The following is a 115343-nucleotide window of genomic DNA, read 5'->3' on the forward strand; positions in this document are numbered from 1 at the left end:
TGCCTGGGGCCAAATTGGAGAATACGTTACTTATTTGAAAGGTAGCCCCATTATTGATGCTATATTCAATTTCATATCCAAATCCATTGGTGACATTGATGGTAACCCTACCATCATTGGCGCCGCCACAATTGGCATCTTCCTCAGTGATGTTAAAAATTGGCGGTGGAATATCCGGAACATCCACAGAGGCGCTCCGCTGGCATCCATTGGCATCTTCCACCAAAACATTGTAAGTGCCCGGTGTAGATACTAAAAAACTGGTGGAACCGGCATAGGTGGAACCAAAAGGGGCCCCATCCACACTGAAACGGTAAGGAGCGGTTCCTCCTGAAGTGGTCAGGTTTACATTTACCGAAGTAGCCCCACACCCAAAACTATCGGAGGCCGTGGCCGATACTGCCAAGGGACTTATTCCATTTCCTATGGTGATGGCATCTCCGTTTATATCTGTTGTGATGGTCTCAGAACAATTATTGGTCTCTACCCGGATGCTGTAGGTGCCTGGACTGACATTGGCAAACGTATAGGCATCGGCTCCGTTGGGTCCAAAGGTATCCACGGTAACCCCGTTCTTCACCAATCGGTAGGTATAAAACCCCGGAACACCGGATACTTGTACATCTATACTTCCCAACTCCCCACTACAAAGAATGTCATTGGCGGTCACATCCACTGTAATGTCCAAATCGTTGACTGTAACACTGTTTGATGGAAAAACACAGGCACTGGCCGAAACATTTTTCAAACGTACATATACCCTGTAACTTCCTGAAGCGGTAATATCGAAGAAGGGTGCATCTTGGTAAGGCCCTGCCGGACTGTTCAAACTGTATTCATATCCCGCAGGAACATTGGTCACCTCTACCCTACCCGGATTGCCACATACAATATCCTCCTTGATCAATTGTGGGTCCAATGGGTTTAAGGTCGATTTAAAATAATAGTATTGACCAGAGCCTACCCGTACCCTGAACTCTCCTGCCGTGGAAAGATCATAGGTAGGGTCTATTCCCACCGTATTCCATGTACAGGCCCCATTTATGGTGGGACAGTCATCCACCACCGTTGGCGCACAGGTATTGGGGTCCAATTTTTGCCATTGATAACTTGCACCGGACTGACTGAGCGTTAGGGTCCTAACGTCACTGGTTCCGCACAGGAAAAATTTGGCAAGAGTACTTCCATCGTTGGGACAGACCACTTCTTGATTGGCCCCTTGGATAATGGTAGCGAACATACTTGCACTGGCAAAGGAATGGGATATATCCAGTTTGGACTCAGAGGCCTCAACAGTATGCACTGAAGTCCCTTCTTCCATCTTGGATTCAGAAACCTTGGATACAATATGGGTGAGCATCTTTTTGACTTCCGTCTTGGCTAATACCGTGGAACAAAAAATGGATATGGATACCACCAACACGGCATATAGCAGATGCCTTGTCTTTTGAGGGAGCATAGGTTAAGTCTTGTTAGGACAGAATATTCAGATTTGGGACCTTAATATTCTAAATCGTAGTTATCTATACTTATAAAATTCTCTTTATCTTTTCAGCAATCAACTACTAAAAAGTAGTCGTTCATCTATAAAATCTATTATTTCAACGTAAAACTATGAAAAAAAGTGTGGTGTTTCTGTATTTTTTCGTTGTACTGCTCGGTACATCTTGCGCCCAAGTCCCCGATAAGGGCATTCATTTTCCAAAAACCATTGATTTTACTGTAGAACCCGTCATTACCGGTATTCAAAACCCATGGGGTATGGCTTTTCTTCCCAATACAGGTATTTTGGTGACCGAAAAATCAGGGGAACTGATTCTTCACAACAATGGAAAAACAACGAAAATCGGGAATATCCCAAAAGATATCTATGCGCGTGGACAGGGCGGTTTGATGGATATAGAACTACATCCCAATTACAAAGAAAATGGGTGGATCTACTTCTCATATGCTTCCAGTGCAGGGGACCAAAAAGGAGGGAATACGGCCATTTTCAGGGCTAAACTTTCCAAAAACAAACTTGCACAGACCCAGCTTCTTTACAAAGCCGAGCCCAACTCCACCAAAGGACACCACTTTGGTTCCCGCTTGGAGTTTGATACAGATGGGTATTTGTATTTTTCCATTGGAGACCGTGGGGACAGGGACATAAACCCCCAAGACATTACTAGGGATTGTGGTAAGATATACCGAATACATGACGATGGCCGTATCCCCAAAGACAATCCGTTTGTTGGAAAAACCGGCGCAAAAACTGCTATTTACAGCTATGGACATCGAAATCCCCAAGGATTGACCCTTCATCCCGAAACGGGAGAATTGTGGGAGCACGAGCATGGTCCAAGGGGTGGGGACGAAATCAATATCATCCAAAAAGGGAAAAACTACGGATGGCCCGTCATTACATTCGGCATCAACTATAGCGGCACAAAGATTACGGATGAAACCTCGAGACCCGGCATGCAACAACCTATATACCAATGGACCCCTTCCATTGGTCCGTCCGGAATGACCTTCGTTTCTTCCAGCAAATACCCCAAATGGAAAGGGAATTTATTGGCCGGTTCCCTATCCTTCCAATATTTGGAACGCTTGGTCATTGAAAATGGCAAGGTCACCTACCGTGAAAAATTATTGGACGGCATGGGAAGAATCCGAAACGTAAGGCAGGCTCCAGACGGATTTATTTATGTGGGCATAGAAGGCAAGGGGGTCTATAAATTGGTCCCCAAGTCTTGATAGACAGACTTATTTTAGTGCGTCAATCGCAGCCTTAACGGAACCGTATTGCTTTAGGGCCTTTTGAGCCTCCTCATATTCCAGTCCCAGTTCTTCCATGACATAGCGGGTACCACGGTCCACCAATTTGATGTTGCTCAACTGCATGTTCACCATTTTGTTGCCCTTCACCCGTCCCACACGGATCATAACCGCTGTGGAAATCATATTGAGTACCAATTTTTGACTGGTCCCACTCTTCATACGGGTACTACCGGTCAAGAATTCCGGTCCTACATTGATTTCAATGGCAATATCGCTTTCCGTTGCCAAAGGTGATCCAGGATTATTGGTAATGCCCGCAGTAAGGATACCATGCTTCTTGGCATCGGCAATACCTCCCAAAACATAAGGTGTGGTTCCAGATGCAGCAATACCTACAAGGACATCGTTTTCATTGATATTATGTTCCATCAAATCTTTCCAGGCCTGCTCCCTGTCATCTTCGGCCAACTCCACCGATTTGCGGATGGCAACGTCACCACCAGCCATCAACCCAACTACCCTGGTATGGGGCATTCCAAAGGTTGGGGGGATTTCAGAGGCATCCAGAATACCCAATCGCCCGCTGGTACCGGCTCCGATATAGAACAAGCGCCCTCCTTTTTTGAAACGGGGGGCAATCTCATCCACCAGTTGTGCTACTTTGGGCAATACCGCTTCCACGGCATGGGCCACTTTTTTGTCTTCATTGTTGATGTTGGTCACAATATCCAAGGCATCCATTTGGTCCAATTGGTCATAAAGTGACGGTTGTTCAGTGATTTTGATGTGTTTTTCCACTTGGTTACAGTAATTGTATGTTCATATTCTTAAATGCATTGAGTTTATCATCCCATGGTTCCAGTTCGGTGATCAATACGTCAATCTCTTCAACATCACATATCTTAAAACGTTGCAGCGAACCGATCTTTTCGGATATACATGGGGATACCACTTTTCGGGAACTATGGATCATGGCCTTTTTCATTTGCACAATTTCCCAATCGAACTCCGTGAGTCCCTCAACCGGGTGCAAGGAATTGGTCCCCAAAAAACAGATGTCCACCTTGATTTCAGAAAGCATATTGATGGCACTGCCCCCAATGGCAATCTGGGAGTCTTTGGACATTCGCCCCCCTATAAAAATAACTTCAATATTGCTCTTGGTCAACAATTGCACGGCAATGGGCAAACTGGGTGTAAAACAGGTCAGTTTAAATTTCGAGGGCAAACGCTTGGCCAACTCCAAATTAGTGGTTCCACCACTCAATAAAATTACCTGGCCCTCCTTGATCAAGGAAAGACATTTTTCCGCAATCCGGGATTTCTCCTCCAGCGAGTAAATGGTTTTCCCAATAGGATTATAATTGTTGAAGCCCAATGAAATGGCTCCACCATGTACCTTTTTCAGCAACTTGGAATTATGGAGTTCCTTGATATCCCTCCGCACCGTATCTACCGAGACATCCAACAAATTGGCAATATCAGTTAACAATACCCTATTATGGATGCCCACTTCATTGATAATAAATCGATGCCGTTCTTCTTTTAGCATATGGAGGCTAAAGTTAAATAAATCCTAAAAACATTGCTTATTACAGCAATATATTGCAAAAATAAGCAGATATTCGGATAATATCGATTAAAACTGCTTTTAACTGCAATCTTTTGCTGTTTTTGTATATATTTGGATGTAGAATTTCGATTTTTTGCAAGAGTACTGTGGACTTTTATTCATTCTTTATTCCTGAAAAAGAATGTTTAATGATAAATATCAATCAAGTCCTTGGGATTTTGGCAAACCATCAAATTCACCACGGAAAATATAGCTCCACCCAAAGCCATTGACCGTGAACTTGCTAAATACTATTAACTCTTAATTAAACTACTCAGATTTATGGGAAAACTTCATGATTACTTAGGAAAAATGAGGTTCCGATTGGCTTTACTGGCCCTTTTGGCAACAACGTTGAGCGCGTTTGGCCAAAGTCAGTATACCTTGACGGGGACCGTAACTGAAAGCGGCACTGGACTTCCAGTGGTAGGCGCATCAGTATTTATTGAAAACACATCGTTCGGTACCGTTACCGATTTTGATGGAAACTACAGCTTTACAGCTTCATTGGAATCCGGATCACACAGCCTATCCTTCAGTTCGTTGGGCTTTTCATCCCAAAAGATAGCCATTGATGCCGGTGGCAACCTTACCATTACCACAGATGCTGTCCTAGCAGAGGATTTATTGAGCTTGGATGAGGTGGTCGTGACCGGTACTGGTGCCGGAGCCAACAAAAGAGCCTTGGGGAACGCCATTTCTTCGGTAAAATCAGAAGACTTGGTAGACAATGGGGCCACGCAAATCGACCAGGCCATTGCCGGTAAGATCACAGGGGCCTTGGTACAGCAGAATTCTGGTGACCCAGCAGGGGGTATCAGCATCCGTTTACGGGGACCCAGTACCATTTCCGGTAATTCGGACCCCCTTTATATTGTGGATGGTATCATCATAAGCAACTCCAGTAATGAACTCGTAGATTTAGGGGGAAACACCCAGAACCGTTTGGCGGATATCAACCCTAACGATATTGAGAAAATAGAAATCATCAAAGGTGCCGCTGCTGCTGCCATTTATGGTTCCAGGGCGAGTAACGGGGTAGTTCAGATCTTTACCAAACAAGGAAGAAGTGGGGAACCCAAGTTTTCCTTCATGACCAATACGCGTATCAACGAGCTACGCAAGGAAATCGATTACAATACCGTGCCTTTGGCGTGGACCGCTCCAACCGACCGTTCCGACCTGAACACGGTTGCTGCAGATCGATATAATCTTCAAGATGAAATCTTTGAGTCTGGCTTTGGCGTGGAAAACTACCTTTCCATGACCGGAGGTACCGAAAAAACCTCCTATTACCTTTCCGCTTCCCATTTGAGCAACGATGGGATTGTGAAAAACACCAACTTCAAACGATATGGGTTCAAGGCCAACCTTACCCAACAAGCCTTTGATTGGTTAAAGGTCACCGGTGGTTTCAATTATGTGCGAAGTGTAAGTAAGGATGTGCCCAATGGAGGAATCAACAATGCCTATGGCGCCATCACCGGATTTGTTTTCAGTGACAACTCGGTAAACCCGGCTCCGGATGAATCAGGAGTGTATCCGGTAACCTCTCTATTGGTTCCCAGGACCAACCCTGCAGAGGCCGTTGCCCGATTCGATTTCGGTCAGAAGACCAATCGCTTTATCACCAGCGTTGCCTTGGATGCCAACTTTACGGACAATCTGAGCGCCAAGTACACCTTGGGTATGGATTATTACAACCAATCCGCCACAGCCTACATCCCCATCAACAATACATCACCCAATGCCGATGGATATGCAAGACGGTCAGATTTGAACAGCTTTCAGTACAACTCGGATTTGAACCTTACCTATAAAGCCGATATTACCGATGCCATCGCATCCACTTCAACCGTTGGGGGATCATGGCAATATGAAGAGCGTGACAGGGTAGGCATCAATGCCACAGGACTTCCTCCTGTTGTGGAGACCGCTACCGGAGGCAGTATTTTGGAGCAAGGCGAAACACGTTCCCAAATATCCTATTGGGGTGCCTTTTTCCAACAATCCTTCTCGTTCAATGACAAAATTTACGTCAACGGAGCCGTTCGTATGGATGGCGCATCAACATTCGGTGAAGACGAAAGAAATCAGTTGTACTTCAAAGCCAGTGGTTCTTATGTGGTTTCCGACGAAGACTTTTGGAAAAGTACCTTCGGTGGAGCCTTCAACCTGTTCAAGCTAAGAGCTTCTTGGGGACAAGCAGGTAACTTGACCGCCTTGGGTGCCTTTGATAGATTTTCAGTCTACAATCCCGATGCCTTGACCGGTTCGGTGAGTTTGATTCCTTCCACTGCCCAAGGTAACGAAGACCTTAAACCAGAACGTCAAGATGAGATTGAAATTGGTTTTGATGCTGGATTGTTGAACAGCCGATTGGGTATTGAGTTCTCCTATTACAAACAAAAAGTGACCGATCTATTGCTTCCAAGAGTTTTGGCTCCTTCCAGTGGATTCGGTTCTCGTTTTGAAAATGTGGGGAATTTGGAAAATACCGGTGTTGAGATCCTGTTGCGTGGAGCTCCTATAAAAACCCAAGACTTTAGCTGGGACGTTACCGCCACATTCTCCAAGAACAAGAACGAGGTGACCAACGTTGCCGGAGGTGGAAGACTGGCCTTGGCTGGAAGTTTCTCAACCAACTATGTCATTGAAGGAGAACCTTTGGGTGTGTTCTACAGACAGTTTTACGCCAGAAACGAAGATGGTTCCATTGCATTGGATGCCGATGGGTATCCGTACAGAGGTACTACCGAAGATGGTGAATCCTCAAAAGTATTGGGCGATCCCAACCCAGATTGGTTTGGTTCTTTCATCAACGAATTCTCTTATAAGAACTTTGGACTTCGCGTACAGTTCGATGCCGTTCAGGGATACGATGTCTTCAACTGGAACCGCAGATTGCTGGACAACGTAATCTTTGGTGGTGGTGCCCAAGTAGGGCAAGAACTATTGGGCAATTTGCCTAAAGGATATGGAAGTGCACAGGCCAACATCTTCGAAGAATTTGTAGAGGATGGTTCTTTTGTAAAACTACGGGAAGTGGCCTTGAGCTATGACTTTAAGCCCAAATGGGAGTGCATAGACAACGTGAAAATAAGTTTGGTGGGAAGAAACCTGGTTTCTTGGGACGACTACTCCGGATGGGATCCAGAAGTAAGTGCCGCCGGACAGAGCAACGGAGTACGTGGATTTGATTTTGCCACCGTGCCTATTCCAAGAACCTATCAACTAGGCTTTAACGTTAGTTTCTAATCCAATAAAAAATTGATGATGAAAATATATAGATATACAAAACTAAAACTGATGTTATTGCTTACCTCCGTGGTGGCGATCACATCATGTGAAACCGATTTTGACAATCCGAATGCCGCAACGGACGACCAGGTATTCTCCTCAAGGGAGGGTATCTTGGCTGCGACCATAGGGATGCAACAACTCTATTCCACGACCGGTTTGCGATGGATCGTTGAAACCCCAGCGATTACCGCTAGGGAAGGAGGTATTACCACTACCTTCCAAAACATGATCGAACTGGAAGACGGAGGGGACATTCCCAATTCAAACTCCAATGTGGTAGGACTTTGGTCCACCATGCTTCGTGTGGTTGGTATCGCAGAGGATATAGCTGAAAATGCAGCAAACGTGGATATTGATGCAGGAACCCAAAGCGGATTGATTGCCTATGCCAAGCTCTATCAAGCCATGAGTATAGGGGCTTTGGCCCAAAGCTACGAACAGGTGATCGTGGCCACTTCGGAGGATAACCCTCCTTTCGTTTCAAGGACCGAAGGTTTCAACACGGCCATCACGCTATTGACCGAGGCCAAAACAGCCATTGCTGCCAATCCCATATCTGGAGAGTTTCAATCCGAAATCTTGAGAGGGGATATCGATTTGGCCAATACCATTGATGCCATGCTGGCAAGGTTCAACCTTTATGCGGGCAATTATGAAGCTGCCATCAGTGCCGCTTCCGCTGTGGATCAAACCTCTGCCTCTGTATTCACGTACGATTCACAAAACCTGAATCCCATCTGGAGCAGAGTGTATCAGAACAGTGCCCCTAACTTTAAGCCTAGGGACAACTTTGGTTTGCCGGATTCCTTTACGTTCGATGCCAATGATGGTCGGTTTGATTTCTATCTTATCCCATTGGACACGATAAACCAAAACCAATTGCCCATTGAGGACTTGGCTGGTTTCTTTGATGGAGATACTGAATCCATTCCGGTTTATCTTCCCGACGAGATGAATTTGATCATTGCCGAGGCAAATCTAAGAAAGAGCACACCCGATACCGGCGCAGCAGTTACCGCATTGAACGAGGTCTTGACCGACACCGATGACGTGTTTGGCGTAAATGCCAACGTTGCCGCTTATGCGGGGGACACCACTGTGGACGCCCTTTTGGACGAAGTTTATAAAAACAGACGTGCAGAATTGTTCTTGACCGGTTCTAGCTTGGAGGATAGCAGAAGGTTCGGAAGACCCCAACCCTCTCCAACGGTACAGAACTTTGACGAGGAACGCAACAGGAATTTTTATCCTTATCCGAACACGGAAAGGGACAACAATACCAATACACCGGCCGACCCGTCAATTTAATCAAAGTAAATTATTTGAGTTGTTAGTTGTTTTAATTTAATCCAAGTGAAAAGGCCTACATTTAGTGCATCGTAGGCCTTTTTTTATTCTTATGAAGCGTATATTATACATACTTCCCGTTATTTTTTGTTTATCCTGTGCCGTGTCCAAAGCCCCAAAAGAAGAATTTAGGGGAGTTTGGATCGCCACTGTGGCCAATATTGATTGGCCCAAGAATCCCAAGGACCATATTGAGAAAAAGAAAAAGGATTTCATTGAAATACTGGATTTTTACCAAGACTTGAACTTCAACGCCGCCATTGTCCAGATCCGTACCGCAGGGGATGCCCTGTACGATTCGGATTTTGCACCATGGTCCGAGTACTTGACCGGAAAAGAAGGTGAGGCTCCCGAAGGATTTTCCAATCCTTTGCAATGGATGATAGCGGAAACCCATAAAAGGGGCATGGAATTCCATGCATGGCTCAATCCCTATAGAGCCACAATCGATTTGGACACCACCTCCCTTTCCGAACAACATGACTTCTATCAGAACCCGGACTGGATGGTAAAATATGGAAAAAAGTACTACTACAACCCTGGTTTGCCCGAAGTTCGACAGAAATTCAGCAAAATCATCGAAGAATTGGTCACCGGTTATGAGGTGGATGCCATCCACTTCGATGATTACTTCTATCCCTACAAGGTCAAAGGAGAAGCTTTTAAGGATTCCACCACTTTTGCCACCTATGGATTACCCGGTCAAAACATAGAGGACTGGCGCCGCAGCAATGTGGATTCCCTAGTGAAAGATGTACATTATACCATAAAAAAGAACAAACCATGGGTACAATTTGGAATCAGTCCCTTTGGTGTATGGAAAAACAAGAGTACAGACCCCAAAGGTTCCGATACCCAAGCAGGACAGACCACTTATGAGGATTTGTATGCCGACCCCCTACTCTGGGTGGAAAAAGGTTGGCTGGATTATCTGGCCCCCCAAGTGTACTGGAGCATGGATTATCCGGTTGCCTCCCACAAAAAAATTACTACGTGGTGGGCCAACACCACTCCCAACACTAACCTGTATATTGGAAACGGCACCTACAAAATAAAGAACAATCCGGACAAAGCCTGGAAACGAAACAACGAAATCCCCAAGCAATTGGCCTTTGGTAGGCATCAGAGCAATATCAACGGAAACATCTTTTTCAGTGCAAAATCCCTAATTGGACAACATGAAAAGGTCACCCAAAAACTTCAGGAAAAATTTTATAAGCTTCCGGCGCAAAATCCCGGTCCGCTGAACCACATCAAAAGGACAGTTGCGATTCCCGCAGTTGAATCCGTACAAAAACATGGCAATCAACTAAAAGTTTGTGTTTCGCACAGCGATTCCATTCCAAGATTTATCCTTCTCTACGAACTGAATTCAAAGACCCAGGAGCCAAAAACACTTATTGGAACAGCGTATCTTTCCGAGAGTCAGGATTTGGGTTGTGTTCAAATTGAGTACAAAGGAAAATATAGTAAAAAGAGCATGGGCTTGGTAATCCGTGATGCCTATGGCAATGAAAGCCAAACCCAACCCTTGGAACAAAATCCAATGGATTAGAAAACATAAGAAAAAACAATAAAAATGGATGTAGCAAAAAAGGACAAAAACGCTTGGCTCTGGGTTCCCTTTCTCTATTTCACCCAAGGTATCCCTTACGTATTGGTGGTAACCGTTTCCGTTATCATGTACAAACGTTTGGGCATTGGAAATGCAGAAATTGGACTCTACACCAGCTGGCTCTATCTCCCGTGGGTCTTAAAACCGCTTTGGAGTCCCTTTGTGGAATTGAATGGCACCAAGCGCAAATGGTTCTTGGTCATGCAGCTGATCATGTCCTTGGCCTTTTTGGGCATTGGTCTCTTTTTGCCTTCCAACGCATTTTTCACCATTACTTTGGCCTTTTTCTGGATGGCAGCCTTTGCCTCCGCCACCAATGACATTGCCTCCGATGGTTATTATATGATCGGGCTTTCACAAAAAAAGCAGTCCTTTTTTATTGGTATGCGGAGTACCTTTTACCGATTGGCCATGGTCACCGGACAAGGACTATTGGTGATCGTTGCTGGTTTTTTGGAGCATAAGTATGGAGATAACACCAAAGCGTGGTCCTTGACCATGATCGGTGCTGCGGTATTAATGTTGATCCTGACCGCGACCAACTTTATGGCTGCACCAAAATTCGAAGCGCCACCTACCAAAGATTCTGAAAAGCCCACTAGCTTTTTGGAGGTATTTGCATCCTTCTTTAGAAAAAAACACATTGGAATTTCCCTTTTGTTTGTCCTTAGCTATCGCTTGGGCGAATCGCAATTGGTAAAAATGGCCTCGCCATTTCTCTTGGACAAACTGGAAGTCGGGGGACTCAGTTATTCCACCGAAGCCGTAGGTACCATTTATGGTACGGTTGGGGTCATCATGCTGTCCTTGGGCGGAATCATTGGCGGAATCCTTATCTCGAGGGATGGGTTAAAAAAATGGATGTTTCCCATGTTGTTGTCCCTAAACCTGCCCAATATCCTCTATGCCATATTGGCCATCACCCATACCACCAGCATTTATGCCGTAGTGGGCACCGTGGTGGTAGAGCAGTTTGGATATGGATTTGGGTTTGCCGCATTTCTGGTCTTTCTCATTTACGTGGCCGAAGGCGCTTCAAAAACATCGCATTATGCCATCGCGACCGGCTTTATGGCCTTGGGCATGATGCTACCCGGTATGCTGAGCGGATACATACAGGAATGGTTGGGATACGATGGTTTCTTTATATGGGTGGTGATTGCAGCCATTCCAGCGTTCCTCCTACTCCGATTTATTGAATACCCTGCCGATTATGGCAAAAAGACAAGCGAATTAGATGCATAAAAAAATACTTCCATATACCTCAGCCCAAAAAGACTTATCGTTACGACAAAAGATCGGGCAATTGTTCATGCCTGCCGTTTTTATAAATGATACAGAGGAAGAAGTGGCCAAAATGGAACAATTGATCCATGACCATCATGTAGGAGCCTTGTGCTTCTTTCATAGTAGGGCCAGTGCGGCCACCAATTTTGAGGGCAAAAAAAAAGTCGTCCACAATGAGAAAAGTTATGATCGACTAAAAACCCTCATTGAACGCTATCAAAAAGCGGCACAACAGCCCCTGTTGATTGCCATTGATGCCGAATGGGGCTTGGCCATGCGCATTGAAAATACCCCTCAATATCCGTATGCCATCACCTTGGGGGGCCTGACCAATAACCTTGACCTCATAGAACAGGTAGGCCAGCATATTGGACTGGATTGTAAAGAAGCCGGCATTCATTGGAATTTGTCCCCAGTGGTGGATATCAACAGTAACCCTGAAAATCCCGTAATAGGATACCGATCTTTCGGAGACAGCAAGGACGAGGTACTTTCCAAAGCTGGGGCATACCTAAAAGGTATGGCGAGTTCCGGAACCTTGAACTCCCTCAAACATTTCCCCGGGCATGGCGATACTGCTACCGATTCCCATTTGGGACTTCCCGTAATTGACAAATCCTTGGAAGAACTCAGGGAAAATGAATTGTATCCTTTCCACCAACTGATACAAAAAGGAGTGGACTCCGTCATGGTAGGCCATTTGTTGCTTCCGCAATTGGATAGCGAGGAACCTTCCACGACTTCATCAAAGATTATCACAGATTTACTCCGTAATACGCTAGGGTTTGATGGAGTGGTCATCTCCGATGCCCTGAACATGCATGCCGTTTCCCAAAGATATCCCGAAAAGGGCAAGTTGGAGGCAACCGCCTTTGCCGCGGGAATGGATATGTTATGTTTTAGCGAACATGTGCCCGAAGGCATTACCGAAATCCTGAATACCGCTACCGAAGCACAAATTGAGCAAAGTTTCAAACGCATTTGGCAGCTGAAGGAAAAGGCATTCTCCCATTCAAAAGATAGTTCTCCATCCAAAGATCCTTCGGAACTAAACAAAATACTGGCACAAAACACCCTTACCGAACTCTTCGGCAAAGCTGAGGAAGTATCCAAAATCAAGAGTGGTGAATTTCTCAACCTATCGGTGAACAATAGCAGCCCTAATGGGTTTTCCGTAAAAATCGAGGAAGACCTCGGCCAGAAACAATGGGATTTGACAAAAGATAAAGCGACCCTTGAAACATTGTTGGAAAAGCATCAAAATGTGGTGCTGTCCATCTTTCCCCCTGCCGTAAAGCCAAAAAACAATTTTGGTTTTGAGAATGAGGTGTTGGATTTCATCAAATACCTCATCGCACAGAAAAATGTACTCATCTATCTTTTTGGAAATCCATATGCCTTGGATATCATGGGACTGTCACCTACATCAAATGCTGTTGTGGTGTATCAGGATTTTCCAGAATTTCAAGAAGAGGCCTTCCAACATTTCATTGGAAAGTTGATGGCCAGCGGAAAACTACCCGTTCAACTTAAAACCTTTCAGCCATGAAAACCGATATCATTTCCTCATGGGAAAAAAATGCACTGGAATGGATCAAGGTCATCCAGAACCAAAGCATCCCCTCCAGAAAGTTCACCAATGCGGCCATTGTGGAAACCATCAAAAATCTAAAAGGCAAAAAAATTGCGGATATAGGTTGTGGCGAAGGTTGGTTGACCCGGGAAATGACGGCCTTGGGATGGGAGGCTACCGGCATGGATGCCATAGCAAGCCTAATTTCCGAAGCCAAGACCAAAGGAAAAGAAGCCTACCATGCAGTCACCTTTGAGGACATAATATCGGGAAAAACCATTCCCAATGCACCATTTGATGCAGCAGTTTTCAATTTCTGTCTGTATCTGAAGGATGACCTTGTTCCCCTTTTACAAAACACCCTGAACCATCTAACCACTGGTGGCACTGTGGTGATTCAAACCCTGCACCCTTTTTTTCTGGTACAAAACGGTATGCCCTACAAAAGCCAATGGCTCACCGATTCCTGGAAAGGTCTTCCCGGCAACTTTGAGGATGGCCATTCATGGTACGCCCGAACGCTAGAGGACTGGATCAACGAATTGAATGGTTTACAGCATGGAGGGGTTTCCATTGAAGAAGTGATAAACGATGAAGAAAAACCCATTTCCCTCATCATCAAAATTAAAAAAGCATGAGTACGTATAAAGTTTTAGGGTTGATGTCCGGCACCTCCTTGGACGGGTTGGATATGGCCTACTGTCATTTTAAAGAGGAAAATGGGCGTTGGAAATTCTCCATTGAACGAACAAAAGAGGTTTCCTATACCGACGAGATGCGGGACCACCTCAAAAATGCCATTTTCCTGTCCAAAGAAGACCATGCCCAACTCCACAAAGACTATGGGGTATGGTTGGGAGAACAATCCAAACGCTTTATTGATGAAGAAAATTTGGAGGTGGATTTTATTGCCAGTCACGGACATACGTCGCACCATAGACCAGAAGATGGATTCACCTTTCAACTTGGTGATGGTCAACTGTTGGCCAATATCAGCGAAAAACAAGTCATATGTGATTTCAGGACCAAGGATGTTACCTTGGGTGGTCAAGGAGCTCCCTTGGTGCCTATTGGAGATAAATTGTTGTTCCACCAATATGATTTCTGTCTTAACTTGGGAGGCATCAGCAATATCTCGTTTGATGAAAACGGGGTCCGGATAGCCTATGACATTGGTTTGGCCAACATGCCATTAAACTACATTACCCAAAGAATGGGATTGGATTATGACGAAAATGGGAACCGGGCCAGAACGGGAACATTGGACCATGACCTCCTCCAAAAATTGAACAGTTTGGCATACTACAAACTACCCTATCCAAAATCCACCGGATATGAATGGTTCACAGAGGAGATTGTCCCTCTGATTCAAGCTTCCGATGCCACCAACATTGATTTACTACATACGTTCATCCATCATAATTGCGAGCAGATTGCCAACGAGGTAAAAAAGTATGCGGTAAAGACCCCCAATAAATTATTGGCGACAGGCGGTGGCGCCTTGAACCAGTTTTTTATGGACACGCTACAAGAAAAATTGGGAAGCACCGCAACAGTTTCCACACCAAGTAAAACCTTGATTGCCTACAAGGAAGCCTTGGTCTTTGCATTGATGGGCGTTTTACGCCTTGAAGGTGAAACCAATGTGCTGCGTTCGGTTACAGGGGCTCGTGAAGATTCCAGTAGTGGGGAGATTTTTTATCCTATCCAGGATTAAGCAGTCACCATTCTTCTGGGTTTTCTGCGCACCAGCATAAATATCAATACCGAAAATAGCCCGCAAACGGCCAAGCCCACAAACAGGGGCCAAACACTGTTTTTTACAAACTCCCCGATAAAGGTGGCTATCGGAATAGAAAAAACTGTGGAGACAAATCCATTGATGGCCGCTCCAATACCTGCGATATGTCCAATCGGTTCCATGGCTATGGACCGGAAATTCCCCCACATGAATCCAAGGCAAAAGAACTGAGCCGACAAGAATGCCACCAATACATAGATGCTTGGGTTGGGCGAGTTAAAAAAGAACAAGGTATACACCAAAGCAATGATAGTGAAGGCCAAAGTGGCCATAAAGGAGAGCTTACGCATTCCAAAACGCATCACCAAGGTACCGTTCAAAAAGGTGGAAAGTCCAATGGAAATGGCCAATCCCGCAAAAATATAGGGGAATACCTCCTTTAGGGCATATTGGTCCTCAAAAATATGTTGGGCCGAACTCAGATACACCAAAAACGCCCCGGTGACCAAACCAGATGCAATGGTAAAAGCCACGGTTTCCTTATGGCGCACAAACTCCTTCAACCCATCAATGAACACATGTCCGGAGAATGGTATCTTAAACTCTGGGTGAAGGGTTTCAGGTTGCCGTCTCCAAAACCAAAGCGCGATGATCAGGGCAAAAACCAACTGAATATAGAAAATACCTTTCCACCCAAAACTATCCAGAATTAACTTTCCAATAGCAGGGGCTACCACGGGCACCAAAATAAAGAAGGCCGTTACAAACGACATGATCTTGGCCATATAGTCACCTTCATAGGTATCCCTGATGATGGATATGGATATGGTCCTTGGTGCCGAAAGTCCAATACCTTGTAGGATCCTACCCAATACCATTACCTCTAGTGACGGCGCATACAAACAGACAATACTGGCCACTAAAAACAGGATAAACCCGGTATATACCACGGGTTTCCTCCCATAGCAGTCGGACAGCGGACCAAAGAACAATTGTCCCAACCCCAGTCCCAAGAATATCATGGTGACCAGCATTTGGTTGTCCCTGGAATCCAAACTATTGATATCGGCCCCAATATTGGAGATGGCGGGCAACAAAGCATCAATGGCCAAGGCCACAATGGACATCAGGGCGGCCATTAAGGCTATAAATTCAAAATTAGGTTTTTGGGTTTCTTTTTGCATGCTGCAAAATTAGGCATACCCCGCGGGCCCACGAAGCTTTTAAGAAAGTATTAATGTAATGTTTACGAATCAAACGTTGTAGGTAAATAAAACTCATCTTACCGATATTCGAAAACACCATTTTTATGACTTTTTTTGATTTCGTTGTGTCTGGTTCGATGCCTATCTTTGAGAAAATCAAAAACTAAATGGCCCTTTTAAAGACCTTGGTCGTAGGTTGCGGAAACATGGGAACTTCCCATGCCCGTGCCTACCACAAACTGGATGGATTTGAAATTGTGGGACTTGTGAGCCGCGGTGCCAAAAGCCGCGAACGATTGTCCAATGAATTGGGAGGAGTCCCCACTTTTTCCGATTACACTGAAGCCCTGGCAACCGCAAAACCGGATGTGGTATCCATCAACACCTATCCCGACACCCATTTTGACTATGTAAAGCAAGCTTTGGAATCCGGCGCCCATGTGTTTGTGGAAAAACCCCTTGCCCTAACGGTCGAGGAGGCCCAAATTCTGGTGGATTTGGCCCATCAACTTGGAAAAAAAATGGTGGTGGGATATATTCTCAGGGTACACCCTACGTGGACCAAGTTTGTGCAAATGGCCCAGAGCCTGGGCAAACCTTTGGTTATGCGGATGAACCTCAACCAACAAAGTTCTGGCGAACAATGGCATACCCATAAACAGCTTATGCACTCCATGTCGCCCATTGTGGATTGTGGGGTCCATTATGTGGATGTCATGTGTTCCATGGTGCGTTCCAATCCTGTCAGCGTCTCCGCCATTGGGGCCCGATTGACGGAGGAAGTGGACAAAAACATGTACAACTATGGCCAGTTACAGGTCCGTTTTGAAGATGGCTCCGTAGGTTGGTACGAGGCTGGCTGGGGACCCATGATGAGCGAAACTGCTTTTTTTGTCAAGGACGTCATAGGTCCAAAAGGCTGTGTTTCCATCAATGATATGGATAAGGGGGAATCCGGTGATATTGAAGGGCATACTAAGACCGGAAGCTTAAAATTGCACCACAGTCAGTTGGACAGTGATGGCCATTTTGTAAAAAATGATGAAATCATTGATACTGCCGATGAGCCCGACCATGATGGTCTCTGTCTTTTGGAACAGGAATACCTGCTCAATGCCATCCAAAATGATGTTGACCTCACCGACCACCTGAACGATGCCGTGAACAGTCTCAAAGTCGTGTTGGCCGCGAATGAATCGGTAAAAACCGGAAAAACCATCGAGTTATAATTTTCCGTTAGATCACAACGGTATGTTCCCGTGTTTTTTTCGGGGTGGTTGCACCTGCTTTTTCTCCAGCATGGCGAAGGCTTTCAACAATTTTCGTCGGGTGTCTTTTGGTAAAATGACCTCATCGATAAATCCACGTTGTGCCGCTCGGTAGGGATTGGCAAATTTTTCGGCATACTCTGCTTCCTTTTCCTTGAGTTTGGCTTCCGGATCTTCAGAAGCAGCAATTTCACGCCTAAAGATAATCTCGCTGGCGCCCTTGGCTCCCATTACGGCAATCTCGGCACTGGGCCATGCAAAATTGAAGTCGGCACCGATATGTTTTGAGTTCATCACATCATAGGCTCCTCCATAGGCCTTTCGGGTAATTAGGGTGACCCTAGGAACCGTGGCCTCGCTCAACGCATACAATAGTTTTGCCCCATGCATGATGATACCGCTCCACTCCTGATCGGTGCCCGGCAGGAATCCCGGAACATCCACCAAAACCAATAATGGAATATTGAAGGCATCACAAAAACGGGTGAAACGGGCTGCTTTTCTAGAACTTTTCACATCCAACACACCAGCCAGAAACATCGGCTGATTAGCAATAATCCCCACGCTTCTCCCTCCTATTCGTGCAAAGCCCACAATAATATTCTCGGCATAATCCTTATGGATTTCGTAGAAGGAATCCGTGTCAATGATTCCCTTAATGACCTCATGCATGTCATACGGTTTATTGGGATTGTCCGGCACAATCTTGGACAGTTCTTCCCGCACCTCATCGCCCAAAACATATTCCTGTAATTTGGGTGCCTCTGTATTGTTCTGCGGCAAATATTCCAACAGTTTTTTGATATCGTCCAGACAGGTGGCATCATTGGAGGAGGTTTTATGGGCCACCCCAGACTTGGCCGCATGGGTGCTGGCACCCCCCAATTCCTCAGAAGTAACCTCTTCATTGGTCACCGTCTTGACCACATTAGGCCCGGTAACAAACATATAACTCGTTTCCTCCACCATCACAATAAAATCCGTCATGGCAGGGGAATACACTGCACCTCCCGCGCAAGGGCCCATCACTGCAGATATTTGGGGAATCACCCCCGAGGCCTGCACGTTTCTATAAAAGATATCGGCATAACCTCCCAACGACCGAACGCCTTCTTGGATTCGGGCTCCCCCAGAATCGTTCAACCCAATGATGGGTGCCCCGACCTTCATGGCCAAATCCATTACCTTACAAATCTTTTCGGCATGGGTTTCGGACAAGGCACCTCCAAAAACGGTAAAGTCTTGGGCATACACATACACCAACCTACCATGTACGGTTCCATAGCCGGTGACCACCCCATCGCCATAGTACATTTCCTTCTCCATCCCAAAATCCGTGGTCCTATGTGTCACCAACGCGCCCATTTCTTCGAAGGACCCTTCGTCCAACAGATAATGGACACGTTCCCGAGCCGTTAATTTCTTCTTATCGTGTTGCTTTTCTATACGTTTTTCTCCTCCACCCAAATGAGCTTTGGCCAACTTTTCCTGAAGTGCTTTTATTTTTTGTTCCATGGATTCAGTTTTTGGGCAGTTGAACTATTTTTTGGTCCTCAAGGTAGCTATGGAACGCCACCAATGCAGCCACTTCCATCTCTGTGGCCTGTTGCTGTTTGACCATTTCCGGAGCATAGTGGGTCTTCACAAAGTGGGTGTCAAAATCCCCAGAACGAAAGGCCTCATGGGAAAAGACAAAGCTTCCAAAAGGTAATGTAGTCTCAACTCCTTTTATCTTGTACGCCTTGATGGCGTTGAGCATCAATTCAATGGCCTCCTCACGATTCTTGCCATAGGCAATCAATTTGGAAAGCATGGGGTCATAATAAATGGGAATATCCATCCCTTCGGTAAAACCATTGTCCACCCGAATACCTTCACCAACAGGCAATTGATAAGTTTCCAATCGTCCCACACTGGGGAGAAAATCATTCAAGGGGTCTTCGGCATATACCCGCAACTCCACCGCATGTCCATGAATTTTGAGGTCTCCCTGTTTCATGGGCAACTCTTCCCCCCTTGCCACGCGTATCTGCAGTTCCACAAGGTCCATCCCAGTAATCATTTCGGTAACTGGGTGCTCTACTTGAAGTCGGGTATTCATTTCCAAAAAGTAAAAATTGTGGTCGGCATCCATCAAAAACTCTACCGTTCCTGCCCCAACATAGTCGCAGGCTTGGGCCACCTTGACCGCGGCCATGCCCATTTCGTTTCGAAGCATAGGGGTTAAAATAGAGGATGGAGCTTCTTCCACCACCTTCTGGTGTCGGCGTTGCACACTGCATTCCCGTTCAAAAAAGTGAAGGATGTTCCCGTGGGTATCGGCCATCACCTGGACCTCAATATGCCTTGGCGATGCCACATACTTTTCCACAAATACAGAGCCATCACCAAAGGCAGAGCTGGCTTCACTAATGGCCCGCTGCATGCCCGATTCCAAATCGCTTTCCTTTTCCACGATGCGCATACCCTTACCCCCACCTCCCGCAGAGGCCTTGATCAAAATGGGATACCCCACTTCATTGGCAATATCGCGGGCGGTGGCCACATCGGTAATGGCTTCATCTATCCCTGGCACCATGGGTATACCGTACGCTTTGACAGCCTCCTTGGCGGCCAGCTTACTACCCATCATCCGGATGGCCTTTGATTTGGGTCCGATGAACACCAACCCGTTTTTCTCTACTGCTTCAGCGAAGTCGGCATTCTCACTCAAAAAGCCGTAGCCTGGATGTATGCCATCAACATTCAATTTTTTGGCCACCTCTATGATTTTGTCTCCACGTAAATACGATTGATTGGAAGGTGCCTCACCAATGTAAACCGCTTCATCCGCCATTTGCACATGGGGTGCGTTCCGATCCACGGTTGAATAGACCGCCACGGTTCGTATGCCCATTTTCTTTGCGGTTTTCATCACCCGGACCGCAATTTCCCCTCTATTGGCTATCAATATTTTCTTCATGATTTCCTATTCAAACTCTATGAGCAATTGTTTTTTGTCAACCGCATCACCTTTTTTCACCCCAATTTCTTTGATGGTCCCACTCCTAGGCGAAGCAATGATATTTTCCATTTTCATGGCTTCCAAAATCAAAAGCTGGTCGTCCTCCTGAACTTCTTGGCCCTCACTGACCAGAATATCCAGAATCAGTCCCGGCATAGGTGCCATAATGGAATCGATGCTCTTTTGTCCGTTAGAGGCAAAACCCATTGCCTTGATGAGCCCATCCAATGGAGTGTTTATGGATACTTGATACTCGGTCCCATTCACGCTGATGGTATAGGTACGGGTATTGAATTGCGTCTCCACCATTTGAATATGGTAGGAAGTGCCATCTTTCAGGAGATGAAATCCATTGGGGTCCGTTTTTATGATATCCAGTGAAGCAATATCCTCTTTTGACAGGTGAAATTCAGAAGTTCCATCAACCACAACGGTATACGGATTGTCCATAAATAGTGTTCCTATAGGTTAGTTTGATAAATATAAGATTAATGCACCAATCGGCATAAAGGCAGTTGGGTTATACAATACCATCAACCACAAATCCCGTCAAATGTTTACTTTTGGGACTAAAATCTTCTTTATGCTGATTCTAGGGATTGCCGGTGGAACAGGTTGCGGAAAAACTACAGTGGTGAACCAGATTGTGGATCAACTGCCCACAAATGAGGTGGGCGTAATCTCGCAGGATTCCTATTACAACGATTTGGCGCATTTGACCAAGGAAGAACGGAGCAAAATCAACTTTGACCATCCCAATTCCATAGATTTTGACCTGTTGATTTCCCATTTGGAGCAATTGAAACAAGGTAAGACCGTAAACAAACCCGTATATTCCTTTGTAGAGGAAACCCGTTTGGAGGAAACCATTCCCACTCCGCCGAGAAAAGTGATGATCGTTGAGGGCATCTTGGTACTGAGCAATCCACAGCTTCGGGATTTGTTCGACATTAAAATATTTGTGCACGCCGATTCCGATGAACGATTGATCCGAAGATTACAGCGGGATATCCGGGAACGTGGACACGATCTCGAAAAAGTACTGACCCGTTACCAAACTGCGGTAAAGCCCATGCATGAGCAATTCATAGAGCCGTCAAAGGAATTTGCCGATATCATTATCCCCAACAACCATTACAATACGGTTGCGGTGGACATGGTTAGGACCATCATCAACAACAAACTGGTGTAGCACATGAAATTAAGGGAACTGAGAAATAAACGATGGTTCAAGGTCATGACCAATATGTATGTGTTGGTGTTGACCATTTTTGTGATTTGGATGGCCTTTTTCGACACCAATTCCTTTTTGATCCACTGGGAACTTCGTTCGGAAATCAAAAAGCTGGAAAAACAGAAAGAGTTTCTAAAAGGGGAAATCGCCAAGGACAAGGAAATCTTGGAGAAAATGTCCAATCCGGGGGAAATGGAAAAATTTGCCCGGGAGAAATACTACATGAAAAAGGAGAATGAGGAAATTTTTCTCATTGAATATGAAGACAGCCTAAAAATCAAGGAAGATGAGTAAGACAGGCCTATTCGAAGAATTCCCTGAGGTATCCGCCAAACAGTGGAAACAAAAAATACAGTTCGACCTGAAGGGCGCTGATTACAACGACACCCTGGTTTGGGAGTCTTTGGAAGGGATAGCCGTAAAACCCTTTTATCATGAAGAAGACCTGCAAAACATTAAAGCCCACCCAACTTCCGCTTCCCGAAAATGGCATGTAGGTCAAACCATTTATGCAGGTGATTCGACAAAGGCCAATGCAAAAGCATTGAAAAGCTTGGAAAAAGGAGTTGAAAGTTTGGTGGTCACCATTCCAAATGAGCAGGTTGATTTTAAAGCCTTACTCCAAGGCATTGAGTTGGAAAACATACCATTGCATTTTAATTTTCAGTATTTAGCGACACAGCCCATCAAAAACCTTTTGGAGATTTTGATGGGTAAAAATGTTGAGGCCTATCTCAATATCGATTTGATCGGGCATCTGTCCCGTGACGGAAACTGGTTTCATAACCTTGAAAAGGACCACGCCATTTTGGAAGAAATCCATGGACTTGCCACCACATACACGTCAGTGGTCACCTTTGGTGTGGATATGGCACTCTATCAAAATGCAGGGGCCAATAGTATTCAACAACTGGCCTATGGATTGGCCCATGCCCATGAATACCTGAATCATTTTGCCACTTTAAATACTGACCAGAAATCATTTCCCATAGTATTCAAGGTTGCCGTGGGAAGTAATTATTTCTTTGAAATTGCCAAGCTAAGGGCCCTACGTTGGCTTTGGGGCAGTCTGGCTTCGGAATATGGATTTGGAAACGATTGCCACATTATGGCCATCCCCACCAAACGGAACAAAACCCTTTACGACTATAATGTGAATATGCTCCGTACCACCTCGGAAAGCATGTCGGCCATTCTGGGTGGGGCCGATACCGTGTGCAACCTTCCTTATGATGCCATTTACCACAAGGACAATGCATTTGCAGAACGAATTGCCCGCAATCAACTGTTATTATTGAAGGAGGAAAGTTATTTTGAAGACGTTTCAGCCGTTGCCAATGGAGCCTACTTTATCGAAAGCATCACCGAGCAATTGGCGGAAAAAGCTTTGGCCCTTTTCAAACAGATTGAAAAATCCGGTGGATTTTTAAGTGCACTCAAAAAAGGGAGCATCCAACAAAAAATCAAGGAAAGTGCGGCAAAGGAACAGCAACTTTTCGATAAAGGTAGCATTGTACTTCTAGGAACCAATACCTATCAAAACCCACAAGACCGAATGAAAAATGATCTGGAACTGTATCCCTTTGTAAAGACACAGCCCAGAAAAACCTTGATCGTACCCATTATTGAGAAACGATTGGCCGAAACCTTGGAACAAAAAAGACTGGATGATGAGTAGAAAAGACCTTCAACATTTGGAACTGGCTGTCAGGTCGAGCGCAGTCGAGACCCCAAGTGCTGAGCACGAAAACTTCGCTGCGGGCATATCCCCTTTTCTTCGTGGTCCGTACTCCACCATGTATGTTCGCAGGCCATGGACCATCCGTCAGTATGCCGGTTTTTCAACAGCAGAGGAGAGCAATGCTTTTTACAGAAGAAATTTGGAGGCGGGTCAAAAAGGTCTTTCCGTGGCCTTTGACCTTCCCACTCACCGGGGGTACGACTCGGACAATGAACGGGTAGTGGGCGATGTGGGCAAGGCCGGGGTGGCCATTGACTCCGTGGAGGACATGAAAATCCTGTTCGACCAAATTCCCTTGGATCAAATGTCCGTATCCATGACCATGAACGGTGCCGTTATCCCGATCATGGCCTTTTATATTGCAGCGGCCGAGGAACAGGGCGTGTCCATGGAAAAGCTTTCCGGAACCATCCAAAACGATATTCTCAAGGAGTTTATGGTACGGAACACCTACATCTATCCACCTACTCCTTCCATGCAAATTGTTGCGGATATTTTTGAATTTACCAGTAAACATATGCCCCGCTTCAATAGCATCAGCATTTCGGGGTACCACATGCACGAAGCCGGAGCTCCAGCGGCCATGGAATTGGCCTATACCCTGTCTGACGGTATTGAATATATCCGGACGGGAATCAAGGCAGGACTTAAAATTGATGAATTTGCCCCTAGACTTTCCTTCTTTTGGGGCATTGGGATGAACCATTTTACCGAAATTTCCAAAATGCGTGCCGGTCGTATGCTATGGGCCAAATTGGTAAGTCCGTTCAATCCCAAGAATGAAAAATCGCTCATGCTCCGCACCCATTGCCAGACCAGCGGATGGAGTTTGACCGAGCAAGACCCCTTCAACAACGTGGCACGGACCACCATTGAGGCCATGGCAGCGGTATTTGGTGGCACCCAGAGCCTTCATACCAATGCGTTGGATGAGGCCATTGCCCTTCCGACCGATTTTTCGGCGCGGATAGCCCGGAACACCCAAATTTTCTTGCAGCAAGAGACCCATATCACTAAAACCGTGGACCCGTGGGCCGGAAGTAAAGTAGTTGAAAAATTGACTGAAGAGATTGCCGAGGAAGCTTGGAAATTGATTCAAGAGGTGGAAGAGTTGGGCGGCATGACCAAGGCCATTGAAGCCGGAATTCCCAAAAGACGGATTGAAGAAGCCGCAGCCAAGAAGCAAGCACGAATCGACAGTGGGCAGGACGTCATCATTGGCGTGAACAAGTATCAACTGGAAGATGAGGACGAACTCCAAATTTTGGAGGTAGACAATGCCAAAGTGCGCCAACAGCAAATGGAGCGACTGGAACGAATCAAATTGACACGGGATTCCAAAGTGGTTCAAGAAGCCTTGGACAACATTCGATTGGCGGCCAAAAAAGCCAATCAGAACGATGCTGACCGTGAAAATTTGTTAGCTTTAGCGGTACAAGCGGCCAAAGCACGTGCTACCTTGGGCGAAATCAGTGATGCCATGGAAAGTGCCTTTGGGCGTTACAAGGCAAAAATCCAATCCTTTACCGGCGTGTATTCCAAAGAAATCAAAAACGACGAAAGTTTTGCCAAGGCCCAAAAAATGGCCGATGAGTTTGCGGCAAAAGAAGGTCGAAGACCTAGAATCATGGTGGCCAAAATGGGTCAGGATGGTCATGATCGCGGTGCAAAAGTGGTCGCAACCGGGTATGCCGACCTTGGCTTCGATGTGGACATAAGCCCATTGTTCCAAACACCTTCCGAAGTGGCCCAACAAGCCGTTGAAAATGATGTCCACGTATTGGGCATATCGTCCTTGGCAGGTGGTCACAAGACCTTGGTGCCCGAGGTGGTCAAAGAACTAAAAAAGCAGGGACGGGAAGACATCATGGTCATTGTGGGCGGAGTCATCCCCAAACAGGATTACCAATACCTGTTGGATCATGGTGCCATAGCGGTATTTGGCCCTGGGACCAAAATTGGGGACACGGCCATTGAGATCTTAAAGATTTTGATGGGATAATCTTCCTTAATGATCTCATAAATATAACTTTAACTTTCTTTAACGCAGATTGGTATGGTTATTCACCCACTGTTAACAAAATACATTTTTTAGCATCTTAAATAATCGTATTTTTAGCACCTAACTTACTATGAAATGGGCAAGATTATTGCTATTGCAAACCAAAAGGGCGGTGTGGGCAAAACCACCACCACGGTAAACCTTGCAGCCTCCCTTGGTGTATTGGAAAAGAAAGTGTTGTTGATTGATGCCGACCCCCAGGCAAATGCGACTTCCGGTCTTGGTATCGATGTGGACTCCGTTGAACACGGCACATACCAACTCTTGGAACATACCATGCCCGTGGAAGATGTGATCATCCAGACCGATTCCCCAAATGTGGATCTGGTACCTGCACATATTGATTTGGTGGCCATTGAGATAGAACTGGTGGACAAGGACAACAGGGAATACATGCTGAAAGAGGCCCTCAAAAACTTGGGCGATCGTTATGACTTTGTTTTGATCGACTGTGCCCCATCTCTGGGACTACTGACCCTAAACGCACTTACCGCAGCAGATTCAGTTATGATTCCGATTCAATGCGAATATTTTGCATTGGAAGGTCTTGGGAAACTATTGAACACGGTAAAAAGTGTCCAGAAAATACATAACAACGATTTGGATATAGAAGGCATGTTATTGACCATGTACGATTCAAGGTTACGCCTATCCAACCAAGTCGTGGAAGAAGTGAAGAAACACTTCGCCGATATGGTCTTCGATACCATTATACAGCGAAATGTAAGGCTGAGTGAAGCACCCAGTTATGGCGAGAGCATCATAAAATATGATGCCAGCAGCAAGGGTGCCTCAAATTATCTTAACTTGGCCCATGAAATTTTGAAGAAAAACAAGGAGAAAGTTTAAATGGCGAAAGCAACCAAAAAACAGGCTTTGGGTAGAGGCCTGTCCGCTCTATTGAAAGACCCCGAGAACGATATCCAATCGGTTGGGGACAAAAATGCGGACCAGGTCATAGGCAATGTTGTCGAACTGGATATAGAATCCATTGAGGTAAACCCTTTCCAGCCACGATCCAATTTTAATGACGAAGCTTTGGAAGAACTGGCCAGTTCCATCCGCGAACTGGGCATTATACAGCCCATTACGGTTCGGAAGTTGGATTTCAACAAATTCCAATTGGTTTCAGGGGAGCGTCGTTTCCGTGCCTCCAAATTGGTTGGGCTCGAGACCATTCCTGCTTATATACGCATTGCCAACGATCAAGAGTCCTTGGAAATGGCCTTGGTGGAAAACATCCAACGCCAGGACTTGGACCCCATCGAGATTGCCCTCTCCTATCAGCGGCTTATCGATGAAATCCAGATTACCCAAGAAAAATTGAGTGACCGCGTGGGGAAGAAACGTTCCACCATTACCAATTACCTTCGCCTTTTAAAACTACACCCCATTATCCAAACTGGAATGCGGGACGGTTTTATCAGCATGGGACATGGAAGGGCCCTGATCAATATCGAAAAGAAAAAGGAGCAGATTGCCATATATGAGAAAGTGGTCTCCGATGGCCTTTCGGTACGGGATACTGAACAACTCGTGAAATCACTCAAGAATCCGCAAGGCGATTCGGGAGAAAAGAAACCAAAATCATCCAAGGAAACCCCCGGATTTGTTTCCAAAGGTATGGACGAGCTCAAGGAATACCTTTCTACCAAGGTAGACATTACCTCATCCCAAACGGGGAAGGGCAAAATTGTAATTCCCTTTCATTCGCAAGAGGAATTTCAGCGTATAAAAAAATTATTGACAGGTGAATAAAAACCTATTCTTCTTGTTGTTTTCCATGCTGTGCCTGTATTCGGGTTTTGCCCAAGAAGAAGGCGAGACGGAAGATGCGGAACAACCCCATCCTTCCGAGATCGACTCCTTGGCACAAAATCTGGAGGGTGCAGGAATCACGCTTGAGGAAGTCACCTACGAAAAGAAGAAAATCAACCCCCTTGCCCCCAGTAAAGCTGCATTCTATTCTGCCGTGTTCCCGGGACTGGGACAGATCTACAATAAACGATATTGGAAAGCACCCATTGTGTGGGGTGCCCTAGGGACCGCCATCTATACCTATTCGTTCAACAACACCGAATACAGGGGGGCGCGGGATGCCTTTAAAAGAAGATTGGCCGGGTTCACGGATGACGAATTTTACGACATCAATGGAGATGGCGAAGGCCCTGACGTGTCTGACGAGGCCCTACAGGATGCCCAAGAGCGCACCCAGCGCAGCAGGGACCTTTCCTTGGTTATTACCATTGCCCTTTATGCCCTGAACATTATAGATGCCAACGTGGACGCGCACCTAAAGCAATATAACGTTGATGATGATCTTGCGGTTGATTTTAAACCCTATCTGGATATAAACCCCTTTACCCAGGAGCCAAACTATGGCATGGCCCTGGTCATTAAATTTTAAACTATGAACATTGCTCTCTTTGGTTATGGGAAAATGGGAAAAATGATTGAGCAAATTGCCCAAGACAGAGGACATACCATCGCTGCAAAGATAGATGTGGACACCAAGGAAATCCCCTATGACAATATGGATGTTGCCATAGATTTCAGTACGCCCGAAGCTGCATTCGACAATATTACCGGTTGTTTTGAAAATGGTGTCCCCGTAATTTGTGGCACCACTGGTTGGCTGTCCAACTACGAAAAGGCCATTGATATCTGCAACAAAAACCAAGGGGGCTTTATCTATGCCTCTAATTTCAGTTTGGGAGTGAACATCTTTTTTGAGCTAAATGCCCATTTGGCCAAAATTATGTCCGGGTTGGAACAATACAACGTTTCCATGGAAGAAATCCATCACACTCAAAAACTGGACGCCCCAAGTGGCACGGCCATTACGTTGGCGGAAGGCATCATTGCCAACACCAACTATAAGGGTTGGAAACTGGACCAAACCGATGAAGGCACCATCCCGATCACATCCAAACGGGAAGGCATGGTTCCCGGCACGCACAGCATATCATATGATAGCGCGGTGGACTCCATAGAAATAAAACATACGGCCCACAATCGCGAAGGCTTTGCTTTGGGAGCGGTTATTGCTGCAGAATGGATACAGGGCAAATCAGGTATCTTCACCATGAAAGATGTGTTAAACCTGTATTAAAAAACGTAACAACAATAAAGACATTAAGTCTTACAAAGAAACTTTTATATGAGCGGTACACAATGGATCATTTTTATATTGATCATCCAAATCATCCATTTTTTGGGTACATGGAAACTTTATGTAAAAGCAGGACGTAAAGCTTGGGAAGCTGCTGTTCCCGTCTACAATGCTGTCATTTTGATGAAAATCATCAACAGACCTTGGTGGTGGGTTTTGCTGTTGTTCATTCCTATTATCAATCTCTTGATGTTCCCCGTGGTATGGGTAGAGACCATCCGTAGTTTTGGGAAAAATTCGCTATTGGACACTTGGTTGGTGATACTGAGTCTTGGGTTCTACACTTACTACATCAATTATGCGGAAGATGTTAGCTATATTGAAGACCGCAGTCTTAAACCACGAACCGGCCTTGGCGAATGGGTCAGCTCCATAGTCTTTGCCATTGTGGCGGCCACTTTTGTACATACTTATTTTATTCAACCTTATGTGATTCCCACCGGATCATTGGAACGCACCTTGCGTATCGGTGATTTTCTGTTCGTGAGCAAGTTCCATTATGGAGCAAGGATCCCCATGACCACTTTGGCGGCCCCAATGGTGCATGACACACTTCCCGGTATGAAAAAGAGGTCGTACTTGGCCGATGTAAACCCGGAAACCTATAAAACTTCTTGGATCAACAAATTGCAGTTGCCCTATATGCGCATCCCCGGCTTTCAAAAGGTCAAGAAAAACGATATTGTGGTCTTTAGCCTGCCCTCGGATACCCTCTACCAATTTTTTAAAGCCGAAAAAGCGGTAAAAAAACCCATCGACAAAAAGTCCAACTATGTAAAACGATGTGTAGGTACCCCTGGGGATTCTTTGCAGGTCATCAACGGCTATGTCTATATCAATGGGGAAAGGCTTCAGCTATCCGATCGGGCCAAGCCTATGTATAATTATGACATCTATGCCCAGAACGGTGTATCCAGCAGACTATTGGAGGAAGTAGATGCCTCAGATTATCTGAGAACCTATATTTCCGGAAACCTCAACCAGAATCAGTACAACGCCTTGGCTCCGTTTGTCTTGGGAGCCAATAGGACACAAGATGGCAAAATAGAGCTTGTTACCGAGGAAAAAGGAATCCCCACTGAAGTCATCCGTCAGTTGAGATTATCCTTGACGGAAGAAAAACCAAGATCTCGCGTTGCAAATCTAACCGATGAAATGGTAGCCCAACTACGGGAGAACCAAGCCATAGATTCTGTAATCAAAACCGACGATGGAAAAGGGGTCTATATGGGCGCCTTCCCACAAAAACCCAACCTATACCCTTGGAACAATGACAACTTTGGGCCGATCTATATTCCCAAAGCAGGAACGACCGTGGAAATCAACTCCAGGACCATCCCATTGTACAAAAAAATCATCCGGGACTACGAGCACAATGATGTAAAGGTCTCCGGACAAAAGGTGCTCATCAATGGAGAAGAGGCCAATTCCTATACATTCAAACAGGATTATTATTGGATGATGGGAGATAACAGGGACCATTCCGAGGACAGTAGGACTTGGGGCTATGTACCGGAAGACCACATAGTGGGCAAACCTGTTTTTCTATGGATGAGCTTTGACAACTTCAACGAGGGAATATCCAACTGGAAGCCGCGTTGGGACCGTATTTTCACAACGGTAGGGGGCAGCGGGCAACCCATTTCCTATTTCAAATATTTTGTAGGCCTTATCGTAGTATGGGTCCTGTTTGATTTTATCAACAAACGAAGAAAGAAAAAGACAGAGTAACACACCCTGTCGCGCAAAACACCACGTTCTTGAAACTTGTACTGCATCCATCCTATTTCCCCTGTATAGCCACGTTTTCTGCCATGGTCCAGAACGATGTGGTCTGGGAAAGGCACGATAATTTTCAAAAACAGACCTACCGGAACCGCTGCTATATTTGCACTGATCAAGGGAAGCACATGCTCAACATCCCCATTAAACATGTGGGGGACCATGAAGGAAGACAAAAATATGCCGAAGTGGAAATGGACAACAGCTATCCGTGGAAGAAAATCCATTGGCGCACTTTGGAAACCGCTTACAGGACCTCTCCCTTTTTTGAGTTTTACGAAGATGACCTAAGACCTTTGTTTGAGGGAAAGGATACCTCATTGTTTCAATTCAACCTAAAGGCCATTCACATCCTTGGCGATTGCTTGGGAATGGAAATTCCAGCCGAGCAAACCAATACATACGAAGTTACCCTTTCACAAAACGAGGATGCCCGATTTCTGGTAAATGCCAAAAAAGAAATGGCCATGGAACTGGATGCATATCCACAGGTCTTTGATGACCGGCATGGGTTTATCCCCAACCTAAGTATTTTGGACCTCTTGTTCAATGAGGGTACCAATGCCCTATCCTATTTAAAAGAGCAATCCTTGGAGTTTTTGCATGCTTAGACATTTCATCCATTATGGCCTCCATTTTTTAGTGCCCTTACTCATTGCGCTTTTGTTTTTTAAGGACAATAGGCTCAGAGTGGCCATTATCCTTTTGTTGGGAATTATAATTGATGTAGACCACCTATGGGCAGAACCATTGTTCGACCCCAATCGATGTAGTATCGGATTTCATCCCCTACATAGTTATTGGGCTATTTTGGTGTATGCGGCCCTACCATTTTTTAAACCCACCCGAATCATTGGCCTAGCTTTACTTCTCCATATTTTTGCGGATACAATGGATTGCCTACTGATTTGACTTAAGCTGTAAGGTAGCCATCACGGGATAGTGGTCGGACAGTTTTTCATTGAAATTTTGGTGGGCCAGTATCTCAAAATCCGAATCAGCCAAAATATAATCTATGCGAATGGGGAACCCGAAAAGGTTATAGGTTCGGCCAAAGCCATTACCTTTTTCCAAAAAGGTATCTCGCATATCGCCCCTAATATTTCGATAGATATTGGAATGTTGGGTATTGTTGAAATCACCAGTTACAATTTTTTCATAGGTACTTCCCTGCATATCTTCCCGAATCAACTGTGCCTGCTCGTATTGTTTTAACATGGCCCTATTGGATATCTTCAAAAGTTTTGCAGACTCAACACGTTTTATGGTATTCATCTCAGGAACTATTCTAAACGATTGCAAGTGCACATTGTATACCCTTACAGTATCCTTATCATAAACTATGTCTGCATATATTGCATTGTTTGAAGTATTTGGAAAATCCAAAGACTTTCCCATTACAATGGGGTATTTAGAAAAAATGGTTTGATACGACCTTCCGTTCGGCCATGGTGTTGAGAAACTATAAGGATAATATTTGAACAGTGGAGCTTTAATACTCCTAAACTCCTGGAAACATAATATATCAGGGTCCTGTTCTTTAATAAAGGTCAAAATCTCATTATCCAGTTCAGTATTCTTGATCCATCCATATTTATTAAAATTTCTAACATTAAATGACATGACCGATAAAATACCGTTCCCTGAATTATTTACCTGTTGACTTTCCGGAAGTTGAAAAAATGACTCTGAACCAATACTCCATAGCAACAATAATCCCGACATGAAAAAAAGATTCTTTCTTCTGATGAGCCAATAGAGTACAAAAAATAAATTCACCAGTACCAATAAAGGGACTATCAAACTAAGAACAGATATTGTAGGCATGAGAGTGACAGGAATATATGGCACCATAAAGGAAACCAGTGTCAACACAAAAAAAACAGTATTGACCCAAAAGATTATCTTATCAAAAAAAGAAAGTTTCTTCATCTATCAATCTTCCTTGCCTGCTTTAAACAAAAAGTCCTTTTCCTCTTTGGAAAGACTTTCATACCCAGACTTGCTTATTTTATCCAAAATGGAATCGATTTTTTTCTGCCGGGCCAACTTATCATAGTCACCGGAGCGTTTCCCCGAGGTATCTTTTTTGTACACCGTTTTCATGGGCGCTTTTTTCTCCCGTGGCTTAAAAAGCTGGGCAATGGCCTCCCTAAACCTTGTGAAACCCGCTCCAATGTCTTTTCCGTTCAACAGCTGTCTGGCATACACATACCCTAAAAGGGCTCCTCCCAAATGCGCCAGCCTGCCCCCCACATTTCCTCCGTAGGGTATTTGGATCAAATCAACCAAGACAAAGAACACACCCACATACCATAATTTGACATTGAAGAAAATCACTCGGACTTCTTGATTGGGCATATACGCACAGATAAAAATAAGCACGGCTGTGACTCCTGCCGAAGCTCCGATCAATGCCGTGTTGGTATGCAACAAGGTTGGAAAAACATTATAGCTCAAGAGAAAAACAATCCCTCCTATAATTACGCCCAAAAAGTATACATTCAGGAAACGCTGGTTGTCAAAAAGGTTCAAAAAAATCCTTCCGGTGAAGTAGAGCATGAGCATATTCCAAAAAATATGTCCCAATCCCGCATGAAAAAAGGAATAGGTGACCAAGGACCAAGGTTGGCCAAAAAACTCCAAGAAGTCCTTGGGTAAATGGAACCATTGCGAAACCGAATGACCCAGCAAGGCCGTGGAAAGTCCATCAAGGATAAAAATCAGCACATTGATGGCGATGAGCTTTTCGGCAATGTTCAACCGAGCAAATTGATATTGTAATCCGCCGTTTGCCATAACCTAGTCCCAACGATTATTGTTAAACTGGTTCTTTTTCCAGTACCACATCATGATAAACCCGATCAATGCCCCTCCAATATGGGCAAAGTGCGCTACTCCTGTATTCACATTGCTGATACCGAAAATTACATCCCCTGCAATCAACAAGGGTACAAAATATTTGGCCTTGATTGGTACTGGGAGAAATATGAGCATCAATTTGGCTTCGGAATACATAAAGGCAAAAGCCACCAAAACCCCATAAATGGCCCCGGAAGCTCCAACAGCGGGAACATTATAGGCCGACAGAAAACTATCAATCGTGCTTTTGGAGGCCAGATTGTACCAGTCAGGACTGTACTGCCCTGCAGATATGATATCCATAATCTGTGTTCGGGCCAAACCTGCACTTTCCAATGCATTCAGCCCTTCATTAAAGAAATAATAATTTACCCCGGTATGCAAAGCTGCGGAGCCCAAACCGGCCGAAAAGTAAAAGAATAGAAATTTATTACGGCCCCAAACCCGTTCCAAAGGGGTTCCAAAGGCCCAAAGCGCATACATATTGAACACAATATGCATTAGGTTGCCATGCATGAACATGTGGGAGCCTACCTGCCACCATTCGAAATTACTGTTCTTTGGAAACCAAAGGGACATCCATTGGTACATTTGGTCCCCGTACAATTGTGTGGCAAAAAACATGATCACATTAATGATCAATAAGTGTTTTACCGCTTCGGTCATTCTACCCATCTAACTAAATTTTTTATCGATATCCCCTTCGGAGATAATGGTGTATGTCAATTTTTGAAACGGACTCAAGGTCGGTTCCTTACAGGCAAACAAATTGTTCACCAAGGCCAACTGGGATTCTTGGTCCAAGAGTTCCCCTGTTTTCACGGCCAGGTTCTTGGAAAGCACCTTGGCCAAGACTTCAGCTTGGGAGACAGTACCTTCGTTAAATCCTTCTGCATAGTCCGCGATCAAACGATCCAATACCGTGCCAATCCCACTTTCCGGCACCATCAAGGGCACCCCTGTCAGTTTTACAGTCTCTTCCTCCAAACTTTCAAAGGCAAAACCAATATTTGTCAGGCTATCCTTGATTTCCCTCAATATCCCCAATTCTTGCGGATTGAAGGTAAGCTCCAACGGAAACAACAGCTGTTGGCTCACCCCTTCCTTGACCGTGATCTCCCCCAAAAACTTTTCAAAAAGAATCCGTTCGTGCGCCCGGTTCTGGTGAATGACCAGCATTCCGGACTTGACCGTGCTCATCACAAATTTACGCCGTAGTTGGAACGTGGTGGCTATGTGTTCGCCAACCCCATCATCATCATACAAACTTGTCTGTGCATCACTGTCCGATTCAATGGCCACACTACTAAAGTTATCCGTGTCCACCTCTTGATCTAGACCTTCATACAGGTTTTCCCAGCCTTTGGAACTGGTTCTTTGAAAGCCTCCACCACTTTTTCGCTCTTTCTCCTGAAAGGGATTGAATGTGGCATCTACCGTTACTTTGGGCAAAACCGCCCCTTTCTCCTTGTACGCATAAGGTGTATCCAAGTTGGGGTCATGGTCAAAATCCAATACCGGGGCCACATTGAATTGTCCCAAGCTATGCTTTACGGTAGACCGCAGTATGGCGTAGAGTGTATTTTCATCATCAAACTTCACCTCTGTTTTGGTAGGATGGATATTGATATCGATGGAAGACGGGTCTACCTCCAAATAAATAAAATACCCGGGATAGGTATCCGGTTTGATGAGCCCTTCAAAAGCTGCCACCACCGCGTGGTGCAAATATGGGCTTTTGATAAAGCGATCATTGGCAAAGAAGAACTGTTCGCCCCTACTCTTCTTGGCAAATTCGGGTTTACAGATGAAACCAGAAATCTTTACCACTTCGGTTTCCTCGTTCACGGGTACCAAGCGATCTTCCATGCGACTCCCAAAAATATGGGCTATGCGCTGACGGGGTTTGCTTTTGGGCAAATTAAAAATTTCCGCTTCATTGTTGTAAAAATGGAACTCGATGTTGGGATGCACCAAAGCCACTCTGTGAAACTCATCTGTAATATGCCGTAATTCCACCTGATTGGATTTCAGGAAATTCCGTCGAGCGGGGATATTAAAAAATAGGTTCTTTACCGATATAGAGGTGCCCTGGGGTGTGGCCACCACTTCTTGGGAGACAATCTTGCTTCCTTCTATCTTTATGTGGACCCCCACCTCATGGGTTTGGGTACGGGTCTGCATATCTACATGGGCGATGGCCGCAATGGAGGCCAATGCCTCTCCCCGAAACCCTTTGGTATGCAAGTTGAACAAATCCTGTGCCGATGAAATCTTGGAGGTGGCATGCCGTTCAAAGGACAGCCGGGCATCGGTCTCGCTCATCCCCATCCCATCGTCCACCACTTGGATCAATGCCTTTCCTCCATCCTTTACAATCAGTTTTACCGTGGTGGCCCCTGCATCAATGGCATTCTCCATAAGTTCCTTGACCACCGAGGCCGGACGTTGGACCACTTCCCCTGCTGCAATCTGGTTGGCAACATGGTCCGGTAAAAGTTTAATGATGTCCGTCATTAGGGATTTAGGAATATGGATAAATCAAAGTCGATCACAAAAAGGAACAACAGTACCAAAATGGCCACAATAACGAGAAAACGAAGCTTCATGTTCTTATCACCTTCCATTTTTAGATCTTCCTTGGCCGAACCGATTTTGTTCAATAGCCCCCTCTGCGTATGTGCGGTACTTCGAAATTTATCTAGTTTGTGTTCTATTTTATACGGATTGCCCTCGCCCTTGTAGTAGCGCGGCGAGTAACTGAACGATTTATTCTTTTTAAGTTTAAAAGGATTTCGCATGGCATTTGTATCCGTGTAACCTCAAAGGTACTTAAAATAGAAAAAAAGGATCAGGGGATGCTCCCAAAAAATGTTAACAAGAAAACACAAGCCCAAGTTCAAGAACCAAGAGCAGATATGGTATTTTGTACTTGAACTTGTACTTGAAAGTTCACATTACCTTCCCAAAACAGCCATCTGAATAGCAGCAATGGCTGCTTCCGTACCCTTGTTTCCATGTCGGCCACCACTACGGTCTTGGGCCTGTTGCAAGGTATTGTCGGTCAATACGCAGAAAATCACGGGAACATCGTAGGCTACGTTCAAATCCTTGATGCCTTGGGCCGTGGCACTACATACAAAGTCAAAATGACTGGTCTCGCCACGGATGACGCTCCCAATGGCAATAACGGCATCCACCTGTTGGTCCGTTATCATTTTTTTGCAGCCAAAGGTCAGCTCAAAGCTTCCGGGGACGTTCCAACGAACCACATTTTCGGGCAACGCACCACAGTCTACCAAAGCGTCTTGCGCACCTTGGAAAAGAGCCTCAGTGATTTCATGGTTCCATTCAGAAACAACAATCCCAAACCGAAGTTGCTTCGCATTTGGGATTTTAGTCTTATCGTAAACGGATAGGTTTTTGTTCTCGGTGGCCATAGGTTAGTTTTTGGCCAATCCGATAAGTGCGTCTATGCCTACTCCTTCCGAGGATTTGGGATAGTCTGACTTGATACGCTCAAAATAACCAAGTGCTTTACTTTTCTGGTCCAACTCAAGGGCTGCAACCCCTGCCTTGTACAAAAATCTTGGTGTAGTGAACTCATTCTCGCTATGGGCGATGGCTTTTTCGTAAAAGTCCAAGGCGTCCTCGGTTTGGTTCAATTGGGAAAATGCATCCCCAATACCTCCTTTGGCCATGGCTCCCAATACGGCATCATCCGAAGAAAAGTTCTCCAAATGTGCAATGGCCTCCTGATATTGCTGTAGGTTCAAATAGGTCATCCCAGCAGAATACTCCGCCAAGTTGGCCGCTTTGGTACCGCTGTATTCCTCAATGATGTCCAAAAATCCATATTTCCCTTCGGCACCGTTCAATGCTTTGGTAAAAAGGGAATCCTTTTCAGTTTCGCTGGCCAGGGCTTGATCAAAATATTGCTGTGGATAAAAAAGCTCATTGGCCGCAGTGGCCTCTTTGGGCTTCTGGATGAACTGGTGGTATCCCAAGTAGGCCAATACCCCCAATGCAATGGCACCAATGACCCCCAAAATATAGTTTTGGTTCTGTTGTACCCATGCCTCGGTCTTGGAAGCACTCTCGTCCAGCGTGTTGAACACCTCTGCCGTTGTACTGTCCTGTTCTTCAACTTGGGCTTCCTCTGCCTTGTTTTTGGGTTTAAAGCCTCTTCTCTTGTATGTTGCCATGCGTCATTTTATTGGTCGGGCAAAAATAAAGTTTTTATCCAAAATCAAAAGGCAATTTATTCGTTATTTTTGGAATCTTTAACCGGTCCGCAAAATCACAGAACCCTTTTGGTCCCATAAACGTTTATGTTTTTAAGACATTTATCCTTAGTGAATTACAAAAACTTCGATTCCAAGACCTTGGATTTCGACCCTGTGATCAATTGTCTTGTGGGCGATAATGGGGTGGGAAAGACCAACATCTTGGACGCCATTTACCACCTCTGTTTCGGGAAAAGCTACTTTAATCCCGTAGCTACCCAGAACATCAAGCACGACACGGATTTTTTTGTGGTGGACGGGGAATTTGAAAAGGAAGGTAGAACCGAAAAAATCATTTGCAGCTTCAAAAAAGGAACCAAAAAAGTCATCAAACGAAACGGGAAGGCCTATGAAAAGTTTTCGGAACACATTGGCTTTTTGCCCTTGGTGATCATATCGCCATCGGACCGGGACCTTATTTTGGAAGGCAGTGATACCCGAAGGAAGTTCATGGATGGGGTGATTTCGCAATCCGATAAAGCTTATCTACAGACCCTCATCAAATACAACAAGGTGTTGACACAGCGGAATTCCTTGCTGAAGTATTTTGTGGCCAACCACACCTTTGACCCCAACACCCTGGCCATCTACAATGAGCAATTGCACAATTTGGGTACCGAGATCCACAAGAAACGGGTAGCTTTCATTGACTCGCTTATCCCGATATTCCAAAAGCAGTACGCCCATATTTCCGAGAAGGACGAACAGATCACCCTCTCCTATGAAAGCCAACTTTCCGAAGAGAATCTTCTGAACTTACTGGAAAAGAATATTGATAAGGACCGTGCCCTGCAATACACCAGTGTGGGCATCCACAAAGACGATCTGGATTTTACCATTGGCGGACATCCCATCAAAAAATTCGGAAGTCAAGGCCAACAGAAATCCTTTTTGATCGCCCTGAAATTGGCACAGTTCCATTTTATCAAGCAGCAGGCAAGCACCACGCCCATTTTGTTGTTGGATGATATTTTTGACAAGCTGGACGAAAGCCGGGTCTCCCATATCGTAGGCCTTGTCAAGGATGATAATTTCGGACAGATCTTTATCAGCGATACCCATGCGGACCGCACCGAAAATGTGGTCAAGAACATTCACCAGAGCTATAAAATATTTACCTTGTAATATGGCGCGGATTCTATTTTTTCTTTCAATTTTGATGGTATGGGGATGCCAAGAAAGCTCCATTGCCAAAGAAGATCTAAGATATCTCAACGGGTATTGGGAAATCGCCGAAGTGCAATTCCCCGATGGCTCCAAAAAAGAATACGGCGTAAACCCTACCATTGATTTTATCCAACTGGAAAATGGAACAGGATTCCGTAAAAAAATGCAACCCCGTTTTGATGGCACCTACAAAACTTCCCATGATGTGGAACTACTCACCGTTAGCCAAGTGGACGCCATTTTTGTCCTTCGCTATTCCAGTGAATTCAGTGATTGGGAAGAAACCTTGACACAGGTGGACTCCACCTCCTTCTCCGTAGTGAACCAAGAGGGTGTCACCTACTCCTACAAACGCTTTGAACCCATTAAAATCCCAAAGTAATGGCCAAAAGACACAATTCCCATCTGCCCCTAAGCGAAGCCCTGAACGAGTTTATCAAGGAAAATAAGCTCCAAAAAGGGATGGACAAGGTAGATGCCCGTGAAGCTTGGTCCCGATTAATGGGCAATGGGGTAAACAACTATACCATCGCGGTGGAACTCAAAAACGAGACCCTTTTTGTGTCCCTATCCTCTTCTGTGCTCCGCGAAGAACTGAGCCTCGGCAAAAGCAAGATCATTGCCATGATCAATGAGGAACTCGGGAAGGAATTGGTAAAAAAGTTGGTGTTACGGTAAAAAACCATCGTTTCTTTTCTTCATCCGTCAATTCAAACGGGGCATCCGTCAATTCATCGCCCTAATTGAAACCTTAAAGCTGGATATTGGAGGTTTAACCCTTAATCCAGCTATTATGAAATTGAAAAGTCTACTTTATTTGTGTCTTTTTGTTGTGGCAGTGGTGTCCTGCGGCAAGGAAGATACCCCCGACCCACCAGCCGACACCAATACCGCCCCGAACATCAATGCCCAAAGCTTTACCGTGAGCGAGGACAAGACCACTATCGGTACCGTTCAAGCGGATGACGATGATGGAGATGCCCTACAGTTCTCCATCAAGACCAATGACAATGGTCTTTTCGCCATCAACACCCAAAACGGCGCCCTAAGTCTGGCCGAAGGTAAAAGCTTGGACTTTGTCACCGCAGCCCAACATTCCATTACCGTGGGCGTGGACGACGGCGAGCTCAGCGCCGAGGCCACCATCACCATAAACGTGACCAAAATGAACCTAGCGCCTGAAGGCGAACAAAACCAATCCTTTGAAGTCAATGAGAGCATTACCCAAAATGATCTTGTTGGAGCCATTGCAGCTACGGATCCCGAAGAACAACCACTCACCTATGAGATCACCACCAATGACAATGACCTTTTTGTGATCAATGCAAACGGGGAACTGAACCTTGCCCCCGGCAAAAACTTGGATTATGAAACTGAAGGGTCCCATTCCATTACGGTGCAAGTGAGTGATGGTAGCCTAACCTTGGACGTGGCTGTTACCATAACGGTGGCTGATGACAATGTTCCCATGAAGGACGAAGCCGCTTCCTTCATAATCACTTGGCAGGATGACGGCATGGACTCGGCCTATTTGGGATTGAACCCTGACTATGATACCTATGATTTTATCATAGATTGGGGCGATGGTACCAAGGAAAAATACTCAGGAAGCCAAGAGAACAACGTCATAAAACACGATTATACAACCGCGGACACCTATTTCATTGCCATACAGGGTACTTTCCCTGCACTACAAATGTCACAATCAACAGTGGACAACAACAACAAGCTCATGAGCATTGAGCAATGGGGCTCCATTGCTTGGCAAAGCATGAACCATGCTTTTAAGGATTGTGCCGACATGGTGCACAATGCCACCGATGTGCCCGACCTAACCCATGTTACAGACATGACCGGTATGTTTTATAACACCCTGAACTTTAATGGAAACCTTGGTGGTTGGAACACCAGCACTATCACCAACATGGATAGCATGTTCTTCAATGCGCAATTTTTTGTTGGCGATGGCCTGGATGATTGGGATACCCAAAATGTGACCAACATGCAAAACATGTTTGACCATTGTAAGTCTTTCAATGCAAACATAAGTGGCTGGGATACTGGCCAAGTGACCACTATGGAAAGTATGTTTGCAGAGGCATTTTCCTTCAACCAAGATTTGAGCAACTGGGATACCGGTGAGGTTACCAACATGAATTATATGTTCGTCGGCGCATTCCTCTTTAACAGTAACATAGTTGGATGGACCACCCATAAAGTTCAAACCATGGTTGGGATGTTTTTGGGCGCCACTGCTTTTAGCCAATTTCTTGAGGCCTGGAACATTAGCAATGTTACGGATATGACAAATATGTTTACTGGTTCAGGCATGTCCCCGGACCAATATAGTACCTGTTTGGTTGAATGGAGCAAAATAGTTGTACAACCCAATGTTCCATTGGGAGCCACAGGGGTTTTACACTGTGATGCCCCAGTGGTTGATACAGCTAAACAGACCTTACAAGACCAAGGCTGGATCATTACCGATGAAGGACCAACACCCTGTAATTAACACCACCTCTGAATAAAACAGGGCCGCTCCAAAAGAGCGGCCCTGTTTACATATACGTTTATATTTCGTTTAGTACACTTCCCTTCCCGAGAAATGGAAAGCGCCCTCAATGGCCGCGTTCTCATCGCTATCGGAACCGTGCACGGCATTCTCTCCAATACTGGCGGCATATAATTTTCTAATGGTACCCTCGGCAGCTTCAGCTGGGTTGGTGGCCCCGATCAACGCACGGAAATCATCCACCGCATTGTCTTTTTCCAAAATGGCCGCCACAATGGGACCTCTGGTCATAAACTCCACCAACTCCCCAAAAAATGGGCGCTCCTTGTGGATCGCGTAGAACTCTCCGGCATCCCTTCGGCTCAATTGGGTGTATTTCATGGCCACAATCTTAAATCCCGCAGCCGTTATTTTTTCCAAAATCGCACCAATATGGCCGTTTTCAACCGCATCTGGCTTGATCATGGTAAATGTTCTATTTCCAGTCATTTTTTAAAATTTTGCGCAAACTTACGGTTTTTCAACCAACAGGCAAGGCTTAATAGGCTTGTTTTAGCTCCTGAAGCACAGCACCCTCCTCTCCCATGATCTTAAAACGTACCTCTTTGGTTTCAAGGTTGATGGCAATAGTGCCGTAGCTGGTCCTTGAGACCACCTCCCCCACCCGAAACGGATTGGGCTCCCCCGAAAAACTGGAATAGGAGTGTGTGAGTCCGCTACTGGTAAAGTCCACCAAAGGATAGGTCAAATTGGGTACACTTTTTCGGGAAAACTCTGAAATATGTCGGTCCCCGGACAGAATCATAACGCCTTTTGCCTTGGAATCCACAATGAGCTTTTCCAGCTTTTCCACCTCTTTGGGAAAATTCCCCCAAGTCTCGAACCCATGCTCTCCAGATAAAAACTGGATGCTGGACATGATCAGGTTAAAGTCGGCATCGGAGTGGTTGAGCTCTCCTTCGAGCCATTTCCACTGCTCGGCACCCAAGACGGTGGCATCCATGTCCAAATTGGGACTGTATCGTTTTTTGGAAACGGTATCCTTGACCAAGGCGCTTCGGAAATAACGGGTATCCAAAACCACAATTTTCACTTTGCCCTTGGGTGTTTCATAGGCATGCGAGGCATATACCCCTTCCCTGGTTCTTCGAGGACTGTTTTTAGGCACCTCCATAAAATCCAGGAACACCTGTTGGCTCTGGCTTTTTACCAAAAACTCTTCCCCGCCATCGTTGACCCCAAAATCATGGTCGTCCCAAGTGCCGATAATAGGGACTTTTGCCTTCAATTGAGCATACCCTTCAACACTATCCTGTAGGGCATAGATGGCCCTGAGTTTTTCCATATTGTCCGTATCGGCGTAGACAATATCCCCGCCCCAAACCCAAACATCAGGGTTCTCGTTCAAAATATCGTCCCAAAACGGATTGGGCTCCTGGGGCATGTTACAGGAACCAAAGGCCACCAAAAAAGTGGAGCTTGGCACATCCTGTTTCTGTTTGCATCCCAAGAGGACAACCAATAGGCTCAAGTAAATGGAAATAGGCTTCATAGGCTCGGCTTGCTTTCAAACAAAAATAAGATATCGCGAGTTACCTCTATATTATATTATTGTATCTTTGGCCGCATGAATTTAGCGGACATCTCAACAGTTAAGTCTATACTTTCCCAACCTCAAAAAATCGTTATCATCCCCCATAAAAACCCAGATGGCGATGCCATGGGCGCCTGTTTGGGGCTCTATGGTTTTTTAAAGGGAATGGGGCAGAACGCCCGTGTGGTCGCGCCCAACGACTATCCCAAATTCCTGAAGTGGATGCCGGGACATGACACCGTAGTGAACTTTGAATGGGACAACGGGGAGGCTCAAAGACTGTTGGATGAAGCCACGGTCATTTTTACCTTGGATTTCAATGACTTTTCACGTACCGGGCAAATGGCATCGGTTTTGGAGGGCAAGGAAGCTGATTTCATCATGATCGACCATCACCAACAGCCCAGCGACTATGCCAAGGTCACCTATTCCGATGTAAGCATGAGCTCCACCTGCGAGATGATCTATAATTTCATTGATTTTTTAGGTCAAACAGATAGCATTACGGCAGACATTGCTTCAAACCTGTATACGGGGATCATGACCGACACCGGCTCTTTTAAATACAGATCCACCTCCAGCAAGACCCATAGGGTCGTAGCAGACCTTATTGAGCGTGGCGCGGACAACATGGAGATCCATAGACAGGTTTTTGATACCAATTCACCTTCCCGCCTACATTTGTTGGGCGTGGCTTTGAGCAATATGGTCATTCTTCCGGAATATAGAACGGCCTACATTACCCTTACCCAAGAGGAGTTGGATGCCAACGATTTTAAAAAGGGAGATACCGAAGGTTTTGTAAACTACGGACTTACGCTGGAAGGGATTATTTTTGCACTGATCTTTATTGAGAACAAGGACGAAGGCATCATCAAGATTTCCCTGCGGTCTGTGGGAGACTTTTCGGTGAACGAATTTGCCCGAAAGCATTTTAATGGTGGCGGACACGACAATGCCGCCGGGGGCAGAAGTGATCTGTCCATGGACGAGACCCTGCAACAGTTCAATGAAATCCTAAAAACCTATAAAAGCACATTGAATCCATGAGAATAGCTTTTATTCTAATCACCACGTTCCTTTTTGTGGCCTGCGGAGGCCCAGAACCCCGAAGACCCGTGGAAGTAAAATCCGGCAGTTTTTTTAAGGAAAGCGTGGAACGCAACAAGGCCTTGATTGCCGAAGAGGAAAAACTGATTCAGGAAATCATTGCCAAGGACAGCCTGCACGACTATTTGGCCAGTCCCAATGGGTTCTGGTACTACTACGAGACCCAAAACGATACGGCCACTTACCTTCCCAAAACCAATGATCAGGTGTTGTTTTCCTATAATCTAATGACCTTGGACAACGATACCATCTATACAGCGGAAAGCATAGGTCCAACTTCTTATGTTGTGGACAAGGAGCAATTGTTCCCTGGACTTCAAAATGCGGTAAAACTCCTTAAGATTAGCGAAAAAGCCACTTTTATTTTCCCATCTTTGCAGGCTTATGGCTACCAAGGGGACAATAATGCCATAGCCCCAAGGACGCCTGTAAAATCATCTGTGGAATTGCATACGATCATTATACACAAAGACAGTCTAAATTAAAATCACACATACCATGAAGCATACCTTAGTATTCATCGCTTTGTTTTCCCTCGCTTTTGTCGGGTGCAAATCCAGCAAATTTGCTGATTTGGGGGATGGCATCTATGCTGACATCCAAACCAGCCAAGGCGATATCATTGTAAAACTGGAGTACCAAAAGACCCCGGTCACCGTGGCCAATTTTGTATCCTTGGCCGAAGGCAACAGTCCTTTTGTTTCGGATAGCTTGAAAGAGAAGAAATATTTTGATGGGCTTATATTCCACAGGATCATCAAGGATTTTATGATCCAAGGCGGCGACCCTTCCGGCACAGGACGTGGAAACCCAGGGTATAAATTCAAGGATGAGTTCAACGATTCATTAAGACATTCCAAAAAAGGGATGCTTTCCATGGCCAATTCGGGTCCCAAAACCAACGGAAGCCAATTTTTCATCACTCACAAGGCCACTCCTTGGCTCAATGACAAGCACACCGTCTTTGGCGAAGTGGTAAGTGGTATGGATGTGGTGGATTCCATTGCCAATGTACAAACCGACCCAAGGGACAGACCCATGGTTCCTGTGGTCATGAAAAAGGTGGAAATTGTCCGCAAAGGAAAAGAAGCCAAAAATTTCGATGCTGTCAAGATCATGGGCGACTATTTTGAAGAGGAGAAAGTTGCAGAGGCCACCTTCCAGAAAATGAAGGAAGAACTGATTGCCGAATTTGCCCAACAAAAAGAAGCAGGAGAGGAAACTCCCACAGGCCTTATCATCTATACCGTAACCGAAGGAGAGGGGGAACAACCCAAAGAAGGGCAACAGGTGATGGTGAACTATGCAGGATACTTGGCCAATGGAGACCTGTTCGACACCAATATCCAAGAAGTCGCCGAAAAATTCAATCAATTGAGCCCAGGCAGAAGGGATCATGGCGGATATGCCCCGGTTTCCATGGAATACAGTACTCAGGCTAGATTGTTCCCAGGGTTCAGGGAAGGACTTCTTACCATGAAAGTGGGGGACAAAGTTCGCATCTTTATGCCTCCTCACTTAGGTCTTGGTGCCCAAGGTGGTGGTCCCATTCCACCAAATTCCGATCTTATCTTTGATGTGGAGATCACCGCAATCTCGCAATAGACCACCCATTAAAAACATAAAAAGCCGTACTTTTCCGTGCGGCTTTTTTTATGCGTTCAATCATAGATGAAAGACAAGGTCAAAACCATCATAGCCATAGCGCTTCCTATCCAAATTGTATTGGTAAAATGGATGGCGGCCTACCCTGATTTTGTTGAGACCTATTACAGCAATGGATTGTATCCGCCCGTATCCAAATTTTTGAGATTGCTCTTGGGATGGATTCCGTTTTCCGTGGGAGACTTGTTCTATTTTACCCTTGGCATTCTTGCCATTTGGTATTTGTATAAACATTGGAAATCCATCAAGGGCAGACCTCTCAATTTTCTAAAAGACATTGCCGTGGTACTTTCCATCACCTATTTTGCCTTTCATTTGCTTTGGGGAATGAACTATTATCGGCAACCCATTACTTGGAAATTGGGCATGGAACGGGAGTACACCCTCAAAGAACTGACCCAGTTCACCCAATACCTTGCCGAGAAAACCAATGCATATCAACAACAGATCACTGGGGACAGTATTGAACCGGTACAGATACCCTATTCCCGAAAAAAGATTTTCAAAAAAACCGAAGAGGGCTACGCCATATTGAAAAATGACTATCCGGACCTTGAATATAGAAACCCAAGCCTAAAATCCTCGCTTTTCAGTATTCCACTCACCTATATGGGGTATGGTGGATATTTGAACCCCTTTACCAATGAGGCACAAGTGAACGGCATTACCCCTTTGTTCCGTATGCCCACAGTAAGCGGACATGAGGTGGGACATCAACTAGGGTACTCCGCGGAAGATGCTACCAACTTCATCGGGTATTTGGTCACGGTACAAAACAACGACCCCTATTTTAAATATGCCGCTTACCACAATGCCTTGGGATATTGCCTATCCGACCTGTCCCGAAAAGATGAAGAAACTTCCAAACAGATCATTGCCACATTGCATCCCGGGGTAAAAAAGAATTTTCAAGAACTCAGGGATTTCTGGGAACAGTACCAAAACCCGCTGGAACCCATGTTTAAGTCTATCTTCAGCACCTTTTTAAAAATCAACAATCAAAAAGAGGGCATCCATAGTTACAATTCGGTAGTGGGACTTATGATCAATTTTCACTTCAAAAAAGAGACTTTGCCCTAGGGTTGTGCAATACCTCCACTTCCTTTACCTTTAAACCGACTAATTCAATTGACATAAATATGAAAATGAAACTCTTGGCACTGACCTTTTTGTTGGGTGGTGCTTTTTTAATGGCACAAGATTATTTTCCAAAAAATGATGGTGTCAAGGCAAAGAACAACAACTACACGGCATTTACCAATGCCAAGATTTACGTAAGCCCAACCCAGATCATCCAAAACGGCACCCTGCTCATCCAAGATGGCAAGGTGGTGCAGGTGGGCAAATCCGTAACCATTCCCAAAAATGCCATTGTTGAAGATCTTCAGGGAAAGTTCATCTATCCCTCTTTTATCGATGTATTCTCGGATTATGGTATGGGCAAGCCCGAAAACGCCGATGGTAGTGGCAGGTCTTCACAGTACAATCCAAACCGCGAAGGGTTTTATTGGAACGACCACATTATGCCAGAAAATAGTGCCATTGGCAGTTTTACCTATGACAAGAAAAAGGCTGAAGAACTCCGTAAGGCCGGTTTTGGGGTGGTCAACTCACATATGCAAGATGGCATAGCCCGCGGTACAGGTGTTTTGGTAGCCCTGAACGATGCAGGCAGCGAGGCACAAAGAATCCTCTCCGATAAATCGGCCCAGTATTTTTCATTCGATAAAAGTGTCACTTCAAGACAGTCCTACCCTACCTCCATCATGGGGGCCACGGCCTTGATGCGACAGTTATATTATGACTTGGATTGGTACAACAAAGGAAATATTGAAACCACAGACCGTTCCTTGGAAGCTTTGGAAGAAAACAAAGGCTTAAGTCAGATCTTTGCTGCTGGGGGCAATGGCAATATTCTCCGTGCGGATAAGATTGGGGACTTGTTCGGAATCCAATACACCATTTTGGCCGGAGGTGATGAATATGAACGCATAGCGGACGTAAAGGCCACCAATGCCCGATTGATCGTTCCCTTGAATTTCCCAGATGCCTATGATGTTTCCAACCCTTACGAAGCCCAATATGTAGCCTTGAAAGATATGCGTCATTGGAACTTGGCCCCCTCCAACCCAAAGGTTTTGGAAGACAATGGGGTCCAATTTTCATTTACCTTACATGAGTTGAAGTCACCATCGGACCTTAAATCCAAGTTGATGAAAGCCATCACCTACGGCCTTTCAAAAACCAAGGCTTTGGAGGCATTGACTACGGTACCGGCATCCATTTTGGGAAAATCGTCCGAAATAGGATCCCTACAATCCGGGAGTCAAGCCAACTTTTTGATTACCTCAGGAGACATTTTTGATGAAGGGACCACACTCTACGAAAACTGGGTCCAAGGGAACAAGAATGTCATCCAATCGAAAGACCAGAAAGATGTCCGTGGGGAATATACCCTTGCCGCCAATGGACAGACCTATACCGTTTCCATTACCGGGGAAGCGAACAAACCCAAAGTGGAGTTGAAAAAAGGTACAGAAAAAGTCTCTTCCAAATTGGAATACACCACAGATTGGTTGAACGTCTCTTTTTCCGAAAACGGGACCGAATCCTATCGTTTTGCAGGTAAGGTTGCATCAGGTTCTGATGACATTTCAGGAAAAATGGTCCTCCCCAACGGAACTGAAACCACGGCCACCCTGACCAAGACAGGTCCATTCAAGGAGACTGCCAAAACCTCGGATGACAAAAAGCAACAGCTTATGGCGGTCACCTATCCCAATGTGAGCTACGGGTACAAAACAAAACCCCAGCAAGAAAGCATCCTTTTTAAAAATGCCACTGTTTGGACCGGCAATAGCATTTTGGAGAACACCGACGTCCTCGTAAAAAATGGAAAGATTGCCAAGGTGGGCAAAGATTTGCGTGCCGGAGGTGCCACCACCGTGGATGCCACAGGCAAACACCTCACAGCCGGAATCATTGATGAACATTCGCACATAGCGGCCTTGTCCATCAATGAAGCGGGACACAATTCTTCCGCTGAAGTCCGGATGAAGGATGCCATTGACCCAAAAGACATGGACATCTACAGAAACTTGGCTGGTGGGGTCACTACCATTCAATTGTTGCACGGTTCCGCCAATCCCATTGGAGGGCGTTCTGCCATTCTCCGATTAAAATGGGGTGAAAATGCAGATGGGTTGGTATTCCCGGGCTCTCCCAAGTTCATAAAATTTGCCTTGGGTGAAAACGTAAAACAGTCCAACTGGGGTAGTTACTCCCGCTTTCCACAAACACGGATGGGGGTGGAACAGGTCTATACGGATTACTTCCAACGTGCCAAGGAATACGATGCCAAGAAGAAAAGCGGACAACCCGTTCGACATGATGAGGAAATGGAGGTACTTGCCGAAATTTTGAACAGCGAACGCTTTATCAGCTGCCACTCCTATGTACAGAGTGAGATCAATATGATGATGAAGGTTGCGGAGAAATTCGGTTTCCGAATGAACACCTTTACCCACATTTTGGAAGGCTACAAAGTAGCCGATAAAATGGCCGAACACGGTGTAGGAGGTTCCACTTTCAGTGATTGGTGGGCCTATAAGTTTGAAGTGAACGACGCCATCCCTTACAATGCCGCCATCATGGCCAGCCAAGGAGTTACCGTGGCCATCAACAGTGATGATGCTGAAATGTCCCGAAGGTTGAACCAAGAAGCTGGAAAAACGGTGAAATATGGAGGCATGTCCGAGCTTGAGGCTTGGAAGACCGTGACCTTGAATCCTGCAAAACTGTTGCATTTGGATGATAGGGTCGGAAGTATTGAGGAAGGAAAAGACGCCGATTTGGTGCTTTGGAGCGACCACCCCCTATCCGTGTATGCCAAAGCCGAGAAAACCTTGATCGAAGGCACCGTGTATTTCGACCTGGAGAAGGACAAGGCCATGCGCCAATCTGTACAACAGGAAAGAAACCAGCTCATTAATATGATGCTAAACGAAAAGGAAAAGGGGGAAAAGACACAGACCCCGGTCCAGAACAAGAAAGAACGATTTGAATGTGAAACCCTTTAATACACAAATCATGAAACAAATAATAACCATCATATGTCTCGTTTTTGGGGTTTTACTACAAGCACAACAAACCCCTGCTGCCCCACAGACCGAACAAGTTGCCATTTTTGGTGCCACGGCCCATATTGGTAATGGGGAAGTGATAGAAAATTGCACCATCATTTTTAATGATGGTAAGATAACGGCCGTAGGAGCGGATCTTATGGCACCGACCATTGGCACCATGATCAATGCCCAAGGAAAGCATGTATATCCCGGTTTTATAGCTCCGTCCAAATCTTTGGGCCTTGTGGAAGTGGATGCAGTGCGCGCCAGTAACGATCAGGATGAACTTGGGGAAATGATTCCCAACATACGCAGTATTGTTGCGTATAATGCAGAGTCGAAAGTAGTAGAAAGCATGCGACCCAATGGAGTGCTTTTGGCACAGATAACCCCTAAAGGCGGTAGAATCTCCGGGACCTCCACCATTGTACAGTTCGATGCCTGGAACTGGGAAGATGCTGCGGTAAAATGGGATGATGGCATCCATTTGAACTGGCCTTCCCTGTTCAGAAAAGGAAGCTCCTGGTTGGGAGAGCCCAATGCTTTTATGCCCAATAAAAACTATCAGGAACAGGTTGACGAGGTGCTCACTTTCATACAAAATGCCAAAGCGTATGGAGCAGGAACATCCCAAGAACTCAACCTCTCCTTTGCGGCCATGCAAGGTCTTTTTAACGGCTCACAACGCTTGTACATCCACGCCAATGGGGAAAAAGAAATCATGGATGCCGTTACCAGTGCCAAAAAAGCTGGCATACAACATATGGTTGTGGTAGGTGGATACCGGGCCCATAAGATTACCGACTTTTTAAAGCAAAACAACATCCCGGTATTGGTCAGTGAACCCCATGCCCTACCCCAATTTGATGATGACGATTACGATTTCCCGTATAAATTACCCAAATTGTTGGTAGACGCCGGTCTATTGGTCGGTCTGCAGAACGAATCCATGTCCAACTTCCAGACCCGAAACCTTCCCTTTTATGCCGGACAGGTGGCCGGGCAGGGCTTGGATAAAGAAAAGGCTCTTCAACTACTTACAGGGAACACTGCAAAGATTTTAGGCATCGATGCCGATTACGGTACCTTGGAAGTAGGCAAAAGCGCCACTTTATTCATCTCCGAAGGAGATGCTTTGGATATGCGCACCAATCAGCTTACCAAAGCCTTTATCGATGGCAGGGACATTTCGTTGGAAACCCACCAAACCGAACTTTGGAAACGGTACATGGGCAAATACGATAGCGAAGGAAAATAAAAAAAGAGCGGCGTTCAAATGAACGCCGCTCCCCTTTTAACAAATCTCCAATAGTAATCAGTTCGTTTTGGCTTCTACAGATACAGCCCCTTCAGGTCTGGCATAAAATTCTTTGGGTTTGGGCGTTGCACTCAAGACCACATCAGTAAAAACCACTGTGCTTTTGGGGTCAAGAATAGTGCTTCCCTCGTAATTGTACCACGTAATGGATTTGGGCAGTACCAATCCGTTCACGGTCTGCCAATCATCATACCGAATCCATTTTACATTATCCGATTTCTCCCCTGTACGATAAGTGACCGTATACCCCAACCATGTCATTTGATGGGTGTCCGGGTCAAAATGGATGTAGTATTCATCCTTGGATGAAACCCCTACTCCAGATTCGTAAGCAACCCTTACACCGGGATATTCTTTCCCTTCAAACCTCAACGCGTCAGTTTCGCCATACACTATACCATCATCTGCCAAAACGAATGGCATGGCATAGAAGTAGAACATCAGGTTATGGTAGAACGCCGCATCCCCCTTATAGGTTGATTCCGGGTCCAATAACCATATTTCGGTACCATCAAACCCCATGGAGACGCCTTTGGAATCTACCCGGTCCCTTCTGGACCAAAGGTCCACCGTATGGGTTTCAGGGTTATCAGGATGGGGGATAACAAAAGATAAGGTTCTTTGTTGCTTCCACAGTTCCAATCCACCATGGGCCTCAAAAACCTGCATCATAGCATCAGGGTATCGGGAAGATTGTTCGGTAGCTTTTTCCTGGACAGAATTTTGGGTAGCTTCTTGTTTGACATTGGGTTTGCATGCCCCTAGAATCAGAACTAGGGCTAGGATGGTTATTTTTTTCATGATCATTAAATTTCACGATTGGTCGAAAACCCCTTTTATTAATTACAGGAATCTCTATTTTTGGACTGTGATGGAAGCGAAATTGATCAGCAGTCTCCAAAATCCTTTGGTAAAAAAAACACTGCTCCTTAAAGAAAAAGCCCGGGAACGGAAGAAAACCGGCCGTTTTGTCGTGGAAGGCAGGCGCGAGATGGAACTGGCCCAAAAAGGGGGGTATGTGTTGGAAACGGTGTTTTTCTGTACTGAAGTCTTTGCTGAAACAGGCATCGATTCTTTTTTAGGGAATCCGCAAACCGAATTGGTCCAACTTACCCAACAGGTCTACGAAAAAATCGCCTACCGGGAAACCACGGAAGGAATTCTGGCCATTGCGAAAAGTAAGTCCCATGCCTTGGATGGGATTCAATTCAAAAACAAATCCCCTTTGATTCTTGTGGCCGAAGCCCCCGAAAAACCAGGTAATGTAGGAGCTTTGTTGCGAACAGCCGATGCAGCCGCCCTGGATGCCGTGCTGATTGCCAATCCAAAATCTGACCTATACAACCCCAACATTATCCGTTCCAGTGTGGGCTGTGTCTTTACCAATACCATTGGAATGGGATCTACTGAAGAGATCATTAACTTCCTTAAAGCGAACCATGTAACCATCTATTGCGCTGCCTTATCGGCCTCCAAAAACTATGTGGAATGTAACTTTAAACCCGCTACGGCCATTGTTGTGGGCACCGAGGCTACAGGCCTAACAGAAGATTGGCTGCAAAACTCCAACCAAAATGTAATCATTCCAATGCAGGGTGAAATCGACTCCATGAATGTTTCCGTATCGGCGGCAATACTTATATTTGAAGCCAAGCGGCAACGTGGATTTTAAGCTATGGAGAAAAATCTACTCTTTTATGTGATCCTTGCGATTTTGGTCATCCAGTATTTGGTGCATTTGCTACTGGAGTATCTAAATGCCAAACGATTCAAATCCAAGGTACCTCCGGAGCTTTCCGATGTTTTTGACGAGGCGGAATACCAACGGTCTCAGGAATACAAAAAGGCTAATTACCGTTTTGGATTGCTTTCGGATGGATTTTCCCTTGTCCTTACCTTGGCCTTTTTATGGTTTGGGGGATTTGAATGGGTAGACCAATTAACGCGTTCCTTTGCTGAGAGCCCCATTCCCATGGCATTGCTGTTTTTTGGTTTCATCATGTTGGGCAGCACGATTATAGGGCTACCATTCTCATACTACAAAACCTTTGTGATCGAGGAAACCTACGGTTTTAACAAGACCACAAAAACACTGTTCTTTTTGGACAAGCTAAAAGGCGGTATTCTTGCTCTTATTTTTGGTGGTGGAATACTTTCATTGTTCATGCTCTTTTACCAATGGACCGGTCCAAATTTTTGGCTTTATGCATGGTTGCTCATCGGAACCGTCATTCTTTTCATTAACCTGTTCTATAGCCGGCTCATTGTGCCCTTGTTCAACAAACAGACCCCCCTTGAAGATGGCAACTTAAAGAATGCCATTGAAGCGTATGCCCAAAAAGTGGGCTTCGAACTCAAAAATATCTTTGTGATCGATGGCTCCAAACGATCCACCAAAGCGAATGCCTATTTTTCCGGATTGGGCAAGGAAAAACGCATTACACTGTTCGATACCTTGATCAATGACCTCGATGAAGAGGAAATCGTGGCCGTATTGGCCCACGAAGTAGGCCATTACAAAAGAAAGCATATCATATTCAACCTTTTGGCCTCTTTGGGCTCTATGGGCCTTACCCTCTACATCCTATCGGTGTTCATCAACCATCCAGAAATTTCAAGGGCCATAGGGGTATCCATTCCAAGTTTTCACGCGGGACTTATTGGCTTTGCTTTATTGTACAGCCCCATTTCAGAAATCACGGGACTTGCCATGAACTATCTGTCACGAAAATTTGAGTTCCAGGCGGATGACTATGCCAAAATGACCTTTGCGGCCACTCCGTTGGTGACCTCGTTAAAAAAGCTTTCGAAGAACAGTTTGAGCAATCTCACCCCGCATCCTGCATACGTTTTTGTCCACTATTCCCACCCCCCATTGGTAGAGCGCATCAGGAACTTAAAGGCATAGTTTTTGTTGTTTAGCTGTAAAGATTGTGCTAACTTTAATATACTATGACGGAGGCAGCCATTGAAAAAGAAAACAAAGAGATTGCCAAGCAATACAAAGAATTGCTTCGCATCAGCTATCAGACCTTGTCCGATGAGGATAAAAAACTGATACGCTCCGCCTTTGACGTGGCCGTGGACGCCCATAAAGAACAACGTCGAAAATCTGGTGAGGCCTATATTTTCCATCCCATAGCCGTGGCCAAGATCGTGGCCTCCAAAATAGGCCTGGATGCCGTTTCCATTGCCTCTGCCCTACTTCACGATGTAGTTGAGGACACTCCCTATACCTTAGCGGATATTGAGCGTATGTTCGGCGAAACCGTGGCCCGTATCGTGGATGGACTTACCAAGATAGCCCACCTCAAAAAGGATATGGACATTAGTCAGCAAGCGGAGAATTTCCGAAAAATGCTATTGACCCTGCATGACGATGTCCGGGTAATCATCATCAAGATTGCCGATCGGTACCACAACATGCTCACCATGGATTCCATGCCCGAGCACAAGCAAGTAAAAATTGCTTCGGAAACCCTGTATATCTATGCCCCATTGGCTCACAGGATTGGTCTGTACAACATCAAGACTCACTTGGAAGACCTCGCCTTGAAGTATACGGAACCCGAAGTATACAAGGATATTCAGGCAAAAATCGAGGATTCTGAAGAGGACCAAATGGCCTATATCGAGGATTTTTCCAACGTCATCCGAAACTCGTTGGACAAGGAGGGCCTCAATTATTACATCAAAGGGCGGATGAAATCCATTTTCTCCATCCGAAGAAAGATGAAGGCCCAAAATGTCTCCTTTGACGAGGTGTACGACAAGTTTGCCATACGGATCATCTATAAATCCGATCGCAAGAATGAAAAATTTCTGGCATGGAAAATCTATTCCATTGTCACAGATCACTTCACCCCCAACCCCGTTCGACTCAGGGACTGGATCACCTCACCAAAATCCACGGGATATGAGGCATTACACATCACCGTAATGGGCCCAAAAGGCCGATGGGTTGAGGTACAGATACGCAGTGAACGGATGCATGAAATAGCCGAAAAAGGTTATGCCGCACACTTTAAATACAAACACGGGGACCAAAAAGAACAGGGGATTGAGGGATGGCTCAACCGCTTACAGGAAGCTTTGGAAAGTGCCAATGGCAATGCCGTGGACTTTGTGGAAGAGTTCAAACTCAACCTGTATTCCAAGGAAATTTTTGTGTTTACCCCCAAAGGGGACTTGAAATCCATGCCCAAAGGAGCCACCGCCTTGGACTTTGCCTTCCACATCCATACCGAAATAGGCATGAAAACCCGTGGGGCCCGAGTTAATGGAAAGCTGGTACCCCTAGGCACCCAGCTCAAGAGTGGGGACCAAGTGGAGATCATCACCTCGGAAAGTGCCAAACCCTCACAGACTTGGTTGGACTATACCCAAACGGCAAGGGCACGTTCCAAGATCAAATCCTCTTTAAGTGAGGAAAAGAAAGCTGTTGCCGCCGAAGGAAAGGAAATCCTGCGCAGAAAGTTAAAGTCACAAAAAATAACCTTGAATGAGGATGCCATCAACAAGTTGGTCACCTATTTTAAGTTAAAGACAAGTCTGGACCTTTTCTATCGGGTGGGTATCGGGGTCATAGACAATGATAAGCTAAAGGATTTCGCCTCATCCTATCATAACGCCTTCCTTAATTTCTTCAAAAACAAAATCCGAAGGAGTCCTGCCCCCAAGGATGTTGACAAGGATGAAATCACCATCAAATATGACATGCTCGTATTTGGCAAGGAAGAGGAAAAGCTGAACTATAAGCTCTCGCAGTGCTGTAATCCCATTCCGGGTGACGATGTTTTTGGTTTTGTAAGCGTAAACGATGGCATTAAGGTGCACAAGAAGAATTGTCCCAACGCCATTTCATTACAATCCAACTACGCCTATCGAATCATGTCGGCCAAATGGATAGATTCCACACAAGAAGAGTTTTCAGTGGACATAAAATTGACCGGGATCGACAATCTGGGATTGGTCAACGACATTACCCGAATCATCTCGGACAATATGCACGTGAACATGCGCAGCCTCAACTTTAATGCGGACGGCGGCACTTTTACCGGAAAGATCACCTTGGTAGTGAAAAACAACAACATCCTAAAAAAGTTGATGGATAATCTTAAGCGGGTCGAGGGAATAGATAAAGTGACCAGAATTTAATTTTTAGCTGTACCTTTGTGCATTAGCATAGGTAGAGAAAGCCATGGGGAACAATAAAAATCAGGAAATCGTAAAAAACGTGTTCACTGCCTTCCTTGAGGAAAAAGGACACCGCAAAACACCGGAACGCTACGCTATCCTACAGGAAATCTATGAGAGTGATGACCACTTTGACGTGGAATCCCTCTACATCAAGATGAAAACCAAAAACTACCGGGTAAGCCGGGCCACGCTCTACAATACCATAGAATTGCTGATGGAATGCAAACTGGTACGCAAGCACCAATTTGGAAAAAGTCAGGCGCAATACGAGAAATCCTATTTTGATCGCCAGCACGACCATGTGATCTTGACCGATACCGGTGAGGTGGTTGAATTCTGCGACCCTCGCATTCAATCCATAAAGAAAACCATTGAGGAGGTTTTCGACATCAAGATCAGCAATCACTCATTATATTTCTACGGCACCCGAAACAAAGAAGAAAACCTAACAGAATAACCGACACATTTCATGGTAGATTTATTGCTTGGACTCCAATGGGGAGACGAAGGAAAAGGAAAAATTGTTGATGTACTGACCAAGGAATACGATATCATAGCCCGTTTTCAAGGGGGGCCAAACGCCGGCCACACCTTGGAGTTCGATGGTATTAAACACGTATTGCACACCATCCCTTCCGGGATTTTTCACAAAAATGCCATCAATATTGTGGGCAACGGAGTGGTCATAGACCCCGTGATCTTTAAAAAGGAACTGGAAAATCTGGATCAATTCAACATTGATATTGTATCCAAGCTATTGATATCCAGAAAAGCACACCTGATCCTACCCACCCACCGTTTATTGGATGCCGCTTCGGAAGCCTCCAAGGGAAAGGCCAAGATCGGATCTACCCTTAAGGGTATTGGCCCTACGTATATGGACAAGACCGGGCGTAACGGAATGCGAGTGGGCGATCTGGAATTTGAGGACTGGAAAACCAAATACCGTGCCTTGGCGGACAAGCACGAGGCCATGATCAACTTCTACAACGTGGAAATAGAGTACAATTTGGCCGAACTGGAAGCCGAATTCTGTGAAGGTGTGGAAAGGTTGAAAACACTGACTTTTATAGACAGCGAGGAATATATTTTCAAGGCTCAGGCCGAAGGCAAAAAAATATTGGCCGAAGGCGCACAAGGCTCCTTATTGGACATCGACTTTGGTACCTACCCTTTCGTGACTTCATCCAACACCACGGCCGCAGGAGCCTGTACCGGTTTAGGGGTAGCCCCTAACAAGATTGAAAGGGTATTGGGTATTTTTAAAGCCTATACCACACGTGTGGGTAGCGGACCTTTCCCTACAGAACTTTTTGATGCCGATGGCGAGACCATGGGTCGGGTAGGCAACGAATTTGGCGCCACCACAGGAAGACCAAGACGTTGTGGATGGCTGGATTTGGTGGCATTGAAATACGCCGTACAAATCAATGGGGTTACTGAATTGATGATGATGAAGGCAGATGTACTCAGCGGCTTTAAAACCATCAAGGTCTGTACTGCATACGACTACAATGGCGAAAAAATCAATCATTTGCCCTACAACATTGAGGAGAAGAACGTGACCCCCATTTATGAGGAACTAAAAGGTTGGGCCAAAGATCTTACCCAAATGACCAAAGCAGAAGAACTCCCTGCTTCCCTAAATGACTATATCTCATTTTTGGAAGAACACCTTGGGGTTCCCATTAAAATTGTTTCCGTAGGTCCTGATAGACTTCAGACCATACACAGATAAACTTTTAAGGAAAGGTTAAAACAACCCTGAACACGCCAAATGAAACTACTGTTTTCGAAGGCCGTTCAGGGTTTCTTTGTGACTTAAGTCACTTCCCGGAAAACCTATTTCCCGTAAATTCGCATCAGTAATAAAACATCAAAATCGTAACACGTAAAAGAAAATATTATGTCAAACCTGAATCAAATTGGTCTCGATAAAAAAGCTTCAAACGCATTGTCCGAAAAACTGAACGAACTTCTGGCGAACTACCAGATTTTCTATATGAATGCAAGAGGGTTCCACTGGAACATCAAAGGGGAAAAGTTTTTTGAACTGCACTTGAAATTTGAGGAACTTTACAATGATTCCCTCCTAAAAATCGATGAGATTGCGGAAAGAATCCTGACCCTTGGATTTACCCCGCTCCATACCTTTTCCGATTATTCCGAGCTATCCACCATCAAAACTGCCAAAAACGTATCCGACGGTAAAGAAGCGGTAAGCCAAATTTTAAGCGGATACGAGGTGCTTCTACCCTTGGAAAGGGAACTTTTGGAAATGTCCGGCGACTCCAACGATGAGGGCACCAATGCCTTGATGAGCGATTATATCCGGGAACAGGAAAAGCTGGTCTGGATGTATTCTGCCTACATGAATGGATAGCAAAATCAAGACAATCCTTTGTCCAAATCCCAAAGCTTTCTAAAGTCCATGGGCAACTTGCTTTAAAAGTCATACTTTTGGACAAAATTCTGCGGATTTGAAAAGGATTTCTTTTTTCATTTTGGTCCTTTCCTTTTGTATAGCGACGGCTCAGGAGGAAGCACCACAGACCCAAGGTAGGCAAATCAATATTGTATATGGGGCCAACTTCACCAAGAATGAGGCTGAATATCCAGGAGCGTCCATTTTTAGCAAGGATGATGAGCGCCAGGTACAGTTTGAACACCAAGGAGCCGATTTATGGTGCGATATCGCCATCTTCTATTCCAAAGAGAACAGACTGAGGGCAGTGGGCAATGTTCGGCTGCAACAGGGCGATTCCATTGAAATGAACAGTGCAAGATTGGACTGGAACGGCAATACCAGTTTGGCCAAGGCATGGGAGAACGTAGACCTTTCCGATGGCAAAATGACCCTGACCACGGACACCCTCTATTTTGATCGGGAAAAACAGATTTCCTACTACAATTCAGGGGGAAAGGTAGTGGACTCGGTCAATGTGCTTACCAGCAAAATTGGCACCTACTTTACCGAACTGAAAAAAGTCCAGTTCAAGAACAAGGTCCATATAGACAATCCTGAGTACATCATCGACTCGGAGCAATTGGATTACTACAGGATTTCCAAAAACGTATACATGTACGGCCCCTCCACCATTACGGGGGAAGATTACAAAATTTACTGTGAGCGCGGTTTTTACGATACCAAGGTGGAGCAGGGTTATGGGATAAAAAACACCCGAATTGATTACGACAATAAAATCATCAGAGGGGATAGTCTTTATTTTGATAAGGCCACGGAGTATGCCTCGGCCACCAACAACATCAAAATCACGGACACAATCAACGATGGGGTCATAAAGGCACACTATGCCGAAGTGTTCAAAGCCAAGGATTCTGTTTTTGCCACCAAAAGGGCCGTTTCCATCAGCTTGGTCCAAAACGATTCACTGTACATGCATGGGGATACCCTCATGGCCACGGGCAAAACCGATGAACGGATCGTGCGCGCCTTCCGCAATGCCAAATTTTACAAAACCGATTTGAGTGGAAAATGCGATTCCATCCACTTCAGTGAAAAAACCGGTATCACCCAATTGATCACCAATCCCATACTTTGGAACGTGGACAATCAAATTACAGGAGACAGTATTCATCTGATTTCGGACCTGGAAACGGAAAAACTGGATTCCCTCAAAGTGTTGGAAAATGCATTTATCATCTCGTTGGACACCATCAGCGGAACAGGCTACAACCAGGCCAAGGGAAAGGACCTTTTTGGAAAGTTCATTGAAAATGAACTTAAGATCATAGACTTGGTCAAAAACACCGAGGTCATTTATTACGTGTACAACGATGACGAGGAACTCGTTGGTATTGATAAGACCATTTGCAGTAAAATACGCTTGCTCATGGCCAATAACGACATTGAGGACATTACCTTTTTTGTAAACCCCGATGGCGATATTTTCCCCGAAAAGGATTTACCTGTTGAAAGTAGAAAATTAAAAGGCTTCATCTGGCGTGGTGATGAACGCATCCGGTCCAAGGATGAAATTTTTGATGAAGATGACAACAACATCGAACTGGTAAAGATTCGGGGCATTGAAAACCCCATTGATATTGATGCCGAGGAAGAGGAGCGGAGCAAGAATGAAAACGACCCCGTCAACAACATCAATTCCAAAGCCACAAAACCTAAAAAGACACAGGTCCAGAAAGTGCAGACCCCCTAATGTCAAAAGCGGACTTTTTTACATATCAGGCGCAGACTTCCCCACACCCCTTGGGCTTGGAAATTTCCCATGCCAAGGGCAGCTACATCTATGATACGGACGGCAATGCCCATCTGGATTTTGTAGCCGGTGTGTCCGCTTGCGGATTGGGTCATTGTCACCCAAAAGTGGTGAAGGCCATAAAAGACCAAGTAGACCGCTACATGCATGTCATGGTCTATGGCGAATACGTTCAGCAGCCTGCTGTGGAGTTCACTAAACTACTGGCAGCACACCTTCCCAAGGATTTGGAGACCACTTATTTGGTCAACTCTGGAACCGAAGCCATGGAAGGTGCCCTAAAATTGGCCCGAAGATATACGGGGCGAACCCAAATCATTGCAGCTCACAGGGCATATCATGGCAATACCATGGGAAGTTTGAGCATCATGGGCTTTGAGGAGCGTAAAAGTGCATTTAGACCCCTGCTGCCCGATATTCGGTTCATCAACTTCAATGCTATTGAAGATTTGGAAAAAATCACGGACAAGACCGCTGCTGTGGTTTTAGAGACCATTCAGGGAGGTGCCGGCTTTATTCTCCCCCAAAATGGATATCTGCAAAAAGTCCGGGAGCGTTGTAACGAGGTAGGAACCCTCTTGATCTTGGATGAAATACAACCTGGATTTGGGCGTACCGGAAAGCTCTTCGCCTTTGAGCATTTTAATTGCATCCCTGATATTTTGGTAATCGGAAAAGGAATGGCATCGGGATTGCCCGTTGGCGCCTTTGTGGCCTCCCACCAAATGATGTCCACCCTTCAAGACCATCCCAAACTGGGACACATTACCACTTTTGGCGGAAATCCCGTCATAGCCGCTGCCAGTTTGGCTACTTTACAGGAAATCACTGGATCACAGCTTATTGAAGACACCCTTGAAAAAGAAAAACGGTTCCGAAAGCTTTTGGTACATCCTTTGATTGAAGAAATACGGGGCAAAGGATTAATGCTCGCCTTGCTATTGCAAAACAAGGAAATCGTTGATCATTTGATCCTGACCGCCGCCAAGGAAGGATTGATTCTTTTTTGGTTGCTCTTTGAGCCAAAAGCGGTTCGGATATCGCCCCCATTGACCATTTCAATGAAAGAAATTGAGAAAGGTTGCGACCAAATTCTCGACATTTTAAACCGCTATAAACCGGCCACTGTTAACTAATTTGTTGATAACATACCCCAAAGTTGGACCAATTCACCTATGCAAACGGTTAATTTTAAGTCCATAGTCAAACCAAACAAGTTCCTATGGCGTTAGATTCTAACGAACATCCTGACAAATCCATTAGCAAATTCGAGTCCATGCTTCGGACAGATGATGTCTACTTTTTTGATGCAGAGGACTTTGAAGAGATTATTCACCACTACCTCAACAACGGTAAAATTTCCTTGGGCAAAAAGGCCATCCAAATTGGGTTGGAGCAACATCCAAATTCCCTTGAATTGAAGTTGTTACAGGTAGAAGTACTTGCTTTTGAAGACAAATATGAGGCCGCTGAAAAGTTGTTGGACGAAATCCAAAACCTGGATGCCTACAATGAGGAAATCTATATACAGCGTGCCAACCTGCAATCCAAGCAAGATAACCATCAAGAAGCCGTAAACCTGCTTTTGGAAGCCCTCCATCTTACAGATGACAGCTTTGATATCCATTCCCTGTTGGGCATGGAATACCTGTTCATGGACGATTACGAGAAGGCCAAACGAAGCTTTATGAAATGTGTGGAGTATGATGACCGCGACTATTCATCGCTCTACAACGTGGTGTACTGCTTTGAGTTTTTGGAGGATTTTGATGGGGCCATCCACTATTTAAACGATTATTTGGAGCGAAATCCCTACTGTGAGGTCGCTTGGCACCAATTGGGCAAAATGTACTATGCCATGGAGATGTACCCAGAGGCGTTGACCGCTTTTGATTTTGCGGTCATCTCCGATGATTCCTTCATTGGCGCTTATTTTGAAAAAGGGAAAGTGCTCGAAAAATTGGGGCGTTACAATGAGGCCATTGAAAACTATGAGACCACCATCACCATAGAGGACCCTACCTCCCACGCTTTCCTGCGATTGGGAAAATGCCATGAAAAATTGGGCAATACGGATTTGGCCAAATATTACTACTACAATACCGTGCATGAAGACCCCTTATTGGACAAAGGATGGTTGGCCATTACCGACTTCCATTTTAGTTTGAAGGATTATGAGAAAGCATTGTACTACATCAACAAAGCCATAAATATTGACGGGGAAAACACCCTGTATTGGAAGAAGGCTGCAAAGATCTATTTCGCCATGGAAAATTATGACGAAGCTGATTTTGCCTACAAACAAACCGTAGATCTAGGGAACTATGAGTTGAGCACTTGGAGAAACTGGGCTGAAACGCTCAAGAGGATCGGGGATTTGAATTCTTCCATCCAGGTAGCCCTCCAAGGACTGGAGTTTTACCCGGAAAATCCAGAACTCACCTACAAATTGGCCGGGCTCTACCTGAAAAATGGGGAAATGGCGGAGGCCAAGAAAAAATTGGCAGAGGGTATCCAATTGGATATGGACAAACTGCAACTGTTTGATGAAGAATTTCCTGAGTTCAGTGAAATCAAATGGGTAAAGGCCTTTGTATCCAAAATCAAGAAGACCTCTACCTAACCTAAAAATCACATCCCAAATCCATGCAAGTACGACGATTAGCCGACTATATCATTATTACCCTTAAAGGAATGGCCATGGGGGCCGCAGATGTTGTGCCCGGGGTCTCGGGAGGCACCATCGCATTTATCTCCGGTATTTATGAAGAGCTTATTTCGTCCATCAATACCATAAATCCATCATTGATTCAGGTAGTGCGCAAAGAGGGCATAAAGTCCGCTTGGAACAAAATCAATGGCAATTTCCTGCTTTCACTTTTTCTCGGAATTTTTATTAGTGTGCTCTCTCTGGCAAAATTCCTAAGTTGGCTGCTGGACAACAAACCTGTTCTACTCTGGTCATTTTTCTTTGGACTGGTCCTGGCCAGTATCTTTTTTGTTGGGAAGGAAATAACACGATGGACTTTGGGTACGGTGGTAATTTTGATTTTTGGCACTGCCTTGGCCTATTTCATCACGGAACTTCCCGCCAGCGAGAACATCGACAGCTTACCCTATCTTTTCATGTCAGGAGCATTGGCCATCTGCGCCATGATCTTACCCGGAATTTCAGGAGCCTTTATTTTGGTACTGCTGGGGTCGTACAAAACCATCTTGGACGCTGTTCATGAACGCGACATAAAGATAATCCTGACCGTGGGACTAGGTGCCATTTTGGGATTGTTAAGCTTCGCCCGTTTGCTCAAATGGATGTTCAGCCATTATAAAAACCTGACGCTGGCCTTATTGACCGGTTTCATATTGGGTTCGTTGAACAAAATCTGGCCGTGGAAAAAAGTGTTGGAAACCAAGACCTTTGGCGATAAGACCATTGTTGTGGACGATATCAATGTCTGGCCCTCCGCCTTTGAAGGGGACAATCAGTTAATCCTTGCCATAATCCTAGCCATAATCGGTTTTTCCCTTATTTTTATCCTGGAAAGGGTAGCTTCCAAAAAATAGACAAATCGAATTGGGCAAATGCATCAACCTAGAACATTTCTGGATAATTTCTTTTTGGTCATCAAAGGTCTCTGCATGGGGGCGGCCAATAAGGTGCCAGGGGTTTCAGGCGGCATTGTGGCCTTTGTGGGCGGATTTTATGAGGAATTCATCTATTCACTCCAAAAACTCAACTCAAAGGCCGTTAAATTGCTTTTCAATGGTCGGTTCAAGAGTTTTTACCAATACACCAATGCCCAGTTTTTAATGCTCCTCATTTTTGGGATGTTGGTGAGTTATTTCAGTGTTTCCCGAATCTTGGATTATTTCTTGGAACACAACGAACTTTTCGTTTGGGCCACCTTTTTTGGGATGATATTGGGCTCCATCTACTACATTGGCAAAGATTATGAGGATTGGAACCAAAGGACCATTCCCGTGGGAATTGTAGGCCTGTTGATTGGAATTTCAATCAGTTTTTTAAATCCGGCCACGGAGAACGATAACCTGTTTTTTATCTTTTTCTGTGGAATCATCAGTGTTTCGGGAATGACCCTCCCCGGACTTTCTGGGTCTTTTATATTGATTCTTCTAGGGAATTATGTCCTGCTATTGGTCGATTCCGTAAACGCACTCTACGATACCTTCTCCGACATTTTCGCAGGGGATTTTGGTTTTTTGAACAACGCGGAACGAATGCAGACCCTAAAAATATTGGGCATATTCACCTTGGGTTCGGCAACCGGACTGGTCACTTTTTCCCATTTGCTCAGTTATGTCCTCAAACACTATAAAGCCTCCACAACGGCAGCCATCTTAGGGTTTATTACCGGTTCTTTAGGGGTATTGTGGCCTTGGAAACGTACCATGTACAAAATGAATGCCATGGGAAATCCATTATTGGATTCAAATGGCGACAAGATAATCCTCAATTACGAACGCTATCTTCCCAATTTGGGCCTTCCGGAAACATGGTGGGCCATACTTTTTGTGATTTTGGGAATTTTGGTATTATTGCTCTTGGACTGGTATGGAAAAAGCAGAAAAGAAAGAAAACAGGTACGGACTACTCGGTAAAAACATTTCATACTCCTTTTCCCAAGGATATTTTACCCAAAAATTCAAGGACTTGGGGTTGAACGACCACAGTTATGAAAACTTTGACCTTCAGGAAATCACCGAACTGGAGCAAGTCCTGTCCCAAAACCAGCTCAAAGGGCTCAACGTGACCATCCCCTACAAAGAAGAGGTCATCCCCTATTTGGATGAAATGGATGCCCAAGCCGAAAAAATAGGTGCCGTGAACACCATTAAATTCACCAAGCAGGGCCTAAAAGGTTTCAACACCGATGCGCATGGTTTTAAAAAATCATTGGAGCCCTTTTTAAAGCCCCACCATACCAAAGCCCTTATTCTTGGGACTGGGGGAGCCTCCAAAGCTGTGCGTTACGTATTGGATGAACTGGGCATAACCAACACTTTTGTCTCAAGAACCAAAAAAGAGGGGCAGCTCTCCTATGGCGAATTGGATGGGAACATCCTTGGGGAATACACCCTGATCATTAACTGTACTCCGCTGGGCACCCACCCCAATGTGGAGAACAAACCCGACTTGCCGTATCAGTTGATTGGAAATGACCATTTGCTGTACGACCTTATCTACAATCCCGAAAAAACCACTTTTTTGGCCCTTGGAGAGGCCAATGGGGCTGCCATCTGCAATGGGTTGAAGATGTTGCAATATCAGGCGGAAAAAGCATGGGAAATCTGGAATACCCCCTAAAAAAAGCGAAAAACATACCGTTCAGGGCAATCGATACAACAAAAAAGTTGTGCAAAAGAAGAATCAATACTTTTGCTATTAGACAATTAAGTTGCTAAATTGGCTATAATTATCATCAATCCAACGGTAAAGAGACTACTAATGCAGGAAAATGAACATAAACTTCAGCAAGCTGAAGGTGGCGCAGAGAACATATCGGACACTACAAAAAAAACCTTGGAAGAAAGCCCCATTTCTGAACCAAAACCATCCGACAATGCCGTTCCTGAACAAATAGAGAACACAACCCCCAAAGACAGCCCGGAGGAGACCGGAGATGCAGAAGCTGAAAAAGTAGTCAGCCAGGAGGCTTCGAACACTTCAGATGAAAGTGCTGCCGAGCAAACCGAGGATACCAAGTCCGAAGATAATACCCCGCCCGATTCCGAGGATTCCAATGAGGCAATCGATGAGATTGATGCCGACAATGCCGAAGATGCCGAGGATTCCGACAATGAAAAAAGGCATTTTATCCCCATGTTGGATTACCACTCCATGTCCATGGAAAACCTGGTAGGTGAACTCCAGCGATTGGTGCGGAATGAAAAGATACAAGCCATTGGCAAACATGTAAGTTCCATTAAATACGAGTTTGACCAAAAATTCCAGGAGTTTTTGGAACACAAAAAGGAGGAGTTTGTTTCCAAAGGAGGAAACGAAGTGGATTTTAAATACAACTCCGTGGCCAAAAGGCAATTCAATGAGGTGTATTCGGACTATCGTGAAAAACGGGACCACTATTACAAGCAATTGGAGCAGACCCTTAAGGACAACCTCCAAAAGCGCTTGGACATCATTGAACAACTGAAAGGACTCATTGATGTTGAAGAGGACATCAATACCACTTACAAAAACTTTAAAGACCTTCAGGAAAACTGGAAAAATGCCGGTCCGGTACCACGGACCAGTTATAATGATGTTTGGCGCACCTACCACCACCATATGGAAATCTTCTATGATTTCCTGCACTTGAACCGTGAGTTGCGCGACTTGGATTTTAAACACAATTTGGAGGAAAAACTCAAATTGGTGGAACGTGCCGAAGGATTGGTCAATGAACCCGACCTGACCAAGGCCTTTAGGGAACTACAGACGCTTCACAAAATCTGGAAAGAAGATATAGGCCCTGTGGCCAAGGAACAGCGAGAAGAAGTCTGGGAGCGTTTCAGCAACGCTACCAAGGCCATGCACCAGCGTAGGCAAGAACATTTTCAAGAACTGGAAAAGGTCTATGAAAAAAACCTTGAAAAGAAACAGGAAATCATTGGTAAAATCGCCAGTATTGCAGAAAATGTAACCGAAAACCATAGAGCGCTTCAGCAACAGATCAAAGAGGTAGAAGCTCTCAGGGACTCCTTTTTTAAAGCTGGAAAAGTTCCCCAAAGGGTCAATGAAGAAACTTGGAACGCCTTTAAGGAAGCTGTACGGAAGTTCAACAGGAACAAGAACGCGTTCTACAAAAATCAAAAAAAGGAGCAACACCAAAATCTGGAAAAGAAAAGAGCTTTATTGGAACTGGCCACTTCATTGAAAGACAGTGATGACTGGAGTGCGGCAACCCCAGAAATGAAGCGTATCCAGAGTGAATGGAAAAAGATTGGCCATGTGCCCAGAAAGTATTCCGACAAAATCTGGAACGAGTTCAAAAATGCCTGCAACCATTATTTTAATCGCTTGCACGCCGAAAAGAACGAGAGCCATAAAGAGGAGTATGAAAACCTTGACAAGAAAATGGCCTGCTTGGACCGCCTTCGGGATTTTCAATTGAGTGGGGACCGTGAAAAGGATTTGGAGACCCTGAAAAAATTTCTGGCCGAGTGGAAGGAGTATGGGCGTATCCCCTACAACAAAAAACACATTAACGGTAAGTTCAACAAGATCACGGATGCCCTTTTCAATAAATTGGGCATAGGAAAACAGCAGACCGAACTGCTCAAGTATGGCAATAAGGTACAGGAACTGGCCAAAACCGAGGATAACCGGGCCATTGGCAATGAACGGGTCTTTATTAGACGTAAAATTGACGAAAGCAAATCCGAAATACGACAATTGGAGAACAATCTTCAGTTTTTCTCAGGAGATTCAGAAGACAATCCGTTGGTGAAACAGGTAGTCGATAACCTGAACAAGCAGAAAGACGCCCTCCAAACTTGGAAGGAGAAACTTAAAAAGCTGAACATTCTAGAGAACAAATTGAACAGGGAAGCGGAAGAAGAGGAAAATTCATCCGAGGAAGAATAAGCCGCCAACTCCTTCTTTAAACGTATTCAGTCTCCCTAAAGGATTCTGCCAAAGTCTTGTAAGAATCTCAAGATTCCCCCTACTAATCCCATTCATTGGGATTAAACCCGTTAATACCAAGATATGGATGCATTGAACCAAAGCATTGAGGCCCATTATCTCAAGGAAAATCTTTATGGGGAGATTTTAAACAGATTGAAAGAGAAAGGCGTGGACCTAAATCACGTACAGCGCAGCGACATTGCCGGAGTGGACGAGTTCCATGTGCGTGGTGCTGCAGTCTCCAAGGAATTGGCATCCACCCTTCCCCTGAAAGGTCTGAAGGTATTGGATATGGGCAGCGGTCTTGGAGGTCCTTGCAGGCTGCTTGCGGACGAATATGACTGCCATTCCACAGGGATTGATTTGAGCACGGAGTTTGTCAATACGGCCAATGCCCTGTCCAAATTGGTAGGGCTTTCCCAAAAGACCCATTTTGTACAAGGCAGCGCCACAGAACTTCCTTTTGAAGACAACTCCTTTGATGTGGTCTGGACCCAACATGTACAGATGAACATTCCGGACAAACAGAAATTTTACAGCGAAGCGTACAGGGTGTTACGCCCCAGTGGACACTTTTTGTATTATGATATTTTCAGAAAAAACGGTGACCTTGTCACGTACCCCATGCCCTGGGCGGCCCATGAAGGATTAAGTTTTCTCTTCAAAGGTGAAGAAATGGCGAAAATAATGGCAGAACTGGGCTTCACTTTAAAATCAAAAACAGACCAAACCGAAGCTGGTATTGAATTCTTCACCTCTCTTTTAGCCCGAATCAAGGCATATGGACCTCCAACTCTGGGCTTGAATGTTCTGATGGGGGAATCCACCAAACCAAAGCTTACCAACCTTTTGGAACACTTCCAGAAAGGCGTATTGCTATTGGAAAGCGGCGTTTACCAAAAGTAAGCCTTATTTAGCCACGTTCACCGAACGGGTCTCACGAATCACAGTCACCTTTACCTGACCTGGATAGGTCATATCCGTCTGTATCTTTTGTGAAATTTCAAAGGAAAGTTCAGCTGCCTTGTCATCGTTTACCTTTTCGCTTTCCACGATTACACGAAGCTCCCTACCAGCTTGAATGGCATAGGCTTTTTGCACCCCATTGAATCCAAAGGCAATGTCCTCCAAGTCCTTCAAACGTTGAATATAGGAGTCCAAAACTTGTCTACGGGCTCCCGGGCGGGCTCCACTAATGGCATCACAGACCTGAACAATGGGTGATATCAAAGTAGTCATTTCAATCTCATCGTGGTGAGCTCCAATCGCGTTGCACACTTCTTTCTTTTCACCATACTTCTGGGCCCATTGCATTCCCAAGATAGCGTGGGGTGTTTCCACTTCCGCTTCGGCCAAAGGCACTTTTCCAATATCGTGCAGTAGCCCGGCGCGCTTGGCAATTTTTGGGTTAAGTCCCAATTCGGCTGCCATTACCCCACAAAGCTTGGCCACTTCCCTAGAGTGCTGCAACAGGTTCTGGCCATAGGAGGACCGATATTTCATACGTCCAACCGCCTTGATCAATTCAGGGTGTAGACCATGGATACCCAAATCTATGACGGTACGCTTTCCTATTTCGGCAATCTCTTCATTGATTTGCTTCTCGGTCTTTTTAACGACCTCTTCAATACGTGCCGGATGGATTCGTCCATCGGTCACCAAACGGTGGAGGGACAGACGGGCAACCTCTCTCCGTACCGAATCAAAACAGGATAGGATAATGGCCTCTGGCGTATCATCCACAATGATTTCCACTCCCGTGGCCGCTTCCAAAGCCCTGATATTTCTACCCTCACGTCCAATGATGCGTCCTTTGACGTCATCGGACTCCAAATTGAAGACGGAAACGCAGTTCTCCACAGCCTCCTCAGTACCTATTCTTTGGATAGTATTGATCACAATTTTCTTGGCCTCTTGTTGGGCAGTAAGCTTGGCCTCTTCCAACGTAGTTTGCAGATAGGCCATGGCATCCGACTTTGCGGTTTCCTTCAAGGATTCCAACAATTGGCTCTTGGCATCCTCAGCGGAAAGCCCAGAAATCACCTCCAATTGTTGCACTTGGCTTTTGTGCAATTTTTCAACTTCGGATTGTTTCTTCTCAAGGATTTCACTTTTATAGTCAACCTCCTTGATCTGCTGCTCCAATCGCTCGTTCAATTTTTTGTTCTTGGCGAGCTCACTGCTTACCTGCGACTCCTTGTCCCTGGTCCTCTTCTCCGCCTCACCAATCTTCTTATCCTTATTAATGATGACCTTCTCGTGCTCGGCCTTTAGTTCCAAGAACTTTTCCTTGGCCTGGAATATCTTATCCTTTTTAATGCTCTCTCCCTCCTTCTGTGCCTCTTTTATGATATCCGATGCCTCTTTTTTGGCATTGGAAATCACTTTGGTAGCCTTTCCCTTCTCCATCATCTTGGCTATGGCAAATCCTATTGCCAGCCCTACAACAGCCGCCGCAACAATTATTATGATATTATCCATGTCGATTATGTTTGGTTATAAAAAAAAAGCCCACATTGGTCGAAGTTTTGTACAAACTCCAAATTACAGGTTTAGGGCTAACAAGCTGCTCAAGGATCCCTATACAGGTAGGGCCTGCTTTTACAACCTAAACTCACCCTCTTGAATTATAATAGTGTTGAGTTTGTCAAAAAAATGATACCAACGTGGGCAGTAACATTGTTTATTTTAAAGAACTTATTCCCCTAGTTTGGAATACACCAAATCGTTCAGGGCCTTGAGCCGTTCCATGGCGGCCTTTGTTCCTTCGGACTGGTCTATTCCGCCTTGCTCTATTTTTGAAGCGAACTGTAAGGCACACATGGCCAAAACGTCCTGCTTGTCCCGAACCGCATAGTTTTGCTCGAACTTTTTGACCAAACTTTCTATGTTTTTGGCCGCTTTCCGCAATCCTTCCTCCTGTTTGGGATCTATCGTCAACGGATATACCCTATCAGCAATGGAAAGCTTTATTTTGAGCTTTTCTTCCATCTTATCGGTACTATCAATCCGCTAATTTGGCAATGCATACATCCAATTCACGGATCAACGTATTTATTTTGAGCTTAGCTTCTGTCTTGCTAGTATTACTACCCAGCATCGTGTTTGCCATTTTTAAGGAATTGTACTTTTCTTCCCATTCCAGAACGGCTTCCTGTATGCGTTTGTTTTCTTCCTTTTCCAGGTTCAATTCTTCTTTCAACTTGGCATTCGCCTGATGCAACAATTCCATTTTGTGCAACAGTTTGCTCACTTTGTTTTCCAAAGAATCAACAATCTCAACAAGTTCGCCCATATATGCAAACATCAATGCGTATCACACAAAGTTAACCAACCTTGGGTAACTTCGCAATACTTTTTGGATTTATTCTTAAAGCACTAATTTAACCCCATGGACCCATGTTTGACCCTTTTTACAAATCAAAACATTGGTTATTTTCGTATTTAATTATAAAACATTGTATGCGTCTCAATTTTTTTGGAGTCTTCTTTTTGCTTTCCCTGATACTTGTTGCACAAGAAAAATACCCTACGAACACTTTTCGGTCCCCTTTGGAAATCCCAATGGTCCTTGCCGGCACTTTTGGGGAGTTACGGTCCAACCACTTTCATTCCGGAATAGACATAAAAACCCAACAACGGGAAGGTCTGCCCGTTCTCGCGGTTGCCGATGGCACCGTGACCCGGATAAAAGTTTCGCACTGGGGGTACGGGAAAGCCCTCTATATAGCGCATCCTAGCGGACACACCTCGGTTTATGGCCACCTAAAAAAGTTTGGTCCCGAAATAGAAGAGTACGTAAAAAAAATCCAGTACGACAAACAGTCCTACGAAGTGGAAATATTCCCTGAATATGGTGAGTTAAAGGTCGACAAAGGTAACATAGTTGCCTTTTCCGGGAATACGGGGGGATCCTCCGGCCCACACCTCCATTTTGAACTACGAAGCAGTGTTTCCGAAAAACCTACCAACCCTCTACTCTATGGTTATGAGGTAAGGGATGCCACAGACCCTTCCTTGGTGGGACTCTTTGCTTACCCCCTATCCAATGACGCTTTGGTGAACCGGAGCGCCCAAAAAATACAGCTGAATTTTACCAGACAAGCCGATGGTTCTTTTTTGGCCGATAAGGTCACTGCCCTTGGCACCATAGGTTTTGGAATCAACAGTTTTGACCGCCAAGACATGGCCGCCAACCAAAATGGCGTCTATGCCGTTAAGCAAACCGTAAATGGCCGGGTCTATCTGGAATATGATTTTGAATCGTTCTCCTTTGGAGAGACGCGCTACATCAACACCTTGATAGATTATGCCCATTTCGGAAAATATCGGCAGCGCATCCAAAAATGTTTCAAGGAACCTTATAATCATCTGAGCATTTACAAAACCCTCTACAACAATGGAAAAATAGATATTGAAGAGGGGATGTCCTATACCGTGGAATTGCTGATTTCAGACATAGAGGGCAACGAAACCAAACTTATTATCCCGGTTGAAGGAAAGCAAGAGGCCGTTAAAATCAAAAAAGATGATACCACCACCAAGGATTTTATCATTGCGGACAAACCCAACAACTTTGACCTTGGGGCTGCCAAGGTCTACTTTCCAGCAAACACCTTTTATGAGGATTTTTACATGAACCTGCAAAAAGGCAAGGACACCATTACCATACACGACAACAGTGTTGCGGCCCACCGAAACTTCACCATCAGCTTTGACCCCTCCCAATACCCTTTGGAGGAAAGAAGACAATTGTTCATAGCCCGTTTGGATGACCATATGAGACCCTCCTATTCCAAAACCTATAAGCGGGACGGCTCCTTTACCACCCGAACACGGGCTTTGGGAATGTACACTCTGGTAAAGGACAGTGTTGCCCCTACCATATCCCCAAAAAACTTCAAGGAGCAACAATGGCTGAGCAATTATAGCTACCTGAGCTTGAAAATTTCGGATGACCTTAGTGGAATAGACACCTATTCCGCCACCATAAATGGCAAATGGGTCTTAATGGAGTATGAACCAAAGACGAATACCATTACCTACAATTTTGATGACAAGATCTTGAACGACACTCAATGTGAGCTCAAAGTAACCGTTACGGATAATGTAGGCAACTCCAGTACCTATACGGGCATCTTTTTTAGAAAATAACAGCTTGATTCACCCCAAGTCCATAGTCGTATTTTTAGTGATGCTTTGTACGGTGACGCTCCAAGGACAAACAGCCACGGTTTTTGGTACTGTTTTGGATGAAAACCATTTACCGATATCCAATGCGAATATTGTTTCTGGAAATAAAGGGACAATGCGGATCCTTACGATTTTCAGAATAGATTAAGAGATTATAGAAGGGCCAATATGGGAATTTCCTATATTTTTGCAAACGAAAAAAACAAACATCCTGAAGGACATTGGCTCCACAAGTTCAAGGAGTTCAGCGTTGGTTTTGAAATTTTTAATGTGTTCAACAACCAAAATTCCATAACCAATACTTGGGTGAGGGACGTAGATACCCATAGGCAATTTGCCGTACCCACTTACCTGACAAGCCGAGTCCTTAATCTCAAGTTTGAGATGCGATTTTAAATGCAACTGATGAAAAAAATCCTTCCTCTTATCCTGTTTTTTACCGTTTCCTTGGCAATGGCCCAGAAGAACATCTATGAGAACATAAATTTTGACGAACTCACCGAAGACCACCGTGTGCTGGCCATCATCCCTTTTATTGCCCATTTGGAACTCAAGGAAGCTGTGGACCATGATGAACTAAAAACATTGGCCCAAAGGGAAGGATATGCGGTACAGAATGCTTTGGAAACCTATTTTTCGAAACGGAAAAAACGGAAAAAGTTCAATGTGGACTTTCAAAATGTAGCCAATACCAATGCCATTCTTGCCCAGAACGGGATCGATTACAACAATCTTGACATCCATACTACCCAGGAGCTGTGCGACATTCTCAAAGTGGACGGCATTATCAGCGGCAACCTCAACCTTAATATCCTGTTATCCGAAGGAGTACCCACCAATTTTAGCCTCTTGGACTACTTCAGTGGAGATGCCAATTATGGCAGGATCGGGGTGAAGATAAGCGATGGTGAAACCGGAAAGCTGTTGTGGAAATACGAAAACGAAATCACCAAAAAAACAGGCAAGAACACCACGGAACTCATTGACAAGATGATGAAGACCGCTTCGCGAAAATTCCCTTACGACAAAGAAAAGAAGCGCAAGAACAAAGGTTGATCAACTCTCGGCGAACTCCTTGAGCACCCCAATGGTATAATCCAGTTCTTCCTTGGTGTTGTATTTGGAGAAGGAAAAACGCAAGGAAGGCTTTTCCAATTCCGCATCCGAAAGAATCTCGGTAAGTACATGCGACCCTAAATTGCTGCCAGACTGGCAAGCACTCCCTTTTGAACAGGCAATCCCTTTCATATCCAAATGGAACAACAACATCAACCCCTTTTGTTTGTCAAAGGGCAAACGCACATTGACCAGGGTGTAAGTACTTTTCTCCATGTCTCCTGAAAGACCGTTGAAGACGACATCGGGAATTTCTTGTTGTATTTTTTCTATAAAATATTGCTTGAGCTCTCTGACCAACTGGGTTTCTTCCTCTAAATCCTCATAAGCCCTAATAAAAGCCTCTTCCAAGCCCACAATATTATGAAAAGGTTCGGTACCCGCCCTGTGCCCACGTTCTTGGGATCCCCCAAAAATCAATGGTTTCAATCCCGAGTTTTTTCGAATAAAGGCAAAACCAATTCCCTTTGGCCCATGAAACTTATGGGCGGCCGCGGTCATAAAATCTATGGAAATTGTTTGCACATCCCATGGATAATGCCCAATGGATTGCACGGTATCAGAATGAAAAAGTGCGCTGTGCTCCTTGCATAGGGCACCAATGGCCTCTATATCAATAATATTACCTATCTCGTTGTTGACATGCATTAAACTGACCAACTTTTTGGATTCATCCTGTTTCAAAAGACGTTCCAAGTGATCCATTTTAGGATTACCCACCTCATCCAAGTCCACATAGGCCACGGTAATACCATACTCTTTTTCAAGTTCTTCGGCGGTATGGAGCACGGCATGATGCTCTATTTTGGAAGTGATGATGGTTTTGACATCCAAATCCCTTACGGCACAACGCAAAATCATATTGTCCGCCTCAGTTCCTCCAGAGGTGAATATAATTTCCGAAGGTTGGGCGTTCAAGGTTTTGGCAATGGTTTTGCGTGCTTTTTCCACTGCGGTCTTGGCGGATCTACCGTAACTATGGGTAGAGGACGGATTACCGTAGAATTGGGCAAGCGCCTCTTGCATCCGTGCAATTACCTCATCCCTTACCTGCGTTGTGGCAGCGTTATCCAGGTATACTTTTTGCATAGTCCAGTTGTCAAGTTAAGTGGGTCAAAAATAGGGGAAATAAAGTTAATTTCTTTTAAAGTAAATCCTAGGTTTGGGGTATTATATTGGAATTGCTTTAAATTTGGCGCATGAGAAAACTTTTCTTTTTAGGTGTTTGCTTTACAATATTTTGGTCTTGCAGTGATGGTGACCTACAAATCGAGGCTATTGATTTTGACGAAGGCTCCATTCAGTTCTGCTCGGGCCAAGAGGACATTGAAACCACATTGTTCTTTAAAATAAATACCAGTGAGGCCCTGATCTTGGACCTCCAGTCCAACCTTATAAAAAATGAACCTTCCCAAAGTCCCATAACCAGTAGCATAGGTAGTCAATCCAGCTTGACCTACAGGTTCTTTTCGGGAGAGGTGGCCAGTTCCTATTTCTGTAGTGAAATCCCCCCGGCTTCCCCAACGGTCATTGAAGAAATCAATGCAACCGATGGAGTGGTCCAAATCATAAGCACCTTGGATACAGTGACCCGATCCACCAAAACCTACAACCATGTCTTTACCATTACCGAGGTTGTATTGACCAATGGGTCCAATGAAAGCATCATAGATCAAACCGGAATAGATTTCGGGGATTACGAGACCAGTGTGGAGAGTAGTGTTGGACTCATATTCACCAACTTTGAAGATATTTCCATCAACTCATGTGGGGTTTCCAATGACCAAATTGTTTTATCAAAGGTTCTTAAAGACGAGTTCCTCTCTTTGACCATGCCCGTCTCTTTGTTGGAAAATGTAGAAACCGGGGACACTCCCAGGGAAATGGATTTATCCGAAACTATAGTGTTCAGGAATGGTATTTCCAGTTCCATTTTGTCCTCGGAAACCGTTTGTGCTGGAATCGATACCTCAGAACTTAAAAATGAGTTTTCCACCACGGAAGGCAAGATATCGGTAACCACCACCGCATCGGAACCTGATGAAAATAGCATTGTGACCTACACGCATACCATTTCATTGACCAATTTTGTGCTTCAGGACATGAATGGTTCCAGTGCCGGCACATTTGAGGAAGCCTATGTTTTTGGTACGTTCACCACTACCTCGGAATAGCCTAAGCATTCTGAAAAATATAGACCTCAGTGGCACCTAGCCCATATTTTTGGTAATCGGCATCGTAGTATTTGATGTTCTCGTACTGCTTAAAAAGATAGTACAACTCTTCCTTTAGAATGCCCTCGCCCACCCCATGGATAAAAACCACTTTCTGTATCCGCTTGGCAATGGCAAAATTCAACTGTCTTTTGGCGGTTTCCAGTTGTAGGTTGAGCATATCAAACTTTTCAAGGCCTTTGGTCGATTTCACCAATTGATGAATGTGCAGGTCCACTTCCATTTTGGGTGCATTCCGTTGTTTGGGCTTTGCGGTTGGGCCCGTTTTTCGTTTGGGCCGTTCTTTTTCCTTTTTCACTTGGGCCACCTCAAAATTGGAAACCCTGATATCTCCAGATACTTTTACCAACTCCTTAATGGGAAACTGCATGGGGAAACCTTCTGGGGTGACAATGGTCGCCATATTGTCCGAAATGGCCTCCACCGTTCCGGAAATGGCCTCATCCAAGACCTCTACCCTATCCCCAATTGTAATACCCTCACTATGACCCATCTTAAAAAAATGCCAAAAAAGTTAATCCCATAAGCAAAAATAATAGTATTTTTCTTGACCTTTATAGCAACCATGAACCTATCACTGACCATTCAAGCACTTCGTTTAAATGATTACATGCTACCTTGCCTCAACAAGGAATTGCTTGGATTGGATTGCCCAGGTTGTGGCCTGCAACGCTCCGTTTCATTATTATTGAACGGGGAACTTTGGGCCGCTTTCAAAATGTACCCTGCACTGTTCACATTACTTCCACTGTTTGTAGTACTGATCAGCGGTGAGGTATTTCATATGAAGTATAGTAACCGTTTGGTCATTGGGCTCAGCATTGCAAGTGTTGCGCTCATATTGATCAATTACACCATAAAACTGATATTATAAAACTTTACATCATGGAACAAAAAAAATTACCCAACGTTACCTTGGCCTTGGTTTTGGCCATTTTATCCTTGCTTTGCTGCTGCTTTGGAGGAGCACCCGGACTAATTTTGGCGGCCATAGCTTTCTTCTTGGTCAAGAAAGATGAAAAGTCCTATGCCGAGAATCCGGAGGGATACTCCAACTACAGCACCTTGAAAACGGTAAAGATCCTTGCCATCATAGGAATGGTGCTGGGTCTACTTTATCTTATCTACACCTTTTGGTCAATCAACCAAATGGGAGGCTGGGACGGCTATATGGAACGTGTCAATCAAATGATGGAACAATATCAATAAATAATCAATCATAACAATGGAGAATAACCAAAACATGCCGGCTAAACCAAACAACTATATGGTTTTGGCCATCTTAAGTACCATTTTCTGCTGTATTGCAACAGGAATTGCCAGTATCATTTATGCTTCCAAAGTAAATGAATGCTACGCCAGAGGTGAATACGCAGAAGCAGAAAAAGCTTCAAAAAATGCAAAGATGTGGGCCTTCATCGGAATCGGTATTTCCGCTTTGGTCTGGATCATCTATATTGCCTTTTTTGGATTTGCGTTTTTAGGAGCCATGTCCAATGCGGGTAGCTACTAAAAAAACACTGTTTATAGGATTGGGAGTATTGTCCATCGGGGCAATACTCCTTTACTTTTCATTCAATCCAGAAAACGGGTTGTTATTTCCCAAATGTCCCATACATGAATACCTAGGGATCTATTGTTCCGGCTGCGGAAGTCAAAGGGCCATTCATGACCTGTTACATTTACGTATCGGGGATGCCGTGAGCCACAATATTCTGATATTGCCCGCACTGTTTGTGCTCGCACAACACTTTCTTGTAAAGTTTGGGATTCTTAACGGGAAAAGTCTATTGAATTATCGGTATGCCCCTTTGGTATTGCTGGCCGTTGTATTGCTTTTTATGGCACTCCGTAACTTAAAAATCGGACCTTTTGAATATTTGGCCCCTTAGTTGGCCACTTCGCTAATAAACTTGAGACGGTACAATCTAAGCTCATCATCTTCATAATCGCCATCAAATTCCTCAATGGCCTGTGAAATGGAATCCGTATCGGCCTCCAAAAAGTATTCGTGAATTTCTTCCTGTTGGTCTTCATCCAAAATTTCATCGATCCAATAGCCTAGGTTCAATTTTGTGCCACTAAAGACAATCTGCTCCATTTCCTTTATGAGCTCTGGCAGTTCCAACCCCTTGGCCGAGGCAATATCGTCCAAAGGCAATTTGCGGTCCACACTTTGGATCACATATAATTTCAAGGCCGAATTGGCCCCTGTACTCTTTACCACAAGGTCGTCTGGACGCATAATGTCATTTTCCTCCACATACTTGGCGACCAATGCCACAAAAGGCTTTCCATATTTTTTTGCCTTTCCTTCCCCTACGCCCTGGATATTGAGCATCTCTTCCATGGTGATGGGGTATTTAAGGGACATATCCTCCAAGGAAGGGTCCTGAAACACCACAAAAGGAGGAACGCCTATTTTTTGGGCTTCTTTTCTTCTGAGGTCCTTCAACAATTTTAACAGGTTATCATCGGCACTGCCTCCGGCAGATTTCCCAGCTGTAACCACCGCTTCATTGCCGGTCTCGGTATACTCGTGGTCCTTGGTCATCATGAAGGATTCGGGATTATTTAGGAATTCCTCCCCAGCTTGGGTCAGATTCAAGATCCCGTAGCGCTCTATTTCTTTTTTCAGTAACCCGGCCACCAGTACTTGTCGCACCAAGGCCATCCAATACATTTTATCCTTGTCTTTCCCAATCCCAAAAAATGGCTTTTCATCGGTCTTGTGCGATGAAATCATGGCATTTACCTTACCCACCAAAACCTTTACGATTTCTTTGGTCTTGAACTTTTCATTGGTATCCTTTACCACCCGCAGAAGCTTCACCACCTCTTCCATGGCCTCTTCTTTGGGTTTGGGGTTTCTGGCATTGTCATCCATATCTGCCCCTTCCCCATCTTTCTCATCAAATTCTTCCCCAAAATAATGCAGGATGAATTTTCTCCGTGAAATGGACGTTTCGGCATAGGCCACGATTTCCTGCAACAGGGCATTGCCTATTTCTTGTTCGGCCACGGGTTTGCCGGACATGAACTTTTCCAGTTTCTCCACATCCTTGTAGGCATAAAAGGCCAAACAATGTCCTTCACCGCCATCCCTACCGGCCCTACCGGTTTCTTGGTAATAGCTTTCTATACTCTTTGGAATATCATGATGGATGACAAAACGTACATCCGGCTTATCTATCCCCATCCCAAAAGCAATGGTAGCTACCACTACATCCACTTCCTCCATTAGGAACATATCCTGATATTTGGAACGTGTCTTGGCATCAAAACCGGCATGATAGGGTACGGCGCTGATACCATTCACCTGAAGCACTTGGGCCAACTCCTCCACACGTTTTCTGCTCAAACAATAAATGATACCGGATTTTCCCTGGTTCTGCTTTACATATCGAATTATATCCGCATCCACATTTTGGGTCTTCGGGCGGACCTCATAGAACAGATTGGGCCTATTGAACGATGCCTTGAACACTTTGGCATCGGTCATCCCCAAATTTTTGATGATGTCTTCCTGCACCTTTGGTGTGGCTGTGGCAGTAAGTCCAACGATGGGAATATCATCCCCCAATCGGTTGATGATTCCTTTCAGATTTCGGTATTCCGGCCTAAAATCATGACCCCATTCCGAAATACAGTGGGCTTCATCCACCGCAACAAAGGAAATGGTGACACTTCGTAAAAATTCTATGTTCTCTTCTTTGGTCAAGGATTCCGGAGCCACGTACAGCAGTTTGGTAAGACCATTGGTCATATCTTCCTTCACCTGTTTCACTTCGGTCTTGGTCAAGGACGAGTTGAGCACGTGTGCTATGCCCGGTTCCTCGGATATTCCCCGAATGGCATCCACTTGGTTCTTCATCAAGGCGATCAAGGGCGATATGACGATGGCCGCCCCCTCTTTCATAATGGCCGGGAGTTGATAGCACAACGACTTACCCCCACCTGTTGGCATGATCACAAAAGTGTCATTCCCCTCAAGCACGTTCTGTATTACATTTTCCTGAAGTCCCTTGAACTTTGAAAAACCAAAAATCTTTTTTAGTGAGGTATGCAACTCAGTATTCGTAAGACTCATTTCAGCATTTTCGATTTTAATCCCATCCCTTGAAAAGGGAAAATGGGTTTTAAATTTTCAACGTCATTTAAAAGTAGGAAGTATTCTATCTTCCATAAATGGACATAAAAGATAGTTTGATTAGCTTTGTAAACTTAAATATAAGACATTCTTTTAGGAATACAATCAGTTAATCCGTTAATTACCTTGAGCGACATCCAGTCTATTTTATCCATCGCAAAGCGAACCCTTGAAACGGAGAGCAAGGCCATAGCCAATCTTATGGGTCTGCTCGATGAAGAATTCGCCCATGCCGTACAGTATATCTTGGAATCCAAAGGGCGAGTTGTGGTCTCTGGAGTGGGCAAAAGTGCCATTGTAGCCTCAAAAATTGTGGCTACCCTGAACTCTACCGGCACCCCGGCCATTTTTATGCACGCCGCAGATGCCATTCATGGCGATTTGGGCACCATCCAAGAGAACGATATTGTCATCTGCCTATCCAAAAGTGGAAACACCCCGGAAATAAAGGCACTACTCCCCCTGATCAAAATTGGGAAAAACAAATTGATCGGGATTACCGGAAACATGGAGTCCGTATTGGCCAAACAGGCCGATTTTGTCCTGAACACCTTTGTGGAAAAGGAGGCTTGCCCCAATAATCTTGCGCCAACCACCAGTACCTCGGCCCAAATGGCCATGGGGGATGCCTTGGCTATTTGCCTATTGGAACTCCGTGGCTTTTCCAGTGCCGATTTTGCCAAATATCACCCTGGCGGCGCTTTGGGCAAAAAGTTATATTTGCGGGTCGCCGATATTGTGGTGAACAACCAAAAACCACAAGTCGACGTCAACTCAAATGTGAAAGAAGTGATCGTTGAGATTTCAGAAAAGATGTTGGGGGTTACCGCAGTCATTGAAAATGACAAAGTGGTTGGGGTGGTCACCGACGGGGACATCCGAAGGATGCTCAGCAAATATGACAACATCAATGGGCTCACGGCCAAGGACATCATGACATCCAATCCAAAATCGGTAGAGGTTGACACCCTTGCGGTAAACGCCTTGAAACTACTTCAAGAAAAAGGGATTTCCCAACTATTGGCCTTTGACAATGGGGCCTATGCTGGGGTAGTCCATATCCATAACCTTATAAACGAGGGAATCCTATAATGGCAAAAACAGCAAAGAAAAATCCAGATGAAATGTCCTTTTTGGACCATTTGGAAGAATTGAGATGGCACTTGATACGCTCCACCCTGGCCATAGTTATAATTGCCTGTATGGCATTTGTTTTCAAGGGGTTTATTTTTGACACCATTTTGTTCGGCCCCAAGAATATGGACTTCCCCACCTACAAATTCTTTTGTAGGATTGCCACCTATTTTGGCATTGATTCCGAATTTTGCGGGGACACCATGCCATTTACCATTCAAAGTAGGTTGATGGCAGGGCAATTCTCGGCCCATATCTGGACCTCCATTTGGGCGGGTATCATCCTTGGCTTTCCCTACATTTTGTACGAATTGTGGAAATTTATCAGCCCAGGACTTTATGAGAATGAACGTAAATATTCCCGTGGTTTTATCTTAACGGCATCTTCCCTGTTCTTTTTAGGGGTACTTTTCGGGTATTACGTGGTAGCTCCCCTATCCATTAACTTTTTGGGAACCTATCAGGTCAGTAAAGAGGTACTCAATGAAATTGATTTGGCCTCCTATGTGGGAGCTGTTCGATCCTCGGTGATTGCCTGTGGGATTATGTTTGAACTCCCCATTATCATTTACTTTTTGACCAAAGTAGGATTGGTAACCCCGGAAATCCTGAAAAAGTATCGAAAAATTGCTTTGGTGATCGTTTTGATCCTTTCCGCGATCATTACACCTCCCGATGTAACCAGCCAAATTGTGGTGGCAGTACCAGTGCTTATTTTGTACCAGATCAGTATCCGGATTTCCAAGGTGGTGGTAAAGAGAGAGGCCAAAAAAGAAAAAGAGAGAAAGAATGCCAAATAGTGTAGATGAGTTCAACGCCTATCGTTCCAAGATGAACGAAAAATTGCTTGCCGAGAACAACAAGCTCATCAAGCGTATCTTTAATTTGGACACCAACGCCTATATGGCCGGTGCTTTGGATGTAAAGACCAAAGAACTGTTGGGATTGGTCGCTTCTGCCGTTCTCCGTTGTGATGACTGCGTAAAGTATCATTTGGAGCATTCCAAAAAGGCAGGGGCCAGTAAGGAAGAGGTCATGGAAACTTTGGGCATTGCCACTTTGGTGGGCGGTACCATTGTGGTTCCCCATTTGCGAAGAGCCTATGAATTTTGGGAAGATTTGGAGGAGCATGATGCTTAAAAAAAACCAAAAGACCATCCCATAGAAACAGAATATGTTTAGTTTTGGCACATTTCTATGAAGCTACGCGCAGATAATATCATGAAGGCCTATCGTGGCCGAAAGGTCGTAAAAGGCATTTCACTTGAAGTAAACCAAGGTGAAATTGTAGGACTTCTAGGACCCAACGGAGCTGGTAAAACCACCTCGTTCTACATGATCGTAGGCCTCATAAAACCCAATGGAGGCCAGATTTTCCTCGACAATATGGACATCACCGCCTTTCCCATGTACAAAAGGGCGCAGAACGGTATTGGGTATTTGGCACAGGAGGCTTCTGTATTTCGAAAGCTGAGCATTGAAAAGAACATCCTTAGCGTGTTGCAGCTCACCAAACTGAGCAAAAAAGAGCAGCACATGAAAATGGAGTCGCTCATTGATGAATTTGGTCTGGGGCATATCCGAAAAAACCGGGGAGACCTTTTGTCCGGAGGCGAACGCCGACGTACCGAAATTGCCCGCGCCTTGGCAACCGATCCAAAATTTATTTTGTTGGATGAGCCCTTTGCCGGTGTAGATCCCGTGGCTGTGGAAGACATCCAGCGTATTGTGGCCCAATTGAAAAACAAAAACATTGGTATTCTGATCACGGACCACAATGTCCAGGAAACCTTGGCCATTACCGAACGATCTTACCTGATGTTCGAAGGAGGCATCTTAAAAGCAGGGGTTCCCGAGGAACTGGCTATGGACGAGATGGTTCGAAAGGTATATTTGGGGCAAAACTTTGAGCTTCGTAAAAAGAAATTGGACTTTTAGTCCTTTTCCTTCCACTTTTTCACTTTTACTTGAATTGAGGGAGACAACTCCTTTAAATGTGTAATGAACCCCATCCTATCTTTGGGTGAGACAACCACACTATTGTATCTATCATAAAGAATTTCAAGTCTTTGCAAGGATGCAGCCGGAGCTGAAATGGGATTATAGGTTTCCACAATTCCAGTAATCGATGCTATGGGAATCACTTTTTTAAACCAAAAAAAGGATTTGACCACCAACACCTCCTCCTTGATTTCATAGGATATGGAATAAAATACGGAAACCACGAAAAGTAAAATCACAATCGGTATGATCAACTTTATCCAATCTCCATCTTTAATCACGGGAACCATGCCCGCACCAGAAATCAATAGAACGGGAATAAGCAATTCCAGCCCTACTTTGGAAGGGTACACTTTACTATCGGAATTTCGTTGTTCAGCTTCGGCCATTCTTTTGGAAGTTCAGTACCGAAGCAATCAAGTAAAATGCAATGATCAAGGGGATGGCCAAAAACTTAAGAGTCAGCAACATGATCAGGCTACCTATCAAAAACAAATATCGAACCGCATTGTCTTTAAAGCCCCAATTGTCAAATTTCAAGGCAAAAAGTTCAATCTTGGAATTCAGCAAATAAGCACTGACCAAGGTCAAGCCTATTAAAAACCATTGGTTCAGGATGACGCCACTGAGCACCTCATTGTTGTGATACAACAAAATAAGAGGCAAAGAAAGGATTAAAAGAGCATTGGCCGGTGTGGGAAGTCCCCTAAAAGAGGACACTTGATTCTCGTCCACATTAAAGTTTGCCAACCGATATGCGGACGCCAAAGTAATTACAAATCCCAAGAAGGGCAGTAGGGTTATTTCATCGTCATGTCCAAAAAAACCGAGGTTCCATCCGCCACGTTCCGCCATATTGAGCAACTGGAACATGACAATTCCCGGCACCAATCCGCTGGTGATCATATCGGCCAGGGAATCCAACTGCACCCCTATCTCACTTTGCACGTTCAACAAACGCGCTGCCAATCCATCAAAAAAATCGAAAAATATCCCAATAAACACAAAAAGAGCGGCCCATTCCAAATGGTTGAGAACTGCAAAAACCGTTGCCACACAACCGCTGAATACATTGAGGAGCGTTAGAAAATTGGGAATGTACGATTTCATAAACTTCAATTTCCGTAAAAATAAGGCAAAAAGATTTTGATGTTCGGCTGAGCCGTATTTATTCTGATATTTGCCCAGACAAATCAAACCATGACGGCAAGAACCCTCTTTTTCACCATACTTCTTCTACTAGGGGTGCGGGCCTTGGCCCAAGCTCCCCAACTCTCGGAAAGGTCACAGATAAGTCTCCTTACCTGCGCCGCTGGCGATGAACTTTACTATGCCTTTGGCCATAGTTCGTTCCGGGTCCAGGATTCTGTCTTGGGGATAGATGTGGTCTACAACTATGGTACTTTTGATTTCAACCGCCCTAATTTCTACCTGAACTTTGTCAAGGGAAAATTGATCTACTCCCTTTCCAGACGCAGTTTTGATGATTTTCTTTTTGAATATGAAATGGAGAAAAGATGGGTCAAGGAACAAATTTTGGACCTCACTCTTGAACAAAGAAATCAACTACTCGCTTTTTTCGAAAACAATTACCTGCCCCAAAACCGAGACTATCTTTATGACCCGCTACTGAACAATTGCTCCAGCATTACAGGGGATATCCTAAAAGACCAATTTGGGGATGCCGTTGTCTTTGATGGTTCTTATTTGGATCAACAATATACCTTCCGCCAGTTGGTACGGCAATTTATGGATGTCAATTCTTGGTCCATGTTCGGCATAGATTTGGCCTTTGGTTCTGTGGTAGACCGAAAGGCCACCGTACAGGAACATATGTTTTTGCCCTACTATGCCATGGAACAGATACGGCATACCTCCTTAAATGGAAAACCGTTGTTGAAAAGGGAGCGTTCGGTCTTGGATTATGCAGAACATATCCAACAGCGCTTTTTTCCGCTGACCCCATTATTTTGGTTTGTTTTACTATTGGCATTCACGGCCCTTATCACTTATTTTGACCATAAGCACCAAACGCGGAGCCGTTGGCTGGATTTCACCTTATTCTTTATCTCCGGATTGGTGGGCACCTTTTTGTTGGTATTATGGTTGGCCACCGACCATACGTCGACGCCCAAAAATTTCAATGTGCTGTGGGCATTTCCACTGAATACCATAGTGGCCTTTATTTTTGCCTTTCAGGACAAATTGCCTACATGGTCACCCAAGTATCTATGGACAGTATTGGCCCTGATTGGGCTCACATTGGTGCTATGGATATTCAAGGTGCAGATTTTTTCCCCTGTACTGATTCCCTTATTTTTGACCCTGGCCATCCGATATGGGTATCTCATTCGGTATTCCAAACTTTAGGACCAAACCGCATCCATGAATTTACTAACGGTAGAGAACATATCTAAATCGTATGGGGAGCTGGTCTTGTTCTCCGATATTTCCTTCGGAATAAACAAGGACCAAAAAATAGCCCTCATCGCCAAAAATGGGACTGGAAAGACCTCCATCCTCAATATCATGTCCGGAAAGGATGCCACCGAAACGGGTCAGGTGACCATACGTAAGGGGATTAAAATGGCCTTTTTGGAACAAGAGCCCGAGTTGGCCCCCAACCTTACCATTGAAGAGACCATTCTGGCCACGGACAATGAAACTTTGAGGGTCATTTCCAACTATGAAAAAGCGGTGGAAAACCCCGAAGACACCGAACGCTACCAAAAAGCGTTTGAAGCCATGGAACGGCTCAATGCTTGGGATTTTGAGACCCAATACAAGCAAATTCTCTTTCAACTCCAATTGACCCAACTCGATGCCAAGGTAAAAACACTCTCAGGCGGGCAACGAAAACGCTTGGCCCTGGCCAATGCCTTGCTCAACAAACCAGATTTGCTCATTCTGGATGAGCCCACCAACCATTTAGATCTTGAAATGATCGAATGGCTGGAAGCCTATTTTGCGAAGGAAAACATTACCCTGTTCATGGTGACCCACGACCGATATTTCCTAGATCGGGTCTGTAATGAAATCCTTGAACTGGATAACAATCAATTGTACAGCTACAAGGGAAATTACACTTATTTCCTTAAGGAAAAGGAATCCCGTATGGAACGGGAAGAAGTGGAACAGCACAAGTCCAAACAACTGTACAAAAAAGAGTTGGACTGGATGAGAAGGCAACCCAAGGCCCGAACCACCAAGTCCAAATCCCGAATCGATGATTTTAGCGAAATCAAAAAACGGGCACACCAACGCCGTATGGAACATGAGGTGCAACTGGAACTGAACATGGAACGCTTGGGCAGCAAAATCCTGGAATTGCACAATGTGTCCAAAGCATATGGGGAAAAGACGTTGCTATCCAAATTTGATTACACCTTCACCAAAGGGGAACGCGTAGGCATTATTGGCCAGAATGGCACGGGCAAATCCACATTTTTGAACATCATCACCCAACAAGAACAGGTGGATGGAGGAAAAGTAGTGGTGGGCGACACCTTAAAGTTTGGTTACTACACCCAAAAAGGCATTCCGGATAAAGAAGGACAGAAGGTCATTGATGTCATTCGCGAGTTTGGGGACTACATCCCCCTAAAAAAGGGCAAGCAGATTTCCGCCCAACAACTTCTGGAACGTTTTCTTTTTGATAGAAAAAAGCAGTACGATTTTGTTGAGAAGCTCAGTGGCGGGGAGCGCAAGCGCCTGTACTTATGTACAGTGCTCATTCAGAATCCCAATTTTTTGATTCTGGATGAACCCACCAACGACTTGGACATTGTTACCCTGAACGTATTGGAAAGTTTCCTTTTGGATTTTCCGGGTTGCTTGATCGTGGTATCGCACGACCGTTATTTTATGGACAAGATAGTGGACCACTTGTTTGTTTTCAAAGGGAATGGGGTAATCGAAGACTTTCCGGGCAATTATACCGATTACAGGGTGTACGAGAGCAGCAAGATTGCCGAGGAAAGGGAAAATAAGGGCAACGCTTCGGAAAAAGTGGAAAAAACCCATTGGAAGGAAAAGGACAACAGTGGGAAGCTCTCCTATATGGAGCAAAAAGAATACAAACAATTGGAAAAGGACATTCAAAAACTGGAAGGGCAAAAAGAAGTATTACAGAACAAGTTCACCAATCCCGATTTGAGCGGTGACGAAATCAACCAACTTTCCATTGAGCTCAAAGAAGTGTCGGATACCATTGATAAAAAAACGGAGCGTTGGTTTGAACTTTCCGCTATTTTAGAAGGATAACTATGTGGTTCAAGCTTTTTTCTTTCCTAAAATTCCTATTCAAATCCAAGAACGAGCATGGGGTCCACTCTCCTTTCGTATTCGGCTATGTAACGCAATGCCTGTACAGCAAACAAAAGTTCAATCAAGATAAAACCGCTGATGTATTGCTGAAAAGCATTGGTTATTTCAATATCAAAACCCTATACATCAACGAAAATCCAGACTTTGAGGAATTGGTCAAGGAGCAATACCCAGATATCCGCCCCAGCGAGAACACAGTAGACCTATTGTTCACGAGGCATTTGGACGCTTATGGTCTTGACAGACTTCTATCCAGCGGAAAGTTGCACAACGACAGTATGGTCTTGATAGACGCCATCCATGAAGACCCGGAAAACGAACACGAATGGAAAGACCTTATTGAATCGTCAAATATTACCGTAAGTATGGACCTATTTCATTGTGGCGTCCTATTTGTTCGAAAAGAACAGGTCAAGGAACATTTCACCATTCGGATATAAAGAAGTAATTTTAGGTATGGAAAATGCAGCAACAGATAACACCATTTGGTACGTTCTGGCCGTATTGGGACTCATTTATTTGATTATCGTATTCCGAAACAAAAGGGGTGCCAAACGCAGAAGGTCCCGCAAGTTCATGGAAGGTAAACGGCAACATGAGCGAGACAATTAGCAATTAGCAATTAGCAATTAGCAATTAGCAATTAGCAATTAGCAATTAGCAATTAGCAAAAATACATTTTAGTCATCCATACAACTGTTCATTGTTTATTGAACATTGATAATTGTAAAAATGAAAATATACACCAAAACCGGGGACCAAGGTACTACCGCCTTATTTACTGGCACCAGAGTTCCCAAGCACCATATCCGCATAGAGAGCTACGGCACCATTGACGAACTCAACGCATTCTTGGGACTGCTCCGCGATCAAGAAATGGATTCCCATTCCAAAAAAACGATCACCCATATCCAAGAAAAGCTGTTTACCGTCGGGTCTATTCTGGCCACAGAGCCCAAAAAGGACAGTCGCCTTAAAATTCCACGCATCAATGCCGATGATATTGCATTGTTGGAAAGGGAAATGGACACCATGAACGAAAATCTTCCCCAGATGACACATTTTATCTTGCCGGGAGGACACCCAACCGTGTCATACTGTCATATTGCCAGAACGGTTTGCCGAAGGGCAGAACGTATGATTTCATATTTGAATGAAAACGAACCCCTTCCCGAAACCCTGCTTTCCTATATCAACCGCTTGTCGGATTATCTGTTTGTCTTGGCACGGAAGTTGTCCAAAGATGTTAAAGCCGATGAAGTCAAGTGGATCCCGGAGAAGTTGGACCAATAAATTCGTTTTTTTAACGTTAGAGTTTTGCCAACTCCAAAATAATTTTTAAATAATGTTGTTTTTACTTGACAAATTGGGTTTAAAAATTATTTTTGCAAAAAATTTAAAATCAAACCGTTACTATGTACTGGACATTAGAACTAGCTTCATATTTAAGTGATGCGCCTTGGCCAGCCACCAAAGACGAACTGATAGATTACGCAATCCGTACCGGAGCACCGTTGGAGGTTGTTGAAAACCTTCAATCCATGGAAGAAGAGGGCGGCGAGATATATGAGTCCATCGAGGAAATCTGGCCCGATTATCCTACGGAAGAGGACTACCTCTGGAATGAGGATGAGTATTGACCTCTGAATACACAAAGCACGTTAAAAAGTCTCATTTGAGGCTTTTTTTTATGTAATTTTGGCAGCCTAGCAAAAGATTTCCAACATAATCCCATCAATGGAACAGCTTTTGCCACTCAAACAAAAAAACAATTCATGAGTTTTATCAATTCCGTATTGAAGGTTTTTGTGGGTGATAAATCAGAGAAAGATGTCAAGTCCCTACAACCTTTGGTCAAAGAAATAAGATCCTTTGAGCAACAACTGGAAGGACTGTCCCACGACGAACTTAGACAAAAGACCGCTGCCTTTAAAGCCCAGATCGCAGAAGACTGTAAAGAGGTGAATGAAAAAATTTCGGCTTTACAGGAAGAAGTCCAAAACTCCACCGATATTGATCGCAACGAGGAAATCTATGCTGAAATAGACAAACTCAACGAAGAAGCCTATAAGATTTCAGAAAAAACATTGAGTGACATCCTTCCAGAGGCTTTTGCCGTGGTAAAGGAAACTGCCAAGCGTTTTGCCAACAATGAAACGCTTACGGTAACCGCTTCGGAATTTGACCGCGCTCTTTCCGGTGATAAAGACTATGTTACCTTGGAAGGTGACAGCGCCATTTGGAACAATTCATGGGATGCCGCCGGCAAGGAAGTCACTTGGGACATGGTACATTATGATGTACAGTTGATTGGGGGTATTGCACTGCACGAAGGAAAAATTGCCGAGATGCAGACGGGGGAAGGAAAAACTCTCGTGGCCACCCTCCCACTCTACCTAAACGCCTTGGCCGGTAAAGGGGCGCACTTGGTCACCGTTAACGATTACTTGGCCAAAAGGGACAGTGCCTGGATGGCGCCCATTTTTGAATTCCATGGCCTATCCGTGGATTGTATAGACAAGCACCAGCCCAATTCCGATGGAAGACGGGCCGCCTACAATGCCGATATCACCTACGGTACCAATAACGAGTTTGGTTTTGACTACCTGCGCGACAATATGGCGCATACCCCGGGAGACTTGGTACAGCGTCCCCACCATTACGCCATTGTGGATGAGGTGGATTCCGTATTGATCGATGATGCGCGGACCCCTTTGATCATTTCAGGTCCCGTGCCCGAAGGTGACCGTCACGAATTCAATGAATTGAAACCAAAGGTTTCGGACATTGTCCAGAAACAACGCCAGTATCTGACAGGTGTTTTGGCAGAAGCCAAAAAACTTATCGCCGCTGGCGACACCAAGGAAGGTGGATTCCTATTGCTTCGTGTACACCGCGGACTTCCCAAGAACAAGGCACTTATCAAGTTTTTGAGTGAGGAAGGCGTGAAACAACTGCTACAGAAGACCGAGAACTTCTACATGCAGGACAACAACCGGGAAATGCCCAAAGTGGATGCCGAGCTGTTGTTCGTCATTGATGAAAAGAACAATCAGATTGAGCTTACCGATAAAGGGGTGGATTACATCTCCGGAGATCAGGACAAAGATTTCTTTGTAATGCCCGATATCGGTAGCGAAATTGCCAAAATTGAGGGGCAGGAACTTGAGATTGAGCAAGAAGCGGAACTCAAGGAAGAGCTTTTCAAGGACTTTGCCGTGAAGAGCGAGCGTATCCATACCATGACACAGCTATTGAAAGCCTACACGCTTTTTGAAAAAGATGTGGAATACGTGGTCATGGACAACAAGGTAATGATCGTGGATGAGCAAACTGGACGTATCATGGACGGTAGACGCTACTCCGATGGGCTCCATCAAGCTATTGAGGCCAAGGAAAGCGTGAAGATTGAGGCCATGACACAGACCTTTGCCACCATTACCCTTCAGAACTATTTTAGAATGTACAACAAGCTGGCCGGGATGACCGGTACAGCCGTTACCGAGGCAGGTGAGTTTTGGGAAATCTATAAGTTGGATGTGATGGAAATCCCAACCAACCGTCCCATTGCGCGTGACGACCGTCATGATTTGATCTACAAGACCAAACGTGAAAAATACAACGCCATCATTGAAGAGGTAACCACCCTTTCCTCAGCGGGAAGACCTGTACTTATTGGTACCACATCCGTGGAAATATCCGAATTGCTCTCCAAACTCTTGAGCGTTCGTAAGGTTCCACACAACGTATTGAATGCCAAACTCCACAAGAAAGAGGCTGACATTGTAGCCGAAGCAGGAAATGCAGGCGTGGTCACCATTGCCACCAACATGGCGGGTAGGGGTACCGATATTAAATTGACCCCCACCGTAAAAGAAGCCGGAGGTTTGGCCATTATTGGTACAGAGCGTCACGATTCCAGACGCGTTGACAGACAGTTACGTGGTCGTTCAGGACGACAAGGAGACCCAGGAAGTTCCCAATTTTATGTTTCCTTGGAAGACAACCTCATGCGTTTGTTCGGCTCGGACCGGGTGGCCAAGATGATGGACCGTATGGGCTTGGAAGAAGGTGAGGTGATCCAACATTCCATGATGACCAAATCCATTGAACGTGCCCAGAAAAAAGTAGAGGAGAACAACTTTGGCATCCGTAAACGTCTGTTGGAATATGACGATGTCATGAATGCCCAAAGAGAGGTGGTCTACAAGAGAAGAAGGCATGCCCTGCAAGGGGAACGCCTTAAAGTGGACATTGCCAATATGATCTATGACACTTGTGAGGTCATCGCGGAAACCAATAAAATGGCCGATGATTACAAAAACTTCGAGTTTGAATTGATCAAGTACTTTTCCATTACCTCTCCTATTGGTGAAGAGGAGTTTAAAAAGTTGAGCTTCCAAGAAATTGCCAATACCATTTATAAAGGTGCCTACGATTTCTACCAACAGAAAATGGAACGTAGTGCCAGTGCAGCATTCCAAGTCATTAAAAAGGTTTACGAGGACCAGTCCAACAAGTTTGAACGTATCGTGGTTCCCTTTACGGATGGCATCAAAAGCTTGAACGTGGTCACCAACCTTGAAAAGGCTTATACCACGGATGGCAAGCAGTTGATCACTGATTTTGAGAAAAACATCTCCTTGGCCATCATTGATGATTCGTGGAAAACGCATTTGCGCAAAATGGATGAGTTGAAACAATCGGTACAGTTGGCCGTACACGAACAGAAAGATCCTTTATTGATCTACAAGTTCGAGGCGTTTGAACTCTTCAAGGAAATGATCGATAAAGTGAACAAAGAGGTGATTTCATTCTTGTTCAAAGGAGAATTGCCTTCAGAGAACACCAATCAAATCCAAGAGGCACGAAATGTTCGCAGGCCCAAGGAAAATCTTCAGACTTCTAAAGAAGAAATCCCGAATAGCGATGAATTGGCCGCACAGAACAGGGCCGCGGGACAAACCCAAAGGCAAAGACCATCTGTGACCGAGACCATAACTCGTGAAAAACCAAAAATTGGCAGGAACGACAAGGTCACGATAAAAAATGTGATGTCCGGGGAAAGCAAAACCTGTAAGTACAAACAAGCCGAACCCCTTATCGATAAGGGCGAGTGGGTACTGGTAGAGGACTGATTCCTTCCTACATAAAGTTTTAAAAGCGGCAGCGATTTACGCTGCCGCTTTTGATTATATCAAAAAACATATTTAGATTTACACCACAAACACCCCGTAACGAGCTACTTTTACTACTTCAATGAATCAACCTTTAGCGTAGTAGAGGAAAACATCAAGCGTAGCATATGAAGATTCCTATTAAGGACAGATATCGTTTACAAGATAAGATTGATTTGATACTTAAAGTTAATTATAGTTCTTCGGTGTTCGCGTTTATCCTCGGGATAATATGCCTCTTCTTTTTGGATATCCAAGGCATGATTCCTTATGCCTGTTTTGGTTTTGCCTTCTTGAACTTGTTAAATACGGTTCTGTATAAAAAGCACGGAAACCTTATCCTTACCTATAACCTCACCTCCATCTTGGCCATGATCGGGGCCACTATGGTGACCATTTATAGTGGAGGAATACAAAGTCCGTTTGTTTTTGTTTTGGCCATTGTGGTCTTTGCAGGCTATGTCACCACCAAAGTGTTTGGGCAACTTTATCTGATCATCAACCTTTCGGTTCTGGCCATTTTGTTCTTATATGATGTAGGCAACTTTAAGGTCACCGAAAACACCATTCCTTTGGAAGCCAGGGACTGGTTTGCCTTTTTAAGTGCTGTCTTTGCAGTATATCTTTTAGGTGGGGTCTTTGGAAAAAATCTACTTAGGGCACACCATAAGTTGTACAAATCTCGAAATGAGATCCAAGAACGCATTGAAGAAAAAGAAATCCTGCTTAAGGAAGTCCATCATAGGGTAAAGAACAATCTACAGACCGTATCCAGTCTTTTGAGCCTGCAATCCCGGGCCATAGCTGATGATAAGATCAGCAACATCATCAAAAGCAGTCAGAACAGGGTGGTTTCCATGGCCATGGTGCATGAGATGCTCTACAAGCGGGACGATTATCTTTCAAAAATTGAACTTAAGCCCTATGTACAGGAGCTATGCGATTACCTCGTACGTTCTGTAAAAGGGACTTCCAACAATGTCAAGGTAAATCTGGACATTGATGATAACAAACTGAGTATCGATACCATCATTCCCCTTGGGCTCATTATCAACGAAACCATCACCAATGCCCTTAAGTATGGTATTACCGAAGGACATGATGGCGAAATCCATGTGTCCCTGCACAAGCTTCCCAATGATCGTTACGAAATGTACTTGGGAGACAACGGTATTGGGTATTCAGAGGATATCAATCCAAGGACATCAAACTCCTTGGGATTAAAGCTTATTTACAACCTCACACGCCAGCTCCGCGGTACCATTAGCCGGGATTATGACAAGAAAGGAACCTACTATCGTATAGAGTTTGAGGAAATTATAGAGGAATTCAACTCGGTTGATTAAACGGTTTTTTTATCTTTAGAAGATTATCATTAATCTTCATCGCATGTCTAAAAAACTACTCCTAGGCATATTCCTTGCCTGTATCACCTTTTCAATCTCCGCCCAAGATTATTTTTTTAAGAAATTCCATCCCTTCAATCCTGAAGTACCTTCGCCAGAAGAATTTTTGGGATATGGCATTGGGGACCGGCATACCCGTCATGACCTTATCGTGGCCTATTTAACGAAGCTTTCCGAGGTTTCGGACAGGGCCAGTATCCACCAATATGGACAGACTCACGAGGGACGGAAATTGGTCATCCTGACCATTACATCACCCCAAAACCTCAACAATCTGGAGCAATTGAAGCAAAAACACCTTCAATTTACTGACCCTTCCCAAACCCCGACCAACTATGACGAACTACCCATTTTTATCAATTTGGCGTATAATGTCCACGGTAATGAACCTTCAAGCTCCGAGGCCGCTTTACTGACTGCCTATACCTTGGCCGCCTCCAACCATCCCGAAATATTGAACTATCTGGACAAAGGAGTCATCTTCATTGATCCCACCATTAATCCAGACGGAAGGGACAGGCATACCCAATGGGCCAATATGTACCAAGGCAACCCATTGGTGGCCGACCCTGCAGATGCCGAACACAACGAATACTGGCCCATGGGAAGGACCAACCATTATTGGTTCGACCTGAACCGGGATTGGTTATTGGCCATCAACCCGGAAAGCCGGGGCAAACTCAACTGGTATCATGATTGGTACCCCAATGTAGTCACCGACTTTCATGAAATGGGCAGTCAGAGCACCTATTTCTTTGAACCGATGAAGACCAACGGTTCCCTAAACCCCATTATGCCCAAGGAAAATTACGAGGACCTCAACAATCTGTTTGGAGACTATTTCTCCAAAGCATTGGATAGTATCGGTTCTTTTTACTTTACCAAAGAAGTCTTTGATGGCACATATCCCGGTTACGGTTCCTCCTACCCCGATCTTCAAGGCGGTTTGGGAATATTGTTTGAACAGGCCAGCTCAAGGGGGCATAAACAAACTACCGATTTTGGGGAAATCACCTTTCCTTTTACCATCAGAAACCAATATACGTCAAGCATCACCACGGTCAAGGCTGCGGTTGAAAACAAGGCCATGTTGCGCAAATACCAACAAGATTTCTTCAAAAGTGGGCTTACCAATGCCTCCAAAAGCAGAATCCAAGGGTATACCTTCGGGGATGATTACGATGCCAACCGGGTAAAAGCGTTTGTGGACAAGTTGTTGTTGCATAAAATTGATGTCTATAAATCCGGAAACCGATTTGTGGTCCCTACACGGCAGCCCCAGTACAGAATGGTACAGACCATGTTCGAGACCTATGACAAATACCGGGACAGTGTCTATTATGATGCTTCCGCTTGGTCATTGGCCAATTTCTACAACATGAAATACAGTCCGGTCAACAATTTGAACTTGGGTGAAAAAGTCACCTCCACCGAGAATCTGGTGAACACTCAGGCCGTACAAAGGTCGGAGTATGCCTATATCATTGATTATGATGATTACAATGCCGTAGCGGCCCTCAACTATTTACAATCCAAAGGATTGGTACTGTCCTCTGCCTTTAAGCCCTTCACAGTAAAAACCACAGTTGGGAACAAAAGGTTCAACTATGGGGCCTTGGTGGTGCCCGTTAGCCTACAGCAAAAGAAAGATGCAGATAGCGTGTATCAATTGGTCCAAGAGGCACAACAAAAATTTCAGGTCCCCACCTATTCCATCCCTTCGGGCTATAGTGTACAAGGGGTTGATTTGGGTAGTAGGTACATTTCCCCCATAACCAAGCCCAAAGCCGTAATGCTTATTGGACAGGGTACCCGCTCCTACGAAGCCGGTGAGGTCTGGCACCTGTTGGACACGCGTGTACATATGCCCATCACCAAGGTTCCCATGCGGAATTTTGGCGGATTGGATTTGGACAAGTACAATACACTGGTGATGGTCTCCGGCTCATACCATTTTTCGGAAAGCCAATTCAACAAGATCAAGGATTGGGTAAGCAAGGGCAATACGCTTATTACGATAGGGACAGCCTCCGAATGGGCCATTGACAAGAAGTTGGTAACAGAAAAACTGACCAAAAAGGAGAAAGACTCTACGGCTACCGTGGAACGCAAACCTTATGTGGATGCTCCCGAGAACATCGGCAAGGAAAGTGTGGGCGGTGCGATTTTTAAAGTCGACATTGATGTGACCCACCCCTTGGCTTTTGGATATCGGGACACTACCATTCCGGTCTACAAGAACAATTCCGTTTGGTTGGCGCCAAGTAAAAATGCCTACGCCACCGTAGGGAAATATTCCAAGAATCCACATGTGGATGGCTTTATCACGGCCAAGAATATGGAAGAAAACCTAAAACCTTCGGCCTCTTTATTAGTTAGTGAGGTAGGTAGTGGTCGTGTCGTATTGTTTGCGGACAACCCCAATTTCAGGGGATCATGGTATGGCACCAACCGTCTGTTCCTCAACGCATTGTTTTTGGGCGATAAAATTGAAGTTCCAGAATAACCAACACCAGATATCATGAAAAAAATACTTTTCCTTGTACTATCACTCCAATTTCTTTTGGCTACAGGTCAAGAGAGTATGAGTGAAGGACCATTTTCGCAACTTATTATCAGAGGGGTAACCTTGATCAATGGCAACGGTTCACCGCCAAGAGGTCCTATAGACATTGTTGTGGAGAACAATAAAATCGTGAACATTCAGGTAGTAGGCTATCCCGGGGTAAAGATTGATGCTTCCAAAAGACCCAAGCTAAAACCCGGGGGCAAGGAGTTGGATTGTTCCGGCATGTACCTCCTTCCCGGATTTATAGATATGCATGGCCATATTGGTGGCGAGGCCCAAGGTGCAGACTCCGATTATGTGTTCAAACTTTGGATGGCGCACGGTATCACCACCATAAGGGAACCCAGTGGCCGGGGTGTGGACTGGACGCTCGACCTCAAACGGAAAAGTGAAAAGAACCAAATCATCGCTCCACGTATTTACGCTTATACCGGTTTTGGTCAGCAAGGTGGGGATTTCAACCCCTTGAACGGTTCTGCCATAAGTACCCCTGAGCAAGCAAGGAAATGGGTACGTGCCAATGCAGAACGGGGAGCGGATGGCATCAAGTTCTTTGGTGCTCCGCCGGAAATCATGACCGCTGCTTTGGATGAAAACAAAAAATTAGGGTTGCGGTCCGCATGCCACCATGCCCAGACCGACGTGGCCCGTTGGAACGTCCTCAATTCTGCCCGCGCCGGTTTAACCACCATGGAGCATTGGTATGGCCTCCCAGAAGCGCTATTTGAAGATAGAACCGTACAGGATTATCCGTTGGACTATAACTACCAGAATGAGCAGCATCGCTTTGAAGAAGCGGGGAAATTATGGGAACAGGCTGCCAAACCGTATTCCGAGCATTGGAACAAGGTCATGGATGAACTTATCAGCTTGGATTTTACGTTGGTACCCACCTTCAATATCTATGAAGCCAGCAGGGACTTGCATCGGGCAAGAAGGGCCGAATGGCATGAGGACTACACCTTGCCCTCCCTTTGGGAGTTCTATCAACCCAGTATGATCTCCCATGGTTCCTATTGGCACGATTGGGGTACTGAACAGGAGGTGGCGTGGAAACGCAACTACAAGCTCTGGATGACCTTCATCAATGAATATAAGAACCGAGGTGGTCGTGTGGCCACGGGATCGGATTCCGGGTTTATATTCCAGCTGTACGGATTTGCTTATATCCGGGAAATGGAATTGCTCCGTGAAACCGGGTTCCATCCTTTGGAAATCATTCGATCAGCCACGCTGAACGGCGCCGAAGCTTTGGGTGCTGCGGATAAAATAGGCACTGTGGATGTGGGCAAGATGGCCGATTTTGTAATCCTCTCAGAAAATCCCTTACGAAATTTCAAGGTACTCTATGGCACCGGGGCCATTAAACTTACCGAGAATAACGAAGTGGTTCGTGTGGGTGGGGTTACCTATACGGTTAAGGACGGTATCGTCTACGACGCGAAGGCACTTTTACGGGACGTAAAGAAACAAGTACTGCAAGCAAAAGAAAAATTGAACTACAACCTAAAACAACCGGGATCAAAATAGCGTCCATAAACGATTTTGGGATTAAAAATTTAGTATTGGCAGGATAGCGGTATCAACTACTGACGTCCTGCTTTTTTATTGGAACATTTTTTTTCGAAAAGAAAAGACTATTGAAGCAATCACAAAAGCAACGCTTAAAAACAGTGTAAATGGAATAATAATACCCATGATCATGATTAAGCCAATTTAGCCCTGTCCTTTTTAGTTTTGAAAGAAAGCTCTTTTTTAACCCTTGAATTTTTGAACTTGTACAATCTAGCTACTTCAGTTTCACCTTTAGTTTGCTTTTGAATATCGATGTTCAATTCAACTCCTACAGCAACGGTATCAACTTTTACTTCTTTGGAAGTGTCTTGGGCCATAGCTACTGTTCCGATGAAAATTACTGCGATGATGGTTAAAATTGTTTTCATGATTTGGGTTTTTATTACGAAGTAAAGCTACCCTCACATGGCACCTGAAGCAGATTTCCGTCGCCAAACCCCCCTTTTTTTTCGGTGTAAAAACTTTTCTTGGACAAAGTGTTTTTTATCGTCGATGAACGTTTTTGGGTCAAAAAACAGCACACCGAACGGGTGTGCATTTCATCGATCATTTCAAAGGCCGAATCTCTATAAGCCCTTGTAAACAAAGGGATTATTTGTAGGAAAAGAAATACAGAAATGTAATCCGGAGTGGTAAAAAACCTACAAAAATGACTTCCGACACGAATGTGAAAGAGTCACAGGAGAATGTTCAAAAATCTCCAATTAACACTTTTTAACACACCTCGTCGTAATAGTTGCTATCTTATCCCTACTAAGCAAAAAAAAACACCATGAAAATCGTAAAGATTCCTTTTTTGGTTTTGCTTCTTTTGGTTTCCACAAGCTGCCAGTCCAAGACCAAATCCAACAAGCAAGAACCCACTCAAAAAGAACAAAAAGAGAGTTTTGAACTATTAGGGCTTTTTTCAGAGGAACTTCAAAACTATGAGACCGCCTATTTTGCCAGCGGATGCTTTTGGTGTGTGGAAGCTATTTTTGAAAGTGTAAAAGGGGTCAAAGAAGTCTATTCCGGATATTCGGGTGGTAAGAAAAAGAACCCTACCTACGAGCAAGTCGGCCGAGGGCTTACCAAACATGCCGAAGCCGTTGAGGTATTTTATGATCCCAATGTGGTATCCTTTACTGAATTGGTCCAGGTTTTCTTCGGATCACATGACCCAACTACCCTAAATCGACAAGGACCTGACCGAGGCGCACAATATCGGTCCATTGCGTTCTATAAAAATGACACCGAGAAAAAAATCATTGAGGACTACATTGCCAAGCTGGAGGCGGCAAATGTATTTGGAAAACCCATAGTTACCGAAGTAAAGGCATTTGATAAATTCTATAGGGCCGAGGATTACCATCAGGACTACGAGAAAAATCATCCCAATAATCCATATGTACAACAAGTGTCCATTCCCCGATTGAATCGGTTCAAGGCAAAATTTAAATCCTATTTAAAGGAAGACGCCCATTAAGTGGTGCCTTTGATAAAGAAGTAAGAGATGGCCTAAAAAGGAAATGCTGACAGGTAGAAGAGTTGAGTGGTTCCTTACGGCCTAGAGAGGAAAGTAGGTTCTTATTGCTTTAAGACAACATCACTGTACCTTGAATTGATGGTGATGGATTTATCATCCGATTTGCTGATATAATACCCCTTGTGTATTTGCGCATTATGGTTTTTTGAGGTTTCCAACACCATGGTTTTGGGGTACGTAAATTCCGAAGCGGTCCCGTTCACATAAATCGCAAATGGTACTGAAGGCATTTTAAATTCAACCTCTGCGTTCTCTACCGAAACATCCAGGTTCGTGAAACTGTCAGATACGGCATCAATACTAAGTGCTCCCAGGGTACTGTTCACCAAGGCCTTTCCTTTCAAACGCCCAATGATCACATTGGACGATACGGAGTTCAGTTGCAGCTCCTTGACCTCGTTCAAGTTTACATTCTCAGCAAAATCCGTTTGCAGTTGGCCATAGTTCCATTGCTGCACCACAATGGGCGAATAGGAAGCCTTGATGCTGGTCTTATGACCATCAATGGTAGAGGCAAGCAAGCTTGCGTAGGACAAGCTTGCGTTGATATTTTTGGTATTTGCGGCCAATTTTACCTCTCCATGCCGAACATCCATTTTAAGTTTGATGTATTTGGGCATTTTGATCTTGATGCTTTTTTTTACCTTATACTCCTTGTGTTCACCATCTTTTGAAGAAAAATAAAACACATTGGGACCATCGTTATGGATGCGCATTACCCTTTCATTCTCGCGTCTTATTTCTTCCCGTTGGTTTCTCATCTCCTCCCGCTGGGCCTTTACTTCCTGTCTAATCTCCACACGGAGCTGTTCACGATCTTTCATAAGCTGCTTACGGTCCTCTTGCATCTGCTTTCGCATTTCCTCCCTTTCCTTGGCCCGATCCTTCAATTGATCGCTCCACTCCTCAAAGCGTTTCTTGTATTCCTTGTCGAAATTCTTGTCAAAGTCCTTTTTCCACTCCTTCAAATATTTGTCCCCATCCTTTTTATAGGCATCATAATCAAACTCCATAAAAGGCATCGGGGGCATTGGAGGCAGTTCTGGAATGACCACTATCTCGGGAATTTCCGGTATCTCGGGAATTTCAACCTCAGCCAAGATATGTTCCACGGAGGGTACATCGGGAACAACAAAGTTAAAATTGTTGAAATCGTATGCCATGGGACCAAAGCTATTCCCTTGGGTATGCACTTCAATTTCTTTACTGTTGCCCATGATCTTGATCAGATCCTTCTCAAAATACGATGACGCCTCCTCGTCCGTGGCTCCTTCCAGTTCAACCACGGCGGTGACTTCCACCTGGTCCTTGTCCCAGGTTTCAAACTCAATGTCCGCATAACTGGTATTGAGGTTGATGACGGCCTCCTTATCCACATTGAAGGTCTCCTTGTACGTTTTCGATTTCTCCTGTGCCCGGATGGCGGTACCCGCCATCACAAAGAGCATCAGACTAAACCATATTTGATGATTCCTGTTCATTTTTTGATGATTTTAATTGATTTAACTTTGATTTTAATCGCTGCAACAACTGCAACCGCAATTGAAGATTTTTCACCAAGGCACCAATGGTCTGGTCATTGGGACCCATTTCGTTAAGCTCCTTGTTCAATAATCTGTATTCGGCATCCAGTTCGGCCAAACGCCCCATATAGCTGTCCAGCACCTCCTTATTCTCCGAATCGAATTCCAGATCCGAAAGTTCGAGATTGATATTGGTGAGGTAATAACTCTCTACTTTCTTCAAATCTGGGGACAGGTCGCCCAAAGAAAAGGGTTGTTGGGTCTTGGTCTCGTTTTCCACCACGGGGTTCTTGACAGGGAGCACCTCTTGTTCCCTTGACAAAAAGAAAACGGCAATCCCCAAGGCAACCACTACCGAAGCCGCCACCCGCATCCAGAACAACTGAATGGATTTCCTTTGGGGAGAAGTTGGAAGCTCTTTCTCCAATTTGGACAGAAACCGGGCCTCATGCCCTTCTTTCATGCTGTGTGCCCTTTCCCGCTCTTTGGCGAACATTTCCTTAAGATCCTGTGCCATAAGCCATATTTTTTAAAGTTTCTTTTAATTGTGCCTTTCCCCGAAGCAATCGGGTCCTTGATGCCGAATCCGAGATATCCAATATTTCGGCAATCTCTCCATGATCATATCCTTCTACCAAATAGAGCTGCACCACGTACTGGTATTTGGGAGGCAGCTCCTCAATGGCCTTTTTTACCTCTTCCATGGAAATTCCATCATCCACCTTCCAATCATCCTCTTCCGCTACCTGCATGTAATTCTCGTTCAACTCAACAGTCCTTTGGTGTTTCGACTTTAAAAAGTCTATGCTCCCGTTCACCACTATCCGCTTTAACCAAGCTCCGAACGTTACCTCACCCTTAAATTGATCTATCCGTTCAAATGCCTTGATAAAGGATTCCTGGAGCACATCCTCCGCATCATCCGGATTCTTCAGGAAGCGCATGGCCACCCCGTACATGCCATTGCAATACTGGCGGTACAGTTTTATCTGGGCCTTGCGGTCGTTGGCCTTGCATCTTTCAACCAGATCAATTTGAAACACGGTCGGTTTTATGTTTGGTTAATTTGTTGTTCTCTGTAAGGACGATGGAAAAAAAGTAACGTTGCAAAATAGCCTTCTTTTGGCGGTTTTTTAACAAAAAAATCCCGTTGAGCGCTCAACGGGATTCCTTTCAATGTGTATAAATTCAACTCTTACTCGTCCATAAGAAGGTTCAAGTGTACGGTAATATTGTCCCGTGTGGCCTTGCTGTACGGGCAAATCTCATGGGCTGCATTGATCAAGGTCTCCCCCATTTGCTTATCCACGGTTGGAAGATAGGAATCCAAGGTGGCTTCCAAATAAAAACCATCTTCTTCCTTATTGAACTCGATGGTAGCGGTAACACTATAATCGCCCAAATCCTCAATATGGTGCTCCTTGGCCACAGCCTCCAAAGCCCCTGCAAAGCAAGTGGAATATGCCGCAGCGAAAAGCTCCTCCGGATTGGTGGATGCCGCATTGGGTTTTCCCTTGGAATTGGGCATGCTGATATCAAAATCGATCACACCGTCCTCACTCTGCACATGCCCTGACCGTCCCCCTGTGTTGGTAGCCTTACTCTCAAAAATAGTTTTCATCTGTAAAAAGTTTATTAAGTTCCTAAAATGGATGGGGCAATGCCCATTTCCATATTTATATGAGAAGGTAACATTTGTAGACGGATGTCCCTAATTACAGTTATTAAATTTGTGTGAAATAGTATGGATTCTGCCTATTCGGAAGCAGTTGCCACAATCAAACCCAATACGGGATAACCCGCAAAAACTTTATACCTTAGTGGTCCGACTCCATTACAAAACATCTTGGCCCACAAAAAAAATACAACTCCCGGCACCATTTCCAAAATCCAGGAACTACGGAAACAGGAAATTTCCACGGACACCTTGACCCAAGGCATCTTTGAAGGAAACAAAGCGCTATTGGCCAAAGCAATTACCTTGCTGGAGAGTACCAATCCCGTGCATTTTGAAAAGGCCAACACTGTTATAGAAAAGTGCCTCACCCGACCGAATTCCAGCATCCGTCTGGGAATTACCGGTGTTCCGGGGGTAGGAAAAAGTTCATTCATTGAAGCTTTGGGCACCTTATTGACCTCAAAAGGAAAAAAGGTGGCCGTTTTGGCGGTAGACCCTACAAGTTCCTTGAGCAAAGGCAGCATTCTTGGGGACAAGACCCGAATGCAATCCCTTTCCAAGGACCCCAATGCCTTTATCAGGCCCTCCCCTTCAGGCAGTTCTTTGGGTGGAGTGGCCCAAAAGACCCGGGAAAGTATCATCTTGTGCGAAGCAGCTGGATACGATGTTATTTTGGTGGAAACCGTTGGTGTGGGACAAAGTGAAATTGCGGTACACAGCATGGTGGATTTCTTTTTGCTCTTGAAACTATCCGGAGCGGGTGATGAACTGCAGGGCATTAAACGGGGCATCATGGAAATGGCGGATGCCATTGCCATCAACAAGGCCGATGGCGATAATTTGGAGCGGGCCAAACTGGCTGCCACTGAATTTTCAAGGGCCCTCCACCTCTATCCACCCAAAGCCAATGGATGGGTTCCGAAGGTTTTTAAATGCTCTGCTACCGAGAATAAAGGTATTCAGGAGATATGGAACATGATTGAAGATTTTGTGGGACAGAATCGGAAAAATGGCCATTTTATCAAAAATCGACAGCTGCAGAACCGAAATTGGTTCCTTCAAACCGTTGATGAGCTGATCAAACAATTTTTTCATCAAAAAGAATCGTTCAACAAGGCCCAGAAAAAAATGCTGAAGGCCATTGACGAGAATAAAATCTCCCCCTTTTATGCCGCAAAGGTCCTATTGGAAGATATTACCAAGGAACTTTAAATAAAAGCAATAAATTTGCACAGATTTCAAAACGAATGAACACTGTCACCGATTCCCTTTTATCCATAGTAGTCCCGTTGTACAATGAAGAGGACAATGTAGTTCTTCTCACCCAAAAGATTCATGAGAGTCTTGAAGGATATAACTACCAAATTGTCTATGTGGACGATTTTTCAACGGACAAGACCCGTATAAAGGTCAAAGAAATGGATGACTCCAAAGTCCACTTGATCGAGTTGAAAAAGAACTACGGACAAAGTTTGGCCTTGGCCGCCGGTATTGACTATGCCGAAGGGGAATACATCATCACCATGGATGGGGACCTTCAAAATGACCCTTCCGACATTCCCCAAATGTTGACATATGCCGTAAGTGGGGAGTACGACGTGGTCACGGGCATCCGTCAGAAAAGAAAGGATTCCCTCATTAAAAAGATTCCTTCCAAAATTGCCAATTTCTTAGTTCGGAGGGTAACCAAACTCGATATTAAAGACAATGGCTGCGCCCTAAAAGTCTTCACCAAGGATATTGCCAAAGGACTCAACCTATATGGTGAAATGCACCGTTTTATCACACTTTTGGCACATTTGGAAGGCGCCCAGATAAAGCAAGTTCCCGTAAAGCACCATGCCCGCCATGCCGGAGTTTCCAAATATGGGTTGGAACGTGTATTCAAGGTTGTGGCCGATATGATGTTGCTGCTCTTTATCCGAAAATATTTTCAACGGCCCATTCACCTCTTTGGAATTTTTGGCGTGTTGCTGATCATCCTCGGTATCTTCATCAACCTATATCTGCTTATCGTAAAGCTTGGTTTTGGTGAGGATATAGGTAGTAGACCCTTGCTCATTTTTGGGATGATGTTCATTTTAGGGGGCATTCAACTCTTCACCATTGGTATTGTGATGGAGCTATTGATCCGCACCTATTACGAATCCCAACAGAAACGACCCTATCGCATCAAAAAAATCTCTATCGGTGACGGAAAAGCTGCGTAAAAAACTCATTACGGCACTGAAATTCATCATCAGTGCGGTATTGATTTACTTTATTTTCACCAAAATAGACCTCAAGGACGTTCTGCAGACTTTAAAAAAGAGCGACCCCATCTATCTGGTTTTGGCCATTCTTTTATTTATCCTTTCAAAAGTATTGGCCGCTTTTAGGCTACAGCTCTACTTCCATCAGATTGGGGCAAAGATTACCCAGTTGGCCAACTTAAAGTTATATCTATTGGGCATGTTCTATAACCTGTTTCTCCCCGGTGGAATTGGTGGGGATGCCTACAAAGGCTACGTGGTTCAGAAAGAATACAAACCTGGGACAAAGAAAGTGGTCTCTGTGCTGTTGGTAGACCGGTTGAGCGGCATGCTGCTGTTGTTTGTCTATGCCTGTACCTTGGCGCTCCTATCGTCCAATGTTTTTTTTAATGGATTGAGTGGACTCGTTGCTTTGGGCATTCCAACCAGTATTATTATGTTTTGGTGGATTAACAAACGCTTTTTCATTTCTGGATTTCCTGTGTTTTGGAAATCTTTGGGCTATTCGGCCCTGGTGCAATTGACCCAGTTGGTTTGCGTATTGTGTATATTGAAATCGTTGTCCATTGGATTGGATATTGTGGAATACCTTTTTGTCTTTCTGGTTTCTTCCATTGTATCGGTGATTCCATTGACCATTGGTGGAATAGGAAGTAGGGAGATCACCTTTTTATATGGTGCGGAGTGGTTAGGTTTGAATGCCAGTACTTCCATTGGCATCAGTTTTACTTTTTTCCTGATTACGGCCTTGGTTTCCCTTATGGGAATGTATTACCACTTTAAAAAGCCGGAATTGGAAACCGTTTCCTAATCCAAATGCACCAAATGCATTCGATTCAATTTCTTCTGACGGGTGTTGGGGTTCAAGAATTTAATCTGAAGGCGGGTAATCCGAAATTGGTCCACTGTAATCTGCTCGTGCCAATGGTAGTTATCATTCTGAAGTTTTTCCAGTTCACTGTCCGTGGCATAGACCCAAATGTCATGCTTGTCCGCCAAATCCGATAAGGAAACAATCTTGACGGGCTTCTTGTTATAAAAATCCAAGGCCCAGGTATGCCCTTCCGTAATCTTATAGATTTTGTCAACAGGAATGTTGTTCTCCGCAACTTTCCCTGCCATAGTGGAACCTCCTTGGTATTGAAGTAGGCGGGGATAAAAATGGGTGTTGAGCAATCCATTCAGTAAGAGTGAGCTACAAACCGAAATGGTCAAAATCCTAAGGTAAGGTGCCTCTCGCTTCAAACAATAGTAGATAATACCCGAAAGCGCTGCCAACAACACCAAATAGCCGTACCAATGCTCCAGTTTGAACACATAAAAGCAAACCAAAACGGTAAAAACAAAAACAAAACTCAAGATGAAATACTGTACTATCACCAATACTTTAGCCACCTTTTCCTTTTGTTCATGATGGATTCGATACAGATACCCAGCTGAAAGCACCGCATACAAAGGCATGAGTATGTTCATGTAATGCGGCAGCTTAAACTGAGCAAAACTGATCAGAAAGAAAAGAATGGTGATGCTGCCAAAAGTTAGGAACTCCAATTGTGGCTTGTAGGCAAACTTGGTTTCCCAAAATGTTTTGAGCTTTGTCCAGTAGGCTATCAAGGCCAAGACGGTCCAAGGCAGAAATACCCATAAAAAAGTATGGAAGAAGAAAAAGAAATCGCTGCTGTTCTTGCCTACGCCTTCGCCACTCATCCGTTCAAAACTCTGTTCCCAAAAAATAAAAAAGATACCGCTACGGTGGTCCTTGCCTCGAATGACCTTTTCCGGGTGCAGATCAAATTGGTGGTAATAGGCATACAGCATGGGGGTTATGGTGAGTCCAAAGACCACCAAAGCCACCAACACTTTCCAGTTGAGCAATCGCATCCATTTTCGGGTATAGGCCAAATGGCAAAGTACCGAAACCCCAATGACCACTAGGGCAATCTGGCCTTTGGTTGAAAAAGCCATTCCGGCTCCAAAAGCACCCAGCATGATACCCTTAAGGGTATTTTTCTCTATATAGGTGACCAACTGCCAAATGGAAAAAATGGTAAATCCGGTCAAAACTGCATCGGTACGCACATCGATATTGGCCAATACAATGGTTTGGGCTGTCATAAAAATAAGGGCGGCGAATCGACCCACATCCTTGTTGTATAGCAATTTTCCCAAACCATGGCAGCTATAGGCCCCCAGTAGGGTCGCCAAAATCCCGGGGATTCTGTAGGCCCAGTCGTGAATCCCAAAAATTTTATAGGAAAGTGCCGCCAACCAGTAGTGCATATGCGGCTTGTCCAAATATTCTTCAGGTCCCTTGAAGAGGCTCAAAAAATCATTTTCTTGCACCATCCGCATGGCCATGACGGCAAACTGTGCAGAATCGTTCTCGAAAAGGGTCACGAACATTCCAGCGATATAGACCAGAACTATCAGAGTGAGTAAAAACCAGTATCTGGTCGTTGAAATCATGTCCCTATTTTTTGGAATGCAAATATAGCCAACTTGGCAAACAACCATCCGAACAACAGACCTACAAGAGCCCCTGTGAGCACATCCAAGGGGAAATGTACCCCAATGTAAATTCGGCTATAGGCCACCAAACAGGCCCATATCATAAGGATGAATCCCATATATCTCACCTTCCCACAGAAAAGGACCGCGAAAAAAGTGGCCGGCCCAAAAGAATTGGCGGCATGGGCGGAAAAATAACCAAATTGCCCCCCGCAATAACTTTTCACCAAACGCATGATTCCACTGATCTCTGGATCGTGGCAAGGTCGTAATCGGCCAACACCGTATTTAAAAAAATTGGATAGTTGGTCCGTGCAGGTAATCAACAAGGCCACACTCACCAGAATGATGCCGGTCTTTTTCCATCCAAAATTTTTATAGGAGAGATAAAGCAGCAACACATACAGGGGGGATGAATTCCTAGTCTTGGTCATGAACATCCAAAAACCGTCCCAAGTGGGGGTCCCCAATCCGTTGAGGAAGAGAAAAAGGTCTTTATCGTATTGCAGCAGTTGGTCCAGCATTACGCATCGTATCGGGAAACTTCGCGATCGTAGAATGCCGTGGCCGCCTCAATTAGGCCCTCCGCCTCGTCGGCGAGTTCTGCCTCATCCTCTTTGGAGAATTCCTCCATCCATTCCACTTCATCATCTTCCAAGTTGATGATAAACCGTGGATACTCGGTATGGACGATAAATATCGCATCGGGATGATCGGTGTTATCCGCTAAAAGAAATTTGGGCAATTCCATAGTATTTTAATTTAAAATTCGGCCTATAAAAACCAAATCAGTCCTGTATCAATTTTTTGGTCAAATAGATGAATCGAATATACAACAATACCGCCGATGCTGTAAGCCCGGACAGCAATCCTATCCAAATCCCGGTGCTTTTCAAATGGGTATGCAGACCCAAGTAATAGCAAACGGGAAATCCGATCAACCAATAGGCCACAAAGGTAATCAAGGTAGGGACCTTTACATCCTGAAGTCCCCTAAGAGCACCCAAGACCACCACCTGCAATCCATCGGATATTTGAAAAAATGCGGCCACCAACAATAACTTGGCTGCGATGACGATCACTTCGGTATTATCCATTTGATTGACAAGGTCGTCCACATCCAAATAAATGGTAGGGAACCAATGTCTCCCGATCAAAAAGAGAGCGGCAAAAACAATTTCCAACAATAGGGTGAGGAAAAAAATGGATTCGGCAATTCTTTTGAGTTCCTTAAAGTTTTGCAGTCCTTTTTGATTGCCCACACGGACCATGGCCGCCACACTGAGTCCCATTCCCACCATAAAGGTCATACTACTCAAGTTCAATGCTATTTGATTAGCAGCTTGGGCATTTTTGCCCAACACCCCACTCAACCAAATGGCTGCGGTAAATATGGCCACCTCAAAGAACATCTGCATGGCCGAAGGAAATCCAAGACTGATGATCTTGTTCATCACCTTCTTCTCTATCACCTTAAAATTGAACCCGGTCACGTAGGGCTGGAACTTTTCTTTTCTTTTCAGCAGAAACCAGATGTATCCCACCATGATAAATCGTGAGGCCAAGGTACCAATGGCAGCTCCAACAATCCCCAATTTTGGAAAGCCCAACGAACCAAAAATCAATAGATAATTGATGGAGATGTTCACCACATTGGCCAAAATAGTAGCGTACATGGGATATTTGGTCTGGGACAATCCTTCCGAGAACTGTTTAAACGCCTGAAACATGACCAAGGGAACCAAAGAGAAGGCCACCAACTCCAAATAAGGTATGGCCAATTCCACCACTTCCGGGGGTTGTTTCATGGAATGTAATAGGGGTTTGCAGAGCAATATGATTCCAAAAAGGGACAGTCCCAACAAGGTACAAAGTACTAATCCGTGTTTGAGGGCACTTTTACCATCAGCCTGATTTTTGGCTCCATCGGCCTCGGCCACCAAAGGGGTAATCGCTGTTGAAAAACCAATGCCCAAAGACATGGCTATAAACACAAAACTGTTCCCCAATGACACGGCTGCCAGCTCAGCGGTTCCCAACTGCCCTACCATAATGTTGTCCGCGAAGGCCACAAACGTATGCCCCAACATCCCTAAAATTACGGGATAGGAAAGCTTAAGGTTGTATTTAAATTCCTTGGTGTACCGTTGAAACATGGTCATGACAATTGGAACCGACAAATATAGAACCTTCGGCACGGTTGACCGAATTAAAAAAATGATAAATCTCTAGAAAAAATCTTTAAAACGCCTCTTCCAAAATGGACTGCATCTCTGGGAAATTCTCATCGGTATCTCCATACTTTTGGCGTTCCTCCACTATGGCTTTTTTCATTTCCGATATGATATCGGCATACTTGGGGTCCCCATACGCGTTGTGGAGTTCTTTGGGGTCATTTTCCAAATCATAAAACTCCCATTGGGGCTCCGTAGGTTCGGAAGATGCTCCACTCATGCCCAGTCCCTGTCCATAGAAAAAAGCAAGCTTGTACTGATGGTTCCTTACCCCAAAATGGGCCGGTCTTTTCGGCTCGTGCAACCAGTACCGGTAGTACATTTGCTTTCTCCAATCGGCCGGTGTGTTACCGTTCAAGATTTCCCGAAAACTTCTCCCCTGCATGTAAGATGGCTTTTCTATTCCGGCATAATCGGCCAAAAGAGCTGGGAAATCAATGTTCAGGATAATATCATCTATACGCTGCCCTCCTTTGATTTCTTTGGGATAACGGATTACAAAAGGCATTCTTAGGGATTCCTCGTAGATCAACCTTTTATCAAAAAAGCCATGTTCGCCCAAAAAATAGCCTTGATCGGCCGTATATACGACCACGGTATTATCAGCCAAACCTTCTTCCTCCAAAAAATCGAGCAGCCTCCCTATGTTGTCATCAATGGCAGCACCGCTACGCATAAAATCCTTGACCAATTTTTGGTAAATTTTCTTGCGCTTCTGAACACTGTCCAAACCATCCAACGGATAAGGCAACCCCGGATAGTAGGTCCAGAATTCTTCCGGCCTTTCGGTTGCAGCCTGCCAACGATCGGCCAAGCGCTCCAAAATTTGTCCATTGAATGTCCTTCCCGTGGTTTCTGGACCAAAATCCAATAGGGACTCCGGTTCCGGAATTTCTTGATCCACATATAAATCCGCAAATCGTTCCGGATAATCAAAAGGCTCATGTGTGGCCTTAAAATGAGTGAACATCAAAAAGGGTTTCTCGGTATCCCGGTTTTTGAGGTGTTCAATGGTCAGGTCGGTGATGACATCGGTGGAAAAGCCTTCGTATTGTTTGCCTTGGGTTCCATCAGAACCATCCACCCAATTTTCCTTGGTCTTTAAAATAGGATTCACATAAACTCCCTGTCCCGGCAAAACCTCAAAATGGTCAAAGCCTTCGGGCTGTCTGTACAAGTGCCATTTCCCTATCACCGCGGTTTGATACCCAGCCTCACCAAAGGTTTTTGCCACATTGGGGTGACCCACGGGAAGCGGTTCCCTTAAGGTGTACACTTGATTCAGGTTACTATACTGTCCTGTGAGAATGGTGGCCCGGCTTGGGCTGCAGATGGAGTTGGTACAAAAGGCGTTGTTGAGCACCGCACCTTCCTTGGCCAACCGTTCAATATTGTTGTTCTGTACATAATCTTCCAAGATTCCACCATAAATCCCCCAAGCTTGTGAGGTATGGTCATCGGAAAGAATAAAGAGAATATTGGGCTTTTCGTCCGTTTTGGGTTCTTCCTTGGTCTTGCAGCTCCATGCCATTGCCACCAAAAGAAGTAGCATTGACAGATTTTGTACTCGGTTGAATTGTATCATACTTATTGAACTTTTTGCATTTTCTTGGCTTCTTCCCAATACACATCCATTTCGGCCAAGGTCATTTCCCTTAAGGTCTTTCCGAGCTCTTTGGCCTTTCCCTCCAAATACTGGAAGCGATCTATAAATTTTTTATTGGTCCGTTCCAGGGCATTTTCCGGATTCACTCCCAAAAAACGGGCATAATTGACCATGGAAAAGAATACATCCCCAAATTCGGATTCCATTTGGTCGGCATTATTGGATTTGATTTCCTCCTGCAGTTCACCCAGTTCCTCCTGTAATTTTTCAAATACCTGTTCCGGATGTTCCCAATCGAATCCTACCCCGGCCACTTTTTCTTGAATCCTATTGGCCTTGACCAAAGCCGGAAGGCTGTTGGGGACCCCTTCAAGCACACTTTTTTTTCCTTCCTTGAGTTTGATGTTCTCCCAGTTCTGCTTTACCTCTTCTTCGTTTTCCACCTTAACATCGCCATAAATATGCGGATGGCGGTTGATTAATTTTTCGCAGATGCCATGAGCCACATCGGCCATATCAAAATCTTGGGTCTCCGAACCAATTTTGGCATAAAATACAATGTGCAGCAACAAATCCCCCAATTCTTTTTTGACTTCTTCCAAGTCATTGTCCAAAATGGCATCGCCCAACTCGTAGGTTTCCTCTATGGTAAGATGTCGTAGGGATTCCATGGTCTGCTTTTTATCCCACGGACATTGCTCCCGTAACTCATCCATTATGGTAAGAAGTCGGTCAAACGCCGCCAATTGTTCAGCTCTTGGGTTCATTCCTCTGGTTTTGTCCAAAAATACAAAGACCTTGAAAAGGCGGAGGTGAAATTTATTCCATATTTATAAAGAGTTTACCCATTTTTTCAACATTTATTAAAATAGACAACAAAAACCTAAGGGGGTGCTATGCTGAAAATCGTATTTTTGAAAAAATGGCAAGCATGAAATCATTGTTATGGGTAGGGATGTGTTTCCTAAGCGTAACCATATCGGCACAAGAAATCATCAAACTACCCAAAGATGGCAATCCTCCCGTTGAATGGACCTCCCCAGAAACGGAATACTACTCTGAAATTTGGCAAGCACAAGTCACTACCAATGTCTCGGAACCTACCATGCAGGTATTCCGCCCCAAGGAAGAAACAAATACCGGAACAGCGGTAATCGTGGCTCCCGGAGGTGGATTGTATGCCTTGAGCACTACCACCGAAGGTAGCCAAGTGGCCCAATGGCTCAACGAAAAAGGTATTACTGCTTTTGTCTTAAAGTATAGATTGGTCCCCACAGGCGAGGACGGTGTTGCCGAAATTGAAGAGCTTTCGGCCAATGATCCAGATAAGATAGGGGTTGAAGCTGGAAAAGTGCTCCCCTATTCCATCCAAGATGGCCTAAATGCTGTGGCCCATGTCCGAAAAAATGCTGAATTATATGGAATCAAACCCGACAAAATTGGTTTTATGGGATTTTCTGCTGGTGGAGCGGTCACCGTTGGGGTAGGCTATAACTATACTGAAGAAAGTAGACCCGATTTCTTGGTCCCAATCTACTATTGGTCCTATGTGATGCCGGTCCAGGAACCCAAGGCCGATTCCCCTCCTATGTTCCTTATCTGTGCCTCGGACGACCCCTTGGGCTTGGCCCCGGGCAGCATTGCCCTCTACTCTTCATGGCTGGAGGCCGGCAAGCCTGTAGGGATGCATATGTACAGTAAAGGAGGCCACGGTTTTGGGATGCGGAAACAAGGACTTCCCTCCGATACTTGGATCGAACGGTTTTACGAATGGAGCCTTGCCCAAAATCTTATCAGTACCAATTAAATCACCCTTATGAATAAATTACTCCTACCATTATTATTACTCCCTTTTTTACTGCATGCCCAAGACATCCAACGCTATCAAAAAGAAGTGGAAACCATCCAGAAAAACAATGATTCCATTTGGGATGCCACAAAACCCACCTTGGTCTTCACAGGGAGCTCCAGTGTTCGCATGTGGAAAGATGTACAACAACGGTTTCCGGAATACCAGATCCTAAACAATGGTTTTGGAGGTTCGCAATTTTCCGACCTTCAACACTTTTTGGATGAGTTAATATTGGATTATGACCCTGTAAAGGTGTTCATCTATGAAGGAGACAACGATATCAGTGCCAAAAAAAGGCCAAGGGCCATTCTAAAGCTGTCCGAAGAAATCCTGCATACCCTACAACAGCAGAGGCCACAAATGGAGATTGTACTCATTTCCGCCAAACCCAGCCTATCCCGGTGGCATTTGAGACGCAAGTACAAACGTTTGAACAGAAAACTCAGCAGATTGGCCGCAAAGACCGATGGTGTTGAATTTGTGGATGTATGGACACCCATGCTCAACAACAGAAAAGTAATGGATGACATCTTCATTGAAGATGGATTGCACATGAACAAAAAGGGTTACGACATTTGGCAGCAAACCCTCAAAGATTATATCAACCTTAATACAAACCTTAATTAATTATGATCTCCAGAATTTCAGTAGTTCTTTTGGCTTTGGTTGCCTTGGTTGCCTGTCAGCCAGCAAAGCCGGAAATCAATTTTCCAAAGACCGATTTGGGAGCAGCCCCATTGATTCCCAAACCTGTAAAGACCGTGGCCACGCACAGCGCCTTCGGATTGGACCAAAACACGGCCATTTACACTTCCACGACCGACCCGAAGCTTGAAAAGGTTGGGCAATTTC

The 115343-nt window shown here is 44.8% G+C and carries 109 protein-coding genes and 1 other RNA gene (2 of these 110 cut by a window edge); 73 read left to right on the forward strand and 37 right to left on the reverse strand.

Translation table 11 applies throughout. The features are described from left to right. Positions 1-1459 carry the start of a T9SS type B sorting domain-containing protein gene (locus DN53_RS02585; RefSeq protein WP_129652851.1) on the reverse strand. The gene continues 6857 nt to the left of window position 1, outside the view, so 1459 of the gene's 8316 nt are visible here — the first part of the coding sequence; its start codon is at positions 1457-1459; its stop codon lies off the left edge, out of view. A 155-nt stretch (positions 1460-1614) separates the two neighbouring features. On the opposite strand from DN53_RS02585, the gene DN53_RS02590 reads away from it, so the two are divergent. Next, positions 1615-2739, forward strand: coding sequence for a PQQ-dependent sugar dehydrogenase (locus DN53_RS02590; RefSeq protein WP_129652852.1), 1125 nt, complete (start codon positions 1615-1617; stop codon positions 2737-2739). A 9-nt stretch (positions 2740-2748) separates the two neighbouring features. Here the strand turns inward: DN53_RS02590 and murQ are convergent, their stop codons facing one another. Together murQ and DN53_RS02600 are read right to left on the reverse strand one after the other, a co-directional pair. Beyond that, the gene (gene murQ, locus DN53_RS02595; RefSeq protein WP_129652853.1) at positions 2749-3561 is read right to left on the reverse strand and encodes an N-acetylmuramic acid 6-phosphate etherase; all 813 of its coding nucleotides are present in this window, start codon (positions 3559-3561) and stop codon (positions 2749-2751) included. 4 nt (positions 3562-3565) lie between these two features. Beyond that, complete coding sequence (locus tag DN53_RS02600; protein WP_129652854.1) at positions 3566-4315, reverse strand: DeoR/GlpR family DNA-binding transcription regulator; 750 nt, start codon at positions 4313-4315, stop codon at positions 3566-3568. A gap of 342 nt (positions 4316-4657) precedes the next feature. Between DN53_RS02600 and DN53_RS02605 the strand changes: the two genes are divergently transcribed. The 7 genes from DN53_RS02605 (at position 4658) to DN53_RS02635 (ending at position 15217) form a co-directional block, all read left to right on the forward strand. After that, on the forward strand, positions 4658-7633 hold the full coding sequence (locus DN53_RS02605; protein ID WP_129652855.1) for a SusC/RagA family TonB-linked outer membrane protein: 2976 nt from the start codon (positions 4658-4660) through the stop codon (positions 7631-7633). Between the two features lie 51 nt (positions 7634-7684). Beyond that, positions 7685-8986, forward strand: coding sequence for a RagB/SusD family nutrient uptake outer membrane protein (locus tag DN53_RS02610; protein WP_165357241.1), 1302 nt, complete (start codon positions 7685-7687; stop codon positions 8984-8986). A gap of 91 nt (positions 8987-9077) precedes the next feature. Continuing rightward, positions 9078-10580 (forward strand): glycoside hydrolase family 10-like protein, encoded by a 1503-nt coding sequence (locus DN53_RS02615; RefSeq protein ID WP_129652857.1) that lies wholly within the window; start codon positions 9078-9080, stop codon positions 10578-10580. Positions 10581-10604: 24 nt separating this feature from the next. Further along, positions 10605-11885, forward strand: a complete 1281-nt coding sequence (locus DN53_RS02620) for an MFS transporter (RefSeq protein ID WP_129652858.1) — start codon at positions 10605-10607, stop codon at positions 11883-11885. Beyond that, positions 11878-13476 carry a glycoside hydrolase family 3 protein gene (locus DN53_RS02625; protein WP_129652859.1) on the forward strand — a complete coding sequence of 533 codons (1599 nt, stop codon included), beginning with the start codon at positions 11878-11880 and terminating at the stop codon, positions 13474-13476. The genes DN53_RS02620 and DN53_RS02625 overlap by 8 nt, the downstream gene beginning before the upstream one ends. Beyond that, positions 13473-14138 carry a class I SAM-dependent methyltransferase gene (locus DN53_RS02630; protein WP_129652860.1) on the forward strand — a complete coding sequence of 222 codons (666 nt, stop codon included), beginning with the start codon at positions 13473-13475 and terminating at the stop codon, positions 14136-14138. The genes DN53_RS02625 and DN53_RS02630 overlap by 4 nt, the downstream gene beginning before the upstream one ends. Continuing rightward, positions 14135-15217: an anhydro-N-acetylmuramic acid kinase gene (locus tag DN53_RS02635; protein WP_129652861.1), complete on the forward strand. Its 1083-nt coding sequence runs from the start codon at positions 14135-14137 to the stop codon at positions 15215-15217. Before DN53_RS02630 ends, DN53_RS02635 begins: the two co-directional genes overlap by 4 nt. Here DN53_RS02635 and DN53_RS02640 read toward each other — a convergent pair. Next, the gene (locus tag DN53_RS02640) at positions 15214-16425 is read right to left on the reverse strand and encodes a multidrug effflux MFS transporter (protein WP_129652862.1); all 1212 of its coding nucleotides are present in this window, start codon (positions 16423-16425) and stop codon (positions 15214-15216) included. The two genes, DN53_RS02635 and DN53_RS02640, sit on opposite strands and share 4 nt — an antisense overlap. A 188-nt stretch (positions 16426-16613) precedes the next feature. Here DN53_RS02640 and DN53_RS02645 point away from each other — a divergent pair, with 188 nt between their 5' ends. Then, positions 16614-17675: a Gfo/Idh/MocA family protein gene (locus DN53_RS02645; protein ID WP_129652863.1), complete on the forward strand. Its 1062-nt coding sequence runs from the start codon at positions 16614-16616 to the stop codon at positions 17673-17675. Positions 17676-17687: 12 nt separating this feature from the next. Here DN53_RS02645 and DN53_RS02650 read toward each other — a convergent pair whose 3' ends face one another. The 3 genes from DN53_RS02650 to DN53_RS02660 are packed head-to-tail and all read right to left on the reverse strand — an operon-like array spanning position 17688 to position 21168. Beyond that, positions 17688-19229 carry an acyl-CoA carboxylase subunit beta gene (locus tag DN53_RS02650; RefSeq protein ID WP_129652864.1) on the reverse strand — a complete coding sequence of 514 codons (1542 nt, stop codon included), beginning with the start codon at positions 19227-19229 and terminating at the stop codon, positions 17688-17690. 4 nt (positions 19230-19233) lie between these two features. Beyond that, positions 19234-20676, reverse strand: coding sequence for an acetyl-CoA carboxylase biotin carboxylase subunit (gene accC / locus DN53_RS02655; protein ID WP_129652865.1), 1443 nt, complete (start codon positions 20674-20676; stop codon positions 19234-19236). A gap of 6 nt (positions 20677-20682) precedes the next feature. After that, complete coding sequence (locus DN53_RS02660; protein WP_129652866.1) at positions 20683-21168, reverse strand: acyl-CoA carboxylase biotin carboxyl carrier protein subunit; 486 nt, start codon at positions 21166-21168, stop codon at positions 20683-20685. 133 nt (positions 21169-21301) lie between these two features. On the opposite strand from DN53_RS02660, the gene udk reads away from it, so the two are divergent. The 11 genes from udk to DN53_RS02715 all read left to right on the forward strand — a co-directional run bounded on the left by udk (position 21302) and on the right by DN53_RS02715 (position 31621). Beyond that, on the forward strand, positions 21302-21910 hold the full coding sequence (gene udk, locus DN53_RS02665) for a uridine kinase (protein WP_129652867.1): 609 nt from the start codon (positions 21302-21304) through the stop codon (positions 21908-21910). 3 nt (positions 21911-21913) lie between these two features. Continuing rightward, complete coding sequence (locus DN53_RS02670) at positions 21914-22246, forward strand: FtsB family cell division protein (RefSeq protein WP_129652868.1); 333 nt, start codon at positions 21914-21916, stop codon at positions 22244-22246. Continuing rightward, positions 22239-23630 carry a methylmalonyl-CoA mutase subunit beta gene (locus DN53_RS02675; protein ID WP_129652869.1) on the forward strand — a complete coding sequence of 464 codons (1392 nt, stop codon included), beginning with the start codon at positions 22239-22241 and terminating at the stop codon, positions 23628-23630. Before DN53_RS02670 ends, DN53_RS02675 begins: the two co-directional genes overlap by 8 nt. Beyond that, the gene (scpA, locus tag DN53_RS02680) at positions 23623-25695 is read left to right on the forward strand and encodes a methylmalonyl-CoA mutase (RefSeq protein ID WP_129653340.1); all 2073 of its coding nucleotides are present in this window, start codon (positions 23623-23625) and stop codon (positions 25693-25695) included. The genes DN53_RS02675 and scpA overlap by 8 nt, the downstream gene beginning before the upstream one ends. Before the next feature lie 135 nt (positions 25696-25830). Next, complete coding sequence (locus tag DN53_RS02685) at positions 25831-26604, forward strand: ParA family protein (RefSeq protein ID WP_116218151.1); 774 nt, start codon at positions 25831-25833, stop codon at positions 26602-26604. Continuing rightward, a complete protein-coding gene (locus tag DN53_RS02690; RefSeq protein ID WP_129652870.1) occupies positions 26605-27513 on the forward strand; it encodes a ParB/RepB/Spo0J family partition protein in 909 nt (302 codons plus the stop codon). Continuing rightward, entirely contained in the window at positions 27506-28162 is a 657-nt protein-coding gene (locus DN53_RS02695; protein WP_242502051.1) for a DUF5683 domain-containing protein, read from the forward strand. Before DN53_RS02690 ends, DN53_RS02695 begins: the two co-directional genes overlap by 8 nt. A 3-nt stretch (positions 28163-28165) precedes the next feature. Beyond that, the gene (gene dapB, locus DN53_RS02700; protein ID WP_129652871.1) at positions 28166-28867 is read left to right on the forward strand and encodes a 4-hydroxy-tetrahydrodipicolinate reductase; all 702 of its coding nucleotides are present in this window, start codon (positions 28166-28168) and stop codon (positions 28865-28867) included. 48 nt (positions 28868-28915) lie between these two features. Further along, the gene (gene lepB, locus DN53_RS02705) at positions 28916-30658 is read left to right on the forward strand and encodes a signal peptidase I (RefSeq protein ID WP_129652872.1); all 1743 of its coding nucleotides are present in this window, start codon (positions 28916-28918) and stop codon (positions 30656-30658) included. A gap of 29 nt (positions 30659-30687) precedes the next feature. Continuing rightward, positions 30688-31320, forward strand: a complete 633-nt coding sequence (locus DN53_RS02710) for a WbqC family protein (RefSeq protein ID WP_129652873.1) — start codon at positions 30688-30690, stop codon at positions 31318-31320. Next, positions 31313-31621: a DUF6122 family protein gene (locus DN53_RS02715; protein ID WP_129652874.1), complete on the forward strand. Its 309-nt coding sequence runs from the start codon at positions 31313-31315 to the stop codon at positions 31619-31621. Before DN53_RS02710 ends, DN53_RS02715 begins: the two co-directional genes overlap by 8 nt. Here the strand turns inward: DN53_RS02715 and DN53_RS02720 are convergent. The 7 genes from DN53_RS02720 to DN53_RS02750 all read right to left on the reverse strand — a co-directional run bounded on the left by DN53_RS02720 (position 31610) and on the right by DN53_RS02750 (position 37776). Next, entirely contained in the window at positions 31610-32641 is a 1032-nt protein-coding gene (locus tag DN53_RS02720) for an endonuclease/exonuclease/phosphatase family protein (protein ID WP_129652875.1), read from the reverse strand. The two genes, DN53_RS02715 and DN53_RS02720, sit on opposite strands and share 12 nt — an antisense overlap. Before the next feature lie 3 nt (positions 32642-32644). Next, positions 32645-33508 (reverse strand): rhomboid family intramembrane serine protease, encoded by an 864-nt coding sequence (locus DN53_RS02725; RefSeq protein ID WP_129652876.1) that lies wholly within the window; start codon positions 33506-33508, stop codon positions 32645-32647. 3 nt (positions 33509-33511) lie between these two features. Beyond that, the gene (locus DN53_RS02730) at positions 33512-34246 is read right to left on the reverse strand and encodes a rhomboid family intramembrane serine protease (protein ID WP_129652877.1); all 735 of its coding nucleotides are present in this window, start codon (positions 34244-34246) and stop codon (positions 33512-33514) included. Continuing rightward, positions 34247-36088, reverse strand: coding sequence for a DNA mismatch repair endonuclease MutL (mutL, locus tag DN53_RS02735; RefSeq protein WP_129652878.1), 1842 nt, complete (start codon positions 36086-36088; stop codon positions 34247-34249). Continuing rightward, positions 36088-36372 carry a riboflavin synthase subunit beta gene (locus DN53_RS02740; RefSeq protein ID WP_116218161.1) on the reverse strand — a complete coding sequence of 95 codons (285 nt, stop codon included), beginning with the start codon at positions 36370-36372 and terminating at the stop codon, positions 36088-36090. Before DN53_RS02740 ends, mutL begins: the two co-directional genes overlap by 1 nt. Before the next feature lie 156 nt (positions 36373-36528). Beyond that, the gene (gene ribH / locus DN53_RS02745; protein ID WP_129652879.1) at positions 36529-37011 is read right to left on the reverse strand and encodes a 6,7-dimethyl-8-ribityllumazine synthase; all 483 of its coding nucleotides are present in this window, start codon (positions 37009-37011) and stop codon (positions 36529-36531) included. A gap of 3 nt (positions 37012-37014) precedes the next feature. Next, a complete protein-coding gene (locus DN53_RS02750) occupies positions 37015-37776 on the reverse strand; it encodes a tetratricopeptide repeat protein (protein WP_129652880.1) in 762 nt (253 codons plus the stop codon). A gap of 126 nt (positions 37777-37902) precedes the next feature. On the opposite strand from DN53_RS02750, the gene recF reads away from it, so the two are divergent. The 4 genes from recF to DN53_RS02770 all read left to right on the forward strand — a co-directional run bounded on the left by recF (position 37903) and on the right by DN53_RS02770 (position 41536). Continuing rightward, on the forward strand, positions 37903-38982 hold the full coding sequence (gene recF, locus DN53_RS02755; RefSeq protein ID WP_129652881.1) for a DNA replication/repair protein RecF: 1080 nt from the start codon (positions 37903-37905) through the stop codon (positions 38980-38982). Position 38983: 1 nt separating this feature from the next. Next, a complete protein-coding gene (locus DN53_RS02760; RefSeq protein WP_129652882.1) occupies positions 38984-39406 on the forward strand; it encodes a hypothetical protein in 423 nt (140 codons plus the stop codon). Then, on the forward strand, positions 39406-39702 hold the full coding sequence (locus tag DN53_RS02765) for a DciA family protein (protein WP_129652883.1): 297 nt from the start codon (positions 39406-39408) through the stop codon (positions 39700-39702). The genes DN53_RS02760 and DN53_RS02765 overlap by 1 nt, the downstream gene beginning before the upstream one ends. 115 nt (positions 39703-39817) lie before the next feature. Further along, entirely contained in the window at positions 39818-41536 is a 1719-nt protein-coding gene (locus tag DN53_RS02770; protein ID WP_129652884.1) for a BspA family leucine-rich repeat surface protein, read from the forward strand. A gap of 69 nt (positions 41537-41605) precedes the next feature. Here the strand turns inward: DN53_RS02770 and DN53_RS02775 are convergent, their stop codons facing one another. Together DN53_RS02775 and DN53_RS02780 are read right to left on the reverse strand one after the other, a co-directional pair. Next, positions 41606-42025 (reverse strand): nucleoside-diphosphate kinase, encoded by a 420-nt coding sequence (locus DN53_RS02775; RefSeq protein WP_129652885.1) that lies wholly within the window; start codon positions 42023-42025, stop codon positions 41606-41608. A gap of 49 nt (positions 42026-42074) precedes the next feature. Then, positions 42075-43088, reverse strand: a complete 1014-nt coding sequence (locus DN53_RS02780) for an alkaline phosphatase D family protein (RefSeq protein ID WP_129652886.1) — start codon at positions 43086-43088, stop codon at positions 42075-42077. A 75-nt stretch (positions 43089-43163) separates the two neighbouring features. On the opposite strand from DN53_RS02780, the gene DN53_RS02785 reads away from it, so the two are divergent. From DN53_RS02785 to DN53_RS02810, 6 genes are all read left to right on the forward strand, one after another. Beyond that, complete coding sequence (locus tag DN53_RS02785) at positions 43164-44180, forward strand: DHH family phosphoesterase (protein ID WP_129652887.1); 1017 nt, start codon at positions 43164-43166, stop codon at positions 44178-44180. Beyond that, positions 44177-44725 carry a gliding motility-associated peptidyl-prolyl isomerase GldI gene (gldI, locus tag DN53_RS02790; protein ID WP_129652888.1) on the forward strand — a complete coding sequence of 183 codons (549 nt, stop codon included), beginning with the start codon at positions 44177-44179 and terminating at the stop codon, positions 44723-44725. Before DN53_RS02785 ends, gldI begins: the two co-directional genes overlap by 4 nt. 13 nt (positions 44726-44738) lie before the next feature. Further along, the gene (locus DN53_RS02795) at positions 44739-45845 is read left to right on the forward strand and encodes a peptidylprolyl isomerase (protein ID WP_129652889.1); all 1107 of its coding nucleotides are present in this window, start codon (positions 44739-44741) and stop codon (positions 45843-45845) included. Between the two features lie 66 nt (positions 45846-45911). After that, the gene (locus DN53_RS02800; protein WP_129652890.1) at positions 45912-46985 is read left to right on the forward strand and encodes a DUF3810 domain-containing protein; all 1074 of its coding nucleotides are present in this window, start codon (positions 45912-45914) and stop codon (positions 46983-46985) included. A 59-nt stretch (positions 46986-47044) separates the two neighbouring features. Further along, a complete protein-coding gene (locus DN53_RS02805; protein WP_129652891.1) occupies positions 47045-49984 on the forward strand; it encodes an amidohydrolase family protein in 2940 nt (979 codons plus the stop codon). A 10-nt stretch (positions 49985-49994) separates the two neighbouring features. Then, complete coding sequence (locus DN53_RS02810) at positions 49995-51287, forward strand: amidohydrolase family protein (protein WP_129652892.1); 1293 nt, start codon at positions 49995-49997, stop codon at positions 51285-51287. Positions 51288-51344: 57 nt separating this feature from the next. Here DN53_RS02810 and DN53_RS02815 read toward each other — a convergent pair whose 3' ends face one another. Continuing rightward, positions 51345-52148, reverse strand: coding sequence for a DUF6503 family protein (locus tag DN53_RS02815; RefSeq protein WP_129652893.1), 804 nt, complete (start codon positions 52146-52148; stop codon positions 51345-51347). A gap of 70 nt (positions 52149-52218) precedes the next feature. Between DN53_RS02815 and DN53_RS02820 the strand changes: the two genes are divergently transcribed. The 14 genes from DN53_RS02820 (at position 52219) to DN53_RS02885 (ending at position 69338) form a co-directional block, all read left to right on the forward strand. Then, positions 52219-53019 (forward strand): TrmH family RNA methyltransferase, encoded by an 801-nt coding sequence (locus DN53_RS02820; RefSeq protein ID WP_129652894.1) that lies wholly within the window; start codon positions 52219-52221, stop codon positions 53017-53019. Positions 53020-53022: 3 nt separating this feature from the next. Next, on the forward strand, positions 53023-54255 hold the full coding sequence (locus DN53_RS02825) for a M48 family metallopeptidase (protein WP_129652895.1): 1233 nt from the start codon (positions 53023-53025) through the stop codon (positions 54253-54255). 44 nt (positions 54256-54299) lie between these two features. Next, the gene (locus DN53_RS02830; RefSeq protein ID WP_129652896.1) at positions 54300-56504 is read left to right on the forward strand and encodes a RelA/SpoT family protein; all 2205 of its coding nucleotides are present in this window, start codon (positions 54300-54302) and stop codon (positions 56502-56504) included. Positions 56505-56547: 43 nt separating this feature from the next. Next, on the forward strand, positions 56548-57003 hold the full coding sequence (locus tag DN53_RS02835) for a Fur family transcriptional regulator (protein ID WP_129652897.1): 456 nt from the start codon (positions 56548-56550) through the stop codon (positions 57001-57003). A gap of 12 nt (positions 57004-57015) precedes the next feature. Continuing rightward, entirely contained in the window at positions 57016-58284 is a 1269-nt protein-coding gene (locus DN53_RS02840; RefSeq protein ID WP_129652898.1) for an adenylosuccinate synthase, read from the forward strand. A gap of 168 nt (positions 58285-58452) precedes the next feature. Further along, positions 58453-58929, forward strand: a complete 477-nt coding sequence (locus DN53_RS02845) for a Dps family protein (RefSeq protein WP_129652899.1) — start codon at positions 58453-58455, stop codon at positions 58927-58929. A gap of 97 nt (positions 58930-59026) precedes the next feature. Continuing rightward, on the forward strand, positions 59027-60724 hold the full coding sequence (locus DN53_RS02850) for an OstA-like protein (protein ID WP_129652900.1): 1698 nt from the start codon (positions 59027-59029) through the stop codon (positions 60722-60724). Then, positions 60724-61920, forward strand: a complete 1197-nt coding sequence (locus tag DN53_RS02855; RefSeq protein WP_129652901.1) for an aspartate aminotransferase family protein — start codon at positions 60724-60726, stop codon at positions 61918-61920. The genes DN53_RS02850 and DN53_RS02855 overlap by 1 nt, the downstream gene beginning before the upstream one ends. A gap of 86 nt (positions 61921-62006) precedes the next feature. Next, positions 62007-63407, forward strand: coding sequence for a tetratricopeptide repeat protein (locus tag DN53_RS02860; RefSeq protein ID WP_129652902.1), 1401 nt, complete (start codon positions 62007-62009; stop codon positions 63405-63407). Positions 63408-63430: 23 nt separating this feature from the next. Further along, positions 63431-64348, forward strand: a complete 918-nt coding sequence (locus tag DN53_RS02865) for a polyprenyl-phosphate transporter (protein ID WP_129652903.1) — start codon at positions 63431-63433, stop codon at positions 64346-64348. 18 nt (positions 64349-64366) lie between these two features. Beyond that, on the forward strand, positions 64367-65404 hold the full coding sequence (locus tag DN53_RS02870) for a DUF368 domain-containing protein (RefSeq protein ID WP_129652904.1): 1038 nt from the start codon (positions 64367-64369) through the stop codon (positions 65402-65404). Then, positions 65358-66110 (forward strand): shikimate dehydrogenase family protein, encoded by a 753-nt coding sequence (locus tag DN53_RS02875; RefSeq protein WP_129652905.1) that lies wholly within the window; start codon positions 65358-65360, stop codon positions 66108-66110. Before DN53_RS02870 ends, DN53_RS02875 begins: the two co-directional genes overlap by 47 nt. Positions 66111-66251: 141 nt before the next feature. Beyond that, the gene (locus tag DN53_RS02880; protein ID WP_129652906.1) at positions 66252-68390 is read left to right on the forward strand and encodes a DUF349 domain-containing protein; all 2139 of its coding nucleotides are present in this window, start codon (positions 66252-66254) and stop codon (positions 68388-68390) included. A gap of 123 nt (positions 68391-68513) precedes the next feature. After that, on the forward strand, positions 68514-69338 hold the full coding sequence (locus DN53_RS02885; protein WP_129652907.1) for a class I SAM-dependent methyltransferase: 825 nt from the start codon (positions 68514-68516) through the stop codon (positions 69336-69338). Positions 69339-69341: 3 nt separating this feature from the next. Here the strand turns inward: DN53_RS02885 and rny are convergent, their stop codons facing one another. From rny to DN53_RS02905, 4 genes are all read right to left on the reverse strand, one after another. Then, positions 69342-70913, reverse strand: coding sequence for a ribonuclease Y (rny, locus tag DN53_RS02890; RefSeq protein ID WP_129652908.1), 1572 nt, complete (start codon positions 70911-70913; stop codon positions 69342-69344). Between the two features lie 53 nt (positions 70914-70966). Continuing rightward, a non-coding RNA gene (gene ssrS, locus DN53_RS02895) (6S RNA) lies at positions 70967-71076 on the reverse strand. A 53-nt stretch (positions 71077-71129) separates the two neighbouring features. Further along, the gene (locus DN53_RS02900) at positions 71130-71423 is read right to left on the reverse strand and encodes a cell division protein ZapA (RefSeq protein WP_116218193.1); all 294 of its coding nucleotides are present in this window, start codon (positions 71421-71423) and stop codon (positions 71130-71132) included. 13 nt (positions 71424-71436) lie between these two features. Then, the gene (locus DN53_RS02905; RefSeq protein WP_116218712.1) at positions 71437-71727 is read right to left on the reverse strand and encodes a hypothetical protein; all 291 of its coding nucleotides are present in this window, start codon (positions 71725-71727) and stop codon (positions 71437-71439) included. Between the two features lie 167 nt (positions 71728-71894). On the opposite strand from DN53_RS02905, the gene DN53_RS02910 reads away from it, so the two are divergent. The 3 genes from DN53_RS02910 (at position 71895) to DN53_RS02920 (ending at position 74681) form a co-directional block, all read left to right on the forward strand. Next, positions 71895-73586, forward strand: a complete 1692-nt coding sequence (locus DN53_RS02910; protein WP_129652909.1) for a M23 family metallopeptidase — start codon at positions 71895-71897, stop codon at positions 73584-73586. 207 nt (positions 73587-73793) lie between these two features. Beyond that, positions 73794-74021 carry a hypothetical protein gene (locus tag DN53_RS02915; protein ID WP_129652910.1) on the forward strand — a complete coding sequence of 76 codons (228 nt, stop codon included), beginning with the start codon at positions 73794-73796 and terminating at the stop codon, positions 74019-74021. 9 nt (positions 74022-74030) lie between these two features. Beyond that, positions 74031-74681, forward strand: coding sequence for a hypothetical protein (locus tag DN53_RS02920; protein WP_129652911.1), 651 nt, complete (start codon positions 74031-74033; stop codon positions 74679-74681). Here the strand turns inward: DN53_RS02920 and DN53_RS02925 are convergent, their stop codons facing one another. After that, positions 74682-75830: a cysteine desulfurase family protein gene (locus DN53_RS02925; RefSeq protein ID WP_129652912.1), complete on the reverse strand. Its 1149-nt coding sequence runs from the start codon at positions 75828-75830 to the stop codon at positions 74682-74684. It abuts the gene before it with no gap. Between the two features lie 110 nt (positions 75831-75940). On the opposite strand from DN53_RS02925, the gene DN53_RS02930 reads away from it, so the two are divergent. Continuing rightward, positions 75941-76915, forward strand: coding sequence for a hypothetical protein (locus DN53_RS02930; RefSeq protein WP_129652913.1), 975 nt, complete (start codon positions 75941-75943; stop codon positions 76913-76915). Between the two features lies 1 nt (position 76916). Here the strand turns inward: DN53_RS02930 and DN53_RS02935 are convergent, their stop codons facing one another. Then, a complete protein-coding gene (locus DN53_RS02935) occupies positions 76917-77468 on the reverse strand; it encodes a Smr/MutS family protein (protein WP_129652914.1) in 552 nt (183 codons plus the stop codon). A 54-nt stretch (positions 77469-77522) separates the two neighbouring features. Here DN53_RS02935 and DN53_RS02940 point away from each other — a divergent pair, with 54 nt between their 5' ends. The 4 genes from DN53_RS02940 to DN53_RS02955 are packed head-to-tail and all read left to right on the forward strand — an operon-like array spanning position 77523 to position 78867. After that, positions 77523-77849: a DUF2752 domain-containing protein gene (locus tag DN53_RS02940; RefSeq protein WP_242502052.1), complete on the forward strand. Its 327-nt coding sequence runs from the start codon at positions 77523-77525 to the stop codon at positions 77847-77849. A gap of 11 nt (positions 77850-77860) precedes the next feature. Next, positions 77861-78184, forward strand: a complete 324-nt coding sequence (locus DN53_RS02945) for a CCC motif membrane protein (RefSeq protein ID WP_129652915.1) — start codon at positions 77861-77863, stop codon at positions 78182-78184. A gap of 16 nt (positions 78185-78200) precedes the next feature. Further along, entirely contained in the window at positions 78201-78488 is a 288-nt protein-coding gene (locus DN53_RS02950) for a CD225/dispanin family protein (RefSeq protein WP_242502053.1), read from the forward strand. Continuing rightward, on the forward strand, positions 78472-78867 hold the full coding sequence (locus DN53_RS02955) for a DUF2752 domain-containing protein (protein WP_129652916.1): 396 nt from the start codon (positions 78472-78474) through the stop codon (positions 78865-78867). The genes DN53_RS02950 and DN53_RS02955 overlap by 17 nt, the downstream gene beginning before the upstream one ends. On the opposite strand, the gene recQ is transcribed toward DN53_RS02955, so the two are convergent. Then, complete coding sequence (recQ, locus tag DN53_RS02960; RefSeq protein ID WP_129652917.1) at positions 78864-81065, reverse strand: DNA helicase RecQ; 2202 nt, start codon at positions 81063-81065, stop codon at positions 78864-78866. The two genes, DN53_RS02955 and recQ, sit on opposite strands and share 4 nt — an antisense overlap. A gap of 186 nt (positions 81066-81251) precedes the next feature. On the opposite strand from recQ, the gene DN53_RS02965 reads away from it, so the two are divergent. From DN53_RS02965 to lptB, 4 genes are read left to right on the forward strand one after another with little or no spacing between them, the layout of a single operon-like run. Next, positions 81252-82217: a KpsF/GutQ family sugar-phosphate isomerase gene (locus tag DN53_RS02965; protein WP_129652918.1), complete on the forward strand. Its 966-nt coding sequence runs from the start codon at positions 81252-81254 to the stop codon at positions 82215-82217. After that, positions 82217-83059, forward strand: a complete 843-nt coding sequence (gene tatC / locus DN53_RS02970) for a twin-arginine translocase subunit TatC (RefSeq protein ID WP_129652919.1) — start codon at positions 82217-82219, stop codon at positions 83057-83059. Before DN53_RS02965 ends, tatC begins: the two co-directional genes overlap by 1 nt. Then, entirely contained in the window at positions 83049-83399 is a 351-nt protein-coding gene (locus DN53_RS02975) for a carboxymuconolactone decarboxylase family protein (RefSeq protein ID WP_116218205.1), read from the forward strand. Before tatC ends, DN53_RS02975 begins: the two co-directional genes overlap by 11 nt. Before the next feature lie 57 nt (positions 83400-83456). Further along, a complete protein-coding gene (gene lptB, locus DN53_RS02980) occupies positions 83457-84197 on the forward strand; it encodes an LPS export ABC transporter ATP-binding protein (protein WP_129652920.1) in 741 nt (246 codons plus the stop codon). Here the strand turns inward: lptB and DN53_RS02985 are convergent. Both DN53_RS02985 and DN53_RS02990 read right to left on the reverse strand, forming a co-directional pair. Beyond that, entirely contained in the window at positions 84194-84649 is a 456-nt protein-coding gene (locus DN53_RS02985) for a PH domain-containing protein (protein WP_129652921.1), read from the reverse strand. The genes lptB and DN53_RS02985 overlap by 4 nt on opposite strands. Then, positions 84636-85370: a CDP-alcohol phosphatidyltransferase family protein gene (locus DN53_RS02990; RefSeq protein ID WP_129652922.1), complete on the reverse strand. Its 735-nt coding sequence runs from the start codon at positions 85368-85370 to the stop codon at positions 84636-84638. The genes DN53_RS02985 and DN53_RS02990 overlap by 14 nt, the downstream gene beginning before the upstream one ends. Positions 85371-85460: 90 nt before the next feature. Here DN53_RS02990 and DN53_RS02995 point away from each other — a divergent pair, with 90 nt between their 5' ends. The 10 genes from DN53_RS02995 to DN53_RS03035 all read left to right on the forward strand — a co-directional run bounded on the left by DN53_RS02995 (position 85461) and on the right by DN53_RS03035 (position 99268). Next, positions 85461-86630 (forward strand): lipoprotein N-acyltransferase Lnb domain-containing protein, encoded by a 1170-nt coding sequence (locus DN53_RS02995; RefSeq protein WP_129652923.1) that lies wholly within the window; start codon positions 85461-85463, stop codon positions 86628-86630. Between the two features lie 15 nt (positions 86631-86645). Then, positions 86646-88523, forward strand: a complete 1878-nt coding sequence (locus DN53_RS03000; protein WP_129652924.1) for an ABC-F family ATP-binding cassette domain-containing protein — start codon at positions 86646-86648, stop codon at positions 88521-88523. Between the two features lie 2 nt (positions 88524-88525). Then, positions 88526-89026 carry a hypothetical protein gene (locus DN53_RS03005; RefSeq protein ID WP_129652925.1) on the forward strand — a complete coding sequence of 167 codons (501 nt, stop codon included), beginning with the start codon at positions 88526-88528 and terminating at the stop codon, positions 89024-89026. A gap of 16 nt (positions 89027-89042) precedes the next feature. Then, positions 89043-89198: a DUF3810 domain-containing protein gene (locus DN53_RS17855; protein WP_165357245.1), complete on the forward strand. Its 156-nt coding sequence runs from the start codon at positions 89043-89045 to the stop codon at positions 89196-89198. Between the two features lie 120 nt (positions 89199-89318). Continuing rightward, on the forward strand, positions 89319-89879 hold the full coding sequence (locus tag DN53_RS03010; RefSeq protein WP_129652926.1) for a cob(I)yrinic acid a,c-diamide adenosyltransferase: 561 nt from the start codon (positions 89319-89321) through the stop codon (positions 89877-89879). 122 nt (positions 89880-90001) lie between these two features. Then, a complete protein-coding gene (locus tag DN53_RS03015; RefSeq protein WP_013551418.1) occupies positions 90002-90226 on the forward strand; it encodes a DUF2795 domain-containing protein in 225 nt (74 codons plus the stop codon). Positions 90227-90361: 135 nt separating this feature from the next. Next, positions 90362-93724: a preprotein translocase subunit SecA gene (gene secA / locus DN53_RS03020; protein ID WP_129652927.1), complete on the forward strand. Its 3363-nt coding sequence runs from the start codon at positions 90362-90364 to the stop codon at positions 93722-93724. 167 nt (positions 93725-93891) lie between these two features. Then, complete coding sequence (locus DN53_RS03025; RefSeq protein WP_129652928.1) at positions 93892-95109, forward strand: sensor histidine kinase; 1218 nt, start codon at positions 93892-93894, stop codon at positions 95107-95109. 43 nt (positions 95110-95152) lie between these two features. Continuing rightward, positions 95153-97675: a M14 metallopeptidase family protein gene (locus DN53_RS03030; protein ID WP_129652929.1), complete on the forward strand. Its 2523-nt coding sequence runs from the start codon at positions 95153-95155 to the stop codon at positions 97673-97675. 15 nt (positions 97676-97690) lie between these two features. Next, positions 97691-99268 (forward strand): amidohydrolase family protein, encoded by a 1578-nt coding sequence (locus DN53_RS03035; protein ID WP_129652930.1) that lies wholly within the window; start codon positions 97691-97693, stop codon positions 99266-99268. A gap of 176 nt (positions 99269-99444) precedes the next feature. Here DN53_RS03035 and DN53_RS03040 read toward each other — a convergent pair whose 3' ends face one another. Continuing rightward, the gene (locus DN53_RS03040; protein ID WP_129652931.1) at positions 99445-99681 is read right to left on the reverse strand and encodes a hypothetical protein; all 237 of its coding nucleotides are present in this window, start codon (positions 99679-99681) and stop codon (positions 99445-99447) included. Positions 99682-100085: 404 nt separating this feature from the next. On the opposite strand from DN53_RS03040, the gene msrA reads away from it, so the two are divergent. After that, positions 100086-100778 (forward strand): peptide-methionine (S)-S-oxide reductase MsrA, encoded by a 693-nt coding sequence (gene msrA, locus DN53_RS03045; RefSeq protein ID WP_129652932.1) that lies wholly within the window; start codon positions 100086-100088, stop codon positions 100776-100778. A gap of 101 nt (positions 100779-100879) precedes the next feature. Here the strand turns inward: msrA and DN53_RS03050 are convergent, their stop codons facing one another. The 4 genes from DN53_RS03050 to DN53_RS03065 form a co-directional block, all read right to left on the reverse strand. After that, the gene (locus DN53_RS03050) at positions 100880-102319 is read right to left on the reverse strand and encodes a hypothetical protein (protein WP_129652933.1); all 1440 of its coding nucleotides are present in this window, start codon (positions 102317-102319) and stop codon (positions 100880-100882) included. Next, positions 102291-102878, reverse strand: a complete 588-nt coding sequence (locus DN53_RS03055; RefSeq protein WP_129652934.1) for a hypothetical protein — start codon at positions 102876-102878, stop codon at positions 102291-102293. The genes DN53_RS03050 and DN53_RS03055 overlap by 29 nt, the downstream gene beginning before the upstream one ends. Continuing rightward, positions 102862-103404 carry an RNA polymerase sigma factor gene (locus DN53_RS03060; RefSeq protein WP_129652935.1) on the reverse strand — a complete coding sequence of 181 codons (543 nt, stop codon included), beginning with the start codon at positions 103402-103404 and terminating at the stop codon, positions 102862-102864. Before DN53_RS03060 ends, DN53_RS03055 begins: the two co-directional genes overlap by 17 nt. A gap of 152 nt (positions 103405-103556) precedes the next feature. After that, positions 103557-103982, reverse strand: coding sequence for an Ohr family peroxiredoxin (locus tag DN53_RS03065; RefSeq protein WP_129652936.1), 426 nt, complete (start codon positions 103980-103982; stop codon positions 103557-103559). Between the two features lie 225 nt (positions 103983-104207). Here DN53_RS03065 and meaB point away from each other — a divergent pair, with 225 nt between their 5' ends. Genes meaB through DN53_RS03080 form a run of 3 tightly spaced genes read left to right on the forward strand, consistent with a single transcriptional unit; the run spans position 104208 to position 107102 of the window. Continuing rightward, a complete protein-coding gene (gene meaB / locus DN53_RS03070) occupies positions 104208-105251 on the forward strand; it encodes a methylmalonyl Co-A mutase-associated GTPase MeaB (protein WP_129652937.1) in 1044 nt (347 codons plus the stop codon). 35 nt (positions 105252-105286) lie between these two features. Next, a complete protein-coding gene (locus DN53_RS03075; protein ID WP_129652938.1) occupies positions 105287-106249 on the forward strand; it encodes a glycosyltransferase family 2 protein in 963 nt (320 codons plus the stop codon). After that, positions 106230-107102, forward strand: coding sequence for a lysylphosphatidylglycerol synthase transmembrane domain-containing protein (locus tag DN53_RS03080; protein WP_129652939.1), 873 nt, complete (start codon positions 106230-106232; stop codon positions 107100-107102). The genes DN53_RS03075 and DN53_RS03080 overlap by 20 nt, the downstream gene beginning before the upstream one ends. Here the strand turns inward: DN53_RS03080 and DN53_RS03085 are convergent. The 6 genes from DN53_RS03085 to mazG form a co-directional block, all read right to left on the reverse strand. Next, a complete protein-coding gene (locus DN53_RS03085) occupies positions 107099-108757 on the reverse strand; it encodes an ArnT family glycosyltransferase (protein ID WP_129652940.1) in 1659 nt (552 codons plus the stop codon). The genes DN53_RS03080 and DN53_RS03085 overlap by 4 nt on opposite strands. Further along, entirely contained in the window at positions 108754-109323 is a 570-nt protein-coding gene (locus DN53_RS03090) for a phosphatase PAP2 family protein (RefSeq protein ID WP_129652941.1), read from the reverse strand. The genes DN53_RS03085 and DN53_RS03090 overlap by 4 nt, the downstream gene beginning before the upstream one ends. Then, entirely contained in the window at positions 109323-109550 is a 228-nt protein-coding gene (locus tag DN53_RS03095; protein ID WP_129652942.1) for a hypothetical protein, read from the reverse strand. Before DN53_RS03095 ends, DN53_RS03090 begins: the two co-directional genes overlap by 1 nt. Positions 109551-109587: 37 nt before the next feature. Then, complete coding sequence (locus DN53_RS03100; protein WP_129652943.1) at positions 109588-110955, reverse strand: MATE family efflux transporter; 1368 nt, start codon at positions 110953-110955, stop codon at positions 109588-109590. A gap of 85 nt (positions 110956-111040) precedes the next feature. Beyond that, the gene (locus DN53_RS03105; protein ID WP_207211065.1) at positions 111041-112585 is read right to left on the reverse strand and encodes a sulfatase family protein; all 1545 of its coding nucleotides are present in this window, start codon (positions 112583-112585) and stop codon (positions 111041-111043) included. A gap of 35 nt (positions 112586-112620) precedes the next feature. Further along, positions 112621-113406 (reverse strand): nucleoside triphosphate pyrophosphohydrolase, encoded by a 786-nt coding sequence (gene mazG / locus DN53_RS03110; protein WP_129652945.1) that lies wholly within the window; start codon positions 113404-113406, stop codon positions 112621-112623. A 164-nt stretch (positions 113407-113570) separates the two neighbouring features. Between mazG and DN53_RS03115 the strand changes: the two genes are divergently transcribed. The 3 genes in view from DN53_RS03115 to DN53_RS03125 are tightly spaced (at most 9 nt apart) and all read left to right on the forward strand, a layout consistent with a single transcriptional unit that may run on beyond the window. Beyond that, positions 113571-114446, forward strand: coding sequence for an alpha/beta hydrolase (locus tag DN53_RS03115; protein WP_129652946.1), 876 nt, complete (start codon positions 113571-113573; stop codon positions 114444-114446). A gap of 9 nt (positions 114447-114455) precedes the next feature. Beyond that, entirely contained in the window at positions 114456-115118 is a 663-nt protein-coding gene (locus DN53_RS03120) for a GDSL-type esterase/lipase family protein (protein WP_129652947.1), read from the forward strand. A 2-nt stretch (positions 115119-115120) separates the two neighbouring features. Then, positions 115121-115343, forward strand: partial view of a family 20 glycosylhydrolase gene (locus tag DN53_RS03125; RefSeq protein WP_129652948.1) — the 5' portion only. The gene runs 1355 nt beyond the window's last position; 223 of the gene's 1578 nt are visible here — the first part of the coding sequence; its start codon is at positions 115121-115123; its stop codon lies beyond the right edge, outside the window.

This window comes from Flagellimonas olearia (genome assembly GCF_004150225.1).
Taxonomy (GTDB): domain Bacteria; phylum Bacteroidota; class Bacteroidia; order Flavobacteriales; family Flavobacteriaceae; genus Flagellimonas; species Flagellimonas olearia.

What these genes read in the sequence shown, in the direction of transcription:
- DN53_RS02590 (WP_129652852.1), top strand. Translation starts at nt 1,615, where the DNA reads ATGAAAAAAAGTGTGGTGTTTCTGTATTTTTTCGTTGTACTGCTCGGT.
- DN53_RS02600 (WP_129652854.1), bottom strand. Translation starts at nt 4,315, where the DNA reads ATGCTAAAAGAAGAACGGCATCGATTTATTATCAATGAAGTGGGCATC.
- DN53_RS02605 (WP_129652855.1), top strand. Translation starts at nt 4,658, where the DNA reads ATGGGAAAACTTCATGATTACTTAGGAAAAATGAGGTTCCGATTGGCT.
- DN53_RS02610 (WP_165357241.1), top strand. Translation starts at nt 7,685, where the DNA reads ATGTTATTGCTTACCTCCGTGGTGGCGATCACATCATGTGAAACCGAT.
- DN53_RS02615 (WP_129652857.1), top strand. Translation starts at nt 9,078, where the DNA reads ATGAAGCGTATATTATACATACTTCCCGTTATTTTTTGTTTATCCTGT.
- DN53_RS02620 (WP_129652858.1), top strand. Translation starts at nt 10,605, where the DNA reads ATGGATGTAGCAAAAAAGGACAAAAACGCTTGGCTCTGGGTTCCCTTT.
- DN53_RS02625 (WP_129652859.1), top strand. Translation starts at nt 11,878, where the DNA reads ATGCATAAAAAAATACTTCCATATACCTCAGCCCAAAAAGACTTATCG.
- DN53_RS02630 (WP_129652860.1), top strand. Translation starts at nt 13,473, where the DNA reads ATGAAAACCGATATCATTTCCTCATGGGAAAAAAATGCACTGGAATGG.
- DN53_RS02635 (WP_129652861.1), top strand. Translation starts at nt 14,135, where the DNA reads ATGAGTACGTATAAAGTTTTAGGGTTGATGTCCGGCACCTCCTTGGAC.
- DN53_RS02640 (WP_129652862.1), bottom strand. Translation starts at nt 16,425, where the DNA reads ATGCAAAAAGAAACCCAAAAACCTAATTTTGAATTTATAGCCTTAATG.
- DN53_RS02645 (WP_129652863.1), top strand. Translation starts at nt 16,614, where the DNA reads ATGGCCCTTTTAAAGACCTTGGTCGTAGGTTGCGGAAACATGGGAACT.
- DN53_RS02650 (WP_129652864.1), bottom strand. Translation starts at nt 19,229, where the DNA reads ATGGAACAAAAAATAAAAGCACTTCAGGAAAAGTTGGCCAAAGCTCAT.
- accC (WP_129652865.1), bottom strand. Translation starts at nt 20,676, where the DNA reads ATGAAGAAAATATTGATAGCCAATAGAGGGGAAATTGCGGTCCGGGTG.
- DN53_RS02660 (WP_129652866.1), bottom strand. Translation starts at nt 21,168, where the DNA reads ATGGACAATCCGTATACCGTTGTGGTTGATGGAACTTCTGAATTTCAC.
- udk (WP_129652867.1), top strand. Translation starts at nt 21,302, where the DNA reads ATGCTGATTCTAGGGATTGCCGGTGGAACAGGTTGCGGAAAAACTACA.
- DN53_RS02670 (WP_129652868.1), top strand. Translation starts at nt 21,914, where the DNA reads ATGAAATTAAGGGAACTGAGAAATAAACGATGGTTCAAGGTCATGACC.
- DN53_RS02675 (WP_129652869.1), top strand. Translation starts at nt 22,239, where the DNA reads ATGAGTAAGACAGGCCTATTCGAAGAATTCCCTGAGGTATCCGCCAAA.
- scpA (WP_129653340.1), top strand. Translation starts at nt 23,623, where the DNA reads ATGAGTAGAAAAGACCTTCAACATTTGGAACTGGCTGTCAGGTCGAGC.
- DN53_RS02685 (WP_116218151.1), top strand. Translation starts at nt 25,831, where the DNA reads ATGGGCAAGATTATTGCTATTGCAAACCAAAAGGGCGGTGTGGGCAAA.
- DN53_RS02690 (WP_129652870.1), top strand. Translation starts at nt 26,605, where the DNA reads ATGGCGAAAGCAACCAAAAAACAGGCTTTGGGTAGAGGCCTGTCCGCT.
- dapB (WP_129652871.1), top strand. Translation starts at nt 28,166, where the DNA reads ATGAACATTGCTCTCTTTGGTTATGGGAAAATGGGAAAAATGATTGAG.
- lepB (WP_129652872.1), top strand. Translation starts at nt 28,916, where the DNA reads ATGAGCGGTACACAATGGATCATTTTTATATTGATCATCCAAATCATC.
- DN53_RS02715 (WP_129652874.1), top strand. Translation starts at nt 31,313, where the DNA reads ATGCTTAGACATTTCATCCATTATGGCCTCCATTTTTTAGTGCCCTTA.
- DN53_RS02720 (WP_129652875.1), bottom strand. Translation starts at nt 32,641, where the DNA reads ATGAAGAAACTTTCTTTTTTTGATAAGATAATCTTTTGGGTCAATACT.
- DN53_RS02725 (WP_129652876.1), bottom strand. Translation starts at nt 33,508, where the DNA reads ATGGCAAACGGCGGATTACAATATCAATTTGCTCGGTTGAACATTGCC.
- DN53_RS02730 (WP_129652877.1), bottom strand. Translation starts at nt 34,246, where the DNA reads ATGGGTAGAATGACCGAAGCGGTAAAACACTTATTGATCATTAATGTG.
- mutL (WP_129652878.1), bottom strand. Translation starts at nt 36,088, where the DNA reads ATGACGGACATCATTAAACTTTTACCGGACCATGTTGCCAACCAGATT.
- DN53_RS02740 (WP_116218161.1), bottom strand. Translation starts at nt 36,372, where the DNA reads ATGCGAAATCCTTTTAAACTTAAAAAGAATAAATCGTTCAGTTACTCG.
- ribH (WP_129652879.1), bottom strand. Translation starts at nt 37,011, where the DNA reads ATGGCCACCGAGAACAAAAACCTATCCGTTTACGATAAGACTAAAATC.
- DN53_RS02750 (WP_129652880.1), bottom strand. Translation starts at nt 37,776, where the DNA reads ATGGCAACATACAAGAGAAGAGGCTTTAAACCCAAAAACAAGGCAGAG.
- recF (WP_129652881.1), top strand. Translation starts at nt 37,903, where the DNA reads ATGTTTTTAAGACATTTATCCTTAGTGAATTACAAAAACTTCGATTCC.
- DN53_RS02760 (WP_129652882.1), top strand. Translation starts at nt 38,984, where the DNA reads ATGGCGCGGATTCTATTTTTTCTTTCAATTTTGATGGTATGGGGATGC.
- DN53_RS02765 (WP_129652883.1), top strand. Translation starts at nt 39,406, where the DNA reads ATGGCCAAAAGACACAATTCCCATCTGCCCCTAAGCGAAGCCCTGAAC.
- DN53_RS02770 (WP_129652884.1), top strand. Translation starts at nt 39,818, where the DNA reads ATGAAATTGAAAAGTCTACTTTATTTGTGTCTTTTTGTTGTGGCAGTG.
- DN53_RS02775 (WP_129652885.1), bottom strand. Translation starts at nt 42,025, where the DNA reads ATGACTGGAAATAGAACATTTACCATGATCAAGCCAGATGCGGTTGAA.
- DN53_RS02780 (WP_129652886.1), bottom strand. Translation starts at nt 43,088, where the DNA reads ATGAAGCCTATTTCCATTTACTTGAGCCTATTGGTTGTCCTCTTGGGA.
- DN53_RS02785 (WP_129652887.1), top strand. Translation starts at nt 43,164, where the DNA reads ATGAATTTAGCGGACATCTCAACAGTTAAGTCTATACTTTCCCAACCT.
- gldI (WP_129652888.1), top strand. Translation starts at nt 44,177, where the DNA reads ATGAGAATAGCTTTTATTCTAATCACCACGTTCCTTTTTGTGGCCTGC.
- DN53_RS02795 (WP_129652889.1), top strand. Translation starts at nt 44,739, where the DNA reads ATGAAGCATACCTTAGTATTCATCGCTTTGTTTTCCCTCGCTTTTGTC.
- DN53_RS02800 (WP_129652890.1), top strand. Translation starts at nt 45,912, where the DNA reads ATGAAAGACAAGGTCAAAACCATCATAGCCATAGCGCTTCCTATCCAA.
- DN53_RS02805 (WP_129652891.1), top strand. Translation starts at nt 47,045, where the DNA reads ATGAAAATGAAACTCTTGGCACTGACCTTTTTGTTGGGTGGTGCTTTT.
- DN53_RS02810 (WP_129652892.1), top strand. Translation starts at nt 49,995, where the DNA reads ATGAAACAAATAATAACCATCATATGTCTCGTTTTTGGGGTTTTACTA.
- DN53_RS02815 (WP_129652893.1), bottom strand. Translation starts at nt 52,148, where the DNA reads ATGAAAAAAATAACCATCCTAGCCCTAGTTCTGATTCTAGGGGCATGC.
- DN53_RS02820 (WP_129652894.1), top strand. Translation starts at nt 52,219, where the DNA reads ATGGAAGCGAAATTGATCAGCAGTCTCCAAAATCCTTTGGTAAAAAAA.
- DN53_RS02825 (WP_129652895.1), top strand. Translation starts at nt 53,023, where the DNA reads ATGGAGAAAAATCTACTCTTTTATGTGATCCTTGCGATTTTGGTCATC.
- DN53_RS02830 (WP_129652896.1), top strand. Translation starts at nt 54,300, where the DNA reads ATGACGGAGGCAGCCATTGAAAAAGAAAACAAAGAGATTGCCAAGCAA.
- DN53_RS02835 (WP_129652897.1), top strand. Translation starts at nt 56,548, where the DNA reads ATGGGGAACAATAAAAATCAGGAAATCGTAAAAAACGTGTTCACTGCC.
- DN53_RS02840 (WP_129652898.1), top strand. Translation starts at nt 57,016, where the DNA reads ATGGTAGATTTATTGCTTGGACTCCAATGGGGAGACGAAGGAAAAGGA.
- DN53_RS02845 (WP_129652899.1), top strand. Translation starts at nt 58,453, where the DNA reads ATGTCAAACCTGAATCAAATTGGTCTCGATAAAAAAGCTTCAAACGCA.
- DN53_RS02855 (WP_129652901.1), top strand. Translation starts at nt 60,724, where the DNA reads ATGTCAAAAGCGGACTTTTTTACATATCAGGCGCAGACTTCCCCACAC.
- DN53_RS02860 (WP_129652902.1), top strand. Translation starts at nt 62,007, where the DNA reads ATGGCGTTAGATTCTAACGAACATCCTGACAAATCCATTAGCAAATTC.
- DN53_RS02865 (WP_129652903.1), top strand. Translation starts at nt 63,431, where the DNA reads ATGCAAGTACGACGATTAGCCGACTATATCATTATTACCCTTAAAGGA.
- DN53_RS02870 (WP_129652904.1), top strand. Translation starts at nt 64,367, where the DNA reads ATGCATCAACCTAGAACATTTCTGGATAATTTCTTTTTGGTCATCAAA.
- DN53_RS02875 (WP_129652905.1), top strand. Translation starts at nt 65,358, where the DNA reads ATGGAAAAAGCAGAAAAGAAAGAAAACAGGTACGGACTACTCGGTAAA.
- DN53_RS02880 (WP_129652906.1), top strand. Translation starts at nt 66,252, where the DNA reads ATGCAGGAAAATGAACATAAACTTCAGCAAGCTGAAGGTGGCGCAGAG.
- DN53_RS02885 (WP_129652907.1), top strand. Translation starts at nt 68,514, where the DNA reads ATGGATGCATTGAACCAAAGCATTGAGGCCCATTATCTCAAGGAAAAT.
- rny (WP_129652908.1), bottom strand. Translation starts at nt 70,913, where the DNA reads ATGGATAATATCATAATAATTGTTGCGGCGGCTGTTGTAGGGCTGGCA.
- DN53_RS02900 (WP_116218193.1), bottom strand. Translation starts at nt 71,423, where the DNA reads ATGGAAGAAAAGCTCAAAATAAAGCTTTCCATTGCTGATAGGGTATAT.
- DN53_RS02905 (WP_116218712.1), bottom strand. Translation starts at nt 71,727, where the DNA reads ATGGGCGAACTTGTTGAGATTGTTGATTCTTTGGAAAACAAAGTGAGC.
- DN53_RS02910 (WP_129652909.1), top strand. Translation starts at nt 71,895, where the DNA reads ATGCGTCTCAATTTTTTTGGAGTCTTCTTTTTGCTTTCCCTGATACTT.
- DN53_RS02915 (WP_129652910.1), top strand. Translation starts at nt 73,794, where the DNA reads ATGGGAATTTCCTATATTTTTGCAAACGAAAAAAACAAACATCCTGAA.
- DN53_RS02920 (WP_129652911.1), top strand. Translation starts at nt 74,031, where the DNA reads ATGAAAAAAATCCTTCCTCTTATCCTGTTTTTTACCGTTTCCTTGGCA.
- DN53_RS02925 (WP_129652912.1), bottom strand. Translation starts at nt 75,830, where the DNA reads ATGCAAAAAGTATACCTGGATAACGCTGCCACAACGCAGGTAAGGGAT.
- DN53_RS02930 (WP_129652913.1), top strand. Translation starts at nt 75,941, where the DNA reads ATGAGAAAACTTTTCTTTTTAGGTGTTTGCTTTACAATATTTTGGTCT.
- DN53_RS02935 (WP_129652914.1), bottom strand. Translation starts at nt 77,468, where the DNA reads ATGGGTCATAGTGAGGGTATTACAATTGGGGATAGGGTAGAGGTCTTG.
- DN53_RS02945 (WP_129652915.1), top strand. Translation starts at nt 77,861, where the DNA reads ATGGAACAAAAAAAATTACCCAACGTTACCTTGGCCTTGGTTTTGGCC.
- DN53_RS02950 (WP_242502053.1), top strand. Translation starts at nt 78,201, where the DNA reads ATGGAGAATAACCAAAACATGCCGGCTAAACCAAACAACTATATGGTT.
- DN53_RS02955 (WP_129652916.1), top strand. Translation starts at nt 78,472, where the DNA reads ATGCGGGTAGCTACTAAAAAAACACTGTTTATAGGATTGGGAGTATTG.
- recQ (WP_129652917.1), bottom strand. Translation starts at nt 81,065, where the DNA reads ATGAGTCTTACGAATACTGAGTTGCATACCTCACTAAAAAAGATTTTT.
- tatC (WP_129652919.1), top strand. Translation starts at nt 82,217, where the DNA reads ATGGCAAAAACAGCAAAGAAAAATCCAGATGAAATGTCCTTTTTGGAC.
- DN53_RS02975 (WP_116218205.1), top strand. Translation starts at nt 83,049, where the DNA reads ATGCCAAATAGTGTAGATGAGTTCAACGCCTATCGTTCCAAGATGAAC.
- lptB (WP_129652920.1), top strand. Translation starts at nt 83,457, where the DNA reads ATGAAGCTACGCGCAGATAATATCATGAAGGCCTATCGTGGCCGAAAG.
- DN53_RS02985 (WP_129652921.1), bottom strand. Translation starts at nt 84,649, where the DNA reads ATGGCCGAAGCTGAACAACGAAATTCCGATAGTAAAGTGTACCCTTCC.
- DN53_RS02990 (WP_129652922.1), bottom strand. Translation starts at nt 85,370, where the DNA reads ATGAAATCGTACATTCCCAATTTTCTAACGCTCCTCAATGTATTCAGC.
- DN53_RS02995 (WP_129652923.1), top strand. Translation starts at nt 85,461, where the DNA reads ATGACGGCAAGAACCCTCTTTTTCACCATACTTCTTCTACTAGGGGTG.
- DN53_RS03000 (WP_129652924.1), top strand. Translation starts at nt 86,646, where the DNA reads ATGAATTTACTAACGGTAGAGAACATATCTAAATCGTATGGGGAGCTG.
- DN53_RS03005 (WP_129652925.1), top strand. Translation starts at nt 88,526, where the DNA reads ATGTGGTTCAAGCTTTTTTCTTTCCTAAAATTCCTATTCAAATCCAAG.
- DN53_RS17855 (WP_165357245.1), top strand. Translation starts at nt 89,043, where the DNA reads ATGGAAAATGCAGCAACAGATAACACCATTTGGTACGTTCTGGCCGTA.
- DN53_RS03010 (WP_129652926.1), top strand. Translation starts at nt 89,319, where the DNA reads ATGAAAATATACACCAAAACCGGGGACCAAGGTACTACCGCCTTATTT.
- DN53_RS03015 (WP_013551418.1), top strand. Translation starts at nt 90,002, where the DNA reads ATGTACTGGACATTAGAACTAGCTTCATATTTAAGTGATGCGCCTTGG.
- secA (WP_129652927.1), top strand. Translation starts at nt 90,362, where the DNA reads ATGAGTTTTATCAATTCCGTATTGAAGGTTTTTGTGGGTGATAAATCA.
- DN53_RS03025 (WP_129652928.1), top strand. Translation starts at nt 93,892, where the DNA reads ATGAAGATTCCTATTAAGGACAGATATCGTTTACAAGATAAGATTGAT.
- DN53_RS03030 (WP_129652929.1), top strand. Translation starts at nt 95,153, where the DNA reads ATGTCTAAAAAACTACTCCTAGGCATATTCCTTGCCTGTATCACCTTT.
- DN53_RS03035 (WP_129652930.1), top strand. Translation starts at nt 97,691, where the DNA reads ATGAAAAAAATACTTTTCCTTGTACTATCACTCCAATTTCTTTTGGCT.
- DN53_RS03040 (WP_129652931.1), bottom strand. Translation starts at nt 99,681, where the DNA reads ATGAAAACAATTTTAACCATCATCGCAGTAATTTTCATCGGAACAGTA.
- msrA (WP_129652932.1), top strand. Translation starts at nt 100,086, where the DNA reads ATGAAAATCGTAAAGATTCCTTTTTTGGTTTTGCTTCTTTTGGTTTCC.
- DN53_RS03050 (WP_129652933.1), bottom strand. Translation starts at nt 102,319, where the DNA reads ATGAACAGGAATCATCAAATATGGTTTAGTCTGATGCTCTTTGTGATG.
- DN53_RS03055 (WP_129652934.1), bottom strand. Translation starts at nt 102,878, where the DNA reads ATGGCACAGGATCTTAAGGAAATGTTCGCCAAAGAGCGGGAAAGGGCA.
- DN53_RS03065 (WP_129652936.1), bottom strand. Translation starts at nt 103,982, where the DNA reads ATGAAAACTATTTTTGAGAGTAAGGCTACCAACACAGGGGGACGGTCA.
- DN53_RS03075 (WP_129652938.1), top strand. Translation starts at nt 105,287, where the DNA reads ATGAACACTGTCACCGATTCCCTTTTATCCATAGTAGTCCCGTTGTAC.
- DN53_RS03085 (WP_129652940.1), bottom strand. Translation starts at nt 108,757, where the DNA reads ATGATTTCAACGACCAGATACTGGTTTTTACTCACTCTGATAGTTCTG.
- DN53_RS03090 (WP_129652941.1), bottom strand. Translation starts at nt 109,323, where the DNA reads ATGCTGGACCAACTGCTGCAATACGATAAAGACCTTTTTCTCTTCCTC.
- DN53_RS03095 (WP_129652942.1), bottom strand. Translation starts at nt 109,550, where the DNA reads ATGGAATTGCCCAAATTTCTTTTAGCGGATAACACCGATCATCCCGAT.
- DN53_RS03100 (WP_129652943.1), bottom strand. Translation starts at nt 110,955, where the DNA reads ATGTTTCAACGGTACACCAAGGAATTTAAATACAACCTTAAGCTTTCC.
- DN53_RS03105 (WP_207211065.1), bottom strand. Translation starts at nt 112,585, where the DNA reads ATGCTACTTCTTTTGGTGGCAATGGCATGGAGCTGCAAGACCAAGGAA.
- mazG (WP_129652945.1), bottom strand. Translation starts at nt 113,406, where the DNA reads ATGAACCCAAGAGCTGAACAATTGGCGGCGTTTGACCGACTTCTTACC.
- DN53_RS03115 (WP_129652946.1), top strand. Translation starts at nt 113,571, where the DNA reads ATGAAATCATTGTTATGGGTAGGGATGTGTTTCCTAAGCGTAACCATA.
- DN53_RS03120 (WP_129652947.1), top strand. Translation starts at nt 114,456, where the DNA reads ATGAATAAATTACTCCTACCATTATTATTACTCCCTTTTTTACTGCAT.